General features: G+C 45.4%; 93 protein-coding genes and 1 other RNA gene. 60 read left to right on the top strand and 34 right to left on the bottom strand.

Going from position 1 to position 114,151, the window contains the following annotated elements; all coding sequences use genetic code 11:
* Window positions 1-130: 130 nt before the first annotated feature.
* The 4 genes from ruvX to MHN02_RS06760 form a co-directional block, all read right to left on the bottom strand.
* Complete coding sequence (gene ruvX, locus MHN02_RS06775; protein WP_014980071.1) at window positions 131-562, bottom strand: Holliday junction resolvase RuvX; 432 nt, start codon at window positions 560-562, stop codon at window positions 131-133.
* Window positions 555-1,121: a YqgE/AlgH family protein gene (locus tag MHN02_RS06770; RefSeq protein ID WP_014950460.1), complete on the bottom strand. Its 567-nt coding sequence runs from the start codon at window positions 1,119-1,121 to the stop codon at window positions 555-557. The genes ruvX and MHN02_RS06770 overlap by 8 nt, the downstream gene beginning before the upstream one ends.
* 128 nt (window positions 1,122-1,249) lie before the next feature.
* A complete protein-coding gene (gene gshB / locus MHN02_RS06765; protein WP_014950459.1) occupies window positions 1,250-2,203 on the bottom strand; it encodes a glutathione synthase in 954 nt (317 codons plus the stop codon).
* A gap of 138 nt (window positions 2,204-2,341) precedes the next feature.
* On the bottom strand, window positions 2,342-3,070 hold the full coding sequence (locus MHN02_RS06760) for a 16S rRNA (uracil(1498)-N(3))-methyltransferase (protein ID WP_014980069.1): 729 nt from the start codon (window positions 3,068-3,070) through the stop codon (window positions 2,342-2,344).
* Between the two features lie 908 nt (window positions 3,071-3,978).
* On the opposite strand from MHN02_RS06760, the gene MHN02_RS06755 reads away from it, so the two are divergent.
* Window positions 3,979-4,821 carry a mechanosensitive ion channel domain-containing protein gene (locus MHN02_RS06755; RefSeq protein ID WP_014950457.1) on the top strand — a complete coding sequence of 281 codons (843 nt, stop codon included), beginning with the start codon at window positions 3,979-3,981 and terminating at the stop codon, window positions 4,819-4,821.
* A gap of 145 nt (window positions 4,822-4,966) precedes the next feature.
* Here the strand turns inward: MHN02_RS06755 and MHN02_RS06750 are convergent, their stop codons facing one another.
* The gene (locus MHN02_RS06750) at window positions 4,967-5,764 is read right to left on the bottom strand and encodes a M48 family metallopeptidase (protein WP_014950456.1); all 798 of its coding nucleotides are present in this window, start codon (window positions 5,762-5,764) and stop codon (window positions 4,967-4,969) included.
* 502 nt (window positions 5,765-6,266) lie between these two features.
* Between MHN02_RS06750 and MHN02_RS06745 the strand changes: the two genes are divergently transcribed.
* The 4 genes from MHN02_RS06745 (at window position 6,267) to prsR (ending at window position 13,257) form a co-directional block, all read left to right on the top strand.
* Complete coding sequence (locus MHN02_RS06745) at window positions 6,267-8,069, top strand: choice-of-anchor I family protein (RefSeq protein WP_168462653.1); 1,803 nt, start codon at window positions 6,267-6,269, stop codon at window positions 8,067-8,069.
* A 407-nt stretch (window positions 8,070-8,476) separates the two neighbouring features.
* Window positions 8,477-9,601: a beta-ketoacyl-ACP synthase III gene (locus tag MHN02_RS06740; protein WP_014977238.1), complete on the top strand. Its 1,125-nt coding sequence runs from the start codon at window positions 8,477-8,479 to the stop codon at window positions 9,599-9,601.
* 146 nt (window positions 9,602-9,747) lie between these two features.
* Window positions 9,748-11,820, top strand: coding sequence for an XrtA/PEP-CTERM system histidine kinase PrsK (gene prsK, locus MHN02_RS06735; RefSeq protein ID WP_239245198.1), 2,073 nt, complete (start codon window positions 9,748-9,750; stop codon window positions 11,818-11,820).
* A gap of 75 nt (window positions 11,821-11,895) precedes the next feature.
* The gene (gene prsR / locus MHN02_RS06730) at window positions 11,896-13,257 is read left to right on the top strand and encodes a PEP-CTERM-box response regulator transcription factor (protein ID WP_014950451.1); all 1,362 of its coding nucleotides are present in this window, start codon (window positions 11,896-11,898) and stop codon (window positions 13,255-13,257) included.
* Between the two features lie 93 nt (window positions 13,258-13,350).
* Here prsR and MHN02_RS06725 read toward each other — a convergent pair whose 3' ends face one another.
* From MHN02_RS06725 to MHN02_RS06710, 4 genes are all read right to left on the bottom strand, one after another.
* On the bottom strand, window positions 13,351-13,668 hold the full coding sequence (locus tag MHN02_RS06725) for an ADP-ribosylglycohydrolase (protein ID WP_239245196.1): 318 nt from the start codon (window positions 13,666-13,668) through the stop codon (window positions 13,351-13,353).
* Between the two features lie 18 nt (window positions 13,669-13,686).
* On the bottom strand, window positions 13,687-15,819 hold the full coding sequence (locus MHN02_RS06720) for a GGDEF domain-containing protein (protein ID WP_239245194.1): 2,133 nt from the start codon (window positions 15,817-15,819) through the stop codon (window positions 13,687-13,689).
* Between the two features lie 128 nt (window positions 15,820-15,947).
* A complete protein-coding gene (locus MHN02_RS06715) occupies window positions 15,948-16,271 on the bottom strand; it encodes a hypothetical protein (RefSeq protein WP_039232099.1) in 324 nt (107 codons plus the stop codon).
* The gene (locus MHN02_RS06710) at window positions 16,231-16,926 is read right to left on the bottom strand and encodes an AAA family ATPase (protein WP_014950447.1); all 696 of its coding nucleotides are present in this window, start codon (window positions 16,924-16,926) and stop codon (window positions 16,231-16,233) included. The genes MHN02_RS06715 and MHN02_RS06710 overlap by 41 nt, the downstream gene beginning before the upstream one ends.
* 225 nt (window positions 16,927-17,151) lie before the next feature.
* On the opposite strand from MHN02_RS06710, the gene MHN02_RS06705 reads away from it, so the two are divergent.
* The 6 genes from MHN02_RS06705 (at window position 17,152) to MHN02_RS06680 (ending at window position 26,320) form a co-directional block, all read left to right on the top strand.
* The gene (locus MHN02_RS06705) at window positions 17,152-17,892 is read left to right on the top strand and encodes a glutathione peroxidase (RefSeq protein ID WP_239245192.1); all 741 of its coding nucleotides are present in this window, start codon (window positions 17,152-17,154) and stop codon (window positions 17,890-17,892) included.
* 84 nt (window positions 17,893-17,976) lie between these two features.
* Entirely contained in the window at window positions 17,977-19,065 is a 1,089-nt protein-coding gene (locus MHN02_RS06700; RefSeq protein WP_239245350.1) for an alpha/beta fold hydrolase, read from the top strand.
* Window positions 19,066-19,300: 235 nt separating this feature from the next.
* Window positions 19,301-19,762, top strand: coding sequence for a hypothetical protein (locus MHN02_RS06695; protein WP_239245190.1), 462 nt, complete (start codon window positions 19,301-19,303; stop codon window positions 19,760-19,762).
* A gap of 188 nt (window positions 19,763-19,950) precedes the next feature.
* Window positions 19,951-21,345, top strand: a complete 1,395-nt coding sequence (locus MHN02_RS06690; RefSeq protein ID WP_239245188.1) for a TolC family protein — start codon at window positions 19,951-19,953, stop codon at window positions 21,343-21,345.
* A gap of 12 nt (window positions 21,346-21,357) precedes the next feature.
* Window positions 21,358-23,070 (top strand): efflux RND transporter periplasmic adaptor subunit, encoded by a 1,713-nt coding sequence (locus MHN02_RS06685; protein ID WP_239245186.1) that lies wholly within the window; start codon window positions 21,358-21,360, stop codon window positions 23,068-23,070.
* The gene (locus MHN02_RS06680; RefSeq protein ID WP_239245184.1) at window positions 23,063-26,320 is read left to right on the top strand and encodes an efflux RND transporter permease subunit; all 3,258 of its coding nucleotides are present in this window, start codon (window positions 23,063-23,065) and stop codon (window positions 26,318-26,320) included. The genes MHN02_RS06685 and MHN02_RS06680 overlap by 8 nt, the downstream gene beginning before the upstream one ends.
* 85 nt (window positions 26,321-26,405) lie before the next feature.
* Here the strand turns inward: MHN02_RS06680 and MHN02_RS06675 are convergent, their stop codons facing one another.
* Window positions 26,406-27,620, bottom strand: a complete 1,215-nt coding sequence (locus tag MHN02_RS06675; protein WP_239245181.1) for a dipeptidase — start codon at window positions 27,618-27,620, stop codon at window positions 26,406-26,408.
* A 393-nt stretch (window positions 27,621-28,013) separates the two neighbouring features.
* Between MHN02_RS06675 and MHN02_RS06670 the strand changes: the two genes are divergently transcribed.
* The 21 genes from MHN02_RS06670 to mutT all read left to right on the top strand — a co-directional run bounded on the left by MHN02_RS06670 (window position 28,014) and on the right by mutT (window position 53,071).
* The gene (locus MHN02_RS06670; protein ID WP_061486409.1) at window positions 28,014-28,772 is read left to right on the top strand and encodes a SapC family protein; all 759 of its coding nucleotides are present in this window, start codon (window positions 28,014-28,016) and stop codon (window positions 28,770-28,772) included.
* A gap of 158 nt (window positions 28,773-28,930) precedes the next feature.
* Complete coding sequence (locus tag MHN02_RS06665; protein ID WP_239245179.1) at window positions 28,931-29,755, top strand: hypothetical protein; 825 nt, start codon at window positions 28,931-28,933, stop codon at window positions 29,753-29,755.
* A gap of 491 nt (window positions 29,756-30,246) precedes the next feature.
* Window positions 30,247-30,705 carry a division/cell wall cluster transcriptional repressor MraZ gene (gene mraZ / locus MHN02_RS06660; RefSeq protein ID WP_012519465.1) on the top strand — a complete coding sequence of 153 codons (459 nt, stop codon included), beginning with the start codon at window positions 30,247-30,249 and terminating at the stop codon, window positions 30,703-30,705.
* Window positions 30,702-31,643 carry a 16S rRNA (cytosine(1402)-N(4))-methyltransferase RsmH gene (rsmH, locus tag MHN02_RS06655; RefSeq protein ID WP_014950437.1) on the top strand — a complete coding sequence of 314 codons (942 nt, stop codon included), beginning with the start codon at window positions 30,702-30,704 and terminating at the stop codon, window positions 31,641-31,643. The genes mraZ and rsmH overlap by 4 nt, the downstream gene beginning before the upstream one ends.
* A complete protein-coding gene (ftsL, locus tag MHN02_RS06650; protein WP_136781995.1) occupies window positions 31,640-31,975 on the top strand; it encodes a cell division protein FtsL in 336 nt (111 codons plus the stop codon). Before rsmH ends, ftsL begins: the two co-directional genes overlap by 4 nt.
* Window positions 31,972-33,747, top strand: a complete 1,776-nt coding sequence (locus MHN02_RS06645; protein ID WP_171337960.1) for a penicillin-binding transpeptidase domain-containing protein — start codon at window positions 31,972-31,974, stop codon at window positions 33,745-33,747. The genes ftsL and MHN02_RS06645 overlap by 4 nt, the downstream gene beginning before the upstream one ends.
* Window positions 33,737-35,302 (top strand): UDP-N-acetylmuramoyl-L-alanyl-D-glutamate--2,6-diaminopimelate ligase, encoded by a 1,566-nt coding sequence (locus MHN02_RS06640; protein WP_171337961.1) that lies wholly within the window; start codon window positions 33,737-33,739, stop codon window positions 35,300-35,302. The genes MHN02_RS06645 and MHN02_RS06640 overlap by 11 nt, the downstream gene beginning before the upstream one ends.
* A complete protein-coding gene (murF, locus tag MHN02_RS06635) occupies window positions 35,299-36,708 on the top strand; it encodes a UDP-N-acetylmuramoyl-tripeptide--D-alanyl-D-alanine ligase (protein WP_171337962.1) in 1,410 nt (469 codons plus the stop codon). Before MHN02_RS06640 ends, murF begins: the two co-directional genes overlap by 4 nt.
* Window positions 36,702-37,784 carry a phospho-N-acetylmuramoyl-pentapeptide-transferase gene (mraY, locus tag MHN02_RS06630; protein ID WP_014950432.1) on the top strand — a complete coding sequence of 361 codons (1,083 nt, stop codon included), beginning with the start codon at window positions 36,702-36,704 and terminating at the stop codon, window positions 37,782-37,784. The genes murF and mraY overlap by 7 nt, the downstream gene beginning before the upstream one ends.
* 21 nt (window positions 37,785-37,805) lie before the next feature.
* Window positions 37,806-39,338 (top strand): UDP-N-acetylmuramoyl-L-alanine--D-glutamate ligase, encoded by a 1,533-nt coding sequence (murD, locus tag MHN02_RS06625; protein WP_171337963.1) that lies wholly within the window; start codon window positions 37,806-37,808, stop codon window positions 39,336-39,338.
* A complete protein-coding gene (gene ftsW, locus MHN02_RS06620) occupies window positions 39,335-40,759 on the top strand; it encodes a cell division protein FtsW (RefSeq protein ID WP_171337964.1) in 1,425 nt (474 codons plus the stop codon). Before murD ends, ftsW begins: the two co-directional genes overlap by 4 nt.
* Window positions 40,752-41,870 (top strand): undecaprenyldiphospho-muramoylpentapeptide beta-N-acetylglucosaminyltransferase, encoded by a 1,119-nt coding sequence (gene murG, locus MHN02_RS06615; protein ID WP_171337965.1) that lies wholly within the window; start codon window positions 40,752-40,754, stop codon window positions 41,868-41,870. Before ftsW ends, murG begins: the two co-directional genes overlap by 8 nt.
* The gene (murC, locus tag MHN02_RS06610) at window positions 41,870-43,315 is read left to right on the top strand and encodes a UDP-N-acetylmuramate--L-alanine ligase (RefSeq protein ID WP_239245176.1); all 1,446 of its coding nucleotides are present in this window, start codon (window positions 41,870-41,872) and stop codon (window positions 43,313-43,315) included. The genes murG and murC overlap by 1 nt, the downstream gene beginning before the upstream one ends.
* A gap of 1 nt (window position 43,316) precedes the next feature.
* Window positions 43,317-44,300 carry a D-alanine--D-alanine ligase gene (locus MHN02_RS06605; protein WP_014950427.1) on the top strand — a complete coding sequence of 328 codons (984 nt, stop codon included), beginning with the start codon at window positions 43,317-43,319 and terminating at the stop codon, window positions 44,298-44,300.
* A gap of 2 nt (window positions 44,301-44,302) precedes the next feature.
* On the top strand, window positions 44,303-45,073 hold the full coding sequence (locus tag MHN02_RS06600; RefSeq protein ID WP_014977223.1) for a cell division protein FtsQ/DivIB: 771 nt from the start codon (window positions 44,303-44,305) through the stop codon (window positions 45,071-45,073).
* Window positions 45,074-45,080: 7 nt separating this feature from the next.
* Entirely contained in the window at window positions 45,081-46,310 is a 1,230-nt protein-coding gene (gene ftsA, locus MHN02_RS06595) for a cell division protein FtsA (RefSeq protein ID WP_014980043.1), read from the top strand.
* 108 nt (window positions 46,311-46,418) lie between these two features.
* The gene (gene ftsZ, locus MHN02_RS06590) at window positions 46,419-47,585 is read left to right on the top strand and encodes a cell division protein FtsZ (protein ID WP_014980042.1); all 1,167 of its coding nucleotides are present in this window, start codon (window positions 46,419-46,421) and stop codon (window positions 47,583-47,585) included.
* A gap of 214 nt (window positions 47,586-47,799) precedes the next feature.
* Complete coding sequence (gene lpxC, locus MHN02_RS06585) at window positions 47,800-48,711, top strand: UDP-3-O-acyl-N-acetylglucosamine deacetylase (RefSeq protein ID WP_014980041.1); 912 nt, start codon at window positions 47,800-47,802, stop codon at window positions 48,709-48,711.
* A gap of 208 nt (window positions 48,712-48,919) precedes the next feature.
* Window positions 48,920-49,798 (top strand): M23 family metallopeptidase, encoded by an 879-nt coding sequence (locus tag MHN02_RS06580; protein ID WP_014950422.1) that lies wholly within the window; start codon window positions 48,920-48,922, stop codon window positions 49,796-49,798.
* 181 nt (window positions 49,799-49,979) lie between these two features.
* Window positions 49,980-52,688 carry a preprotein translocase subunit SecA gene (secA, locus tag MHN02_RS06575; RefSeq protein WP_171337967.1) on the top strand — a complete coding sequence of 903 codons (2,709 nt, stop codon included), beginning with the start codon at window positions 49,980-49,982 and terminating at the stop codon, window positions 52,686-52,688.
* Window positions 52,688-53,071, top strand: coding sequence for an 8-oxo-dGTP diphosphatase MutT (gene mutT / locus MHN02_RS06570; RefSeq protein ID WP_171337968.1), 384 nt, complete (start codon window positions 52,688-52,690; stop codon window positions 53,069-53,071). The genes secA and mutT overlap by 1 nt, the downstream gene beginning before the upstream one ends.
* Window positions 53,072-53,134: 63 nt before the next feature.
* Here the strand turns inward: mutT and MHN02_RS06565 are convergent, their stop codons facing one another.
* Window positions 53,135-54,007 (bottom strand): aspartoacylase, encoded by an 873-nt coding sequence (locus MHN02_RS06565; protein WP_171337969.1) that lies wholly within the window; start codon window positions 54,005-54,007, stop codon window positions 53,135-53,137.
* A gap of 181 nt (window positions 54,008-54,188) precedes the next feature.
* Complete coding sequence (locus MHN02_RS06560; RefSeq protein ID WP_171337970.1) at window positions 54,189-55,430, bottom strand: NADH:flavin oxidoreductase/NADH oxidase family protein; 1,242 nt, start codon at window positions 55,428-55,430, stop codon at window positions 54,189-54,191.
* A gap of 92 nt (window positions 55,431-55,522) precedes the next feature.
* Between MHN02_RS06560 and MHN02_RS06555 the strand changes: the two genes are divergently transcribed.
* The gene (locus tag MHN02_RS06555) at window positions 55,523-55,936 is read left to right on the top strand and encodes a MerR family transcriptional regulator (RefSeq protein ID WP_171337971.1); all 414 of its coding nucleotides are present in this window, start codon (window positions 55,523-55,525) and stop codon (window positions 55,934-55,936) included.
* A gap of 21 nt (window positions 55,937-55,957) precedes the next feature.
* Here MHN02_RS06555 and MHN02_RS06550 read toward each other — a convergent pair whose 3' ends face one another.
* Window positions 55,958-56,875: a LysR family transcriptional regulator gene (locus tag MHN02_RS06550; RefSeq protein ID WP_171337972.1), complete on the bottom strand. Its 918-nt coding sequence runs from the start codon at window positions 56,873-56,875 to the stop codon at window positions 55,958-55,960.
* A gap of 153 nt (window positions 56,876-57,028) precedes the next feature.
* Between MHN02_RS06550 and MHN02_RS06545 the strand changes: the two genes are divergently transcribed.
* Complete coding sequence (locus MHN02_RS06545) at window positions 57,029-57,880, top strand: SDR family NAD(P)-dependent oxidoreductase (protein ID WP_216600784.1); 852 nt, start codon at window positions 57,029-57,031, stop codon at window positions 57,878-57,880.
* Between the two features lie 130 nt (window positions 57,881-58,010).
* On the opposite strand, the gene MHN02_RS06540 is transcribed toward MHN02_RS06545, so the two are convergent.
* Both MHN02_RS06540 and MHN02_RS21790 read right to left on the bottom strand, forming a co-directional pair.
* Window positions 58,011-61,109, bottom strand: a complete 3,099-nt coding sequence (locus MHN02_RS06540; protein ID WP_171337973.1) for an efflux RND transporter permease subunit — start codon at window positions 61,107-61,109, stop codon at window positions 58,011-58,013.
* Window positions 61,106-62,233 (bottom strand): HlyD family efflux transporter periplasmic adaptor subunit, encoded by a 1,128-nt coding sequence (locus MHN02_RS21790; protein ID WP_171337974.1) that lies wholly within the window; start codon window positions 62,231-62,233, stop codon window positions 61,106-61,108. The genes MHN02_RS06540 and MHN02_RS21790 overlap by 4 nt, the downstream gene beginning before the upstream one ends.
* A gap of 116 nt (window positions 62,234-62,349) precedes the next feature.
* Here MHN02_RS21790 and MHN02_RS06530 point away from each other — a divergent pair, with 116 nt between their 5' ends.
* The 3 genes from MHN02_RS06530 (at window position 62,350) to MHN02_RS06520 (ending at window position 64,895) form a co-directional block, all read left to right on the top strand.
* Window positions 62,350-62,922, top strand: coding sequence for a TetR/AcrR family transcriptional regulator (locus MHN02_RS06530; protein WP_171337975.1), 573 nt, complete (start codon window positions 62,350-62,352; stop codon window positions 62,920-62,922).
* Between the two features lie 4 nt (window positions 62,923-62,926).
* Window positions 62,927-63,766, top strand: coding sequence for an ABC transporter six-transmembrane domain-containing protein (locus tag MHN02_RS06525; protein ID WP_171337976.1), 840 nt, complete (start codon window positions 62,927-62,929; stop codon window positions 63,764-63,766).
* A gap of 346 nt (window positions 63,767-64,112) precedes the next feature.
* Entirely contained in the window at window positions 64,113-64,895 is a 783-nt protein-coding gene (locus tag MHN02_RS06520) for a peptidylprolyl isomerase (RefSeq protein WP_171337977.1), read from the top strand.
* Between the two features lie 75 nt (window positions 64,896-64,970).
* Here MHN02_RS06520 and yacG read toward each other — a convergent pair whose 3' ends face one another.
* From yacG to MHN02_RS06480, 8 genes are all read right to left on the bottom strand, one after another.
* A complete protein-coding gene (gene yacG / locus MHN02_RS06515) occupies window positions 64,971-65,198 on the bottom strand; it encodes a DNA gyrase inhibitor YacG (protein WP_171337978.1) in 228 nt (75 codons plus the stop codon).
* 89 nt (window positions 65,199-65,287) lie between these two features.
* A complete protein-coding gene (gene zapD / locus MHN02_RS06510; protein WP_171337979.1) occupies window positions 65,288-66,040 on the bottom strand; it encodes a cell division protein ZapD in 753 nt (250 codons plus the stop codon).
* A gap of 237 nt (window positions 66,041-66,277) precedes the next feature.
* Window positions 66,278-66,898, bottom strand: a complete 621-nt coding sequence (gene coaE / locus MHN02_RS06505; protein WP_171337980.1) for a dephospho-CoA kinase — start codon at window positions 66,896-66,898, stop codon at window positions 66,278-66,280.
* A gap of 20 nt (window positions 66,899-66,918) precedes the next feature.
* On the bottom strand, window positions 66,919-67,815 hold the full coding sequence (locus MHN02_RS06500; RefSeq protein ID WP_171337981.1) for an A24 family peptidase: 897 nt from the start codon (window positions 67,813-67,815) through the stop codon (window positions 66,919-66,921).
* Window positions 67,816-67,869: 54 nt separating this feature from the next.
* Entirely contained in the window at window positions 67,870-69,078 is a 1,209-nt protein-coding gene (locus tag MHN02_RS06495; protein WP_239245173.1) for a type II secretion system F family protein, read from the bottom strand.
* Between the two features lie 75 nt (window positions 69,079-69,153).
* Window positions 69,154-69,603, bottom strand: coding sequence for a prepilin-type N-terminal cleavage/methylation domain-containing protein (locus MHN02_RS06490; RefSeq protein WP_272492272.1), 450 nt, complete (start codon window positions 69,601-69,603; stop codon window positions 69,154-69,156).
* 402 nt (window positions 69,604-70,005) lie between these two features.
* Window positions 70,006-70,860 carry a carboxylating nicotinate-nucleotide diphosphorylase gene (gene nadC / locus MHN02_RS06485; RefSeq protein WP_239245346.1) on the bottom strand — a complete coding sequence of 285 codons (855 nt, stop codon included), beginning with the start codon at window positions 70,858-70,860 and terminating at the stop codon, window positions 70,006-70,008.
* A gap of 32 nt (window positions 70,861-70,892) precedes the next feature.
* Window positions 70,893-71,411, bottom strand: coding sequence for a TIGR02281 family clan AA aspartic protease (locus tag MHN02_RS06480; protein WP_014950400.1), 519 nt, complete (start codon window positions 71,409-71,411; stop codon window positions 70,893-70,895).
* Between the two features lie 183 nt (window positions 71,412-71,594).
* Here MHN02_RS06480 and ampD point away from each other — a divergent pair, with 183 nt between their 5' ends.
* The 6 genes from ampD (at window position 71,595) to lpdA (ending at window position 80,678) form a co-directional block, all read left to right on the top strand.
* Window positions 71,595-72,134 (top strand): 1,6-anhydro-N-acetylmuramyl-L-alanine amidase AmpD, encoded by a 540-nt coding sequence (gene ampD / locus MHN02_RS06475; protein ID WP_069944747.1) that lies wholly within the window; start codon window positions 71,595-71,597, stop codon window positions 72,132-72,134.
* 42 nt (window positions 72,135-72,176) lie between these two features.
* Complete coding sequence (gene ampE / locus MHN02_RS06470; RefSeq protein WP_239245170.1) at window positions 72,177-73,079, top strand: beta-lactamase regulator AmpE; 903 nt, start codon at window positions 72,177-72,179, stop codon at window positions 73,077-73,079.
* 365 nt (window positions 73,080-73,444) lie between these two features.
* Window positions 73,445-74,191 (top strand): pyruvate dehydrogenase complex transcriptional repressor PdhR, encoded by a 747-nt coding sequence (gene pdhR, locus MHN02_RS06465; protein WP_014950397.1) that lies wholly within the window; start codon window positions 73,445-73,447, stop codon window positions 74,189-74,191.
* 211 nt (window positions 74,192-74,402) lie between these two features.
* Window positions 74,403-77,078: a pyruvate dehydrogenase (acetyl-transferring), homodimeric type gene (aceE, locus tag MHN02_RS06460; RefSeq protein WP_239245167.1), complete on the top strand. Its 2,676-nt coding sequence runs from the start codon at window positions 74,403-74,405 to the stop codon at window positions 77,076-77,078.
* Window positions 77,079-77,099: 21 nt separating this feature from the next.
* Entirely contained in the window at window positions 77,100-79,124 is a 2,025-nt protein-coding gene (aceF, locus tag MHN02_RS06455) for a pyruvate dehydrogenase complex dihydrolipoyllysine-residue acetyltransferase (RefSeq protein ID WP_239245164.1), read from the top strand.
* Window positions 79,125-79,256: 132 nt separating this feature from the next.
* Window positions 79,257-80,678, top strand: a complete 1,422-nt coding sequence (gene lpdA, locus MHN02_RS06450) for a dihydrolipoyl dehydrogenase (RefSeq protein WP_239245161.1) — start codon at window positions 79,257-79,259, stop codon at window positions 80,676-80,678.
* A gap of 156 nt (window positions 80,679-80,834) precedes the next feature.
* On the opposite strand, the gene MHN02_RS06445 is transcribed toward lpdA, so the two are convergent.
* On the bottom strand, window positions 80,835-81,917 hold the full coding sequence (locus MHN02_RS06445) for a LysR family transcriptional regulator (RefSeq protein ID WP_239245159.1): 1,083 nt from the start codon (window positions 81,915-81,917) through the stop codon (window positions 80,835-80,837).
* Window positions 81,918-82,301: 384 nt separating this feature from the next.
* On the opposite strand from MHN02_RS06445, the gene MHN02_RS06440 reads away from it, so the two are divergent.
* From MHN02_RS06440 to MHN02_RS06410, 7 genes are all read left to right on the top strand, one after another.
* On the top strand, window positions 82,302-83,579 hold the full coding sequence (locus tag MHN02_RS06440) for an efflux RND transporter periplasmic adaptor subunit (RefSeq protein WP_239245157.1): 1,278 nt from the start codon (window positions 82,302-82,304) through the stop codon (window positions 83,577-83,579).
* A complete protein-coding gene (locus MHN02_RS06435) occupies window positions 83,579-86,701 on the top strand; it encodes a multidrug efflux RND transporter permease subunit (protein WP_039218569.1) in 3,123 nt (1,040 codons plus the stop codon). Before MHN02_RS06440 ends, MHN02_RS06435 begins: the two co-directional genes overlap by 1 nt.
* 163 nt (window positions 86,702-86,864) lie before the next feature.
* Window positions 86,865-87,575 (top strand): SIMPL domain-containing protein, encoded by a 711-nt coding sequence (locus tag MHN02_RS06430; protein WP_014977212.1) that lies wholly within the window; start codon window positions 86,865-86,867, stop codon window positions 87,573-87,575.
* A gap of 271 nt (window positions 87,576-87,846) precedes the next feature.
* On the top strand, window positions 87,847-88,137 hold the full coding sequence (locus tag MHN02_RS06425) for a DUF1289 domain-containing protein (RefSeq protein ID WP_039228189.1): 291 nt from the start codon (window positions 87,847-87,849) through the stop codon (window positions 88,135-88,137).
* Between the two features lie 40 nt (window positions 88,138-88,177).
* Window positions 88,178-89,002: an HDOD domain-containing protein gene (locus tag MHN02_RS06420; protein WP_171337989.1), complete on the top strand. Its 825-nt coding sequence runs from the start codon at window positions 88,178-88,180 to the stop codon at window positions 89,000-89,002.
* 133 nt (window positions 89,003-89,135) lie between these two features.
* The gene (locus MHN02_RS06415) at window positions 89,136-89,939 is read left to right on the top strand and encodes a DUF481 domain-containing protein (RefSeq protein ID WP_110288254.1); all 804 of its coding nucleotides are present in this window, start codon (window positions 89,136-89,138) and stop codon (window positions 89,937-89,939) included.
* Between the two features lie 213 nt (window positions 89,940-90,152).
* On the top strand, window positions 90,153-90,911 hold the full coding sequence (locus tag MHN02_RS06410) for a DUF481 domain-containing protein (protein ID WP_014950387.1): 759 nt from the start codon (window positions 90,153-90,155) through the stop codon (window positions 90,909-90,911).
* 126 nt (window positions 90,912-91,037) lie between these two features.
* On the opposite strand, the gene serA is transcribed toward MHN02_RS06410, so the two are convergent.
* The 7 genes from serA to ssrS form a co-directional block, all read right to left on the bottom strand.
* Window positions 91,038-92,267, bottom strand: a complete 1,230-nt coding sequence (gene serA / locus MHN02_RS06405; protein ID WP_014980012.1) for a phosphoglycerate dehydrogenase — start codon at window positions 92,265-92,267, stop codon at window positions 91,038-91,040.
* A 348-nt stretch (window positions 92,268-92,615) separates the two neighbouring features.
* Window positions 92,616-93,272 (bottom strand): ribose-5-phosphate isomerase RpiA, encoded by a 657-nt coding sequence (gene rpiA / locus MHN02_RS06400; protein ID WP_014980011.1) that lies wholly within the window; start codon window positions 93,270-93,272, stop codon window positions 92,616-92,618.
* Window positions 93,273-93,362: 90 nt separating this feature from the next.
* A complete protein-coding gene (locus tag MHN02_RS06395; RefSeq protein ID WP_239245155.1) occupies window positions 93,363-94,136 on the bottom strand; it encodes a 5-formyltetrahydrofolate cyclo-ligase in 774 nt (257 codons plus the stop codon).
* Window positions 94,137-94,269: 133 nt separating this feature from the next.
* On the bottom strand, window positions 94,270-95,898 hold the full coding sequence (locus MHN02_RS21630) for an ATP-binding protein (RefSeq protein WP_171337990.1): 1,629 nt from the start codon (window positions 95,896-95,898) through the stop codon (window positions 94,270-94,272).
* A 66-nt stretch (window positions 95,899-95,964) separates the two neighbouring features.
* The gene (locus MHN02_RS06380) at window positions 95,965-96,906 is read right to left on the bottom strand and encodes a nucleoside hydrolase (RefSeq protein ID WP_014980008.1); all 942 of its coding nucleotides are present in this window, start codon (window positions 96,904-96,906) and stop codon (window positions 95,965-95,967) included.
* A 22-nt stretch (window positions 96,907-96,928) separates the two neighbouring features.
* Window positions 96,929-97,825 (bottom strand): ribokinase, encoded by an 897-nt coding sequence (locus tag MHN02_RS06375; RefSeq protein WP_014950380.1) that lies wholly within the window; start codon window positions 97,823-97,825, stop codon window positions 96,929-96,931.
* A gap of 21 nt (window positions 97,826-97,846) precedes the next feature.
* Window positions 97,847-98,029, bottom strand: a non-coding RNA gene (gene ssrS / locus MHN02_RS06370) — 6S RNA.
* A 594-nt stretch (window positions 98,030-98,623) separates the two neighbouring features.
* Between ssrS and MHN02_RS06365 the strand changes: the two genes are divergently transcribed.
* The 10 genes from MHN02_RS06365 to MHN02_RS06320 all read left to right on the top strand — a co-directional run bounded on the left by MHN02_RS06365 (window position 98,624) and on the right by MHN02_RS06320 (window position 111,113).
* Window positions 98,624-99,190, top strand: a complete 567-nt coding sequence (locus MHN02_RS06365; RefSeq protein WP_239245153.1) for a UPF0149 family protein — start codon at window positions 98,624-98,626, stop codon at window positions 99,188-99,190.
* Window positions 99,191-99,265: 75 nt separating this feature from the next.
* Window positions 99,266-100,585 carry a Xaa-Pro aminopeptidase gene (gene pepP / locus MHN02_RS06360; RefSeq protein WP_239245151.1) on the top strand — a complete coding sequence of 440 codons (1,320 nt, stop codon included), beginning with the start codon at window positions 99,266-99,268 and terminating at the stop codon, window positions 100,583-100,585.
* 232 nt (window positions 100,586-100,817) lie between these two features.
* Window positions 100,818-102,164 carry an FAD-dependent monooxygenase gene (locus MHN02_RS06355; protein ID WP_239245149.1) on the top strand — a complete coding sequence of 449 codons (1,347 nt, stop codon included), beginning with the start codon at window positions 100,818-100,820 and terminating at the stop codon, window positions 102,162-102,164.
* A complete protein-coding gene (locus MHN02_RS06350; RefSeq protein ID WP_239245147.1) occupies window positions 102,151-103,323 on the top strand; it encodes an FAD-dependent monooxygenase in 1,173 nt (390 codons plus the stop codon). Before MHN02_RS06355 ends, MHN02_RS06350 begins: the two co-directional genes overlap by 14 nt.
* A 481-nt stretch (window positions 103,324-103,804) precedes the next feature.
* The gene (locus MHN02_RS06345; RefSeq protein ID WP_239245145.1) at window positions 103,805-105,349 is read left to right on the top strand and encodes a M28 family metallopeptidase; all 1,545 of its coding nucleotides are present in this window, start codon (window positions 103,805-103,807) and stop codon (window positions 105,347-105,349) included.
* 47 nt (window positions 105,350-105,396) lie between these two features.
* Complete coding sequence (locus MHN02_RS06340; protein WP_239245143.1) at window positions 105,397-106,272, top strand: EamA family transporter; 876 nt, start codon at window positions 105,397-105,399, stop codon at window positions 106,270-106,272.
* Between the two features lie 110 nt (window positions 106,273-106,382).
* Window positions 106,383-107,672 carry a Xaa-Pro peptidase family protein gene (locus MHN02_RS06335; RefSeq protein WP_239245141.1) on the top strand — a complete coding sequence of 430 codons (1,290 nt, stop codon included), beginning with the start codon at window positions 106,383-106,385 and terminating at the stop codon, window positions 107,670-107,672.
* A gap of 457 nt (window positions 107,673-108,129) precedes the next feature.
* On the top strand, window positions 108,130-108,918 hold the full coding sequence (locus MHN02_RS06330) for a hypothetical protein (protein ID WP_239245139.1): 789 nt from the start codon (window positions 108,130-108,132) through the stop codon (window positions 108,916-108,918).
* 280 nt (window positions 108,919-109,198) lie between these two features.
* Window positions 109,199-110,149 carry an IS30 family transposase gene (locus MHN02_RS06325; RefSeq protein ID WP_239245137.1) on the top strand — a complete coding sequence of 317 codons (951 nt, stop codon included), beginning with the start codon at window positions 109,199-109,201 and terminating at the stop codon, window positions 110,147-110,149.
* 10 nt (window positions 110,150-110,159) lie between these two features.
* On the top strand, window positions 110,160-111,113 hold the full coding sequence (locus MHN02_RS06320; RefSeq protein WP_239245342.1) for an exopolyphosphatase: 954 nt from the start codon (window positions 110,160-110,162) through the stop codon (window positions 111,111-111,113).
* A 52-nt stretch (window positions 111,114-111,165) separates the two neighbouring features.
* Here MHN02_RS06320 and MHN02_RS06315 read toward each other — a convergent pair whose 3' ends face one another.
* The 3 genes from MHN02_RS06315 to MHN02_RS06305 all read right to left on the bottom strand — a co-directional run.
* Entirely contained in the window at window positions 111,166-112,014 is an 849-nt protein-coding gene (locus tag MHN02_RS06315; protein WP_014950370.1) for a LysR family transcriptional regulator, read from the bottom strand.
* A 100-nt stretch (window positions 112,015-112,114) separates the two neighbouring features.
* Window positions 112,115-113,635 (bottom strand): tryptophan halogenase family protein, encoded by a 1,521-nt coding sequence (locus MHN02_RS06310; RefSeq protein WP_239245135.1) that lies wholly within the window; start codon window positions 113,633-113,635, stop codon window positions 112,115-112,117.
* A partial coding sequence (locus MHN02_RS06305) for a substrate-binding domain-containing protein (RefSeq protein ID WP_239245133.1) occupies window positions 113,635-114,151 on the bottom strand: 517 nt, incomplete at its 5' end. The genes MHN02_RS06310 and MHN02_RS06305, both read right to left, overlap by 1 nt.

Genomic DNA, 114,151 nt, shown 5'->3' with positions numbered 1-114,151 from the left:
CAGTCCTTTAACTTAGCCCGCTAGGCTTGCAGGACTGTTTCGCGATTAAAAGGCTTCCATTTAGACCAAAATTCGTACACCAAAGGTCAACAGGCCCTAGCAGCATACAAAGGTCAACAGGCCCTAACAATTATTCGTACTGACTCTCGCTCCAGCTAGCGAATATTACACAGGCCGACACACTATCAACCTTATCTTTAGTCAGTTTCTTATAGCCACCTAACTCAAACAGCATGGCTTTAGCGTCTGTGGTAGTCAGTCGCTCATCACAGGTGTCAACGGCCACTTTAAAACGCCCATGTAGACGGTTTGCAAATTTGCGGGCGCGTTGAGTCATCTCCTGCTCAGTACCATCCATATTAAGCGGTAAACCCACCACCACGATATGCGGTTGCCATTCTTCGTAAAGCTTTTCTATTAACGTCCAGTCAGGAATACCGTCTCGTGCCTTCAGCGCTGCAAGAGGGGAAGCCGTACCGGTAATTTCCTGACCTACCGCCACGCCAATGCTTTTGGTACCAAAATCAAACGCAAGTACCGTACGATTTCCTATATCAGGCATGTCCCGCTCCCGGTGCTAGCTGCCATACATCCACACCGAGTTTATTTACTGTTGCTTGCCATTTCTTGTGCATAGGCGTGTTAAACAGAATTTCTTCGTCAGCTTCGATGGTGAGCCATGCGTTTTCCTGCATTTCCTTCTCAAGCTGACCGGCTGTCCAGCCCGCGTACCCCAAAGCAATCAAAACGTCTTCAGGGCCTTCATCATTGGCAATAGCAGTCAAAATGTCCTTGGAGGTGGTCACCATAACCCCTGGTGCAAGCTTTAAGCTAGATGCCCACTCTCTTTGCGACGAGTGCAGCACAAATCCTCGCTCTTGGCTTACAGGACCGCCAGCCAGCACGATTTGCTCTGCTTTGTCGTCAGACACAGTGAGTTCTTTATCAGTCTGTTCAAGAAGCTGCTTCACGTTCATGGTAGAGGGTTGATTTACTACAATACCCATAGCACCTTCAGCGTTGTGTTCACAAATATAAATGAGTGAGCGAGAAAAATACGGATCGTCCAAACTAGGCATCGCGACCAGAAAATGATTTTGTAGGCTTTTTAATTCCGTCATAGTTTGTCTTTTATCTACTATCTTTTGCTCTGTGAGGGCCTTTACACTATTGAAGCTAAAGGCGCTCTATCCACTCATATTTGCTTTTTACGATACGAACTGCACTGTGTTACCAATACAACCTTACTTTATTTACTGGCTAAGCGCTTTTCAATGGCGTCAAACAGCGCACCCATTATATTAACATCGTAAGCTGCTTCTATTTCTCTTACGCAAGTTGGGCTAGTAATGTTTATTTCAGTAATTTTGCTGCCAATAACATCAAGTCCTACAAATAAAATGTTATTTTCCTTGAGCGTTGGCGCGATGGCTTCGGCTAGGGCGCGGTCAGAATCTGAGATTGGCTGAGGGCGTCCTGTACCGCCAGCGGCTAGGTTACCTCTGGTTTCCCCTTTTGTAGGCAGTCGCGCTAAGCAGTACGGCATGACTTCACCATCAACGATGAGTACGCGCTTATCGCCGTCTTTAATCTCTGGAAGGTACTCTTGTACCATCATGTAGCGCGTGCCTAACTTGGTTAGGGTTTCAATAATAACGCCTAAGTTATTGCCATCAGGCTTCACTCTAAAGATAGACGCGCCACCCATACCGTCTAAGGGTTTGCAAATAATGTCTTGGTGCTTGGCGTGAAACTCACGGATAAGCGCTTGGTTGTTCGTGACTAAGGTATTGGGAATGTGTTCTGGGAAGTACGACGTAAACAGCTTCTCGTTGTAGTCGCGAAGCGCTTGAGGGTTATTTACAACTAGCGCTCCCGCGTCCTGCGCAAGCGACAGCACCTGAGTCGCATACAAAAACTCGCTGTCAAAGGGTGGATCTTTGCGCATGAGTAACACATCAATGTCGCCTAAATGCAAGGTCGACTCGTCTTCAATGGTGTAGAAATCTGTAGCTTGATCCTTGACCGATACGGTTTTACCTAAACCCATAGGCTTACCATTGTCTAAATACAGGTCTTTTAATTCAAAATATACAACCTTTGCACCGCGGCGCTGAGCTTCAAGCATCATCGCAAAGCTTGTATCTTTATGTGGCTTAATGCTCGCGATGGGGTCCATAATTACGCCAACGGTATATTGCATAATGTTTTCACCTTGAATGTTGATAAAATGCCGGCTCAGATGGCCCAGCTGATTGTAATCATATATGGGGGCACACCTGAATTCTTCAAGTTACTGAGCTAGCACTATGCTTGCTATATAGCTGCCTAAAATACTGACTTAGAAGTCGCCGTGCTGAGCTTGAAGAATACTTAGGCTTGTAATTGCCGCTGTCTCGGTGCGCAAAATACGTGGGCCCAAACTTACCGACTGATAACCGTTTTCGTTTGCCTGATGAATTTCTGTTTCAGATAACCCACCTTCAGGGCCAATAAGCAAACGAAAGCCTTGAGCATTATAAGGTTGTCTTGCCAAGCTTTGCTCTGCGCCAGGTGCGAGAACTAATCTTGTGGTATTGGTTGAAGACGACAACCATTGATTAAGACTAACCGGGGCGTTGAGCGCGGGAATAATGTTGCGACCGCTTTGTTCACAGGCGCCAATAATGATCTTCTGCCATTGCTGAATTTTCTTTTCCCAGCGCGACTCGTCGAGTTTAACCGTACAGCGTTCAGTGATGACGGGCGTTATTTCTGATACGCCAAGTTCCACGCTTTTTTGTAGCACGGTATCCATTCTATCGCCTTTAGATACCCCTTGACCTAAGTGCAAATGAAGCGGGGACTCTTTCGCTAGCGATAAACAAGCGTCGGCTTCAACCGTCACTTTTTTTCTTTGAACGCTAATAATTTGCGCACTGTATTCATTGCCGTCGCCATTAAAAAGCACAATAGGGCGATTGGGCTTTATGCGCAGTACCGTCGCGATGTGATGACCGGCGTCTTCAGTTAACTCAAACTCTTGTTCTAACGGGATTGGGTTGGGGTAATAAACTCTTGGTATACGCATAACAAATCAGATGTGTAGTTTTAACGCGTATAATACGTGTGTGGATACAGGTTGCAATGCTGTCGACAACATCGCGTAAGTAAATATGCAAAAACTTACGCAAACGACAGCATGCTGCCTATTTAAGAATCACATGACTCACTCTCTAGGCCGCGGAAGGCGAAGAGTTTCTCGAAGTAGATTTCAACACGTTGGATGAAGACTTCGATTGGGCTGCTGGGCGGTAGTCCGCTCTTGCGTACTTAGTATGTTTTCCTTTATCGGTGCGCAGTGAATATAAAAATAAACACAAAACCACCGAAAACAGGGTTATGAGAAGCAACATGCGTTAATCCTTTACGTGACATAGTTTGCTAAAGCTCCTTCATGAAGTTGCTCAACACACACTGATGAGGCGTAGTGAACAGTCAACTTTCATGAGACTTTAGTCTAAAACTTTGAGGCTAAAAAATCATCAAAAAAAATGTCTTATAACTCGGTAACTTCCAAAAAATGGAAAAGAAACACAAAGCGCATTTAAGCTTCGTGATGAAGGATGCGCTTGTTGAGTGACAAGCGTGTGACAAGCGAATAAAAAGCGTTCATTTTTTGTTTTTTCATTCTAGCGCCTATGTGCCACCTATACGGCATAGAAACTTGTCGATTTAGAGCTACTAGACCGTCAAACACCCGCCTTGCTTAGATGGCCAGCAAACCGCTGCAAAAATGTACAAAAAAGGACAGTGGATCCTAAAGTAAAACAAATGAATTTCCTCTACTTTTGTATAATGCTAACGCTTTTAAATACCCATGTAGCTTAGACTTTAGAGCAAATTTACTGTGTTTGAGCCCATATTATATTGGTCTTAAATCAAATAGCTGCTACCGTATTTGAGCAATTATCAACTAACCATGACAAGGACCATATTATGGAAGAAAAACTTTCGCTTTTTTCTGCAAGCGATGTTGAAAGGTACATAAACGATTACGCCATCCCGTGGGGGATTAACATTCTGATGGCAATCGCGATTTATGTAATAGGTAGGATCGTAGTTGGTTTCATTTTATCTGTATTTAGACGCCTAATGGCCAAGTCTAAATACGACAACATGCTAGTGGACTTCCTGGAAGCTATCCTTAGCGCCATTCTAATGCTGTTTGTTATTGTCGCTTCGCTTGATCAGCTAGGCGTAGATACAACGTCATTAGTTGCTATATTAGGTGCTGCTGGTTTAGCTATTGGTTTGTCATTGCAAGACTCGCTTAAGAACTTTGCAGCTGGCGTAATGCTTCTAGTTTTCAAACCATTTAAAGCGGGTGACTTTGTCGAAGCTGCAGGTACTGCTGGTTCTATTGTTAAGATTGGTATTTTCACCACAACAATGAACACACCAGACAATAAAGAAATTATTGTTCCTAATGGCAACATCTACGGTGGCAACATCACTAACTATTCAGCAAGAGACACGCGTCGTGTGGACATGGTTGTTGGTATTGGTTACGACGCTGACCTTCTTAAGGCGAAAAGAATTCTTGAAGAAATGGTGGCGGCTGATGAGCGTATTCTTGCAGAGCCAGCGCCTAAAATTGCAGTATCTGAACTGGCCGACAGCAGCGTGAACTTTATTGTTCGTCCATGGGTGAATTCTGCCGATTTCTGGGGTGTTAAATTCGACTTCACTGAAAACGTTAAACTGCGTTTTGATGAAGAGGGTATTTCAATTCCATTCCCACAAATGGATGTACATCTTCACAAAGCAGACAGCGAATAATTTCGTTGGTTTCAAACAAAAAACGCTGCATTTCGCAGCGTTTTTTTTATCCTAAGATTAAGAGCGACGTAACACGCCGCGATTACGAACGTTTTAACTCTCGCTGAGCGGGGTAATGGCCTATGCGGAATAGCATTACATACTTTTAGCGACAGTTCGGGCGGTAAGCAGTAGCTTGATAGTCTGCATAGGCGTTAGGCATGTTCGCTTGTAAATTATCAATTCTGGTTTGAGGTGCTGGGTGAGTCGACAAAAGTTCCATTGGGCGGTTGCCGCCGCTTGCTGCGTCCATGTTTTGCCACAAGTTTACAGATTGTCTTGGGTCAAACCCAGACTTCGCCATTAGCTGAAGACCAATGACATCGGCTTCAGATTCATGAGTTCGGCTAAAAGGAAGTTGGACACCGACTTGAACACCTAATCCGATCGCAGCCATGATGGGACCCGACTGAGGCACTTCATTCGCGGCTAAAACTTGGCCTACCGCCTGACTGCCCATATTTATCAATGTTGACTGCGACATTCTCTCATTACCATGCTCTGCAATAACATGACCTACTTCATGGCCAATGACAGCAGCAAGTTGATGCTGGTTTTCTGCAACGTTGAGCAAGCCTGTATAGACACCAATTTTTCCACCGGGTAGCGCAAATGCGTTAACTTGTTCATCGTCGAATACAACGACTTCCCATTGTCCATTGAATACCGTGGCTGGTACTTGAGCAGTGATGGCATTTGCAACGCATTCTACGTAAGAATTTTGAACCGCTTTATTCGAAATTTTTAATTCTTCTTTCATGCCCGTGAATGCCTGATCACCCATTTGCGCGAGCTGAGTTTCAGAATAGAGCAACACTTGATTTCTACCCGTAGGAGATGTTGCACAGGCTGTTAAAGTAAGCGCTGCGGCAATAACTGCCGAAGCTGTGAATTTCAATTTCATGGTTAATCCTTTTTAATAACTGAATGTTCTCGCTTCGCTCACTTTTGCGCGCTAAAGCACTATCCCATTCAGTTTATACGTCTATTTGGCAATATTAGTATCAGATAGTGCTTATAAATAAAACTATACCTTTGAAAAAGCGAAGCGTGTTCCGCTGTTAAGCTAAACCGTTTTTCCTTACACGCCGAGGGATATTTGAAATATATGCTTACAATTGCATGAGCGAAGTGTGATTACTTTGAGCCTACTGCTCCGTGCTGTCCATATTTAAAGCGGCGTGTGTGCCATCTATTGTTATAGAAAAGTTACGCGCTTTTGCCTATTTAATATTTGTGTCATAAACTGATTCTAATTTATACATAGAAGTTACATAAAATTTCTGGTGTACTAAGGTTAGGGATCCCTGTTTTCTTCCTTCGCTTTGCGAGAACAAGGTGGAAAAATCCTTGGGTTTCTCGAGCCTCATAACGTACGACAAAAATACAAATAAAAAGGAAATCAAATGGCAGTGCGTAATAAGTTTAAATACGGGTTACTTGCATTTTTAGTATCAGCGGCGCTCACGGGATGTGGCCTTGACGGTGACGACGGTGCGCAGGGCGAAACAGGAGCTCAAGGACCTCAGGGTGAACAAGGTGACCCAGGGACAGACGGAAGTGATGGTACCGATGCGTCAATCGGCATTGCAATGGATATCGTTGGTCGTGCTTTCTTAGGCAATCAAACGGCCGCAGAAATTGTTCAGTACCATGCTGAGACCAATACGATTTACGCGACAAACGGCGAGACGAATACAATAGCAGTTATTGATGCCTCTAGCGTAAACACGGCTACTATGGCTGATCCGATAAACACCACTACGCTAACGCTTACCACTATCGCACTGCCTGCCGATATAAATGGTGTGACTTTAGGTAGCTTAACAAGCATTGCGGTTAGCGGTGACCTTATGGCTGTTGCTGTACCTGCAGACGTTAAAACTGATAACGGTTATGTGTTGTTCTACAACGGGCTAGACAGTTCTGCTCCAGCCTTTTTGGATTCTGTCGAGGTTGGTGCACTACCGGATATGGTCACTTTTACGCCGGATGGTGGCAAAGTGTTGGTAGCGAACGAGGGTGAGCCTTCTGATGACTACACCATTGACCCTGAAGGTTCTGTTAGCGTCATAAATATTCTTGCAAGTGGTGAGCCAGAAGAAACGGGGACGACCGTTGGCTTTACTGCTCTAAACGGTACTGAAGCAGACTTGATGGCGCAGGGAATGATGTTTCCTAACCCAGCAGGACGCACGATTAACGGCACAGCTATTACCTCAACGGTAGCGAAAGATCTGGAACCAGAATACATCACCGCTACTAACGATGTTGCATACGTTAGTCTTCAGGAAAACAATGGCCTTGCGATTATTGACTTGGAAGAGTTAACGGTAGATGTCGTCGGCTTAGGAACTAAGTCTTGGGCTGGACTTAATATTGATATCCAAGAAAATGATGCGGTGAGTTTTGGTCAGTACACAGGTATTTATGGTGTATACCAGCCTGATACCATTGCTAACTTTACATGGAAGGATGCGACTTTCATTCTTACCGCTAACGAAGGCGATGCCCGTGAGTACTTCTTTGACGCTGCTGATGAGGCGGCATGTACTGCTGCAGGTGGTGTTGATTTTGACGAAGATGATGGCTGTCTAGCTTATACAGACGAAGTTAAAGTAGAAGATCTTACCGCTGCCGCCAACTCTGAATTAGCTATGCTACAGGCGACAGGTGAAGCGGACGACTTACGTGTAACTTCAGCTATGGGTGATGCTGACGGAAACGGAGAGTACGATGCAGCGTACGCTTACGGTGCACGTTCATTCACTATCTGGGATCAAAATGGTTTAGTGGTTTATGACTCGGGTGATGATTTTGAACGTATTACAGCGTCGGTTCATGGGGCGCAGTTCAACAATGGTGACGATGAAAATGCAAGCGACTCGCGCTCAGAGAATAAAGGTCCAGAGCCAGAAGCGTTAACCTTGGGTCAAGTTGGCGATCGCACTTACGCGTTTATCGGCACAGAGCGCATGGGCGGTATTTTCGTATACGACGTTACTAACCCTTATGACGTTCAATTTGCAGAATATGTAATTAACCGTGACCTAACCGAAGGTTTGACAAGCGACGATGTCATTGGTGACCTAGCGCCAGAAAGCCTGGTTTTTGTTAGCGCTGAAGACAGCCCAAGCGGTGTGCCTCTTCTTGTTGTAGGCAACGAAGTTAGCGGCACAGTAACGGTGTGGCAAATCAACCAGCTGTAAGCTCCCGCGTTGATTACATGAAACCCCGCTTTGAAGCGGGGTTTTTTATTGGAAGCTTGCCAGACCTTCCCGAAGGGCGAGTTTTAAATGTCCTTACTCTTTGTTGTGTCACCTTGATGTAGAGCCACTATACCTGCGAAAACACGCCACGATTACGAACATTTTAAGTCTCGCTGAGTGGGTAATTATCTATGCGGACTGGTATTAAACGGAGGAATAGAGCTTTCCTTGCGTTCGCAATGGTTACACCGTTTAAGGATTAAGGTAAGCTATAACCCATAAAACGCAGTCGTATTTTTTAAGGTAAATACGATTAGGCTCAATTGCACTGGTATAGATGCGTTTAGGACACAGAGTAACGCAATGCTCAATACCACCGTAGTGCTATCAAATAATAGAGAATGCCTATGTCTCAGCAAGTTGTGATTAGTGGTGTGGGTGTATGGCACCCTAAAGACAGTATAACTAACGAAGAGCTCGTAGATAGCTACAATGCTTACGTAGATGCGTTTAACGAAGAAAATAAAGCGCAAATCGAATCAGGTGATGTAGCAGCAATGCCTTATTCAAGTGCAGAGTTCATCGAAAAAGCATCAGGAATTAAAAGTCGCTACATCTATCAAAAAGAGGGTGCGCTAGACATCACTCGAATGAAGCCTAAGATTGCCCCTCGAGCAGATGACGAACTTTCTCACCAAGCCGAAATTGCCGTCGAAGCGGCCAAGTTAGCTCTGGCATCCGCCAATGTTACGGCCGATGAAATTGATGCTGTGATTGTGTCGTGTGCATACACCCAGCGTGCTTATCCTGCGATTGCAATTGAAGTACAAGAAGCTCTTAATATTGAAGGGTTTGGTTTCGATATGCTAGTTGCTTGTTCTGCAGCAACGTTCGGTATGCATCGCGCCTATGAAATGCTGAGCGCGAAAAATGCGACTCGCGTGTTGGTTATTAACCCTGAGTTGGTCTCACCGCAAATTAACTACGCTGATCGCGACAGTCACTTTATTTTTGGCGATGTGGCTACGGCGACGGTGCTTGAGCTTGCTGAAACCGCCAAAAGTGAGCACGTATACGACGTGCTAAGCACCAAGGCATTGACGAAATTCTCAAACAATATTCGTTCTAATTTTGGCTACATGACACGTGCCGAAGACGTTGATCCGTATGGACCTGATAAGCTGTTCCATCAAGCGGGTCGCAAAGTTTTCAAGGAAGTGTGTCCATTGGCAGCAGCGCATATTGAAGCGCATTTAGCGAGTCACGACATTACGCCAGAAGGCGTCAAGCGTTGGTGGCTTCACCAAGCTAATATCAATATGAACACCTTGATTTGCAAACGCCTGTTAGGTCGCGATGCTGACCGTACCGAAGCGCCAATTGTGTTGGACGAGTATGCCAACACGGCTTCTGCGGGTTCTGTGATTGCGTTTGGTTTAAACCATGAAGACCTGGTTGCCGGTGACGTGGGAGTACTTTGCTCTTTCGGTGCAGGGTATTCAATTGGCTCACTAGTGATCCGTAAACGATAGTTTTTATCATAGCGCGGGCGATGCCTGCGCACCGTACCTAGCTGAAAACGTTATGTGCTGTATATCGAAGGTTTCAGGGACGTTGCATCAATGCGCCTCCCTGTATTTCATCTCCTAAATAATGATAATAAAGGTGAGATAAAAGGATGATTTCAGATGTAGGCTATGGGTTAAATAGTCTGGCGCACTTAGCCCTTTTATTGCTGTTGTTAACGGTACGCAAACCCGGCGTAGCCAAGCATTTATTGGTATTGGCGACCGCAGCCACCTTTTTATGGTCTACAACCTTAATCACTTCGCTATTTGGACCTATCTCGCTAAGCTGGTTACTCAGCGCTGACGTGCTTAAGCAGCTCGCATGGTTACTCTTTTTGGCTGGCTGTATACAGACCAGCTTTAGTAATATCTTCGACGTTCTAAAACGACCTGTAACGTTAATTATTATTGCCCCCGCACTAGCAGCATTGCTAGCCCCTTATCTATTGGTAGTAAATCCCGCGTGGAGCTTTCTTGTACTGATCGTGCTGTCATTAGAAGTGCTTGTTCTTCTGGAAGTTGTATATCGACAGGCGGGGCGTGAGCAGTGGGCGTTTAAACCAATCATTATTTATCTGGGAGCAACCAACCTGTTTGAGTTCGTTACTTATGCAAACGCTACCATGGTAAACCAGGTTGAAATTGGCTACATAGCGGCACGAGGCTATATTTACTTCTTGTTAATGCCCTTACTCGTCATATCGATTCGACGAATTCATCACTGGGGCATTGATATCTTTATCTCGCGGGACGTGGTATTGCACAGCTCTCTACTCTTAGTGGCGGGCGGTTATCTTTTTGTGATGGCTGTTGTCGGCTACGCCATAAATTATATGGGAGGCAACTGGGGAGCGACGGTTCAAATCATATTGGTTGTGATGTCATTCGCATTGCTCGCCACTGTATTCTTGTCCAACGGCTTTCGCACTAAGATAAAAGTATTTATCACTAAACATTTCTTTGCGAATCAGTTCGACTACCGCGTTGAATGGGTGAAATTAACGCAGTGGTTAACACGTGCAGGGGATACCTCATCAGATGTTTACCACGCTGGCCTAACAGGAATGCTTAACGCCATTCAATATGAGTCAGGTCTGCTATTTAAAGTAACGCAGAATGGCTATGAATGCGTGGCTAAGGCATCACCTATTACAAACACTGCGTCAACAGATAACAATGAAGCGTCAACTGATTCGAAAGAAAACAACGCTACCTGTACAACGTTGGAAACGCTTGCAAGTTACAGCGACAAAAATGGCTGGATCATTGATACGGACGCCTACCTCGTCAAACCATTCGATTACGAGGGGTTAAAGCTAGATAGAGAGGCACTAAAAGCATGGGGCTACCAACTCTTCGTGCCTTTCTTAAAAGAGGGTAAACTGTGGGGATTTGCTGTTCTCGCGTCAGGAGACAATGAAAAAATCACTTTAAATTGGGAAGTGAAAGACTATCTAACCGCCGTATCTGAGCAAGTAGGCACGTACATGCAGCACCACGAGGCCGCTCAAGTGGTAGCAGAAAACGCCCAATTTGCGGCATTCAATCGAATGTCTGCGTTCGTTTTACATGACTTAAAAAATGTACTAGCTCAAGTCGACCTTATTCTTGCCAATGCTCAACAGCATAAACATAACCCTGAATTTATCGAAGACACCTTCGAAACCTTGGAGCACACTAAGGCAAGAATGGAAAAAATGCTCAAGCAGCTGACTGATAAGAAGGCCGTTGAAGAAGGTGTAAACTCAGAATTTTTGATTTCGGAGCTGGCCAAAGATGTGGTCAACAACCGCTGTTCAGGTTTACGTCCGCTACCAACAGTTCATGTGCTAAAAGAAACGGCCGTGACGGTTGATAAGGATAAGGTGGCAAACGTGCTTTATCACCTAATCAGCAACGCTCAGCAGGCAACCGCAGATGACGGAGAAGTCGACGTGGTGATTACTGGAAATTCTGACAACAAATCGCAGCTTGTTTTGATAGAAGATACAGGGTCAGGTATGGATAAAGCGTTTATTGAAGAGCGACTATTCAAGCCATTTGATACCACGAAAGGCAATGCTGGTATGGGGATTGGTGCATATGATGCAAAAACATATATCGAGTCTATCGGTGGCAAACTAACTGTTCAAAGTGAACCTGGACGCGGTAGCTGTTTTACGCTGTATTTTCCGATAGGATAGGGTGTATAACTAAAAAGTGGATATTATCAAATCCACTCCCTTTCGATGGATGAAGTAGAATAATAGGATGATGAAATGACCGATACCATTTTGGTAGTAGATGATGATTTAGGTATCCAAAAGCAACTTAAATGGAGTCTTACCGATTACAACGTTGTTTTTGCGGACGATCACACATCTGCCATAGCCCAGCTCCGTCGTTTTGAACCTAAGGTTGTTACCCTAGATTTAGGGCTTCCGCCAGATCCAGCGAATGCGTCGGAAGGTTTACGTATTCTTCACGATATCATTGCGCTAGCGCCTAGAACCAAAGTTATCGTTGTTACAGGTAATAACGATAAACAACACGCATTAAAAGCAATCGATTTTGGGGCATACGATTTTTATCAGAAGCCTATCGATTCAGATACCATCAAATTATTGGTGCACCGTGCGCTTAACCTGTCTAAGTTAGAGCATGAGAATAGCATTCTTGCCCGCACCCGTTCAGGCATGTCCAGAATAGTGGGTAACAGCGAAGCTATTCAAAAAGTGGTACGTCGCGCTGAGAAAATTGCCAATACCGACATAAGCACTCTGTTACTTGGTGAAAGTGGCACAGGTAAAGAAGTTTTCGCGCGCAGTATTCACGAACACAGCCCTAGAAAAGACAAACCTTTTGTTGCTATTAACTGTGCGTCTATCCCAGAGAACTTACTAGAAAGTGAGTTGTTCGGTTACGAAAAAGGGGCGTTTACTGGCGCGAACAAAACCACCGTCGGCAAGATAGAAACAGCACAAGGCGGAACACTGTTTTTAGATGAGATTGGTGATATGCCCATTGGTCTGCAAGCTAAGATGCTTCGGTTTTTGCAGGAGCGCGTGATCGAGCGCGTTGGTGGACGCAATGAAATTCCCGTTGATATACGCGTAATTTGTGCAACACACCGCGATTTACAGGCTATGGTGGCGCAAGAAACGTTCAGGGAAGATTTATATTACCGTGTGGGGGAAATGCCGATCATGATCCCTCCTTTACGTGAACGAGACCAAGACATTATTTTACTTGCACGTACGTTCTTGAATATTTATCGCGAAGAATTCAAAGCTAAAGCGAAGAGCTTTTCAGAAACTGCAGTTAACGCCATGCTAGCCCATAAGTGGCCGGGCAACATTCGAGAAATGCAAAACAAGCTAAAGTCGGCGGTTATTATGGCTGAAGGTACGGTAATTCAACCTGACGATTTAGGCTTGATGCCTGTAGATGCCCATGATGAGCCTGAAACGTTGAATCTGCGTGAAGTGCGAGAAATTGCTGAAAGTCGAGCTATTCGCAGGGCCTATCAAAAAGCAGATAAGAATATGTCGAAAACGGCAGAATTACTTGGCGTCACTCGTCCCACGTTGTATTCGCTCATTGATAAATACCATATGGAAGATATCAAAAATAGCGACTAGGGTAGACATGACTACCAAACAAGAGAGAAATGTACTTCTCACCTGTTGATATCTGGGCGAACTCGCAGTTCGCCTTTATCCTTGTGTACCCACTTAAAATACAAACTGGCAGTGAGACTCTGCTAAGACGTCATGACCGCTGAAGGTCACCTCAACCGACACTTGGTTAGAGCCACGCTCAACAAAGATAACGCTCCCACAAATGTTACACACGTGGTGGGTTTCGTTATTAGCCTCGTGTAGTTCCGCTAGCGCTGACGGTGCACAGTCAATAACCAGCTGCTCTTTTTCAATTGTAACGCGCAGTTCACTGGTATCTGAATGGCTTAGCGTTTCGTCATCGGCGTCAAGCTCTCCGATATGATCAATTTCATATTGAATTGCTTGGCAGCTGCAGCTTCCTCTGTACATATCTCTATTCCTCTACTGCTATTTCTCGAGGGTCTCCGGCCATTTGATACTTGCCACGTTGTTGAACGATGTGGCAATTCTCGAACTAGGAAAATTAAACTTCGTATCTAGTGGAGTGGGGTATTCCCTTGGAGTTTTAAGCGTTTCGATTACGCCAACCCATCCATTTCTCCCTGATAACTTAGTGGCATACAGCGCGTAGTCGATAACAGCGAATGTACGTTTCCACGCGGTATCAAAGTCCCCCTCTCTATTTGGAGGAAGCAGCGAAAAGCCAATGCTACAAGTAATATTGATTGGTTTTTCTAAGCCGATATCAAAAGGAGTGTTTGCGACCATTTCTCGGCAGCGCTCGGCAACCTCAGGGAGCTCTTCACGAGTAGATTGGCGACAAACCACCAAAAACTCCTCGCCTCCCCATCGAATAATTAAATCCGTTTGTCTGAACACCTCTTTGAGGACATTGGCAAACGCTGATAGCACTTTATCGCCGGCAATATGCCCATAGTCGTCGTTGATGCGCTTAAAGTGGTCGATATCAATAAGTAAGCAAAGTAAGTCTTGTTTCGTCTTTCCTGTACTGGGGCTTTGTTTTGCCGAGAACTGGCTGCGCCTTATTTCACCGGGAAGCTGCGATTCGAGGTAGTGCCTATTGTACAAACCCGTTAACGGATCGCGCAGGCTTACCTCTTCTAGCGTTTTATAGGCTCTTTCCAGTTCTTGATTTTTTTCTTGAAGATTGAGTGTTTGCTGGCGTACTTCTCGGCGCAAAATAATCGTTTGCTGACGTTGTTTGTAGCGGCTCCACACTAAAAACGTCAAGAGTAACGCTGCTAATGATATGCTCCAAAGAAGAGTCGTCTGCAGGTTTTCTCGCTCAGCTTGCGCTAACGCCAGCTGCTTGGACTCTTCCAGTTGCTCCAACGTCCTAGATTGCCTCACAAGCTCAATCTCAGCCTGCAGGCCTTCAATGGCAGACTTGTTTTCTGAATCAAGTAGTACCTCACGCAGCTGCTGCATAACAGATTGAATATCTAAAGCTTTTTTGAATTCGCCTAGTGATACAAAGGCGCTTAGCTGTAACGAAAGAAAACTAAGCTGTCCTCTAAGGTCTCTATTTTTTCTCGCGTCAATGGTACCCGTGCGAGCCTCTTCCAAGGCTAATTCGAAACTCTGCTCTTTCATATAGGCTTGCGCTAAAGCGAGTCTGCCTTCTTTGACCAATTTTGCCTGACCCGATGAATCGGCAAATTGCATGGCTTCTTGCAATAACTCTCGCCCTTTAGCCGTATCGCCGTTTTCAACCAATGCTCTTCCCAATAGCATTTTTGCTTCGGCTATGGCCCCTACATCAGAGGTGGATAGCAGGAGTTCAAGACCTTCGTTAATTGCTCTTATCGCTTGGTCTACAGAGCCTGTTTTGAGAGACAGGGCACCAATACGAGTTTTGATCACACCAAGTAATCGAGTCTCCTGTGTTTCCTCGATACTGTCGAAAGCGTCTTGGTAGTAGGTATGAGCCAACGTAGCTTGGTTGAGCAAACTGTATATCTCACCGATGCGCAGCAACGTAACACTCATTTCATTGGCCATGTTTTTTTCACGAAAATAACGTAGCGCTTGCTTTAACGGCTCCAAAGCGGTTTCAATTTCGCCTTGTTCTTGTTGAATTATGCCTAGCTCAAGGTTCAATTTAGCCTTAAGTAATTCATTACGCTCAATTTGAGCAATAGACATAGCGCGACGCACATAAGTCAGTGCAATGGCATAATTTGAAAGGTGTCTTTCTGAGGTGGCTAGTTGTAATAGCGTTGACGCCATTTTGTTTAATTCACCATCTGTGGTGTAGCGTTCTAAGGCGGCATTAAAAATGGCTTTTGACACCTCAAAACGCGATGCGTTTTGAAGTAAAAGTCCGAGGGCAGAAAATGTATCAGCAGACATTTGTTGCTGTTGTAGCGCTTGCTCTAAAAGCAACAGTGCCTTGCTATCGGCGTCAGCATATTGCTTGGCATTTAAAAGGTTCTCGACATCAGCAATCTCGGTATTGAAAAGCTCGAACGCTTCTACCGTTTTTACCTGTGCGCCATGCACAGCAATTAGCAGGGCACACACCAGTACGCGCACTGTGCGAAATCCTTCACGGCCCATTCGATTGTATCTCCTATACGCTGTCAGAACATGCTGTCGGTGAGTATCCCAGTAGGCTAACGCCAAGGCAACATTATTATTGTGAAGGATAAAACGAATGAAATACGTATTTGGATTTATACTTTAGTCTAATTTATGCTGTTATTTTCAATCCACTCTCGAATCAGTGCAGACTTGGCTTTACCTGTCTTTTGGGCAATGTTTGCAAGTTTTTCAATACATTGCGGTGTTAACGTGAAGGTAGCATGTCGCATACCTTCTGATTTTACAGGCTTTCTTATCGGCACAACGCGCTCTGTACGAACGTCTTTTAAATCGTTTTTTGCCGCCGATGGTTGCTTTTTATCCACTTTACCTTGGGCATAAAGCAGCGCATCGTCGATAAAATCTTCTACAGTTCGTAGATTGGGCTTAGCTAACGGCTTCGACTTTTTGAGGTTGAGTAAACTCATAAGCATCCTCCACTTTGCCAGCTAGTAGCTCTTCAAACAAGGTTCTTATTTCTGTGGCCGCTTTACCTTCTGGTTCACTCTCAATAACTGACTGCCCTGACTCTTCTGAATCGTCATACATGTTTCTACTAAAAGTAACAGAGTTTAGGACGGGAATACCAAATGAACGACACACCTCTTTTGCCTCTAGAATGCGGTTAGCCAAGCTTGGAAGTGACGGGCACTGAGTAATGACAAAGGCTGCATTCATTTTTGGGTTGACCATTTTACAGGTAGATAAAATATCTTCCATGTGAGGTACCGTTTTGAGATCGCGACGTTTGGGTCTAAGTGGAATCAGTATATGGTCAGCAACCGCCATTGACGAGCGAAGCGCTAGGTTATCTTGTCCACCACAGTCTATTACAACGTAATCGTAATACTGACGAAGGCTAAGTAATTCGTTACGTATTTTACCGTATAACTGAACACAGTTAATTTCAGCGAGACGAGGGTTAGCTTTACGCTCTTGGATCCAGTCTGAGGTCGTTCGCTGCGGGTCACAGTCGACCATTAACACCTTGGCACCTTTTTCAGTGCGAAGATACACTGCAATGTTTTGTGCCAGGCAGCTCTTTCCGCTACCGCCTTTTTCTCCACCAACCAAAATAATCATGGTGATAACCCTCGAATATCGCTTATGTTAAAATACTGAGCGTTACGGTGGGTCATGAATGGTGTCACGACCGTACCTAACCTCCACTCAAAGCATAGGCAGGCTATCAGCTAGGTTCAGCATCAAAATCGATATTAACGAATGTAAGACAATACCTATTGATTTGTGCAAAAACTCATTCTAGTCTTCTTACTTTATAATTGAGATTACCGATAAGAGGTTGTTATGTCAGAAAGTCGCTTCACTTCCAAAGAAGGCCAAAAAGTACCTAGCGTTTCATTTCCGTGCAGAGAAGGTGAGACGTGGGTAACGAAAACGACAGATGAATTATTTTCTGGCAAAAATGTCGTGGTGTTCTCACTTCCAGGTGCTTTTACACCAACCTGTTCTTCTACCCACTTGCCTCGCTATAACGCTTTAGCGAAAAAGTTTGCGAAGCACGGCATTGATGAGATTGTTTGTGTATCGGTAAACGATACTTTCGTTATGAATGCATGGGCCGCAGAGCAAGAAGCCGCTAACATAACCGTTATTCCCGACGGTAACGGAGAATTTACCGATGGCATGGGTATGCTAGTCGATAAAGCGGATTTGGGTTTCGGCAAAAGAAGTTGGCGTTACTCGATGCTAGTGAAAGATGGCGTGGTAGACAAAATGTTTATTGAACCTGATGTAGCTGGCGACCCGTTTGAGGTGTCGGATGCAGATACCATGCTGGCTTACATTGCGCCAGAAGAGCAAACTAACGCACCTGTTTCTATTATCACAAAACCGGGTTGCCCTTTCTGTGCTAAAGCGAAAAAACTGCTTGATGAAAAAGGCTACGAGTACGAAGAAATCGTGTTGGGCAAAGATGCATCACTAACCAGCTTAACGGCGATTAGCGGTCGTGAAACTGTGCCGCAGGTCTTTATCGGTGGTAAACATATCGGTGGTTCTGACGATCTAGAGGTTTACTTTAGCTAACGTAATATACGTATTAATCGTCACAAGAAACGGGAGCATGGTAAACTGCTCCCGTTTTTTATTAATTATCCGTAGCGGAGAATAATAGTGTCATCGAAGTTTTTTGTAAAAATGCTCATAGGTATTGTTGCGCTTTTAGGTGTAAATATGGCTATAGCCGCAAATTTATCTATACCCGATACGAGCGAAATGAAAAGCAGAAGTTTTTCAGACCTTCAAAATCAGTTCAAAGCATTTTACGAAAAAGAGTGGGGCCAAACCCAGCCGTGTAGAGAAACGGCACTCCATCGTTTTTCGGTATGCAGCAACGTATTGCGCAATGAAGGCAATTCGCCTTTCATGCTGACCAACAAATCAAGCAGCAAGGTGGCAGTGCTTATCCACGGCTTAAGCGACTCACCTTTCTTCATGCGTGAAATCGCCAACATCTTATTTGAACAGGGTTTCACTGTAGTCGTGCCGCTTTTGCCTGGGCATGGTAAACGAGATGCCGACGATGACATGTCTGACTGGGATTTAGCTGAGCGCTGGCAGGGGCATGTTGATGAAGTCATTAAATTGGCTGATAGCATGGGTGATACTTTGCTTGTAGGTGGCTTCTCTACAGGTGGTGCGCTGGCGGTTGAACATTATCTGGATAGTGCAGGAAACGAAGTAAATAATATTGATGGTCTTATGCTATTTTCTGGCGCGCTGGCGCTGTCTGATAATGCTGAAAGTATGTCTCGAATTTGGGGCATTAAACTCTTAGCCAGAATTATTGATGGAACCTATCAAACTCATGGCCCCAACCCTTACAAGTATCCAAATGTGGCAGGTTTAGCAGGGTTGGAATTGATGGATTTAATAAACATCATTCGGGACAAAGTCGAGGAAGGACAGCAAATTGAAGTGCCGCTATTTGCCGCTCATTCTCAAGCTGATGTAACCACGCCAATTCTCGGAATAGAGCAGTTAATGGACGCAAGTAAAGGTCCGAATACCTTTTTCGTTATCGATGAATCGTACGGGTTGTGCCATGCAGACTTAGTTGTGAATACAAGCTTGCTCAATAAAATGAATTTCAACGCAAGCATGGTTAATCAGCAAGAAGAGTGTGCGGTACCTAAAGCAAACCCGCTATTTTCAACCATGGGCCTTATGTTGCGAGATTACCTGTCTCAGTTTGAATAAGTTACTGGGGTCTGTTGACCTCTGGTGTACAACAAAGGTCAACAGGCCCTAGCTTAGCGACATTAACGGCTAGCTTTACTGCTTGGTTACATCACGCTATTATTTCGTTGCACAATAGACAGCAATATTTTGAGTACAGTATTTGAGAAAGTTTCGGATTGGTTTAACGCGCAAACGGTATAGGTCGGCGAATGCAAGTTCGTTTATCCTTACACTGTTCTTAATGATGGCCCTCGTGTCGTCAGGTAGCGCTGTATCTATCGAACATTCATACGAACATGCCCATTCAATGTCGGTGATGACACCGCAGTCGGATGCTGCTCTTGCTAACCATCAGGTTCGAATGCCTGAGTCTGCTAATACACATTGTCAGCACCAAGAATTGTCATCACAACATGCGGATTTAAGTGTTAAAAACAGCAAGAGCAAACCCGCTCAGTTCGACGGCGTACAAGTTAGCGATGCAGGCGTGAATAGCGTGAAAGCATCGAAGATGAGTGACATGTCTTGCTGCAAGGATGAATGTAATTGCCCAGCCGATCACTGTTTTAATCTTAGCGCGAGTGCGCTTATTCAGCCTACCGTTGAAACCGAAATATCGGTAGCCAGAATGGCTGCCACTGCACCTATACTGGGGCAGCGCTCATCTCCTCACTTCGGGCAGTTTCGCCCACCTAAGTCACTTTTCACAGCATAGATCTATCTAGCGGATTTATTTCGCAGCAGAGACGTTTTTATGTCACGACGTCGTCTTGTCGTTTTGAGATGTCTCTAATCTTTTATCTATGTAACGCGTGGTAAGCCTTTTTGCTAATCCCCTTTGTCGAATTTAGCGAAGAGCGGGGCAACGTCAACACGCCTTACACCTGAAAAGTGATGTTATACATGAGCAACTATTCGGTACCCAAAAAAGTGAACGAAAGCGCTAACAGACCTTGTAAAGTAAGCGCCTTGTTCGCCTTAATTTTTGTGCTTTCTTCTTTTTTGATGGCTAATAAGCCCGTTGTCGCGCAGACCCTAAGCCTGGAACAAGCGCTGCAGTTAGCTATTCAATTCGACCCTTTGCTTAAAGGGAATGCGCATCGAAAGGATCGCTTTAATGCAGAAGCTGAAGCGTCATCATATTGGGCAAATCCTCAGGTTTCAGCGTCTGTACAAAACTTGCCTACCGACGGCTTCGCATTTGACCAAGAGCCTATGACGCAATTTAAAGTTGGTTTGAAGCAGCAGTTACCGCGAGGCGATGAAAACCTCTACAGCCAGCAAAAGTATCAGGTTATGGCTGATCAAATGTCGGTAGAGAGCCAAGCTAGAAAGGCGTGGCTTAAACGTGAAGTTACCCTTACTTGGTTAGATTGGGTCTATGCAACACGTCGCATTGGATTATTGGACAAAGAGAAATCATTGCTTACTCAGCTACTCGATTTTACTGACTCCAGATACAGTCAAGGCGTTGGTGCAGCGGCGCAGCAAGACATACTGCAAGTGCGCTTGGCATTGTTGTCACTAGACGACAAATATGTGCAGGCCTACCAGCAAAAAAATGAAGCGAGATCGGCATTTTCAAAATGGTTTGGTGCGCCGCTAGATGAATCCGTAAGCGCGCCCCTGACCCAATCAACACAAGACGCCATTGAAGTCGATGCCATTTTAAACGACAGCAACCTCAGCCTTTCTTCGTTCTTAACGGTTATTGAGAACAGTGAGCCTTTTTCAATACTACAGCATCATCCTGAGGCTATGCTGCTTCAAATTCAGACCCAGATAGAAGCGCAAAATGTGAACATAGCGCGAGAGCAAACTAAGTCTCAGTGGGCATTTGAAGCAAGTTATGGATACAGACAAGACGCGCAAAATGGCGCAAGCCGAGCTGATTTTGTGTCATTGGGTGTTCAAGTAGACCTTCCGTTTTTCAATAAATCTCGTCAAGACGCTTCAATATCCGCAGCGGCTTCCAAAATGAGTGCGTCTGAAACGGACTTCCGCTTGAAAGTGAACGAGCTTGCCGCGAATGCAGAGGTGCTTAAATCACGCTTGTCAGCGCTAAGTGAGCGCAAAGCGCTTTATGAAACGGCGTTAATTGGTGAAACACGGCAACTTTCTGAAGCTGAACTGACAGCTTATACCACAGACACCGGTGATATCGGTGATGTTGTCAATGCCAATCTCAAGCAAGTACAGGTACAGGATGATTTACTCAAAATCGACATCGAGCGCGCCAGAACATTGGCGTCACTTGCTTATTTGTACCTGCCCACTCACGCCCATTTTTTCGAATAAAGAGTAGTTAATATGACATCTTCAACTCACCCTGCGCCAGATACAAAAAGCACGCTAATAAAAGGTTTGCTAGTAGGTCTGCTATTTGGCGGCCTATTAGCGTTCGGCTTGGCTTCACTATTGTTGTCTGATTCATCAAAACACGGAAATGGCGAAAGTGCCCTCAGCGACGAAACTGATGATAAAGCCCCTTTATATTGGGTAGCGCCTATGGATGACAGCTATCGCCGTGACAAACCGGGAAAGTCACCAATGGGAATGGACTTGGTGCCAGTATACGCCAATGACGAAGTAACATCTGCGAAAAGTAATGAGCGTACGCCTGGTACCGTAATGATTCCGCCAAATGTACAGCACAATATAGGTGTTAAAGTCGCGCCCGTTACCATTGGAACACTTCAACAGACCGTAACGGCGGTGGGCAACGTTGCTTACGATGAAGATAGCATTGTGCACATCCACCCTAGAGTATCAGGTTGGGTCGACAGGCTTTTCATTAAATCCCAAGGAGAGCAAGTAGAAAAAGAACAGGCACTTTATACCCTGTATTCGCCAGAATTAGTTAGCGCACAAGAAGAATACGTTTTAGCTCTTAAGCGAGGAGATTCACGTTTAATTGAGGGGGCAGCCGAGCGCCTAAAAACTCTAGGGCTATCAAAGGGCGTTATCGAAGAATTGCAGAAAAGTAGACGGGTAGCACAAACCGTCACATTTAACGCGCCGCAAAGCGGTGTAGTAGAAGCGCTGAATATTCGGGAGGGGTTTTACGTTCAGCCCGGGACAACCTTGATGAGCATCGCACAGCTAGATACGGCGTGGGTGATTGCAGAGGTGCCTGAAAAGTACGCGCAAATCATAGCGCCTCATAATGGCGCTGTGGTTACCCTCGACGAAATGGACCATGGGTCTGATGCTAAATGGGAAAGTCACGTAGAGTATATTTATCCTTCTTTGTCAGAAACAACCCGAACATTGAAAGTGCGCATACCGCTAAACAATAACAATCATACTTTAAAGCCCAATATGTTTGCTCACGTTGTAATTACGCCTACTCAACGCAAGGCAGCGTTACTGGTTCCTCGCAGCGCCGTTATTCGCACGGCTGAGGGCGCAAAAGTGGTACTCAGTGATGGCGATGGCAATTTTAAGTCGGTACGCGTAACACTGGGACAAAGCGATAGTACACATTTTGAAGTCGTTGAAGGCTTGCTCCCAGAGGATGATGTTGTGGTATCAGCACAATTTTTGATTGATTCAGAGTCGTCGAAAAGCAGTGACTTTGAGCGAATGAAAGCGCCCGATCACCAGGCCACGACAACAGGTACTATTGAGGCAATTGAATTGCCAGCTGACACCGAAACGAATGGCGCTTCGAATAACGCAAAGTTAGTGATCGCTCGCGGGCCGATTGAAAAATGGGGGCGGGGACCTGCGACAATGTCATTTACGGTATCAAAGCATATTGACTTATCTCAGTTTAGTGAAGGTGACAACATCATGTTCACCTTTGTGACTGGAAAAGAGTTCACGGTTATTGATATGCGTAAACATAGTGAACATGCCATGGACAAGGGCATGGTGCATGACTCAGGTCACAGTAATCATAAACATGATGCGGGCGAGCGGAAGGGCGATGAAAACCAAAGCGATGCTCACAAGTCGATGGTTCACAAGTCGGCAGAACAAAAATCGATAAATCATAAGGAGCATATGCACCATGATTGAATCGGTAATTCGCTGGTCGGTAAACAATAGAATAATGGTATTGCTGAGCGCTATTATGCTCAGTATTGCTGGTGTCTGGGCGGTGAAAAACACCCCCGTTGATGCTATCCCTGATTTATCTGATGTCCAGGTCATAGTGAAAGTAAACTATCCCGGTCAGTCGCCGCAAGTGGTGGAAGATCAGGTGACGTTTCCTCTCACCTCTGCGCTAATGTCAGTGCCTGGCGCACAGACGGTGCGAGGGTATTCATTCTTCGGCGATGCCTACGTATATATAATCTTTGATGACGATACAGACATGTACTGGGCTCGAAGCCGTGTTCTGGAATACTTAAGCCAAGCGTCTTCGCAACTTCCAGAAGGCGTGACACCTCAGTTAGGTCCAGATGCGACAGGGGTAGGTTGGGTTTACATTTATGCGTTGGAGAACGATGCTAGTCAGCCAAATGCGCTAGATGCTGGTGAATTAAGGGCGTTGCAAGACTGGTTCTTGAAGTTTGAGCTTCAGTCAGTTGAAGGCGTATCTGAAGTTGCGTCTGTTGGAGGGATGGTTAAACAATACCAAGTTATTGTCGACCCTGAAAAATTACGTGCCTATAACATTCAGCCATCCATGATAGACATTGCCCTTAAACGGGGTAACCGCGCGTCAGGCGCTTCGGTTATTGAAATGGCCGAGGCAGAGTACATGGTTAGTGCGCAAAGCTACATTCAGGGCATTGACGACATACTGGCGTTACCCACAGGTGTTATTAAGGACGGCGTTAGCATAACGATTAACGATGTAGCACAAGTGGTAGAAAGCCCGTTGATGCGCCGCGGTATTGCTGAACTAAACGGGAATGGCGAAACCGTGGGTGGCATTATAGTTATGCGCTATGGCGAAAACGCAAAAGCCACTATCGATGCGGTCAAAGCTAAGCTGGATTCATTAAAAGCGAGCTTGCCGGAAGGTGTGAATATCGTCCCCGTGTACGATCGCTCCACCCTTATTGATAAGTCCGTCGATACCCTCACCAATAAGTTGGTGGAGGAATTGCTGGTTGTTGGTTTGGTATGCGCTATCTTCTTGTTTCACATACGTTCATCTATGGTTGCGCTAATCAGTTTGCCTATTGGTATTCTCGCCGCCTTCATCGTAATGAAGCTGCAGGGACTTAATGCCAACATCATGTCTTTAGGTGGCATTGCTATCGCTATCGGTGCAATGGTGGATGGCGCTATTGTTGTGGTTGAAAATTTACACAAGCACATTCATCAGCATGCTGTTTCATCAAGTCAGGGAGCCTCAGCGAGTCAAAGGGATTCAGCAAGTCAGGGGGGGGCAGGGAGTGCCCAGTCGCGAACATCTATACCAACCTCTGCGCCAACATCTGCAAAGCTTTCGGCAGCCAAACGTTGGGAACTGGTGATTAAGTCGACCACAGAAGTTGGCCCAGCTTTATTCTTTGCGCTCCTAATTATAACCGTATCCTTTATTCCTGTTTTTGCATTAGAAGCACAAGAAGGGCGTCTTTTTGCGCCTCTTGCCTTTACCAAAACCTATGCCATGGCAGCAGCTGCGGCGCTGGCAATTACTTTAGTTCCTGTGCTGGCGGGTTATTTCGTACGCGGAAAAATACGATCTGAAGCCCAGAACCCAGTAAATCGAGCTTTAGAACGTGTGTATCAGCCATTGCTAACGCGGCTGCTTAACTACCCACTGCTCACCTTGGCGGGGGCATTTTGCTTATTGCTTTCCATGTACTGGCCGTTAAGCCAACTAGGTAGCGAATTTATGCCCGAACTGGACGAAGGCGATTTGATGTATATGCCTACTACCTATCCGGGTATTTCAGTGGGTAAAGCCAGAGAGCTTTTACAACAGACGGATAAGCTTATTGCAACTTTGCCCGAGGTAGAATCGGTATTTGGGAAAATTGGACGCGCAGATACGGCCACAGACCCTGCACCATTGACGATGATTGAAACCTTCATTCAGCTTAAACCGAAAGCGCAGTGGAGGGAGGGCATGACCACTGAAAAGCTCAATGAAGAGCTTAACGCTCTGGTGCAATTTCCAGGGCTGACCAATGCGTGGGTAATGCCAATTAAAACCCGTATCGACATGTTGGCAACCGGGATAAAAACCCCTGTTGGGATCAAGATTGCGGGGCCTGACCTTGCGGGCATTGAAGCCATTGGAAAGGATATAGAGACACTGCTTAAAGACCTGCCCAATACAGCATCAGTATACGCTGAGCGTGTGGTGGGTGGCCGTTACGTTTATATCGATATCGACAGGCAGTTGGCGGCGCGCTACGGCATGACGATAGACGATGTTCACAGTATTGTAGGCTCGGCAGTGGGCGGCAAAGTGGTTACACAATCAGTGGAAGGGCGTGAGCGTTTTCCTATTGCCATGCGCTTTTTACAGCACTACCGCGATACGCCTGAATCTTTAGCATCCATGCCTTTCGTCACACCAAGCGGTGTTCACATTACCCTTGGCGATGTGGCGACCGTGCGTATTGACGACGGGCCGGCTGGGATTAAAAGTGAAAATGCCCGATTAAACGGATGGGTATACATTGATATCTCGTCAGACTCAGCCACGGGTATTGACTTAGGGGGTTATGTAGATAGCGCAAAACGTCATTTGTCAGAGCAACTTGATTTACCCACTGGATACTCCATTACGTGGGCGGGGCAGTTTGCTTACCTTGAGCGCGCGAAAGCAAAACTGTCGGTGGTTATACCGCTAACGTTAGCCATTATCTGCCTTTTGCTTTATCTGGCATTTAAACGCCTTCGCGATGTGGCACTCATACTCGCGACCTTACCGTTGGCGCTGGTGGGCAGTGTATGGTTGCTTTACCTTCTTAACTTCAATCTGTCGGTGGCGGTAGGTGTTGGGTTTATTGCCTTAGCAGGTGTAGCGGTAGAAATAGGCGTTATCATGCTGGTCTATCTAAACCAATATGTATCAGATGCACTTACTAAGCACGAAACAGAAAATGGCAACACTAAAAAAGATGCGCTTGTGAAAAAGGCTATTGTCCATGCCGCCTCGGCAAGACTTCGCCCAGTTATGATGACATCGCTTTCTATTATTGTTGGCTTGTTGCCTGTGCTTTATGCCACTGGAACTGGTAGTGAAGTGATGCAGCGAATTGCGGCGCCTATGGTAGGCGGTATGGCGAGTGCACTGGTATTAACACTGTTGGTATTGCCAAGCGCGTTTTACTTAATTGTGTCACGCAAAAAATAATAGAGTTGAAAGTGCAGTAGAGTAGATAAAGCATGGGGAAGCGATAACACGCTTCCCTACGCTTCATTTTTAAAGCATTGCGCGACTAGTGCGCTGCCGCATAGTCTTCCACTTGTTGCCAAACGCGCAAAAGGTTTCCGCTCAATATCTTTTCGATGTCGGTACGGCTGTATCCTCTATCCAACAATCCTTGTACTAAGTTTGGAAAACTCGCCACGTCTTTAAGGCCAATGGGTAATGAGTCACCTACACCGTCATAGTCTGAACCAATACCCACGTGATCAACACCAATCAGTTTTACCACGTGATCGATATGGTCAAGCACTTCGTCTAGGGTTGAATAAGGGTATGGCACTTCTTTGCGATAATTCTCTTCAAAGTTCTCTAGCTTAGGGCTGTCTTCGCCTTCTTTTTCAACCAAGGCTTTGCGCGCTGCAGTAAGGCCACTACGCCACTTGCCAGCTTCTTTAGATACAAAACTAGAACCAAAGTTAATCATAATCACACCGCCATTTTCGCCGAGTTTTTTGATCATCTCGTCGTCCATGTTGCGCTCAAAACCGGGGGTAAAGCGGCGCAGTGAAGAATGTGATGCTATGACTGGCACCTTTGTTAACTCAATAACCTGATAAAAGGCGTCGTCAGACACATGGGAAATATCTAGCATGATGCCGATGTTGTTCATCTCGCCCACTAAAGTTTTGCCAAACGGGCTAAGGCCTTTCCATTTTCTGCGCAGGTCATACGAAGAGTCAGAAATGTGGTTAGCTTGACTATGAGCAAGGGTGATGTAGCGAATCCCGCGCTCGTAAAAATCCGTTAGATTCGCCAAGTCACCTTGAATAGGAGAACCATTTTCCATGCCCATTGGCAGTGAAATTAACCCTTTTTCAAATTGGGCTTTTACGTCAGAAGGGCTTTTAGCAATGGCAAATTTATCAGGTGCGCGGGCAACAATGGCTTCTACTGAATCGATGAGCTCATGGGCAAGCTGCGTAGATTCTGGAGAGTTGTCTAAACTAGCAGGCACGTAAATACTCATAAAAGGGGCGTTCAAACCACCAGATACTGCACGAGGGTAGTCGAAGTCGCCGTCCTGCGTGGCTTTAGTGACATCAACCCACTTTTCCTTTACGCGATAAGGAACATCAATGTGTCCATCAACAATAATAGTTTCTTGTGCGATCTTGATAGCTTTTTCAGATGCTGAATAAGTAGAGGTCTCAGCAAGTACAGAGTGTGAAGCAAAAAGCGCAGAGATAAGTAATGCGCAAGATGAGAGTGGGAAGCGTTCCTTCATAGAAAATCCTTATTTTGTTTTTTTATCGCTTAGGTCAAAAACTGCTAACTTAATAGCAATACGAGACTAAAGGATAATGCGCACTGCGACAATAGGCTTTTACTTGCTATGCATTTACCCCAGATTGCTCTCGCTAAGCCCTAAATTAGTCGATATTGCTCATTTTTAGAGCGCTTGTGCTTGTTTACTTCAAGTTTACATTGCAATAAAAATTTAAAACTTGTTATGGTGAAGACTGCGTGACTTCATTGCGCGAATACGGGATACTCCCAAGCGCTCCGCCAATTATCGATGACTACTATGCATCAGCGCGGCCGACGTAATTTTTTAGTGGCACCCGCTCTTCTCACATAATCAAGCCGGGGCCACAGCTAACAAGTATGAGAAATAAATATGGCTATTAATTTTGTACCGCTAGATAAAGAAAAGCATAAAGACCTAAAGGTTGCGGTAAATACATCTTTCAGCTTTGCGAAAAATACACACCTTGCAGCAGCAACGATCCGTGAATTTGCACAACTAGCTGCGACAATGCCGCTAGTGTTCATTGAAGACACTACATCAAAGCGTCACCACGTTGTGACTATGCTTGGTATGGAACAAGGTCAAAACCTTTTTCTAACTGGCGACAGCTGGAAAGGCCCTCACGTTCCAATGAACATCCTTCGCTATCCATTTGACGTGCGTCCAGACGGCGACAAGCTTGGCGTTTACATTGATGAAAACTCTGACCTTATTTCTGACGAAGGCCAAGCGCTATTCACTGAAGCTGGTGAAGCAAGCGAGTTCCTAGATAACCGTCAGAAATTCCTAGCAGACCTTGCGAATAGCGAAATGCTAACTCAGCGTTTTGTTGCGAAAGTCGTTGAACTGGACCTTCTTGATCCAATTCAAATTCGCCTTACTTACCAAGATGGTAAACAGCGCAATGTTACCGGCATGATGAGCATCAACGAGAAGAAGCTTCTTGAGCTGCCAGAAGAGCAGGTGCTTGAGCTACACAAGCAAGGCTTCCTAGGTGCTATCTACGCAGTAATGATGTCTGTTGGTCAGCTAAACCGCCTTGTTGAGCTTTCTAACGACACAGAAAACCCAATTCGCAGCATGCAGCTTTCTGCGGTTAAAGCAGAAGAAGCAACGCCAAACGCGTAATCGCTCCCTCATTTTGAAGTTTAAAAGCCCGCAAAGTTGCGGGTTTTTTTGTACCTAAAATTCACGTTCAGACTTCGTCATGTTTCGTTCAGAAACCGTTAAGTTTTAATGTCTTATCTTACACCTCGTTCCCAACACATTTTTTAAGGACAAAAGACATGAACACTAACACTAATAAGCTAAAAACTACGCTAACTGCACTATCACTTATCACGGCTTCAGTATTTACAGTCTCAGCAGCACATGCAGCTACACAAAACGAAGTACAGTTTACCGCTGTCGATCCTGAAGGATTCGATGACAACCTCTACGGTGCAAGGTATGTGCGCTACCTGGAAGAAGTTAGCGGAAACAGCGGCGCTTACCTTATAAACCCTTATCTTCAGCGTGTATCGAGTTTATCTGGTGGTTACGCCAATTTAGATGGTGCCGACTTTTTTAATCTTGGAGCGACGTTTTACATCGATGAAAACTTAATGTTAGCAATCGAAGGGGTTCATAGGAAATGGAACAATGGCTATGGCGAATCTGATAGCACCGACATAAATGCTAAGCTGGGTTACAACTTATCACGTGAGTGGCAAGTTGGCGCAGGTTTGACTTATCAGCACTTCAGCACTGAATATGTCTTCGAAGATGACGTGTTTGAAGCTAGCGGTAACGAATCTTCTGCATTAATTTTTACTCGTTACACAACTGTTGGAAAGGAGGGGAAAGGCTGGGACTTTATGGCCGAGTATATAGCTGAAAGTAATGACGTTTTTTATGGCTCAGCTCGTTACTTCTTCAATAAAGGTTTCAGTGTTGCTGGCTTGTTCACCTATTCAGATGCGCCAGACGGCTTTGTAAATGAAAAGGCTGTTGGAGTAGCACTCGATTATTGGGTCAATGAACAGTTTTCAATATCAGCAAGCTATGAAACGGATATTGATGGGGAAGAAAGCAGTGACGTTGCTTCACTTTCAGCATCCTATCGTTTCTAAGTAAGAACTCCCTGATTATTGCTATGCGTTAGCACGCGTTGATGTAAATGCAGTGAGTTAGCACTAGTCGTGTTAACTCACTCGTTTTTTAGCGTGCTGATGTGGCGCAGCTGTTTGAATTACGACTCAGCATACGCGCAATACCGCTGAAAACAGCGTTAAACATAATCGCGAGATCTCGCCGCTTATTTACAGTCAAAAACAGCAGTTCATCGATTAATTACACCTTTATTTTTTCTCACCTGAATATTTTTTAATCTTTTTTACACGCCTAATCATACACTTCCTAAAAACACTGTATATCCAACCAGTTTAAACCCAGTGTTTATGCGGCCTTCACGCCTTTTTTCTACTTGACAGTGGGGATCATTGATACCTAAACTGTATCTCAGTGGGTAAATGTGGCGAATTGTGGATCAAATCATCATCACTTTGCAGATTAGTACTCAAAAAACAAGAAAACCAAGAGCAAATAATAAAAGGCTAGGGGAATGTTCCGCGGCGCTAACGCAATCAATCTGGATACAAAAGGCAGACTGGCTATACCGACGAAGTATCGTCAGTCGCTGCTGGATGATTGTCAGGGACAACTGGTCTGCACAGTCGATACACAACAAAGTTGTTTGCTACTTTACCCACTTCCCGAATGGGAAGAGATTGAGCTTAAACTCTCTAAACTTTCAAGCATGATCCCAGCCGAGCGTCGCTTGCAGCGATTGCTACTAGGTTATGCTTCTGAAGGTGAGATGGATAAAAGCGGGCGCATTCTTGTTCCTACTCCACTGCGAAGTTTCGCAAAACTCTCAAAAGAAGTCATGTTAGTTGGTCAGTTAAACAAATTCGAAATTTGGGATGCCGATATTTGGGCACAACAAGTTGAAGCTGATATAGACACCGAACGCAAAGGCGAATTTGAACTTACCGAACGATTACAGGACTTTTCTCTATGACGCAGCCTAGCGAATTTAAACATATTTCAGTATTACTTGATGAATGCATTGAAGCCCTAGCGATCAAACCGAACGGTATCTACATTGACGCCACTTTCGGCCGTGGGGGGCACTCAGCACATATTTTGGATGCATTGGGCGAACACGGGCGACTCATCGCCTTTGACCGTGACCCGCAAGCAATCAAAGCGGCAGAACGTTTCGCCGATGATAAGCGTTTTAGCATTATCCACTCACCGTTTGGTGATATGGCAGAAGAAATCGAAGCGCTGGGACTAACCGGTAAGATTGACGGTGTGCTTATGGATTTGGGGGTGTCTTCACCTCAGCTAGATGATGCCGAGCGTGGTTTTAGCTTTCTTCGTGACGGCCCGCTGGATATGCGTATGGACACCTCACGTGGACAAAGTGCTGCAGACTGGTTGGCTAACGCCGAAGAACAAGACATTACGCAGGTTATTAAAGAGTTTGGCGAAGAGAAGTTCGGCAAACGCATAGCCCATGCCATTGTAAACACGCGCAAAGAAACACCCATCACGCGCACAGCTCAGCTAGCCAAAATTATCGACGAAGCGGTTCCTGTAAAGGATAAGTTTAAACATCCGGCAACTCGTGCATTCCAAGGCATTCGCATTTATATCAATGCGGAGCTAGAGCAACTTCGCGTTGGCCTTAAAGCGGCGACACAAGTGTTGGCGAAAGAAGGCCGTCTTGCCGTTATTTCGTTTCACTCGCTTGAAGACCGTTTAGTAAAACGCTTCATTAAGGATCAAAGTAAAGGGAAATCAGTACCACACAACTTGCCGATTACTCAGGCTGAAATAGATGCAGATAAAGTGCTAAAAGCTCTGGGTAAAGCAATAAAACCTTCAGAACAGGAGATTGCGAACAACGTTCGCTCTCGCAGTTCGGTATTACGTGTGGCAGAAAAGTTATGACCAAAGCCGCGCCAGACAAGGCCAGCACTAATTTTAAATTATTGCTAATAATTGTTTCAGATTTGACCCGCAACAAGTTGCGGGTTTTGTTGTATTTAATGGTTATCGCAAGTGCTATGGCGGTAACGCTTAGCAGTCATCACAACAGACAGCAGGTCATTGCTCTTGAAGACCTTATGCAAGAGAAAGATGAGCTGGATGTTGAATGGCGAAACCTAGTGCTTGAGCAACGTGCGTTGACCGAGCACAACCGCATAGAAAACCTGGTTGAAAAACAGTTAGAAATGTACCGTCCAACCGCAGACGATGAAGTAGTGGTGAAGTTGAAATGAGTACAACAGCACTTTCTCGTAAGCGTAAAAAGACCGGTGCAAAGCAAAATGTAACGCCAAGTTTAGTGCATTGGCGTTTTGTCGTTGTACTTGTGGTAATCATGCTGGTTTTCGGCGTGCTAGCCGCCCGTGCAGCCTATATTCAAGTTATTGAGCCAGACGAGTTAATTCAACAGGGTGACAACCGCACGCTAAGAACCCGTGATATGCCAACCTATCGCGGGCTTATTACCGACAGAAATGGTGTCGAACTGGCGGTAAGTGTTCCTGTTCGGGCCATTTACGCAGACCCTAAGGTTATCCATGAAAACAACGGCTTCGAGGAAGAACGCCGTTGGGAAGCGCTGGCAGATGTACTGCGCCAAGACGTCAATGAACTCAAAGAAAAAGTGGCAAACCCCAAACGCCGCTTTGTTTACTTGCAGCGTCAGGTGTCGCCTGCCATGGCAGAGTACGTTGATAAACTGGACATTCCAGGCATTTATCTTCGCCGTGAAAGCCGCCGCTACTATCCTACAGGTGAAGTTTCAGCGCAGTTAATCGGCGTAACCGATGTTGACGACACGGGCGTTGAAGGCTTGGAGCGCATGTATAACGAGTGGCTAACGGGCACGCCGGGTTCTCGTAAAATACGCCGCGATGCGAAAGGCCGTCAGGTAGAGATCTTAGAAACAAAATCAGGCGAAAAAGCCGGCGACCTGCAGCTGACTATTGATCAGCGTATTCAGGCACTTGCTTATAAAGAAATTAAAGAAGCCATGATTTATTACCAATCAAGCTCGGCTTCCGCCATTGTCATCGATGTAAAAAGCGGTGATGTGTTAGCCATGGTGAATGCACCGTCGTTCAATCCGAATGACAGAAGCGATATTTCTGCGCACAGAATGCGTAACAGGGTTATTACCGATGCGTTCGAACCAGGCTCGGCGCTAAAACCGCTGGCCGTCCTTACTGCATTAGAGTTCGGTGAAGTGGAGCCTGAAGACTCAGTAAACACTCATCCAGGATGGATGCGATTAGGCGGCAGCTTAGTAAAAGATTCGCGCAACTACGGCGAACTAACGCTAGAAGAAATTATTCAGCATTCCTCAAATATGGGAACGTCGAAGCTGGCGCTTTCTGTGCCTAAACAGTTCCTGCTGGATACCTATTACAATATGGGCTTAATGAGCGATACCGGGCTTAATATGGCGGGTGAGAGTAGCGGTATCTTTCATGAGCGCAGCCGCTGGTCTGAATTTGAGCTAGCCACGCTGTCATTTGGATACGGCATTTCGGTTACCACTGCACAGTTGGGGCGTCTTTACGCAACGTTGGCGAACGGCGGTATTAAAACACCGCTTAATGTCATCAAGTCGCCAGAGCAACCTTCATGGCAGGCTCAATCTGAGCGGGTGATCAGCGAAGAAAACGCTAACGCTATTGTTCAAATGATGGAAAGCGTAACCCAGCGTGGCGGCACAGCAACAAAAGCGTCGGTACCAGGTTATCGCGTTGCTGGGAAAACAGGAACAAGCCGAAAAGCGGTGGCTGGCGGGTACGGCGAAGAGTACGTCAACATTTTCGCCGGTATCGCACCTGTGTCTGACCCCAGGCTAGTAACTATTGTATTGATCAACGAACCCGGCGGTGATTTGTATCACGCGGGGGATACCGCTGCACCTGTCTTTTCATCAATTATGGGTGGCGCATTGCACATGTTAAACGTTACGCCCGATGACAAGCAGGTTACATCTAGCCGCTTATTGAAAGGAGGTCAAAGTGGTAGTTAGTGCCTTTATTCAAAGTATAAAAGCTTTATTGGCGAAATTTGGTGTAGACGCCCCAGATATCCGCATTGAAGGTTTAACGCTAGACAGCCGAGAAGTGAATACACGCTTAGCGTTCTTGGCAATTAAGGGCCACGAACGTGATGGTCGAGATTTTATACCCCAGGCAATAAGTTTAGGGGCCCGTGTAATTCTGGCGCAAACTGAAGACAGTAGTGCCCATGGTCAGATGGAAATGCGTGACCACAGCGTCATTATCTCGCTGTATGAATTACCACAAATGCTCTCTGCATTAGCTGCTGCATTTTACGACTACCCTGCTCAGAAAATGACGACAGTAGCAGTGACAGGGACAAACGGAAAAACCTCTACAGTTCAATTGCTTACCCAGCTTAAGGATGCGTTAGGTACACGTAGTGCAAGCATCGGAACTCTAGGGAGTAGTGTGTTTGAAGGCGATGAAACCCAGTGGTCGAACACGCCGGCAGCGAACACTACGCCCGATGCCATACGTATGCAATATTTGTTGGCAGACTTTGTGCAAAGTGAAGTGCGCCATACGGCCTTCGAAGCAAGTTCTCACGCATTGGTTCAAGGGCGGCTTGGTACAGTAAAAACCGATATCGCTGTTTTCACCAACCTTACTCGAGATCATCTCGATTACCACGGCACCATGGAAGAGTACGGCAAAGCCAAGCGCTTGCTGCTTCAGCAGCCAGGTTTAAAGGCTGTGGTATTAAACGCTAATGATGATGAAAGTAAGAAGTGGGATGGTGCAGCAGATAAGTCGATTACACGCATCTGGACAGGTATAGACGAAAGTGGTCTGGATGGAAGCGGTGAAAGTGAATACTTGCGAGAGCATAACAATCCTCAAAGTCGCCATTGTTTCGCCACAAATGCTTCTTATCATGCAGGTGGATGTAGCTTTGAACTGGTGAGTTCGTGGGGAAGCGCTGCTATTTCGCTGCCACTATTCGGAAAGTTCAATATCAGTAATGTATTGAGTGCTATAGGTACGTTACTCGCTGAAGGTGAGCGTTTTGATGACGTGGTTAACGCGGTAAATGCAATCACGCCTGTACCCGGGCGAATGGAAGTTTTCCCTGTAACGGGTGCGGCGAACCTAGTGGTGGACTACGCGCATACGCCAGACGCTCTGGAGAAAGTGCTGTTAAGCGCCAAATTCCATACAACGGGCAAAGTGTGGTGTGTGTTTGGCTGCGGCGGGGACAGAGACAAAGGCAAGCGACCGTTAATGGGGCAGGCTGCCGAGGTTGGTGCTGACGCTATTGTTATCACCACAGATAACAGTCGCAGTGAAAGCCCTGAATCTATCGCCGAGGATATCATTGCGGGTTTGAAAAACCGTGAACTGGCAGTGTCTATACCTGATCGCGAGCAAGCTATTCGTCATTGCCTTGAGCATGCGCATGAAAGCGACATCATCATCGTGGCCGGAAAAGGCCATGAAGATTACCAAATTATCGGTGACAAAAAGACTAACTATAACGAACGTGCAGTTGTGGCGCGACTGCAACAGGAGTACAGCAAATGATAACAACAACGCTGTCATGGATAGCCGAAAAGGTTAATGGAAAATTATTGAAAGGCGCTGCTGACGTTGAAGTGTCTGCAGTAAGTACCGATACCCGCACCCTAGAAGATGGCGCAGTTTACTTGGCCTTGAAAGGTCCGAATTTTAACGGCCATGATTTTATTTCAACGGCGGAGAAAGCGGGAGCAAGTGCGGTTATTGCCAGTGAAGACGCAGCAACCTCGTTACCTGTCATCATGGTTGAAGATACCAAAGAAGCACTTGGTCTATTAGGTGCGGCAGTAAAAGCTTATGTGGCACCCAAAACGATTGCGATTACCGGAAGCAGTGGCAAAACCACCGTAAAGGAAATGTGTGCCGCTATTTTGGAGCGAAGAGGCAATGTATTAGCCACAAACGGTAACTTCAATAATGATATCGGTGTGCCGCTAACCCTCCTACGCCTTGAACCTCAGCATGAATATGCAGTGATGGAGTTAGGCGCAAATCACATTGGTGAAATCGCCTATACCACGAACCTTGTTAAGCCGGACGTCGCGACTATCGTAAACGCCGCCGCTTCTCATCTAGAAGGCTTTGGAAGTTTGCTAGGTGTAGCGCGCGCCAAAAGTGAAATTTTTAAAGGCTTAGGCAGTGACGGCGTGGCGGTAGTCAATGTTGATAGCCAGTTTTCCGAATTTTGGCAAGGCAAACTTAAACAGACCAAAACGCTAACGTTTTCGCCCCAGCAGAAAAACGATGCTGATTTTAGAGCAGAAGATATCACCATTGGGCTAGATGGGTGCGCCGCATTCCACTTGGTTTGCCCGCAAGGAGATATGTCTATTCAGCTTACTATTCCTGGCGTTCACAACGTGGGGAATGCCCTTGTTGCTGCGGCATTAACGCTGCAAGTTGGCGCCACACTAGAAAACGTGCGCGACGGCTTACTTGCCATGAAGCAAGTTAGTGGTCGCTTAAATGTAAAGCAGCTTACCGAACAGGTTCGCCTGTTAGATGACACCTACAACGCCAATGTGGCTTCTGTTAATGCGGCAATTGATACGCTAAGTAGCTTTTCAGGTATCCGCGTTCTTGTTCTAGGCGACATGAAAGAGTTGGGTGAAAAAGCGCGTTTTTACCACGAGCAGGTGGGGGAATACGCTAAACAAAAAGGAATTAATTACCTGTATACCATGGGTGTTTTGAGTCAATCAGCCAGTGCTGTGTTTAATGAAAATGGTGGCCATTTCAGCGATGTTGAAAGTTTGTTGGCCGCAATGGAGAGTGATTTGTTAGTGCAGCAGCGCGATATTTCAATTTTAGTTAAAGGTTCACGCAGTTCCAGAATGGAACGTGTGGTAGAGGCGGTAGAGGCCTCTGCGCTGGGAAAGCACGATAGCCGTCGGGAGCGAATAGCATGTTAATTTGGCTAGCCGACTGGCTGACACAGTTCGATTCAGGGTTTAACGTATTTTCATACCTTACCCTTCGTGCAATTTTAAGCACGCTGACCGCATTACTTATTGCCATTCTTATTGGCCCTAAGATGATTCGTTATCTACAGCGTATGCAAATTGGTCAAACCGTACGAGACGATGGCCCGCAAAGCCATTTGTCAAAATCAGGCACACCCACTATGGGCGGGTTACTTATACTCGCAGCAATTGTAGTAAGCGGCCTGCTTTGGGCTGACCTGACTAACCGTTATGTGTTGGTAACCCTTACCGTGGTTGTGGCCTACGGTATTATTGGGTTTGTTGACGACTACAGAAAAGTGATCCGCAAAGATTCGAAGGGGCTTATCGCCCGTTGGAAATATTTCTGGCAATCTGTGGTTGCGTTAGGCGTCGCATTCTATCTATACAGCAGTGCAACAATAAGCGCTGAAACCTCACTACTGGTGCCTTTCTTCAAAGAAGTGTTCCCGCAGTTAGGTGCGTTCTTCATCATTATTACCTACTTTGCCATTGTAGGCACAAGTAACGCGGTAAACCTTACCGATGGATTGGATGGACTTGCCATTGTGCCCACTATATTGGTGGCAGGCGCATTTGCCATTTTCGCCTATGTGACAGGTAATGCGAACTTTGCTGAATACCTGAATATTCCTCATATTCCGCTTACCAGCGAACTGGTGATTGTGTGTACCGCCATGGTCGGTGCAGGCTTAGGCTTTTTATGGTTTAACACGTATCCGGCACAAGTATTTATGGGTGACGTTGGCTCACTAGCGCTAGGCGGCACACTAGGTGTGTTAGCTGTATTAGTGCGCCAAGAACTCGTGTTAATCATCATGGGTGGTGTTTTTGTTATGGAAACCCTGTCGGTCATCCTTCAGGTAGGTTCTTACAAATTGCGTGGCCAGCGTATTTTTCGTATGGCGCCTATTCACCATCACTATGAATTGAAGGGCTGGCCAGAGCCGCGCGTAATAGTGCGTTTTTGGATCATTTCAATCATTTTGGTTTTAGTGGGTTTAGCTACCCTTAAACTTAGATAAGTGGTAAAGAGATAAATCGTAATGTCGTATAACGTACGTGAGCATAGTTATGTAGTCGGTGGCCTAGGTGTTACAGGTCAGGCTTGCGTGCGCTTTTTGTTGCAAAAGCAGGCAACGGTTAAAGCATTTGATACCCGTGCTAATTTTACTCTAGTTACCGACCCTGATTCTGATATTGATACTGACATGCACGCGTTTATGGCAGAGAAGGTCACTTGCACTGCTCTAAGCGAGGATTACTTTGATGGTGTAGACACCTTGGTGTTAAGCCCGGGGCTTGCTCTTGATATTGAACAAGTGGCTTTAGCGCAAAAGTGTGGTGTTGAGGTGATCGGCGACGTGGAATTGTTTGCCCGTTTAAATGCCTCCACGAGTGATGCTACGCCAGCTAAGCGCGTAGTAGGTATAACCGGCTCTAACGGTAAAACCACGGTTACTTTATTAGTGAACCATCTGCTCAAAAAGTGCGGCGTAAAAAGTATTGAAGCGGGTAACGTAGGTCGCCCTGTGCTTGAAGCGCTTCAAAGTGATGCAGATGTAGTGGTGATGGAGTTATCAAGTTTTCAACTTGAAACAACGTCTAGCTTGGTGCTCGAAGCTGCTACTGTCCTTAATATTTCCGATGATCACCTAGACCGTCACGGTACCCTTGAAGCCTATATCGATGCCAAGCATCGCATTTTTGATAACGCGAAATCTGCGGTTGTGTGGCGAGACGGTGAGTTTGTAGCACCTTACGAGCAGCTTATTACCGATGCTAAGGGGATTGCTGCATCAAATGCAGTATCTGATGGCGAATCTAATGCCGCGTCTAATGAAGAGTCGCTAGCGTCAAAAAATATCGTTGAATATGGACTGGGAGAGTCGACCACAGGGTTTGCGATTGCGTCTTTTGACGGTGACGATAGTGCTCGTGACAATGAACAAAGTCTATATATAACGTTTAAAGACGAAAAGCTTATTGCCCTTAGCGATATTCATTTGGCGGGCATGCACAACGTACTAAACATCATGGCTGCATTGGGTATCTGCCTTCAGCTAGGTGTTTCGCCAGCGCTCGCTGTTAAACATCTACACAGTTTTAAAGCTGCACCACATCGTTGTGTGGAAATAGCCCGTGTAAACGACATCCGCTATATCGACGATTCTAAAGCAACCAACATTGGCGCCACGGTAGCTGCCCTTGAAGGGTTAGCCCCGACTATACAAGGGAAGCTCATTCTTATTGCAGGTGGTGACGCTAAAGGCGCTGATATAGCCAGCCTCTCGCCTTATCTAACTAAATATGTATCGCACGTGTTTGCTTTGGGCAAAGATGCACACCTGTTTGAAAAGAGTTTTGCGCATACAACTCGTGTGGCAACGATGAAAGACGCCGTAAAAGCAGCAACAAGACTTGCTGCCCCTGGTGATGTTGTGCTGCTTTCGCCTGCGTGTGCAAGTTTAGATATGTTTAAGAACTATATGCATCGCGGTGACGTGTTTAAACAAGATGTACACGACCTACTTAATCTACACAGTAAGAGCGACGATGCTGTGGAGGCCACATCATGATTGCTGCCTCTACCAAACTTAGCGCGTTATTTGCCGCGAAGCACGACGGACAACCTTCGGCAACGCACCCCTATGACGTGACGCTTATCTTAATTGCGCTCGCGCTAATGAGTATTGGCATTATTATCGTCACCTCGGCGTCGATGCCGGTGGCCGATAGGCTGCACGACAACCCCTTCTATTTTGCTATTCGCCACGGTATTTATATTGCGTGTGCCTTGACGGCTGCAATGATAACCCTTCAACTGCCGATGCAGTTTTGGCGTACCACTAACCCGTACCTGTTACTCGCGGCGATTGCGCTGCTCGTAGCAGTATTGCTTGTCGGTCGAACGGTGAACGGGAGTACCCGTTGGTTGGCGATTGGGCCTATAACCATTCAAGCTGCCGAGCCTGCTAAGCTCTTTTTCTTTGCCTATTTGGCGGGTTATCTGGTTCGCCGCTACGAAGAAGTGACCGAAAATCTAAAAGGATTTATTAAACCCCTTGTCGTGTTCTTTGCGTTAGCGATGCTATTACTGCTACAGCCAGACTTAGGTACCGTCGTTGTGATGTTTGCAACCACGATTGGCTTGCTGTTTTTAGCGGGTGCACGACTTTGGCAGTTCTTCGCACTGGTGTTTGCAGGCATATTGGCGGTTGTAGCGCTTATCGTGTTTGAAGAATACCGAATGAAACGGGTTACCTCCTTTTTAGACCCTTGGGCTGATCCGTTTGGCGCTGGTTATCAGCTAACCCAGTCTTTAATGGCCTATGGCCGCGGTAACTGGTTTGGGCAAGGCCTAGGCAATAGTTTGCAAAAACTGGAATTCTTACCCGAAGCACACACTGACTTTGTTATGGCCATCTTAGCGGAAGAGTTAGGCTTTGTTGGTGTGCTTGCCGTACTCGGCCTAATTTTGTGGATGGTGTTGCGTGCGCTGAGCATTGGAAATAAGGCACTTGAAAAAGGGCGAGCGTTTGATGGTTACATGGCTTACAGCATAGGCATCTGGTTCAGTTTCCAGACGGCGGTAAATATTGGTGCAAGCGCGGGTATCCTGCCAACCAAAGGGTTAACACTGCCGTTAGTTAGCTACGGCGGCTCGTCACTTATCATCATGTCAGTAGCAGTAGCCATATTACTTCGTATCGATTTTGAATTACGGGTTGATGGCGTACAGGCGATTGGCCGGTGCGACAGCAAATCCGGTAAGAGCAAGGCCCGCCGTAAAAAGCCTATTCCTACAAGCGAGTCGCAAACTAAAGCGTCACAAGCTGAAGGTGAGGCAAGTGTAGAGAGCGGGGCCGATGAAGCGGATTTTTCTACAGCGACGGTTGAAGCTAAACCTAGCGCCAAAACATCAAGTGCAGAAGACGAAGGAAAAGCTGGCATTAAAGCTATACTCGCGCGGGTAGCGCAGGAGGCTGATAATGGCTAAGCGTTGCTTAATTATGGCTGGCGGTACAGGCGGGCATGTTTTCCCAGGCCTTGCAGTGGCAAACGCGCTTCGAAAGGAAGGTTGGGACATTCATTGGCTAGGCACCGCCGAGCGGATGGAAGCGCAAGTTGTGCCTAAGCACGACATACCTATTCACTTTATTCCGGTAAAAGGGCTTCGTGGCAAAGGTGTTACGGCACGTCTTCAAGGTGCTGTTGCGTTAGTTAAAAGCTTATTTTCTGCAAGGCGAATTATAAAGCGCCTTCAACCTGATATCGTTGTTGGGTTTGGCGGTTACGCTAGCGGCCCTGGTGGGGTTGCTGCAAAAAGCTTAGGTATTCCCGTTATTGTGCATGAACAAAATGCAGCGGCAGGCATGACCAATAAGCTTCTTAGTAAATTCGCAAGTCGCGTGCTTCTGGGCTTTGACGATGCCAAAGAACAATTTTCAGGTGGCGCTACTAAGGTGCATACTGTGGGCAATCCTGTTCGTGATGAAATTTGGCAGGTGAAGCCCAAATCTGTAGACATTGACGCAGACGCTCGTGAAAACACCACAGAGCATAAACAAGGCCTTAATTTACTTGTTGTAGGCGGCAGTTTAGGCGCACAAATTCTCAATGAAACCGTGCCGGAGACTTGCGGGGTGCTAGAAGGTTTATCAATAAAACACCAGTGCGGTAAAGGCAACAGTGAAGGTGTCATTAAAGCCTACTCGTCGGTGGGCGCAGATATGTCGAAAATCGATGTCAGCGACTTTATCGATGATATGGCGGCAGCGTACGAATGGGCAAATTTTATTGTCTGCAGAGCCGGAGCGCTTACGGTAAGTGAAGTTGCGGCTGCCGGACGCGCGGCGATTTTCGTACCGCTACCTTTTGCGGTAGACGATCACCAAACAAAAAATGCGCAATCGTTAGTTAAGCAAAATGCGGCACTAATGATTGCTCAATCTGTATTGAAAGAAAATTTGGGGCAGGCGGTGCGTCAGTGGTTAAAACACCCTGAAGACTGCTTAAGAATGGGTGCGGTAGCGAAAACATGTGCAAGCACTCATGCCACGGAAAATGTAGTAAGCCACGTTAAAAGCGTGGTAGGAGTAGGGGACTAATGGTTTTTAAAACCCCATTTGAAAGCCCGCAAATGCGCAGGGTTAAAAATATATTCTTTATTGGTATCGGCGGTGCCGGTATGGGTGGTATTGCCGAAGTATTATTAAACGAAGGTTATGCTATTGCTGGCTCTGACATTCAAGAAGGGCCAATGACACAGCGGCTAAGCGAATTAGGTGCAGATGTGAAAATAGGCCACCGTGCGGAAAATGTTGAAGGCATGGACGTTATTGTGGTGTCTAGCGCCATCAACGAGCAAAACCCAGAGATTATCGTGGCTCGTGAAAAGCGCATTCCGATTATTCGCCGTGCAGAAATGCTGGCAGAATTGATGCGATTCCGCCACGGTATTGCGGTGGCGGGTACCCACGGCAAAACGACTACAACCAGTTTGATTTCAACGATTTTCGCAGAAGCGGAGTATGATCCTACGTTTGTTATCGGTGGTTTGCTTAACAGCGCTGGTACGAATGCGCGACTAGGCAAAAGCCGTTATCTAATCGCAGAGGCTGACGAGAGCGATGCGTCCTTCCTTCATTTGCAGCCGATGGTTTCCGTGGTGACCAATATTGAAGCCGACCATATGGATACTTATGGTGGCGATTTCTCAAAGGTGAAAGATACCTTTGTTGATTTCTTGTCGAACCTTCCCTTTTACGGGCAGGCCATCGTGTGCGGTGACGATGCAAATATTCAAGAGATTCGCCCTCGTATAGGCCGAAGTATTCTGACCTACGGTTTTGAATCTCACAATGACTATCGCGCAGAAAATGTTTCACTGTCATTCGGTAAAGCGAATTTTACGGTTATTCGCCCAGAACGCGAACCGTTAGATATAACGCTGAACTTCACCGGTAACCACAACGTGCTTAATGCCCTTGCCGCTATCGCTGTAGCAACGGATGAAGGTGTAGATGACGACGCTATCATTCGCGCACTAGCTAGTTTTGGCGGCATAGGTCGTCGTTTCGAGCAGCTAGGTACGTTTACTACCAGTAAGGGAGAGGTGTGTTTAGTCGATGACTATGGTCACCACCCAACCGAAGTAAGGGCGACTATCGCTGCGGCTCGTGCAAACTGGCCTGATAAGCGCTTGGTTATGGTTTACCAGCCACATCGCTTTACGCGCACCCGCGACCTTTACGAAGACTTTGTTGAGGTACTGTCGAGCGTTGATGCACTGTTGCTTCTGGATGTATATGCTGCCAGTGAACAACCTATTGAAGGTGCTGACAGTAAAGCGCTATGCCGTTCCATTCGTCAGCGCGGTCAAATAGAGCCTGTGTACGTAGGTGACAAAGACGCCTTACCAGCTATTTTGGCGAATATCATGCAAGATGGCGACATCGTTATGACCCAAGGGGCGGGCAACATCGGACAAATTGCTAAGCTCTTAGCTCGTCACGCGCTAGAGCCGATCACACTTGCAAAGGAAGGGAAATAAGATGTTTACACCTTCAGTAAGTATTCACTCACAGAAAACCCACTCGCCGAACGAGTATGGCAAAGTAGCTGTGCTGCTCGGCGGTGACTCTGCTGAACGGGAAGTATCGCTTAATTCGGGCAATGCGGTGTTAAATGCATTGTTACGACAAGGCGTAGATGCGTTTGCGTTTGACCCAGCAGAGCGACCTCTGACCGACCTTATCGACCTTAACGTCGATAGAGCGCTCATTATGCTGCACGGTCGCGGTGGTGAAGATGGCTCTATGCAAGGAGCCCTTCAGTTCCTAAAAATCCCCTACACGGGAAGCCGAGTTTTAGGTTCTGCGCTGGCAATGGACAAAATTCATACTAAGCAAGTGTGGCAAAGTTTAGGCTTACCCACTGCAAAATATGAAATTGCTGATAAAAGGCACTTTGAAGCTGGTAAGTGCAGCGCTATAATGGATAAATTGGGGAATGAAGTCATGGTAAAACCGGCCAGAGAAGGGTCGAGTATTGGCATGGCGAGAGTGACAAGCGCTAAACAGCTCGAAACTGCCATTCAGGACGCCTTTAAATATGATAATCAAGTCCTGTTAGAGCAGTATATAGATGGCCCCGAATTCACTGTTTCTGTATTGCAGGGACAGGCGTTGCCGTCTATTCGCATGTCCACTCCACATACATTCTATGATTATGCTGCGAAATATCAGGATAATACAACAGAATATTATTGCCCAAGCGGCTTGTCTGAAGAGCAAGAAGCACAGCTAGCAAAACTAGCATCCCGTGCTTTTGATGCTATTTCTGGCAGCGGCTGGGGTAGAATTGACGTTATGCAGGACAACCAAAGGCAGTTTTATTTGCTAGAGGCGAACACAGTGCCTGGCATGACAGAAAAAAGTTTGGTGCCTAAGGCAGCCAAAGTTGCAGGATTAACTTTTGATGAACTGGTATTAAGTATTCTTTCTACCAGTTTTGATGACGTTGCAAACAAGGCGTAAACGTGGCTGATACCAACACTAATCAAGGTAAGCCCGCTTCTGCAAAGAGCGGCAAAAGTAAAACGGCAGTGTGGGGCGGCGTCGCTTTCTTACTGTTTGTTATTGCAGGATTAGTGTTTGGTGGGCTTAAAGCAAACCAGTATTTGCAAGACGAACAGCAAATGCCGGTACAGGTTATCGATTTTTCTGGTGATTATCAGCACATCGATATTACCAAGCTAGAGCGGTTAATACGTAAGGCGCAGCCTGGAAGCTTTTTCGCGCTTGACGTCAACGAAGTATTTGAGCTTGTTGAAGCGCAGCCTTGGGTTTATCGCGCGTCAGTAAGAAAGAAGTGGCCAAATACGTTAAAAATTTATTTGGTTGAGCAGCAGCCAGTTGCGCAATGGAATGAAGATTTGTTGTTAAACCCTTATGGCGATACGTTTAACGACGAAGGCGTGAAGTTAGACTTACCGCGTCTTTACGGCCCGGGTGGCAGCGAAAAAACCGCCCTTGAAGGCTACAACGCCATGCACGCGTTGATTGCGACGACGGATATGACGTTAGACGAGCTGTCCTTAAGCGAGCGATTTGCATGGCAAGTGCAGTTGAAAAACGGCATTAAATTGAATTTAGGACGCCAGGAGTTTATCGATAGGCTACAACGCTTTATTGATGTTTATCCACTTCTGGCGCAACAAGAGAAGGCGGTGAAATACGTCGACCTTCGCTATGACACGGGCGTAGCAGTCGGATGGAAAGACGACAGCGCCACAGATGAAGAGAGTTAAGGAAACCATGTCAAAACCTGCTGAACGCAATTTGATTGTAGGACTAGATATCGGCACCAGCCAAGTAAAAGCTGTTGTGGGTGAATTACTAGAAGATGATCAAATCAGTATTGTTGGCGTGGGCACCCATGCATCGAAAGGCATGGATAAGGGCGGCGTTAACGATTTGAACCTGGTGGTGAAATCGGTCCAGCGTGCAGTAAACGAGATGGAGTTAATGGCAGATTGCCGTGTGTCTTCAGTTTTTATGTCTATCTCGGGACGACACGTTAAGTGCCAAAATGAAAATGGCATGGTACCGATTAACAATCAGGAAGTAACACAAGAAGACGTAGATAACGTTATTCATGCAGCGCGCAGTGTGCCTATTGCAGCGGAACGTCGTCTACTACACGTGTTACCACAAGAATTTACTATTGATGTGCAGGAAGGGATTAAGAACCCTATTGGCATGTCGGGAGTAAGAATGGAAGCGGATGCTCACATTATTACCTGTGCCGACGATATGGCGAAAAACATGGTGAAATGTGTTGAGCGTTGTGAACTTAATGCCGATCAGCTGATCTTTTCAGCGTTGGCATCAAGTTATGCGGTACTGACTGACGACGAGCGCGAGCTTGGCGTATGTGTGGTTGATATCGGTGGTGGTACTATGGATATGGTTATCTACACCGATGGCGCTATTCGTCACACGGCGGTAATACCGGTTGCGGGTAATCAAATTACCAGCGACATTGCTAAAATATTTAGAACGCCTATCAGCAATGCAGAAGAAATTAAGGTGAATTACGCCTGTGCATTGAAGGATATGGTGAGTATGGAAGACAGCATTGAAGTGCCTAGCGTGGGCGGACGCCCAGCTAGAGTGATGTCTCGTCATACGTTAGCTGAGGTGATTGAACCTCGCTATCAAGAGCTTTTTGAGCTGGTACATGATGAAATTCGTGCCAGCGGTCTGGAAGAGCAAATCGCTGCAGGCCTTGTGCTTACAGGCGGTACCGCTAAGATGGAAGGTGCCGTGGAATTTGCCGAAGAACTTTTCCAGATGCCCGTGCGCGTGGGCAAACCCATCAACGTAAAAGGCTTGTCCGAATATGTTGATGACGCTGGATTTGCGACAGTCGTAGGACTGCTGCAATATGGCAAAGTACAATCTGACAATAAGAAGTCCAGTACGCAGAAGACCGGTGAAAGCTTATTTCATCGAGTGCAAAGCTGGTTTAAAGGTGAATTTTAATTTTATTTTGGGGGCGCTATAGCTACGGCATCAAGGCTAGCAGGAAGCAATTAGCCTAAGGGAATGACCTGGCGTAGTGTTTAAAAGACGTACAACCGGAGAGTAAGTATGTTCGAATTAATGGATAGTCACGGCGAAGAAGCCGTAATCAAAGTCATCGGTGTCGGTGGCGGCGGCGGCAATGCCGTTGAGCACATGGTGTCTCAAAGCATTGAAGGCGTAGAATTTATTGCAGTTAACACCGATGCACAGGTGCTTCGCAGCTCAAGTGCAGACGTTACACTTCAAATTGGCTCAAGTGTAACAAAAGGGTTAGGTGCGGGTGCTGATCCGAACATTGGTCGAGAAGCAGCACAAGAAGATAGAGAAACCATTCGTCAGGCGCTAGACGGTGCAGACATGGTTTTCATTACTGCCGGTATGGGCGGTGGTACAGGAACGGGCGCAGCGCCAGAAGTGGCAAAAATTGCTCGTGAAATGGGCATTCTTACGGTAGCGGTAGTTACCAAGCCATTTCCATTTGAAGGTAAAAAACGCACCTCGTTTGCGGAACAGGGCATTGTTGAGTTGTCTAACAACGTTGACTCGCTAATTACCATTCCTAATGAAAAGCTGTTAAAAGTAATGGGTCCAGGCACGCCGCTTCTTCAAGCGTTTAGCGCTGCAAATGACGTATTACGCGGTGCAGTTCAAGGTATTGCTGAACTGATTACCCGTCCTGGTCTAATCAACGTTGACTTCGCAGACGTACGTACCGTTATGTCTGAGATGGGTAAAGCGATGATGGGTAGTGGCGCTGCAAGCGGTCCAGACCGTGCTGAAGAAGCTGCTGAAGCCGCGATTGCCAGTCCGCTTCTTGAAGATATCGACTTGTCAGGCGCGCGCGGTATTCTTGTAAATATCACTGCGGGTCCAGATTTCGCCATCGACGAGTTTGAGACTGTTGGTAACGCCGTTAAAGCGTTTGCCTCAGAGAATGCCACAGTGGTTGTGGGTACAGTGATCGATATGGAAATGACAGACGAGCTTCGCGTAACGGTTGTTGCAACCGGTATTGGCGCAGAGCGCAAGCCTGACATTTCGCTAGTAAGCTCTGAAGGCTCTCGTCTAACACAGCCTGCAAAAGAATACGGTAACACGCAATCAAGTGAACCACGTTCTGCAGTAGGCGGTACAGAGGGCAATCAGGCGCTGAAGGCCGACGACAGTGCACAGCCAGAAAATGATTTGGAATATTTAGATATTCCTGCATTTCTTCGTAAGCAGGCAGACTAATTTAGCTGCCTGAAACGGAAGGGAATTATTTCGCGTTTGTGATGTCTCACCTAGTAAGGTGTATTTATACAACGTGAAAAATTTCGCGTGGATAGGTTGATTAAATACGTAATCTGACAGAGTTAAATCCGTCAGAACGGGTGTTTTTTGACATGTGAGTAATAACTCACTATAATTCGCGCCCGCTTTTTTTAATAGGTAAAAGCTTAAGCAGATGATTAGACAACGTACAATCAAGCAATCGGTACAAGAGACCGGAATTGGGCTTCATAAAGGGGAAAAGGTCACAATGACTCTCCGACCTGCGCCAGCAAACACGGGTATCGTGTTTAGGCGTGTTGACCTTGAACCACATGTTGACATACCTTCGCGTGCGAACGCGGTAGGTAATACCATGCTGTGTACGTGCCTGAATAACGAAGACGGTGTGACTATCCAAACGGTAGAACACTTAGCGTCTGCGCTTGCAGGTTTAGGTATCGACAATATTATTGTTGAAGTAGACAGTAACGAGCTGCCAATTATGGACGGAAGTGCTAGCCCGTTCGTATTCTTGCTTCAATCTGCCGGTATCGAAGAGCTAAACGCGCCTAAGCAATTTATTCGTATTAAAAAGCCAGTTCGTGTAGAAGATGGCGATAAGTGGGCCGAATTAGTGCCTTATGACGGTTTCCGCGTTGATTTCCAAATTGACTTCGATCACCCAGTGATCAGTCAGACTCGTCAGCATATGGTGATGGATTTTGATTCATGCTCATATGTAAGCGAAGTTAGCCGTGCACGAACTTTTGGTTTTATGCGCGACTTAGAGTACATGAATGCTAACAACCTAGCGTTGGGTGGCAGCATGGAAAACGCAGTGGCGTTGGACGAATTCCGCGTACTCAACCCTGAAGGATTGCGCTACGACGATGAGTTCTTAAAGCATAAGATTTTGGATGCTATCGGTGACTTATACCTTGGTGGCCATAGTCTAATTGGTGAATTGCGTGCGTACAAAACAGGCCATGGTCTGAATAACAAGCTATTAAATGCAGTACTTGCGCAAAAAGAGTGTTGGGAGTTCGTAACCTACGACTCGCAGGAAACAGCACCAATTCGTTATGCTCAGCCCGCATTAGCGTAAGAATTTTAAAAAGCCGCCTTACGGGCGGCTTTTTTTCGTATGGCAATTACTGAAATAAATGATACAGTAGCCGAATAATTAATATAAATTTCACCCATGTGACATAAAAACGATAGGTCGAAGGTTGTCGCCTTTGGCTAAAAACACATTCATCGTGGTATGAAGTGGTATGAAAAGAGTGGCGTGAAACAGCAATTTTCTTCGTGGTATGAAACTAACAATTACACTCGCTGGTAAAAATAAACGCTATAGGCACAGTATTAGTGTCCGTACGCTTGTGAGCGCAACCGTGCTCTCGTCTATTTTTATGCTAGTGTCGAGCCGTTCAACAGAATCGGTATCAGAAGATATTGCACGAGTTCGTTTGGCACAGACTGAAGTCAACGAACGGCAAAAAGACGTTGAAGCGTTAAAACAGCAAACAACGGTCAAATTACAAGCTTTGCTTTCTCACGTCGCAGAGTTATCTGCGCAGGCTACATTGCTGGACGAGAAAGGTAAGCAAATCGCAACAGAATTAGGTATGTCAGCGGCTGACCTGGACGCTTTCGTACCGGTATCGATACCGGATAACCTTCAAGACGATCCCATCCTTCACGAAATAGCCAAACTAGAGCAATCACTCGATTTGAAGTCTCAACAGTTGTCTATGCTTGAAAGTTTGGTCAGGGGTCACCATATCCACGAACAGAGCCAATTATCTGGTCGTCCGATAGAGTCAGGGTGGTTGTCTTCTTATTATGGTATGCGGGCCGACCCGTTTACCGGCGAACCAACTATGCACAAAGGGCTAGATTTCGCTGGTAAGGCAGGGGAAAACGTAGTGGCAACTGCCGCAGGTATTGTGACCTGGGCTGGTGATCGCTACGGCTATGGCCAACTTGTAGAAATTGATCACGGTGATGGTTTTGTTACCCGCTATGGGCATAACGACACCCTTACTGTCTCAATAGGCGACGTGGTAACCAAAGGGGAACCTATCGCTAAAATGGGCAATACTGGGCGCTCAACTGGCGTTCATGTTCACTACGAAGTAATAAGAAACGGAAAACAAGTCGATCCTCTGCCTTTTGTCTACAAAAAGTAGCGTAGGTAGCAGCCAGGTAATTCTCGTAGACGGTGTCTTTACTTATTAAAAGTCATCAAAAACGAAGAAGCATAATTTTAGAACATCGCAAAACACAACGTGGTTACCGTTGTGTTTTATACGTTTAATTTAGCTGTGCACATTGTGCGGCGCCTCGACAAGTAGTGGAATAATAAAGCTAATGTTTTCAAGCATCCTTCGAAAAGTATTCGGTAGTAGAAACGACCGACTATTAAAAAAATTACGCAAAAACGTAGATGCCATCAATGCACTGGAAGCAGAATTTGAAAAGCTTTCCGATGAGGCGCTAAAGGCTAAGACAGACGAATTTAAAGCGCGTATTGAAAAGGGTGAAACCCTTGACGATATTCTTGTAGAAGCCTTCGCTACTGTGCGTGAAGCAAGTAAACGCGTATACGGCATGCGTCACTTCGACGTTCAGATGCTAGGTGGTCAAGTACTTCACCAAGGTAAAATTTCAGAAATGCGCACGGGTGAAGGTAAGACGCTTACTGCTACCTTGCCAACTTACCTTAATGCTTTGTCTGGCAAAGGGGTTCACGTTGTTACTGTGAACGATTACCTTGCTCGTCGTGATGCTGAGTGGAGTAACCAGTTATTTACTTACCTAGGTATGCGTGTGGGCTGTAACGTGCCTGGTATGTCGCCGCAGCAAAAGCGTGAAGCTTATCAAGCTGACGTAACCTATGGTACGAACAACGAATTTGGTTTTGACTACCTTCGTGACAATATGGCATTTAGCCCACAAGACCGCGTACAGCGCCCGCTTAACTATGCGGTAGTGGATGAGGTAGACTCAATTCTTATCGACGAAGCCCGTACACCACTTATTATTTCTGGTCAGGCCGAAGATAGCTCAGAGCTGTATCGCCGCATCAACACCATTATTCCTAAACTTGTTCAGCAAGAAAAAGAAGATGAAGAAGGTCAAGAGGGCGATGGTGACTACACGATTGACCTTAAGGCAAAACAAATTCATCTTACCGAGCGAGGTCAAATTCACGTTGAGGAAATTCTTCAACAAGAGGGCATGCTACCTGAAGGCGAGTCGCTGTTTGCTGCAGGTAATATTTCACTGCTTCATCATATTAACGCTGCGCTTCGTGCACACAAGTTATTTGCTAAAGACGTAGACTACATCGTTAAAGAAGACCAAATCGTTATTGTTGACGAGCATACGGGTCGTACGATGGAAGGCCGTCGCTGGTCCGAAGGTTTACACCAAGCTGTAGAAGCGAAAGAAGGGGTACGTATTCAAAACGAAAACCAAACCCTTGCGTCAATTACCTTCCAGAATTATTTCCGCTTGTATAACAAGCTTGCGGGTATGACAGGTACAGCAGATACAGAAGCCTTCGAATTTAACCATATTTACGGCTTAGAAACGGTAGTTATCCCAACAAACCGTCCCATGCAGCGTAAAGATATGGCTGACCTCATCTACCTAACGGCAGAAGAAAAATACGAAGCCATTGTTGAAGACATTAAAGAGTGCGTTAAACGCGGTCAACCTACGCTTGTGGGTACTGTGTCTATCGAGAATTCAGAACTCATTTCTCGCATTCTTAAGAAGTCGAAAATTCCTCATAAAGTGCTTAACGCTAAGTTCCACGAACACGAAGCAGATATCGTCGCTCAGGCTGGTAAGCCAGGCGCGGTTACGATTGCGACTAACATGGCAGGTCGTGGTACCGATATCGTGTTAGGTGGTAACTGGCAGGCAGAAGTAGAGAAGATTGAAAATCCAACTGAAGCGCAAATCGAGAAGATCAAAGCTGAATGGAAAGAAAGCCATGACGCTGTGCTTGCCTCAGGTGGTTTACATATCATTGGTACTGAGCGTCACGAATCTCGCCGTATTGATAACCAGCTTCGCGGCCGTTCTGGTCGTCAAGGTGACCCGGGTTCCAGCCGTTTCTATCTGTCGTTAGACGATGCACTTATGCGCATTTTCGCTTCTGAAAAAATGGGCAACATGATGAAGCGTTTGGGTATGGAACGCGGTGAAGCCATCGAGCATCCATGGGTTACACGTGCCATTGAAAACGCGCAGCGCAAGGTGGAAGGTCGCAACTTCGATATTCGTAAGCAGTTGCTTGAATACGATGACGTGGCTAACGATCAGCGTAAAGTTATTTACGAACAGCGTAACGAACTTCTTGATGAAGGGGATATTAGCGAAACTATCGCCGCTATTCGTGAAGACGTTATTTCAAGTGTTGTTGACGAATACATTCCGCCACAGTCTCTGGAAGAAATGTGGGACGTAAGTGGCCTAGAAGAGCGTATGCGCGCAGACTTCGCGGTAGACATGCCTATTAAAACGTGGCTTGAAAACGACGATAAGCTGTATGAAGAAAAGCTTCGTGAACGTATTTTAAATGAAGTGATCTCTGCCTATAAAGAAAAAGAAGCAGTCGTTGGCGAGCAGGTATTACGTCAGTTCGAAAAGGCGGTGATGCTTCAAAACCTAGACAGCCATTGGAAAGAGCATTTGGCAGCGATGGATCATCTACGCCAAGGTATTCACTTACGCGGTTATGCTCAGAAAAACCCTAAGCAAGAGTACAAGCGTGAGTCATTTGCCTTGTTCTCGCAAATGCTTGAAGCGCTGAAGGTTGAAGTAATTACTATTCTTGCACGCGTTAAAGTACAAGCCGAAGAAGATGTTCAAAAAGTAGAAGAGCAGCGTCGTCAAGCGGATGACGTGCCTAAAAACTTTGAACATGAAGAGGCGAATGCTGCGCCAGAAACCGCAAGCGATGCAGTACGCCCTCAGGTTCGTGAAGGCGCTAAAGTAGGCCGTAACGACCCATGTCCTTGTGGTTCGGGCAAAAAGTATAAGCAGTGTCACGGTAAGCTTAAGTAATGAAAGTCGTACATGTTGCTGTGGGTGTTATCGCCCGCGGCAATGAAATTTTCATCACCCTTCGCCCTGATGACGTTCATCAAGGCGGGAAGTGGGAATTTCCAGGTGGAAAGGTGGAAAGCGGTGAAACTGTTCTTCAAGCATTAAAGCGAGAGCTTGCTGAAGAGGTGGGGATTAACGCCAACCACAGCGAACCCGTTATAGTCATTACTCACGACTATGGCGACAAGCAAGTTAAGCTAGACGTTCATCGAGTGAACGATTTTACTGGCGAACCTCATGGCAAAGAGGGGCAACAGTCTCGCTGGGTAAATGTTGATGCACTTAATGCGTCAGATTTTCCAGAGGCAAATGTCCCAATAATTAAAGCATTACAGCAATAAAAAATGGCCACATTACATGTGGCCATTTTTTTTAATTCACGCTTTCCCGCGTCTTGAGCCTCGCTATAGTTCAATGCGCTCAGACGTTGCAAACGCCACATCTAGCTTGAAGTACGCCGCCTCATTAATAAAGTGCGGGTAGGTTTCGCTTTCGCCTTCCCACAAAATATCTTTACCATCAAATGTTCTAAAAACAGGCATGCCTGGTAACAGCGGTTTGAAGTCGCTGTCCTGAAGTGCGTGGTGAATCATTGCGGTTCGATGGCCATTTTCATTTAATGGAAAAGACACATTGTCGCCTAAGCGAAACGCTTCACACTTTGGCAATGTTTCAGCGTCGATTTGACCATTGTTATAGGCCATACAGAAATCCAAAATGGCTTCAGCCATAGTCTGGGTTAACAGATAAACATCTTCTCGCAACACGCCTTGTGGCTGGCCACCCACTTCTATCATTACGCCTTTTTTACCTGTGGTGCAAAGATAGCCATGTTCTAGAAAAGCTTTTTCATCTTCTACCAAAATATTCGCTTCTGGCATTTGCTGCTTAACGTATCGAGCTAATTGAATATGAAATTCATCGGCTTCAAGAATGATAAGGGTAGCGCCCATCTCGCTAGTAGTGTTGTGAATATCAATGACAAAATCTGTCTGTGAATTGCCTTTTGGTCCGAACTTATCGTTTATTGATTTAGCGAGTATGGCTTCTTTGGAAGCCGCTGAACTTTCTAGGCGTTCTAATGTAAATTGTCGGTTTAAGTCTTCTTCAACAAAACGAACATTGGCAGCGAGCGCCGCTTCGTTTGCAATATTTAACGATATGTTCAAAGTGTTAAATCGCGCAGGCATTCCATATTGTTGCCAGTTTCTGATTAGCTGAATGCCACTGGTTTCATTACCGTGAGTACCACCAAAAAGCGCGATTGATTCAAACATTGGGTTTCCCTTCGAAGCGAGTGCACATCAATATTGATATGCACTGAAAATGAAATCGTTAACCAGACACATTGCTAAACCATGCGAAGGCTATGCTGATGTGCTGCAGTCATTGATTGATGAAGAAATACTACATTAGACTGCGGTTGGCGCAAATAGCTTTAAAGGGTATTTCACACTATTATTCAGAAACTTCGCTCGAATATTGTTGGCGATAACGCTTGGTCAATTTTGCGGACCTGAATTGATCTATTATCAGCGAAAGTATCGGGCTGGCACTTGAAACAGGTTTTTTTCCTTTACCAATTCTGCGTAGCTGGCGTTTCACCTGTGCCATTGTCGCTAAACCCGCTAGCGTTTTGTCTTTCCAATTAACAATGGGAATGACACCTTCTAAAAGAGGTATTCTTTGCCATTGGTTTGGAAGGTCGGGTGTTATAGCCAATGCGCTAGCAATGCCAACCATTTGAACCCCACTATTAATTACATTCTCAGCAATGGGTAGTCTTCTTATGCCGCCTGTTGTCATTATTGGAAGTGTGGTTGCATCTGCAATTTGCGCGGCAAATTCAAGAAAGTACGCTTCACGAGAAAGCGTTCTATTGTCTGCGGTTCGACCTTGCATGGCAGGGGACTCATAACTCCCTCCGGACAGTTCAATCATGTCAACGTGTAACGTTTCGAGTAACCTGACCACCTGCAGGGCATCTTGTACATCGAATCCGCCTCGTTGAAAGTCAGCAGAATTAAGCTTTACAGCAATGTCAAAGTCGTTACCGCAGTGTTGCTGTATTTGTTCAGTAATTTCAAGAAGCAAGCGTGCTCTGTTTTCTAACGTACCTCCCCACTTGTCTGTTCGTTTATTGGTAAGAGGTGATAAAAACTGAGCCAATAAATACCCATGAGCAGCATGTATCTGTACACCGTGGTAACCTGCCTTTTGCGCTAGCCTCGCTGTTGTTACGAAGCGCGTTATCACATCGTTTATTTCATCTTCTGACATCGCTTTCGGTTGCCCGAATAAGCCAGAGTGCTTTCCCATATCTAACGGTATATCAGACGGTGAAAGTACTTTACCACCCATTTTTCTGAACACCTGACGTCCTGGATGGTTTATTTGCATCCATAAGCGAGTGTTGTTTCTTTTCGCTTCATTGGCAAGTTCTTCGAATGGCGCTAATGGCGTAGATGATTCTAAAGCAAGGCCTCCAGGACCTGTCATGGCCATGTGGTCTACCATCACGTTGCCAGTGATAATTAAGCCAACGCCACCCTCAGCCCATGTACGGTAGAGGGTGCGTAATGCTTGCCCTGGTAGTTGGTTTGTTTGAGCCATGTTTTCTTCCATTGCTGCTTTGGCAAGACGATTTTTTATAGTGTTACCGTTCGGTAACGTAAACGGTGTAAAAACAACAGATGCCATAGGGTGCTCTCCGAAAGACTTAAATAATGTTGTAATTACTATAAGCTTTAAGTTAACTTTAAGGTCAAGGTTAAATTTGAAAAGAACAGATTATGCGTATTGGTCAACTTGCTGAGACGGTTGGTCTTCCAACAAGCACCATCCGGTTTTACGAGCAAAAAGGGCTTATGCCGGCGGCTGATAGGACGGCGAAAGGGTATCGCAAATACGATTCCCAATCGGTAGAGCGCCTGAAGATGATAAAGTTTGCAACAAGCCTTGGCTTTTCACTTGATGATTTGCCTGGGTTGTTTGCAAGTGGCGAAGGGTTAGATCATCAGCAAGTTATGTCTCACTTAAGAGATCGTGCTGCTGAAATTAATCATTTGCTAAAAACACTGTCGCACCAAAAAGCGCAGATGGAGCATTTAATGCAGCGCCTGGGCGAACTGTGGGAGCAAGGACACTGTATGAGTGCTTGCGAATTAGATGGCTTACTATCAGAGCTTTCAATAAAAGCGAAGTAACCGTTAAGTTAAAGTGGCGACTCACTGAAATGACAGCCCTTTAACATCAAGTGCTGCGTCTTTTATAAAATCGATAAATGCTCGCACCCGTGCAGGCTGCATAACTGCCGGGCTCCACAGCGCATGCATTGGCATGACAAGTTGCTGGTAGTTTGGGAGCAACTCCACCACGGTCCCACGTTGCAGCGCATCGTAAAAGGCCCAGCGCGGCCCTGCATGAATTCCAAAACCATCTTCAACTGCGCGCACCACAGAATGTACAGCGTTGATAGTAACGCCGCCGTAACGTTCAATTTGATGAGTGCTGCCATTTGGCCCTGTTAAATGTAAAGGCTGCTGGCGATTGGCTGGCGAAAAGAAGATATGCTCGTGTTGCGTCAGCTCAGAGGGGCTCATGGGTGTGCCGCGAGAAGCAAGATAGTCGGGGGAAGCTACCAGTACGCGAGGTACATCTGCCAACTTCCTCGCTTTTAAAGCAGAGTCTTTTAATTGCCCCACACGAATTGCTACATCAATGCCTTCTGTGATGAGGTCAACAAACTGGCTCGACAGCGTAAGCTGAACATCAACCTTGGGATAACGTTTGCGAAATTCTAATAGCCACTGGGTGACATACCGCTGCCCAAAGTCGATAGGTGCATTTATACGCAGTAAGCCCTTAGGTACTGCGGCTTCACCCGACACCCCCAGCTCGACGGCTTCGATTTGCGGAAGTAGCAGCCGCATTTGCTGGTAATAACGCTCGCCTGCGTCGGTAGGATGGCTTTTAGCCTGTGTTCGATCTAAAAGCTGGCTTTTAAGTCGGCGCTCCAGTGCCGCTACTTTACGCGATACGCTAGATGGCTCAAGCCCTGCCTCGCGAGCAGCGGCGCGAATGGACCCTAGCTCTACTACCCGAAGAAACAATGCAATATCACCGAACGGGTTGTGACTGCTCATGTTTGCGCTCCTAACACCACTACGTGCGTTGCTAATTATGCAACACTAATTGGCTATTTTTACATCTGCACAAAGAGATTTGCAACACATACACTGAATATGAACTTAGCGAAGCAGCAAAGCACGACGCTTCTAAAACGACATGAGGAAATAATGATGACATACTCAATTCAAGACAAAGTAGTACTGGTTACGGGCGTATCTTCAGGTTTAGGTAAGGTGTTGGCCGAGCGTTTATTGAATGCGGGAGCACGTGTTGCAGGTACATTCAGAAAGCCTGAGCAGGCCGCTGACTTTGAAAAAACGTACCCCGGGAAGGCGTTGGGCATTGTGATGGACATTACCAGCAATGCCGCAATTCAAACGGGAGTAGATAAAGTGATAGCAAAATTTGGCCGTATTGATGTATTGGCAAATAATGCTGGGGTAGGCACAGTTGGTGCCATAGAGGAAACCTCTGACGACGAGGCAAGAAAGGTATTCGACGTTAACTTTTTCGGTGGATTAAGCCTTATTCGTGCAGTGTTGCCACTCATGCGAAAACAGCGCTCGGGTCGCATTCTTCAGTTCTCAGCCATAGGCGGATTCATTGGCGTTCCCGGTTTAGGTGTGTACACCGCTGCGAAGGCTGCCACCGACATTTTAGGGGAAACGCTAGCGAAAGAGCTGCAGCCTTTTAATATTTACACAACGGTGTTAACAATAGGTGTATTCCACACTGAATTTGCAGGCGGTTCACTAAACTACACCGACGCGATAATAGACGACTATGCGTCAACACCTGCAGGTCAGTTTCGCAATTTTATAGGCAACCTGCAGGGCAAACAGCCAAACGACCCAGCAAAAGGGGCCGATGCCATTTTGGCACTAATTGAAACCGATAACCCGCCAGTTCACGCTGCATTAGTTGGTGATGCAATGGGCGGCATGCGAAGCAAGATGGCAGAGGTAGAAAAAGAGCTCGTTGCCTGGGAGGCCAACGCATTATCCACGGCAAAAGCGTAACAACGCTATGCCAGTCATGGCCAGCGTGTGTGTTACACGCTGGCGTTTCTAGCCCCTAAACTCAAGCTTTGTAGGTATGCTGGGGTTACCGATAACAAAGTCATTTATTCTGCATGAATACGCTAAGGGTTCAATTGGTTAGTTTGGTGGATGTAGTTAGCTTAAGTTTCTTACCTAAACCAAGCAATACGGGTATCAGAATAAGCGTTATTGGTGTAGCCAACAACTCGCCAAATACCAAGGATATAGCGGCGGGTTTGAGGTATTGAGCCGTTTCTGAAGTTTCCATCAGCAGGGGTAGTAAACCACACACGGTAGTTACGGTGGTAAGGAAAATGGCTTTCATTCTGCTTTTGCCAGCCTCAAAAAGTGCATCAAACAGTGGCATTCCTTTACGATGTAATTGGTTAAAGCGCGTCATCAGTACCAGAGAGTCATTTACTACTACGCCTGTCATCGCCATCATGCCAAATAAAGACAAAATACTAACGCTAACATCCATTACCGCATGCCCTAAAACCGCACCAGCAAAACCAAAGGGAATAACCGACATAATTATCAACGGCTGAAAATACGATTTAAGCGGAATAGCTAACAATACATAAATAAGAAATAGAGTCATCAATAGCGCTTCTTTGAAACCAGACTGTACTTCGGTGATCTCTGAGAATTCGCCGACAGGAGTCACTTTAACGCCCGGATATTGCAGCAATAGAGCCGGCACCACATTAGTTTGCAAGGCTTGCCAAACTGATTCAGGAGAACTGATATCTCGATTGTGTCGCCATTGAATGGTAATAACTTCATCGCGATTGCGACGATAAAGCACCTCTGGAGTGCGACTGTATTGTATGTCACTCACTTCACCCAAACTGGCAAATCCACCGTTCGGTAAAACAACTCCTGTGCTCTTAAGCTGCGAAATGGATTTGCGTTGCTGTTCTGGTAACACAACCACAACTGAAATTTCTTCTGTGTCGTCCAATAGGCGATGTAATTCTATTTCGCCGAAAGCACCTCCTACTAGAACAGCAAGATCCCTTTGAGTCAGTCCAAGCTGCTGACCTCTTTCATTTAAGGTAACGGAAAGTTGTCGATGACCGGCTTGACTGTCATCGAAAGGATTTTCAACACCTGGCAAAGGTTTAAGATGTTCAATTAGGTGGTCAGCAACTTGCTTAGCGATATCTCTTGAATTAGCCGATATGGCTAGTGCTGTTCCACCCGCAGGTTCATCGGCCAAGGTGAAATTAAGTGAGTAGTGACCTTCTAAGTAGCCCGTCTCTTGCTTCCAAACGTCGAGTATTGATTGACTTGGGATACCTTGCAAAGCAGCTTTAGACAATTCGATAGTTGCTTCGATTTTCTTACCACCATCCACGGCAACCAAACTTTTGGTCACCACAGGCTGATCAAATGCAAACTCGTTTTGCAATCTCTCATTGGTCGCAGTAATCGCTAATTCCATTTGCATTGCATTGCGGTTGGTTAGCGTCGGTGAAGCATCTTGGTCCATGGTGACAGTAGCGGTACCATACCGTCCCGGTATCTCAGGAAAAAAGACCGCTGGAATTGTTCCTTTAGCTAGGCCTCCCCAAGCAATCAACATAATTGAGCTAAACAGTAACAGAGTAGTAAATTGATGCCTTAGGGAAAGCTTTAACGTGGGTTCAAATACGTTTTGTGAAAACAACTGCAATCCCTGCTGACAGTATTCGCGTAATCCAGCAAACAACCGGCTGATCAAATTCGAGGCTGATTTTTCTTGAGAAGCAAAACTCAGGTGTGAGGGCAGTATCAGCTTGCTTTCAATGAGTGAGAAAATTAGCGCAAATATAACTACCGCAGAAAATCCAGCGAGTGTTTTCGCCAGCTCATTTTCTATCCATAGCATCGGCGAAAAAGCGGCAATAGTAGTTAACACACCGAATGTAGTTGCCGTTGATACGGCATTAACGCCCTGCCATGCCGCTTGTTTGGGATCGCGGTAAGTCTTTCGGGCATTGTGAATACTCTCACCAACGACTACTGCATCATCGACGAGAATGCCAAGGACTAAGATCATGCCGAACAAAGTGATGTCGTTAATGCTGGAATTAAACTGTGGTAAGTCCATTAACCAAACTGCACCTGCAAGAGACACGGGGATGCCTAACGCAACCCAGAAAGCCAAACGTAAATCCAAGAAAATACCTAGTATGACCAATACGATGAGCAAACCTTGAATGGCGTTATTGCTGAGTAGGTCTAGTTGTTCAGTGATGTAAGGTGCCATATCTGCCATCACAGTGGTTTCAATGCTGTCGGGTAAAAGCGGCTGAATATCTCTAAGCACGTCTTTTGTCGCATCACTGACGTTAAGTAAGTTGTCTTTTTTGCTGGTCGATATCATTAGCGCTACGGCTTGTTTACCAGCAAAGCGAACAATACTGTCATCTTTTTCGTGAGTACGTGTGACCTCTGCAATATCATGGAGCGTTAGCGTTCCTTGTGCAGAAGTGATGATGGGTAGGTTAGCCAAGCGCGTCAGATCATCAGCGAAACCATCACCCCTTAAAGTGATCCTGCCACTTTCTGTGTTTAGTTCACCACTTCGATATTCAAGTGACCACTGTGTGATTTGTTCTGCTAATGAATGCGGTGACACTCCATAGTGTTGCAGCTTTTGTGGGTCTGGACGAATCGACAGTTGGCTTTTCTTCTTGCCCAGATTTGTAATTTTTGAGATCTGAGGGTGATTTTTCAGCGCCTTCTGCACTTGATTCGTGGCTTGTTGCAAAGTGCTTTCATCCACATCACCATGCACAATAATAAATGAAGCCAAGTTGCCAAATTCGTCGGGAACTATCCTTGGACGCTCAGCTTTTTCTGGAAATCCTACAATAGATTCTACTTGATTCCGCACATTGTCGACTAGTTTGTCTAGATCGGTTCCTGCCGATTTACGTACGGTAATTTCCGCATAACCGGCGTAGGACGCGCTCATTACACTTTTGATCCCCGCCACGCCACTAATGGCGTTTTCAATTCGCTGGGTTATACTGCTATCGATTTGTTCTGGTGTTCCCCCTGGGTAAACCACCGTTATGCTAAGCTGCGAAGGCTCAATTTGAGGAAAGCTTTCAACACGGATATTACTCGTCGTCAAATATCCAGCAACGAGGATGAAAGCCATTAGAAGGTTGGCTGCGACTGGATTGTCGAGAAACCAGCTGGTTAACCACTTCATAACGTAATTCCCTGACTATCGACAACCACTGGCTCGACTTGCTGACCCACCAGCATTGTACTAATCGGAAAACGCACTAGCTCTCGAGTTACTTCCGGCTGTTGCATAAATTGAAAACAAACCCGGCCATCAAACTCTTCGTGGATCTGAATTTGGGCTTTGTTCAGACGCTCGTTCTCCACTATCCATACGTAGCCATCTGGAGTCATAACGGTTGAAGGTGCACACACAACATGGTCTATTTGCTGGCCGATAAGAGTAACGGAAACCATACTATTGGGAAGCAGCGACTTGTCTTTCATGTATGGGTTTTCAATATATAACACCAGCTGTGATTGCTTCGTTTGCGCTGAATGAGCAGGAATTTCATAGCGCAAACTGGCATCCCATTCTTGGCCTTTTTGGTCGGCAACAATAATGTTAGTTTTTTTGTCTAGGGCGCCTAATTTCTGTTTCTGGCTAGGGGATAGCTCCACATAGATATCAATACTGTCACTGGCGATAAGTGTAAAAAGTCTGTCTCCGGAATTTACCCACTGCCCAGGCACAACCCAGCGTTCAAATACAACTGCGTTAAATGACGGGTATATGTTGGTTTCAAGCAAGCGTTGTTGGGCTTGGTTTCGAGCATTTGTTGCTGCTTTCAGGTTGGCTTTGGCAGCTTCAATGTGAGGTTCAAAACGGCCAAAAGCAGTAAGCTTATTACCAGCAGAGACTTGCTCAGTGACCGTTTGCTCATGTTGATAACGAGCCAACTCTAACTGTGCTTGCTTTACCTGAGCATCGGAATTGGCTAACTGAGCTTTGTAGCTTGTGTCGTCAATCGCGACCAGCAGGGTTTCAGGTGTAACCTGATTACCTGGTTCCGAATCGTTGTTTAAATTTAAGACACGCCCCTCTACTGCAGAAATTAAGTCAACTTTCCATCGGGCTTGAGTAATGCCAACAACGGATTCTTTTACACCATAAACTGTCGGTGTTAATTCAAGTGTGCTGACTTTCAATACGGGTTGCTGGCCAGCTGACTCACTCGATTCAACACGTTCTTCTGTCACCACCCAGAGTACTGTCGTTATAAACAACGCCGCTACGCAAACTTGAACTAATCTACGCTTTGTAATCACAGCCTTCTCCAAAATAAATTGCTTTACACTTTTTGAGACATATGTGTATCATAAGTGTATTGTTTTTATGAAACAAGTGTGTCTCATAAATTATTTTTTATTGCGGAGGTGATTTCATGGCTTCAACCACAGATGCGCGCTCAGAACGCTCAAGAATTGCATTGATTCAAGCGGGTATGGTGCTTCTTGCCGAAAACAAAAACGCTAGCCTTTCTGACGTAGCGCAGGTAGCAGGTGTTGGTCGAGCAACGCTGTATCGCCACTTTGAAACGCGCGAGCAGTTGATTGAGGCGGTTGCCAAGCAGTGTGTCGAATCTTTCGACGAGGCCACCGCTTCAATAGATAAGATGGCTTCATCTTATCTTGATGCCATTCGCTTAATGTTCGTGAAGGTAATGCCTATGCACAAAGAGCTCACATTTATCATGAAGCTCGATGCAATCATCGAAGACATTGCCAGCCTTGACGAGCTCTATCATAAGCAAGACGAAGAGCTTCGTGATCTGCTCATTCAATGTCAAAAAGAAAAAAGTATTCGAAAAGATCTTTCTATCGACTGGCTAATGGCATTGTTAGACGGCCTGTTTATTGCTGCTTGGCAAATGGTCGCTAAGCACGATGTATCTCACGCTGATGCTGCCAAAATGGCGTTCGAGAGTTTTTGTGCTGGCGTGGCTAGCAAGGACTAATGCTTTGTTCTCATTAACCGCAATCTATAGGCGCTACCCGTTTCGTATCTCACTCACAATGCTTTTAGTGGTGTTTGAATCCTTGTTAGATTTGCTGTTTCCTTTGGTAATCGGTTGGGCCGTCAATGATCTGGTTAAAGGCGAATATCACGGACTGGCTATGCTAGGTGGTTTAGGTTTAACCAGCTTGCTTATGGGCTCTGCCAGACGATTCTATGACACCCGTGTTTACAGCGGAATATACAGCGATACGGCGTCAAAAATGGTGTCCAATGGTCGTAAAAAGGGGCTATCAGTCTCTAAAATCAGCGCACGAAGTAGTTTGCTTACCGAACTTGTCGAGTTTTTTGAACACTCAATTCCAGGTATCTTTCTTAGCTTAATTGGTGTGGTGGGCACTCTTGCAATTATTGCGACCCTGAATATTGAGATATTCTTTGCCTGCCTTGGTCTATTGTTATTGATGATAGCCATGTACCTAATAACTGGGGAGAAACAATACCAGTATCATACTCAGTACAATCAAATACTTGAGCAACGTGTAGACATTTTGACACAAAGAACGAATACGGCCGTTCGCAGTCATTTTCTCAAGCTGATGCGCTGGAACGTAAAGCTGTCTGATGTGGAGACATTGAATTTTGGTGTCATTTGGTTTGGCACTATATCGCTATTAGTAGCGACACCGTTACTGGCGATTAACGGTACTGACAGCGTACCAGAGGTTGGTACTATTCTGGCTATCTTGATATACGTTTATGATTACAGTGAGAAAGTTGTTACCTTACCGTTTTTTATTCAGCAGCTCATACGACTCAAAGAGATTTCAAATCGCATGAACTAGCCATAACATTGGCTTGCAACACGACTAAAGCTCTACTGTTTGATGGCGCGATGCTGCTCAGGCACACATTATTTCGGCTTTCACCGCTGAAGTTTTTACCGAGGAGGTTAGCTACGAGCTAGGCGCAAGAAAGGATACTTATTAATTTAAGCCAGTGAATTAAGACGTGTTGCATAAAGTGCTAACCCTGTATTTAACGACTGTAGCAAAATGCGATACTGGGCAATTGCCCAAGATGATGGGTTTTGCGAAACGATACATGTTATTTGAACAAACTAACTAGTATTACCATATTTACCACTCTATTATGTTGCGCTTTGTGATTATCAATTAACAAAGTGACACTATGAAATTCCCAATAAAAAAGCTAATAAAAATTGCATCATGTACTGCACTTTTTTCTTTTTGTGCGCAGGCTACCATCGTTGAGTTTGTTACCTCGCAAGGCAATATACGCGTTAACTTGCATGACACCACTACACCCAAAACAGTCGAAAACTTTCTTAGCTACGTTAATGAGGGTGCGTATACAGACACTATTATTCACCGTCTAGAAACCGACTTTGTTGTGCAAGGTGGTGGCTTTAAATACGAAAATGGTTTTAGCCATGCTGCTGTTGAATCAGAGCCAGCGGTGGGAAATGAACCGGAACTGTCAAATGTCAGAGGGACAATCGCCATGGCTAAGGTTGGTGGTAACCCCGATAGTGCTACCAATCAATGGTTTTTCAATATCAACGACAACAGCGCCAATCTCGACGTTCAAAACGGTGGCTTCACTGTTTTTGGGCAAGTGTTTACAGAAGACATGGCTATTTTGGAAGACATGCAAGCGTTGCCGCGCTGCCTAAACGACTTTGGCAGAACGCCCATGGTTAACTTTACCAGCGAGCAGTGCACAAGTGGCGCTATGCCGGGGTACGAGAACTTTGTTACCGTCTACGCTATCAATATTCTTGATAGTAATGAAGTAACAGACAGTGAGCTGAATAAAACACCTAACACCCTGATTGATCAGCAGCCCGGGAACGACAATGGTGGCGATGACGGCAGCAGTGAAAATGGCGGTGGTGGAGCTGCATTCTGGTTGTTGCTTTTGGGTGCGGCCGGATTACTTAGAAAGCGTTAAGGCTCATCAAAACCTATTGTTTTATCAAAAACACCCACTGAGCTTAACCTTTGTTTAAACTCAGTGGTTTAATGTTTAGTGCTTAAAAAAGTCATCTGACTGCTGCGCCAACATGGCCTCAATTTCTTCTACATCTATATGTTTTGGCGTAGCGTCTTCTGCTGGCTTACCGGCAATTTTTCTATCTTCTGCTGCCCACTCACCTAAATCGATAAGCTGACATTTCTTGCTGCAAAAAGGGCGAAATTCGCTAGCGGGTGACCAAACAACTTGCTTGGCACAAATAGGACATTTCACTTCCATTATTTACTCCAGTGAAATACGTCGTACATAACATCTCGCTATTGCGAAATGTTCATTCTAGACAGGAAAATAAGATTTATGCGTATAGTTTAACAGGCGGCTAGGTGAAACTGAATACTACTTTCAATTGCACCGGTATGCCCTTCTTTCGGTGTGAACTGCATAAAGCGAAGCGCGTAGCGATACTTGTTGCCACTGAGCGTAGGGTAATAACCTTCATCTACACTACATTTAACGCGAATTAGCTCGTTTTTATCTTCGGCTGCGCCCTGATAAAAACCGTTGTCAGCTACAACATTAACAAACTGTCCACGTTCACGAATAAACGAAAGACTGACCGCGATAGCATCGTCAAGTAAACCCAACGTTTCAAGCCATTGAGTAATTTCTTCTTGGCGCTGTTCTAATGGTTGCTGTAGCCAAAAATGTAAATTGGGTAAATCAAAACTACATGCGCCACCGGGAATAGCAAAACGCTGGCGAATAGCGCTTAGCAATTTGTCGTCTTTTAGTGCACTACCAAATCGACGATCGGTTTTAAGCTTTTCTTTCAACCTAAGTACCGTTTTAAGTGCTTGGTCTAACGCAGTGCTATCGATTTTGGGGTGTTTAGACCAATACACTAAATTCTTTTCGTGAGCTTCGAGATCTTTAGTTAAGTCAGAGCGAAGATCTAATCGTTCAATGAGGTCGAGTAATTCGAATAGCTGCTCAAAAAATACAAGCTGAAGGTGTGTATGCTCTGATTTAGCGGTAATTTTAAGTTGCCCAAGCAGCTGCTCTACACGTAAATAATTACGTACTTTTTCCTTAAGTGGAAATTCGAATACAGCGTTACCCATGGAACCCCTTAAAACACATAGACTTAGAAAGCTTGCGGTTGAAATATTATAGACCAGCGAATGGCAATAAGCCTAAAGCATCAAAGCGTTTAAGCCAAGTATACTTGTTCGACAAATTAATACTTTGACGTTAATTGGTCAAAAAAGTTTCAAAAAACGAATGAAACGTTGAAGAACAGTGTTTTGAGAGGCTTTATGCTTTTTACGCAGTAGGCGAGGTTGCACCTTGTAGGTGAGTTAAGATGATGCTGTAGAAAGCGCCAACAATCGTTCATGAAGAGCAGACACTTGCGACTCTAACGCTTGTAACGTAGTACTGTTATCTAGAACATCGTCAGCAGCATGTATTCTTTCTTTACGTGAGGCCTGCGAAGCCATGATACTTCTTATTGTAGCTTCTGCGCTGCCATCGCGTTTAAGTGCACGTTCTAGCTGTACACTTTCAGGGCAATCTACTACCACTACGTGGTTACACATTTCAGCAAGCTTGTTTTCCACCAAAAGGGGCACAGACAAGATTGTGTACGCACTAGTAGATTCAGCAATAAGCTGTTGCATACGCATCCGAATAAGTGGGTGAAGTAATTCGTTAAGCCATTTTTTTTCTTCATTATCAGCGAAGACTTTTTCACGTAACGCTGCGCGATTTAAGCTACCGTCTTGAAGCAAGATGCCGTTTCCAAAGTGCGCTTGTATTTGGTTTAGTCCTTCAGAGCCAACTGCTACCACATCTCTAGCTACTTCATCTGCATCAACAACATCAATTCCGAGGCGTTCAAACATTGCAGTTGCAGCAGATTTTCCACTGCCAATACCACCCGTTAAACCCACTACAAAAACTTGGCGTTGTTTTTTCATATTTGAAGCTACCTTACTCATTACAGCACATACTCGAGATAGGTGGTGATGATTTCGTCTTTAAACAGAAGGGTTAGCCATCCTGCTACGGCAAGATAGGGGCCAAATGGAATTGCCAGCGATTTGCCTTTGTTTTGAAATACCATAATTAACACACCAGCCACAGCGCCAACGAAAGAGGATAGCAAAATAATGACGGGCAGGCCTTGCCAACCAGTATATGCACCAAGCGCAGCGAGTAGTTTAAAATCGCCGTAGCCCATGCCTTCTTTTCCTGTTGCTAATTTAAATAGCCAGTAAACCGACCATAAACTTAGGTATCCCGCAGCTGCTCCAATAATGGCGTCTGTCGTACCTACGAACACGTGCTGAGTACTTAACAACAAACCTAACCAAAGAAGTGGTAGCGTTAGCTGGTCGGGCAATAACATTTTGTCTAAGTCAATGAACAGTAAGGCAACTAATACATAGGTAAATGCTACAGCCCACAGTGCTTGCGATGTGACACCAAATTGATAGGCAGCGAATGTACACGCAATTGCAGTGAAAAGCTCTACAAGAGGGTAGCGAATAGAAATGCCTACTTTACACTTGGCACACTTGCCTTTAAGAAATAAGTAGCTAATAACTGGGATGTTTTCCCATGCTCGAATTTTGTGACCGCAGCTTGGACAGGTGCTATCAGGCTTTACAAGGTTGAACACTTCTTGTGTCACAGCTGAATCGTCATCCGCTTTTCCAGCAACATCGCTTTCACTAAAATAGTTTTGATACTCTTGCTGCCAACTGCGCTCCATCATGATAGGTAAACGGTAAATTACAACGTTTAAAAAACTGCCTATCATTAAGCTGACAAGAAAAATGAGAGAGTAAAAAACAGCGGGGTATAGCTGGCTAAGCGAAATTATAGCGTCCATTAGGTGTGGTTCTTTTAATTTTTATATAGCGTTTCTTTTTAAGTAATGGGCACGTTATACCACGTTACCCATTTGGAATATAGGAAGATACATAGCCACAATAAGGCCACCAATCACCACACCAAGTACGGCCATGATCATAGGTTCAAGTAGGCTGGTGAGGCCATCTACCATATCGTCAACTTCAGCTTCGTAAATAGTAGCAATTTTACTTAGCATTTCATCGACGGCTCCAGACTCTTCACCAATGGCAATCATTTGCGTAACCATGTCAGGAAAGACTTGTGTTGCGCGCATAGCAACATGCATAGGCATACCGCCTGCCACCTCTTTGCGCATATATAATATGGCATCGCGATATACCGCATTACCCGAGGCTCCGGCCGCAGATTCAAGTGCACCTATTAGCGGAACACCTGCTGCAAAAGTAGTTGCTAACGTTCGGGTAAATCGGGCGATACTGGCTTTCTTAAGAATTTCACCAATAACAGGAATCTTTAGGATTTTGCGGTCTACCGAATCACGCAGCTTTTGGCTTCGCTTGTAAGTACGCATAAACATAAAGCCTGCACCGCCAATACCGATGGCGATAAAAATACCGTAGTCTTGCACAAACCGGGAAATAGCTAACACGAACTGGGTGAAAGCGGGGAGTTCTGCGCCAAAGCTACTGAAAATTTCCTCAAACTGTGGCACAACAAATATAAGAAGGATGGTCGTAACAATAAAAGCAACAACCAAAACCGCGATAGGGTAAAACATCGCTTTTTTGATTTTTGATTTTAGTGCTTCGGCTTTCTCTTTGTAGGTCGCAATACGGTCGTAAATGGTTTCAAGCGCACCTGATTGCTCGCCGGTATAAACCAAATCGCAATACAGGTCATCAAAGTAAAGAGGATGTTTTCTTAATGCTGAAGAAAGCGGATTACCCGATTTTACTTCTTCGGTTATTTCACCCAGCAGTTTTCGCATTGACGGGTTCGCATGCCCCTGAGCTATCATCTCTAAAGATTGGATAAGGGTAACGCCAGCTGCTAGCATAGTCGCGATTTGACGAGAGATAACAGAGATATCAGCGGGAGTGATTTTTTTTGCACCGCCAAAAAGTGGCTTAGCTAATTTTTTGACTTTATTGGCGGAAATACCCTGGCGCCGAAGAAGGTTTTTTGCTTCAGAAAGTGATGTAGCAGAAATTTCGCCTTTTCGAGCTTGTCCCCTACGATCTTTGCCTTGCCAAGTGAATACAGTCGCAGCCTTTGCCATAAACTTAAACCTAAAAAATTACAAAAAACCCAGCATTAAACTGGGTTTTTCTTTGTCAAATGTAAGCAACTGTACTTAGCAAAGAGTTGTAGGGTTGCAAGTAGCAGTCCAATTTACGTTTCCGTTTGCAGCTACAGCTGGTGTTAATGTGTAAGTTGCAGGAGTTGAACCGTCTGCCTGAGTCACGCCAGAATCGCCTGACGCAGTGGCAACGATAGCTCCGTTAGATGTCGATACTCTTACCATAGCAGTTGTGTAGCCGGTAGTTGATGCAGTGATATCTGCTGGGATTCCGTTGGTACCACCATCACAGGTCGCTAGAGAATCATCGACTGTTTGAGCACAAATTTCAACAGCTGTTTTAGCTGCTGCTGTCGCATTGGTAACTTCAGTGAAGCGCGCCTTTTGCGTGTAGTTTTGGTAAGCAGGAAGTGCGATTGCTGCAAGGATACCGATGATTGCAACAACAATCATTAGTTCGATTAGGGTGAAACCTTTTTGGTTTTTAGTATTCATGTTCATCATGGTTTTTCTCCGGGACGTGTATAACACGTAAAGTTTAAAATCTAATTCAAATTGACGTTTATACCCGAGTCGCCCTTGTTAACGCCCCTGGTACTTGATACTCAGTATAGAATTTTATTTGTCACTGACAAGTATAGGCAAATATACGTATGTCTAGCTTTTGCAGTATGCCATGGTTCGCTAGACCATGGCAGGCCTGTTAACTTAAACTTTCGTATAAATCTTAATGACTTAGCTATGTATGTCTATCTATACACAAAGAAACATAAGGTGAAATAACTGAGGATATGCGCGAGTTGTTGTATCTATGGTTATACCACAACTCACGTTTTCTGTGCTCACGATTAACTAAGATATTGACACTCGATTAGCGCATGAGTACTTGTTTTTGTACTCATTCTGTTATGACAAGTTAATGCGCAGCGACAAATCAATGGCCTGAACGTGCTTGGTTAAAGCTCCAGATGAAATGTAATCTACGCCTAGCTTAGCGAGAGACGCCAGTCGTTCATCAGTAATGTTTCCTGATACTTCCAGTTTACATTGACCTTTGTTGAGCGCCACTGCCTGTTGGATCTGTTCGTTAGAAAAATTATCCAGCATGACAATGTCGGCACCTGCACTAAGGGCTTGTTCAAGCTCGGTTAAGTTCTCTACCTCTACTTCAACAGGCTTGCCCGGCATCATTGTTTTCGCTCGGCTTACGGCTTTTTCGATGTTTCCGCAAGAAAATATGTGGTTTTCCTTAATTAAGAATGCATCGAACAAACCCACACGATGGTTTTGACCACCACCACAACGCACCGCGTATTTCTGTGCGTGCCGCAAACCTGGCAACGTTTTGCGGGTATCGAGAATTTTAGTGTCGGAGCCATCTAAATACTTAGCGTAAAAGGCAGTAACAGTGGCGGTTGCCGACAAGGTTTGCAGGAAGTTAAGCGCCGTACGTTCTGCCGTCAATATCGCGCGAGCAGAGCCTTCCAAACTAACCAGTACGGTGTTGGCATCAACTTTGTCACCATCTTTTACATGCCACGTTAGCGACACCGACTCGTCGATTAGTGCAAATGCTTGGTTTGCCCATGCGATTCCACAAACCACGCAAGGCTCTCGCGTAATAATAGTGGCTTTTGCGTTAACGCTTTCATCTATCAGGTTCGCCGTAATGTCGTTTGCAGCATTTAATTCGCCGCCAAGATCTTCAATAAGCGCGTTCGATACTTGCTCTCGAATCGCTTGCATGTCTGGTGATGTCATCTTCATCGCTATGATCTATGCTATCTGTGTATTTAAAGGGTACGCAATATTAACCATTCTCCGCGCTGAGTAAACTCTAATTGGCGAAGAACACTCATTCCCAGCAATATATGGTCATCTTGCATACCGGGGTTTAAGTTTGCTTTTACATCGCGCACCACAATTTCACCAATGCGCAAAGTTTCAATGGTCGATTCGGCGACTCTTACCACGCCGTTAGCTGTGCTGGCTAACCCTTCTCGACCCGCTTTGAGTTGAAGCTTGTTAGCCAAATGAGCGGGAACGGCCACGTCAGTTGCACCTGTATCAACAAGAAATACGACTTCTTCACCATTAATATAACCTGTTGTCACATAGTGACCTTGGCGATTTTGCTTAAGTCGGACTTCGGTTTGTGAACCAATACGCTCTGATGTTGGTTCGCTATTTGGGTTAATTTGTTTTTCTAAAAGATCTGAGAAAACAAAAACCAGTAGACCAAAACCGCAAATCCAAGCAAGCGCAACCATCCATTTACCCGTCGACGCTGTCGGGTCTTGTTGTTCATTCATGCTTCTACCTTTCTTATAATAGTGGTGCACCGCTTTTCGCATTGCTAAATACTCGGCGTAATCTCTTAAGCAAAGGACTAACTTACTGATTAGCTTATTAGAATGCAATGTATAGCCCTATACACTTATATCCATATACAATGTAGGCTATAACGCAGAAAATCAATTATCGAAGCAAATACTATGGTGCTTTACAACGAAGCAAAGTACACAGCAAGTCCGCATTATGATGCCCGTCCTGACAGCGCAGACGTTAGCCTGTTAGTGATACACAATATTTCACTACCTCCTTCACAGTTTGGTACGCCGGGCATTCGCCAATTGTTTACCGGAACCCTCAATCCTGATGAACATCCTTTTTATAGAGAAATTGCTGGGTTACGGGTCTCTGCTCATTGTGTAATTTATCGAACGGGTGAAATAGAGCAATTTGTGCCCTTTGAACAGCGGGCATGGCACGCGGGCCTGTCTTCATTTCAAGGCCGCAGCCGCTGTAACGACTATGCTATAGGTATTGAACTTGAAGGTACTGATACGTTGCCTTACACCGATGCACAGTACCAAGCCCTTGGCGAACTCACTGATTTTATTACGAGATACTATCCTCGGATCACTTTAGGGCGTATCGTAGGCCATAATGATATAGCGCCAGGGCGAAAAACTGACCCTGGTGCAGCTTTCGATTGGGCAAGATATAGAATGCGCGTTGCTGGGTTTAAATAATTTAACTAATCCGCACTGCAGAAAAAAGGAAACTCAATACCTATGATGTTAATGAGCTTGCTATTAGTTCTCAGCCTCGAGCGGTTGATAACAAAAACACCTAATTGGCATATTGAAAAGTATGCCGCTCAATATCGTGCTTTTCTTCAAGATAAAGGGTTGATTAAGTTTCAAGAAGGAAATGAAGATGAGGAGGGTAGTAAAAAGGTCTCATCCACAGCACTTTATTTCTATCTTTTACTTCCCGCAGTAGTGCTGGGAGCAATTGAATACTGGGTACTTGGCGCATTTCTTACGTTTATAGAGCAAAGCATAATTTTGTTCATCTGTATTGGCTGCCCTGCATTGCGAGCTGTCTACAAGAGTTTTTTGAATGCTGCTGACCGAGGTGACCTTCAGGCGTGCAGTATGTACACCGACCAATTAGGGCATTGTGCAAGTCAATCAGACAGTGACGGAAGTGCGGGTACAGAAGGCAAAACTTTTGGCCAACATCTTACCTGGCTTAACTATCAACACTATGCCGCTGTGATGCTGTGGTTTATTGCTTTTGGTGCACCTGGCGCGCTGTTTTATGGCTTGAGTCGAAGCACAACCGAGGCATTGTGTGATGCAAATCACCCTTTAAAAGCCGCTGCGGGAAGATTGATGTTTGCACTTGATTATATTCCTGTTCGCGTTACCGCTTTTGGCATGCTGATGATGGGACATTTCTCACGAGCGTTGCCTGAGTGGATTAAGTATGCACTTCAGTTCGATGTACCTGCATACGATGTGCTTACACAAATTTCTTCGAAAGCTGAGATTCTAACGCCTGATGAACAGCAGTTGCAGGCTGAAAATGCAGCAATAGAACCGAAGGTGCTTGTAAAGTTAGCAAAACGTAATGTTATTTTTCTTCTTGTAATAACATCAGCGCTCACGCTTGTAGGTAGTCTTGCATAGTCATTATTTTTAACATTTACTAGTCTACTCGGCTTAGAAGGGCGTTTGGTCTATATATTAATTGTATGTAGATCAGGCGCTTTGCCCCAATTAATGCATTCTCCCTTCCTCATCAGACCAGTTTGCGGTTACTGATTTTTCTTAACAAATTCAACAATAAAGCTTAACACCCAGCAAAAGGTAAATGCTTTGCTATGCTTGTGAGTATTTACCTCGAAATCGATCTGCCTTAAACTAGATAGGTAAAATGGTATTACCAATTGCGTTTGTGATTAAATATTCCACGATTATTTTTTACATTCACCGCTCTTATAACGTCTCTATTGTTATAGAGCATGGTTTAAATAGAAGGATACGTAGAGCGCATGCGGCAGCAGCGAAAAAAACTCTCTGATGTGATTACCGAGCAACTCGAGTCAATGATACTCGACGGTACGTTATTGGCTGGTCAGAAATTACCGCCAGAGAGAGAGCTTGCGCTTGAATTTGATGTATCGCGACCTTCGCTTAGGGAAGCCATTGGTAATTTACAGGCACGTGGGTTGGTAGAACGTAAGCAAGGCGGCGGTACGTTTGTTAACCGCAACCTTAATTCTGCCATGACAGACCCCCTAATGGACTTAGTTAGCCAGCGTCCTGAAACTCAATTTGATTTGCTTGAATTTCGTCATGCGCTTGAAGGGATGGCGGCGTACTACGCGGCACTTCGTGGTCAACCTGAAGATTACAACGCATTAAAGCAAGCATTGAACGACGTACCTACGCCTAAAGCGCACGAAAGCAAGCGTGCCCAAGCTGAGGCGCTAGGACAGTTTTATATCATTATGGCAAGAGCATCACACAATATGGTGTTGTTGCACGTAATGAGCACCATGCAAAGCATGCTGGTGGACAATATTGAACGAAACTTTGACATGCTGGCAGCGCACCCTGAAGCGGTGGAAGATATTGCTAAGCAGCGTCGTGAAATTGTAGAAGCCATTGCTTCTCGCGACCCTGAAGCTGCGCGTCAGGCATGTAATACACATTTGGCGTTTATTGAAAAAACGCTATTAACCATTAATCAACGCGATACCCGCGTACAGCGCGCATTGCGACGATTAGAGATTTAGTTACTAGTCTGACCTTTTATAAGATAAGGGCTAGATAGCTATTCATTCGCAGAGGCCGGTCAGGTTTTTCCTGTGCCACTGCAAAAGCAGGTGAGCCAGATTGGGTCACTGTGAGTACAACGTAATTTAGTTTTCCTTCTTTTAGCGCCTTTAAGAGTAGAGGCAATGCTAAGGGAGGATTTTCTATATAAGCAAAAAATAGGATGGCACCATGTCTGATATGATGCACCAAGATGTAGATCCTCAAGAAACTAAAGAGTGGATTGATGCGCTTGAGTCGGTTTTAGAAGAGGAAGGCGTAGAACGCGCCCACTATTTACTCGAAAAACTTATTGATAAAGCACGTCGCAGCGGAGCGCATCTACCGTATGACGCAACTACTGCCTACATCAATACTATCCCAGCAGCGCAAGAGCCAAAAATGCCTGGCGACTTGACCATCGAAGCGCGCATCCGTGCGGCGATTCGTTGGAACGCATTGATGATTGTATTGCGTGCATCTAAGAAAGATCTAGAGCTTGGTGGCCACATTGGTAGCTTTGCATCATCAGCTATGCTTTACGATGTTGGCTTTAACCACTTCTTCAAAGCGCCTAACGAGAACCAAGGCGGCGACTTTATTTTCGCTCAGGGCCATATTTCTCCAGGTATTTATGCGCGCTCATATATGGAAGGCAACTTAACTGAAGAACAGTTAAACAACTTCCGTCAAGAGTGTGCTGGCGATGGTCTGTCGTCTTACCCACACCCTCACTTGATGAAAGACTACTGGCAGTTCCCAACCGTATCTATGGGTCTTGGTCCACTTCAAGCTATCTACACAGCGCGCTTCCTTAAGTACCTAACTAACCGTGGTATCAAAGACTGTTCAGGTCAGCGCGTTTACTGCTACATGGGTGACGGTGAGTGTGATGAGCCAGAGAGCTTGGGTGCAATTGGTCTTGCTTCTCGTGAAGGCCTAGACAACCTAACGTTTGTTATCAACTGTAACCTTCAGCGTCTAGACGGCCCGGTACGTGGTAACGGCAAAATTATCCAAGAACTTGAAGGTACGTTCCGCGGCGCTGGCTGGGAAGTAGTGAAAGTTATTTGGGGTAGCTACTGGGATGAGCTATTAGCTCGTGATAAATCTGGCAAGCTAATTCAGCTTATGGGTGAAACGGTAGACGGTGAATATCAGAACTGTAAAGCCAAAGGCGGCAAGTACACCCGTGAAAACTTCTTCAACAAGTATCCTGAAACAGCGGCACTTGTAGCGAACATGTCTGACGACGACATCTGGCGCTTGAACCGTGGTGGTCACGATCCGGTTAAGGTATTCGCGGCTTACCAAAAAGCCATTGATACGAAAGGTCGTCCAACGGTAATCCTTGCTAAAACGGTTAAAGGTTTTGGTCTAGGTGCATCAGGCGAAGCACAAAACGTAGCGCACAACGTTAAGAAAATGGACGTTGATTCAATCAAAGCGTTCCGCGATCGTTTCAATATTCCTGTAGCAGACGAGAAAATTGCTGACCTGCCATACTTCAAGTTCGACGAAGACAGCGAAGAAATGAAGTACCTTCGTGAGCGTCGTGAAGCACTAGGCGGTTACTTGCCTTCTCGCCGTGAACAGGCTGAAGAGCAGCTTGAAATTCCTGAGCTAAGTGCATTCGACGCCATCTTAAAAGGTTCAGGTGACCGTCAAGTATCGTCAACCATGACGTTCGTACGTGTACTTAACGCGCTATTGAAAGATAAGAAAATTGGTAAGCGTATTGTGCCAATTATTCCTGATGAAGCCCGTACATTTGGTATGGAAGGCTTGTTCCGTCAGGTAGGTATTTACGCCAATGAAGGCCAGAAATACGTACCGCAAGATGCCGACCAAGTAGCTTACTATCGCGAAGATAAGAAAGGTCAGGTATTACAAGAAGGTATTAACGAGCTAGGTGCAATGGCATCGTGGGTTGCGTCGGGTACGTCTTACTCAACGTGTAACGCTACCACTATTCCGTTCTACATTTACTACTCAATGTTTGGTTTCCAACGTGTTGGTGACTTGGCGTGGGCAGCAGGCGATAGCCAAGCGCGTGGTTTCCTATTAGGCGCAACTGCGGGTAGAACCACACTTAACGGTGAAGGTCTACAGCACCAAGACGGCCACTCACATGTTCAAGCGAACCTAATTCCTAACTGTATTACTTACGACCCAACGTATGGTTACGAAGTAGCAGTTATCGTTCAAGACGGTCTACGTCGCATGTACGGTAATAACGAGAATATCTTCTATTACCTAACATTGATGAACGAGAACTATCAGCATCCTGCAATGCCAGAAGGTGATGATGTTGCTGAACAGATCATTAAAGGTATCTACAAGCTTGAGCGTGTTGAAAATGACAAGTCTAAGCTTAACGTACAGCTAATGGGCTCAGGTACTATCTTGAACGAAGTGCGTAAAGCGGCACAAATTCTTTGTGACGACTACAACGTATCATCTGACGTTTACTCAGTGACCTCGTTCAACGAGCTAGCGCGTGAAGGTCAAGACGTAGCACGCTGGAACATGCTAAACCCAGAAGCTGAGCAAAAAGTACCTTACATTGGTCAGGTAATTACGAAAGACGCAGGTCCTGCGATTTCTGCCACTGACTATGTGAAGAACTACTCAGACCAAGTACGTGCGTTCATCGAAACTGAATACCGCTGCCTAGGTACAGACGGTTTCGGTCGAAGCGATAGCCGTGAAAACTTGCGTACTCACTTTGAAGTTAATGCGTCATACATTGTGGTGGCATCACTTTACGAATTGGTTCAGCGCGGTGACGTTGAGAAGAAAGTGGTAGCAGAAGCCATTAAGCGTTTTGAAATTAACGCTGAAAAACTTAACCCACTTTACGCGTAAGCCAGATAAGGTATTTTACATATGTCAGATATTCAAAAGATTATCGTACCCGACGTAGGCGGTGACGAAGTTGAAGTTATCGAGCTATGTGTTGCCGTAGGCGACAACATTGAGGCTGATGAAGGCGTTGTTACTGTTGAAAGTGACAAGGCGTCAATGGACATCCCAGCACCGTTTGAAGGTGAGATTGTTAGCCTGTCTGTATCAGTAGGCGATAAAATCAAAGAAGGCGATGTGATTGGTGAAATGAAAGTTGCCAATGGTGACAGTGCCGATGAAGGCGCGTCTGAAGAAAACGCTTCAGATGAATCTTCTAAAGAAGATGCACCTAAGCAAGAAGAAGCACCAAAAAGCGAAAGCAAGTCAGAAGAAGCGCCAGCTGCGTCTGGCAGCAGCGAAGTGATTGAAGTTGCAGTACCGGATATCGGTTCTGACGACGAAGTAGACGTAATTGACGTATTGGTTTCAGTGGGCGACACCATTGAAAAAGAAGATGGGCTAATTACCCTTGAAACCGATAAAGCAACCATGGACGTTCCTTCAACACACGCAGGTACGGTGAAAGAAGTATTCATCAGTACTGGCGATAAAGTGAAAGAAGGTACGGTAGTGATCAAGCTTGAAGTAGCGGGCTCAGGCTCGTCTTCAAGTGAATCGGCGTCTAGCGATGCTTCTTCTGAAGCATCTGCACCGGCTGCGCAGGAAAGTTCAAAGCAAGAATCAGCGCCAGCGGCGTCTGCAAGTAGCGAGACTATCGAAGTTGCTGTACCAGACATTGGTGAAGACGGTGAAGTTGACGTTATCGATGTACTTGTATCAGCTGGCGATACCGTTGAAAAAGAAGACGGTCTTATCACGCTAGAAACTGATAAAGCGACCATGGATGTGCCTTCAACACATGCAGGTACGATCAAAGAAGTCTTTATCAAAGCGGGCGACAAAGTTAAGCAAGGCACCTTGGTTGTTAAGCTTGAGACCAGCGGTGGTTCGTCTTCAAGTGCAGCTGAAAAGCCTGCTGAAGCGCCTAAGCAAGAAGAGACTCAACAAGCGTCACAGCAGGAAGCCTCGCAAGGTCGCTCTCCTGTGCCTCCAGCGCCAGAAGCCAAGAATACAGGTAAAGCACATGCTTCTCCTTCGGTTCGCCGTATTGCTCGTGAGTTTGGTGTAGACCTGACTCAAGTTAACGGCTCTGGTCCTAAAAACCGTATCTTGAAAGAAGACGTTCAAGCCTATGTGAAAGCTGAGCTTGCGAAACCTCGCACAGCAGCAGCTTCAGGCAGTGCGCCTGTGGGCGACAACGTACTTCAAATCGTGCCGGTTAAGCCTGTTGATCACAGCAAGTTTGGTGAGATTGAAGAACAAAAGCTTTCTCGAATTCAAAAGATCTCTGGACCGTTCTTACACCGTAACTGGGCGACTATCCCGCACGTTACGCAGTTCGACGAAGCAGATATCACTGAAGTTGAAGAATTCCGTAAAGAGCAAAACGCTTACCACGCGAAAATTAAGTCTGGTCTTAAGATCACACCACTAGTATTCGTTATGAAAGCGGTAGCGAAAGCGCTTGAGAAATACGAAGTATTCAACTCATCACTGTCTGACGACGGCGAGAGCTTAATCATTAAGAAGTTTATCAACATTGGTATTGCGGTTGAAACACCGGGAGGCCTTGTTGTACCTGTTATTCGTGACGTGAATAAGAAAGGTATTGAGCAGCTGTCTCAAGAGCTTATTGAAACATCTAAGAAAGCCCGTGAAGGCAAGCTTAAAGCGGCTGACATGCAGGGTGGAACGTTCACCATCTCTAGTCTAGGTGGTATTGGTGGCACGGCGTTTACGCCTATTGTAAATGCACCAGAAGTCGCCATATTAGGTGTGTCTAAGTCTGAGATGAAGCCTAAGTGGAATGGTAAAGAGTTTGAGCCGCGCTTAATGGTGCCGCTAAGCCTGTCATACGACCACCGAGTCATCGATGGTGCGGTAGGTGCAAGATTCTCTACTGAGGTTGCTGCAAACCTAACTGACTTGCGCAGAATCATACTTTAAATAAAAGGTCGAAAAAGTTTACAATATCAGTAACATTTTCGACGATTTTATAAGCCCATTTGGTGGCATTTAGGTTATGCTATTACACAAAAGTAATAGCATGACCCTACAAGAACAGGATTGAGGTTCACAATGAGCGAAATTAAAACGCAATTGGTGGTACTGGGCGGCGGCCCTGGCGGTTATTCAGCAGCATTCCGTGCGGCTGACTTAGGTATTGAAACAGTTATCGTAGACTCTCGCGACACGCTTGGTGGTGTTTGTCTTAACGTTGGCTGTATCCCTTCAAAAGCCCTTCTTCACGTTGCTAAAGTGATGAAAGAAGCGAAGCACCTTGCTAGCCACGGTGTATCGTTTGGCGAGCCTACCATCGATTTAGATAAAATCCGCGAATACAAAGACGGCGTTGTTAAGCAATTAACAAACGGTCTTAGCGGTATGTCTAAAATGCGTAAAACCAAGCATGTACAAGGCTTCGGTAAATTCACAGGCGCAAACACCCTAGAAGTAAAAAATGGTGACGACGTTACTACTATTACTTTCGAAAAAGCAATTATTGCTGCGGGTTCTGAGCCAGTAAGCCTACCGTTCATTCCAGAAGATGATCGTGTAATCGACTCAACTGGCGCACTGGAAATGAAAGATATTCCAGAGAAAATGCTAGTACTGGGCGGTGGTATCATCGGTCTAGAAATGGGTACAGTATACGAAGCACTTGGCTCGAACATTGATGTAGTTGAATTCTTAGATCAGCTAATTCCAGCAGCTGACAAAGACATCATGAAAGTGTTCATGAAAGACTACAAAGACAAGTTTAACATCATGCTTGAAACCAAAGTGACTGCGGTTGAAGCAAAAGACGATGGCTTGTACGTAACTTTTGAAGGTAAGAACGCACCTGCTGAGCCAGTGCGCTACGACAAAGTACTTGTTGCTGTTGGTCGTAAGCCAAACGGTAAGCTAGTTGGCGCAGATGCAGCTGGCGTAAACGTTGACGAGCGTGGCTTCATCAACGTTGATAAGCAAATGCGTACTAACGTTGACCACATCTTCGCAATCGGTGACCTTGTAGGTCAGCCAATGCTTGCGCACAAAGCGGTTCACGAAGGTCACGTTGCTGCAGAAGTTATTGCTGGACAGAAGCATTACTTCGACCCACGTGCTATTCCTTCAGTAGCGTACACTGAGCCAGAAGTTGCTTGGGTTGGTCTAACTGAAAAAGAAGCGAAAGAGCAGGGCGTAAGCTATGAAACAGCAACGTTCCCATGGGCTGCTTCAGGCCGTGCAATTGCATCTGATGCAACTAACGGTATGACTAAGATGATTTTCGACAAAGAAACGGGCCGCGTAATCGGTGGTGCTATGGTAGGTACCAACGCGGGCGAAATGCTTGGCGAAATCGGCCTAGCTATTGAGATGGGTGCTGACGCTGAAGACGTAGCATTGACTATCCACGCTCACCCAACGCTTAACGAATCAATTGGTCTTGCGTCTGAAATCTTCGAAGGAAGTATTACTGACCTGCCAAACCCGAAAGCAAAGAAAAAGAAGTAAATTAGCTTCTTTGTTCGAACTAAGAAAAAGCCGCTCTTTGAGCGGTTTTTTTATTAGGGCTTTGAATGTTTTAGAACCACTTTACCTGCGATAACACAACGCAATGACGAACATGTTAAGTCTCGCCGAGTGTGTAGTTATCTAAGCAGGCTAGTATTAAGCTGTTTCTTTTCCAACCGCTACGGTGTCGCGTTCTTCGTCCATTTCATCGTTGCTGGGCGTTTTCAAATGCGCTGGCGTAAATTCTTCACAGTCCATATTGCGCTGGTCCATAAAGCGCTTAACCGTTTCGGCGCAATAGGCTTTTCTACAGCATTGAGAGAGCAGCATTTCATGACGTTGTACACGTTCGCGAATAAATCTAACTACGAGTCCTCTAAGCCACTGTAAGCCCGCGTCTTGATCCTGACGTTTGTGCCACATCACAGACAGCGGAGAGCTGACAATTTCTATTGGCGTTTCAAATACTGCCAATTCGCCTGAGAAAATCTCTTTTTCCATTACCAAAGACGGTGCTACACAAATAAGGTTGCTCTCTTTTAGTAACGGTGTAGCGTTATAAAACTGGTTTACTGACATTGCCACGCGGCGTTTAAGGCCTAAATTCGCCAGTACCTGATCTGTAGGTCCAGTCACATCGCCCGTAACAGAAACTAGAAGGTGGTCAGCCGCAACAAAGTCTTCTAAGGTCAATTGAGATTTTGCTAATGGATGATCGGGGCGCATTACCACAACCCAGCTTGGGTCGAGAACATGTTCGGCACGAATAACAGAGCCAGGCTCCTGATATTTAGAGAAAGTGAGTTCTGCTTCAGCATCTTTGAGTATTTTATCGGTTTCCATGTCGTAATTAGGAATGGCATGGATATTAATTCCTGGCGCTTCATTTTCAATAACTTTGCGAAGCGGTCCCCACACCATGGAGACAATGCTGTCAGTTGCTGCTATACGAAAGGTACGTTTAGCCGTTGCAGGGTTAAAGTCAGTTGGGTTAACGGCAACTTCGAGCTCACCTAATGGCCCCTGAATTTGGCTCCATAAGTTTTTAGCAAATGAGGTAGGCTGAATACCACGTCCATCTTTAACAAATAGTTCGTCATTCCAAGCGGTGCGCATGCGTGAAAGCGCATTAGAGACCGCCGGCTGCGTCATTGATAACCTATCAGCTGCGCGGGTAATGGCACCCTCTGTCATGATGGCATCAAAAATCATCAACAAATTTAAATCATGTGGGCGCATTGTTTTCTCTACTGTCTATTAGGTACGTTCATCTACCGATTTATCAATCAATAGTAATTTTGTATGTAATTCAACTGACATAGTTTAGTTATAGGTTATAGCGAAAAGTATTTACTTTCCATATGAATGAGACGAGCGACACTGATACATTTCAACGCCGCAGCCCACTATTTACTTAAGTTTCGGCTTTTCCTATAGATTTTTTGGTTTGCTCTGTAGCAAAACGCTTCTTAATTTAAAAAAAAGCCCTTTCCTTCGGGAGCTATTCTCAATATATAACATCATGTGATGTGTTTCATATAAAAAGATAATTATTTTTATTGTTTGGGGATGTGCATAATGCGCGGCATCAAACTTTAGTTTAATTTTTAAGAGAATCTTGCAATGAAAACTTTTACCCGTTTATTGGCAATAGTAAGCCTAACTGCGCTTGTCGCTGCATGCGGTGGTGACGAGCAGGATCCAAGTCAATCAATGAGCGCTAGCGCAAATGCTGGTGTTCCTGTTGATGTGGCAACGGTAGTGTCTCAGCGTTTAACCGAGTGGGATAATTTTACAGGCCGTTTAGAGTCTCCGCAAATTGTAGCGCTTCGTCCTCGCGTGTCGGGCTACATTGACTTTGTTGCGTTTGACGAAGGCGAATATGTCGAACAAGGGCAAACTCTATTCTTAATTGATAACCGCACGTTTAAAGCAGAAGTTGATCGACTGACTGCACAACTTGAAGAAGCCAAAAGTCGCGTTCAGTTGGCTGAGCAAAACTATAGCCGTGCTTTCAAACTTCGTAAAACTCAGGCGGTTTCTGAAGAAGTTCTTGACGCTCGTTTAGCTGAGAAAAACCAAGCGCTTGCTAGCTTAAATCAAACGCAAGCCGCACTTGAAGTAGCGCGCCTAAATCGTGGCTTTGCTCGTGTTGAAGCACCTATTTCTGGGCGTATTTCTCGCGCAAACATCACTGAAGGTAACTTTGTTACCGCAGGACAAACTGAACTCACCCGCATCGTTTCCACCGACCGATTGTATGCGTATTTCGATATTGATGAGCAGACGTATCTGAACTACGTAGGTAGCGATAACAATGCGTCTACCGCAGTCAATGAACAGCCAGTAGCGATGCGCCTTGCTAACGAGTCTGATTATAACCACTGGGGTCAAATTGATTTCATCGACAACCAGGTTAACGGTAGCACCGGCACACTTCGCGTTAGAGCTGTGTTTAATAACGAAGAAGGTCGTTTAATCCCTGGCTTGTTTGCGCATCTAAAATTGGCGGGTGATACAGATGAACAAGGCATTCTAATTAAAGAAAAAGCCATTGGCACAGACCTTAATAACAAATTCGTGTTAGTGGTTAATGACGAAAACAAAGTGGAATACCGTGCAGTTAAGCTAGGTGACAAAGTAGGCAGTATGCGCATTATCACAAGTGGTCTAGATGCTAACGACACCATTGTGGTCGATGGCCTTCAGCGTGTTCGCCCTGGTGCGCATGTTACGGCTAATGAAGTCCCTATGGGTGATGAAGATGCACTTGCAAACCTATCTAATTGGCAATCACGGGTAGACAACGCTACTCAAATAACCCAAAGCATGGCGCAGGTTGAAGATGTTTTATCTGGTGGTTCATTTGCCACAGGTACAGCAACAGCAGGTCTTAAGTAATGAACATTTCGCAGTTTTTCATTAGCCGCCCGATTTTTGCGGGCGTGCTTTCCTTACTTATTTTTATAGGTGGTGCAATTGCTGTCTGGCAACTACCTATCACTGAATACCCAGAAGTAGTGCCGCCTACCGTGGTGGTAACTGCGAATTATCCCGGTGCAAACCCAGAGGTTATCGCCGAAACAGTTGCAACGCCGCTAGAGCAAGAAATTAACGGTGTTGAAAACATGCTGTATATGTCATCACAGGCAACCAGTGATGGCCGTATGACGCTAACAATTACGTTTGCCATTGGCACTGATCCAGATGAAGCTACAACGCTGGTACAAAACCGTGTAAATCGCGCTACGCCACGTTTACCTCAAGAAGTGCAGCGCCTAGGTGTGGTAACTGAAAAATCGTCACCAGATTTAACCATGGTTGTGCACCTGACGTCGCCTGATAATCGTTATGACATGCTTTATCTTTCAAACTATGCCGATCAGTTTGTTAAAGACGAGCTAGCGCGAATCAATGGCGTTGGGCAAGTGCGCCTGTTCGGTGCTGGTGAGTTCAGCATGAGAGTGTGGTTAGACCCCAACAAACTGGCTGCGCTCCAGTTAAACCCTGGCGATGTGGCAGCAGCTATAGCCGATCAAAACCAGCAAGCGGCGGCAGGTAGCCTAGGCGCACAGCCTACGGGCACCAGCGAATTTCAGCTGCTTATAAATGTGCGCGGCCGTTTAAAAGATGAAGCAGAATTTGAAAATATTATTGTTAAGTCGGGTGAGAATGGTGAAATAACGCGTCTTAAAGATGTTGCGCGTATCGAACTAGGTTCAGAGTTTTATGCACTTCGTTCACTTATTAACAATAACCCTGCTGCAGCGGTGCCGGTTTTCCAAGCACCAGGCTCTAACGCAATTCAAATTTCAGATGACGTTCGCGCTCGTATGGCGGAACTGTCAAAGGCGTTCCCTGAAGGCCTTGAATACGAAATAGCCTACGACCCTACCGTATTTGTTCGCGGTTCGATTGAAGCGGTAATTAGTACACTTCTTGAAGCCGTATTGTTAGTTGTACTTGTTGTTGTACTGTTCTTACAAACATGGCGTGCGTCTATTATCCCACTCGTTGCAGTACCTATTTCACTTGTGGGAACGTTCGCCTTTATGCAGTTAATGGGCTTCTCGCTTAATGCACTGTCGCTGTTTGGTCTTGTGTTGGCAATCGGTATTGTTGTGGACGATGCTATCGTTGTTGTCGAAAACGTAGAGCGTAATATCTCTGAAGGCAAAGCGCCGTTTGAAGCCACCGTACAGGCAATGAAAGAAGTAACCGGTCCTATTATTGCCACAACACTGGTGCTTGCGGCGGTATTCGTACCTACTGCTTTCATGAGCGGGCTTACCGGGCAGTTCTATAAGCAGTTTGCGCTAACAATTACTATCTCTACGGTAATTTCTGCAATTAACTCGTTAACGCTTAGCCCTGCATTATCTGCATTGCTGTTGAAACCTCACGGTAAGGCGAATGATTGGTTAACCCGTTTAATGGATAAAGTGTTTGGCCGCTTTGTATTTTCACCGTTTAACCGTTTCTTTGACCGCAACTCAAAGCGTTACACCGGTGCGGTGGGTGGGCTTATCCGCAAGAGCAGTGTCATCATGGTGCTTTACGCGGGTCTGCTAGGGCTCACTTACTTCCAGTTTGCCAATACACCAACAGGCTATGTTCCGCCGCAGGATAAGCAGTATTTGGTGGCCTTTGCTCAACTGCCTAATGCAGCAAGCTTAGACAGAACTGAAGAAGTGATCCGTGAAATGTCTCGTATTGCTATGGAACACCCTGGTGTTGAAGATGCGATTGCATTCCCTGGCTTGAATATTAACGGGTTTACCAATAGCCCAAGCTCAGGCGTGTTGTTTGCAACGCTGACTGACTTTGATAAAAGAACGACGCCTGATCTATCTGGTGGCGCCATTGCCGCCCAGCTTAACCAGAACTTTGGGTCTATAAAAGGTGCCTTTGTGGCGATATTCCCGCCGCCACCAGTAATGGGGTTAGGCACGATTGGTGGTTTCCGTTTACAGGTCGAAGACAGAGGAAACCTAGGCTTTGAAGAACTTGAGCGCGTAACGCAAGAAGTGATTGGCAAAGCGTGGGCACACCCAGCCCTTACCGATGCATTTACCAGCTTCACTGTTGCTGTACCTCAGCTCGATGTAGATGTAGACCGTGAAAAAGCGGTAAGCCAAGGTGTAAACATCGATACCTTGTTTACCACCATGCAGGGCTACTTAGGTTCGTTATACGTGAACGACTTCAACTTGTTCGGTAGAACTTACCAAGTAAATGTACAAGCTGATGCCCAATACCGTCAGGATATTGAGAACATTACGCAGTTTAAAGTGCGTAATGCACAAGGTGAGATGATCCCGCTTGGCTCATTCTTGAACATTGAGCACAGTGCAGGCCCTGACCGTGTTATGCACTATAACGGATACGTCACCGCTGAAATAAGCGGTGCAGCAGCGCCAGGTTATTCTTCTGACCAAGCGAAGGCGGCTATTGAAGAAATTCTGGCTGAAACGTTACCACTTGGCATGACTTACGAGTGGACTGAGATCACCTATCAGCAAATATTAGCGGGTAATGCATCAGCGTTTGTATTCCCATTAGTTGTGCTTTTGGTGTTCTTAGTACTGGCTGCGCAATACGAAAGCCTGCGTTTGCCACTGGCAATCATATTGATTGTTCCCATGACCTTGCTGAGCGCACTTATTGGTGTGCAAGTTTATGGGGGCGACAACAATATTTTTACCCAAATAGGTCTGATTGTACTGGTTGGCCTTGCAACGAAGAACGCCATTCTTATTGTCGAGTTTGCAAAAGAGCTACAAGACAAGGGGATGGACGCGCTTTCAGCCATTAAAGAAGCAAGTCGCTTACGTCTTCGTCCAATACTAATGACGTCCATTGCTTTCATCATGGGTGTACTGCCAATGGCGGTATCAACCGGTGCCGGCTCTGAAATGCGTCAGGCCATGGGTGTGGCAGTATTCTCAGGCATGATTGGTGTTACCGTATTTGGACTTATCTTAACTCCGGTATTTTATTACCTGATACAGCGTAAAGGTTAACTCTCCCGTCTACCCAAGCGTTGCCCTCTTAAGGGGCTCTTTAGGCCACTCATTTGAGTGGCCTTTTTTTTGCCACCATTGGTCAGCTTTTATCTCGTTTTGTGAAACCGAAAAGCTTATATTCGCTTGTATCCTGTTGAAAACAGAAAGAATGGAGATTCGAATGAAAATCGGTGCGGCGATAGTAATGGCGATGGGCATGGTGGTTGCTGTGTCTTTGCTTGGTGTTCAGGTGTCTTCTGCCATGAACGATATGCAAACGTGGGATAGAGTAGTAACCGTAAAAGGATTGTCAGAGCGAGAATACATTGCTGATCAGGTTATTTGGCCTATTCAATTTGTCGACGCGGGCAATGACTTACCTCAACTGTATGAACATATTGAAAAGAATAGCCTTCAGGTGGCTAGCTTTTTAGAAGAGAAGGGCATTTCAGCAGAGAGCATTACTATTGGAAAGCCTGAAATAAATGACAAATTGGCGCAACAATACGGAAGTAGTGAAAAAGCGCCATTTCGCTACAGTGCCATTCAAACCGTTACTGTCTTTTCAAATGATGTTGAAAAGGTGCGAGCGCTTATGCAGCAAATTGGGGAGTTAATTAAAACTGGTATTGTATTATCAGACCAAAGCTACCGCGCTCAGCCCGACTATGTATTTACCCGCTTAAACGAAGTAAAGCCGGAAATGATTGAAGAAGCTACGCTCAATGCGAGAGAGGTTGCGGAAAAATTTGCCAAAGATTCAAAAAGTACTTTGGGCAAAATTAAGCGCGCTAACCAAGGGCAGTTCAGTATTTCTAGTCGCGACAGTCATCATCCACATATAAAGAAAGTGCGCGTGGTTTCTACTATCGAATACACACTTATCGACTAGCGCATCAGGCTTTCGAACATGGTGTAGCAGTCAACAGGCCGTATTTCGTGCTATGCTTTGTCATATCGAAAAGGCCTGCGAGTCGAATTGCTTAGTTTTAAAGCAGCGTGGCTTAGATGATTGGAATGCCTTACTGCTAATGTCTAGTGGCTAGATGTTGGAGTATGCGTTTTAATTTATATTGATAAAGCTAAAGCGTGGCCACTGTTGCTTGCTTGAAAATGCAGCCCAAGTGGTATTCGTTTCACCTTTTGAAGGTTATGCCACTGACATGACGGAACAAAAATCACAATCCCAACAGCTGGAGTTTTTTGAAATTCCAAGCCCATGCATTGGTGTGTGTGAGTCAGGTCCAAGGGGTTTCTGTAAAGGTTGCTATCGAAGTCGCGACGAGCGCCTGTACTGGCTTAAGGTTGATGATGCAACTAAACGTAAAATAATCAGCGCCTGTGCGCGGCGCAAAAAAGCGGTGCTGACGCGCGCTCGCAAGCAACAGCAAAAAGAGCTGGGGGAATCAATTGGGCAGTTCACGCTGTTTGATGATCCGCCAAGTTCAGAATAAGCGGCCTTGAGTTTGTAAAAAGTAGACTGAGAGTTTCTAGATGTTGTTAGATAAGTATGTTTCGTATGCCGCGAAATCATTTACGTTACCGGATATATGCGTGCGCCTGCGTTCAACATTAGACGATCCCCGTTCCAGCGCCGAAGATATTGGCGAGCTTATAAGTGCTGATCCTTCTCTTACCGCGAAGGTACTAAGGCTGGCGAATAGCTCGCTGTTTCGGTTTCCTTCTCAAGTAGAATCTGTTGCCAAAGCAATCAGTGTGATTGGAGGCGAAGCTCTGTATAACTTGGTAATTGCAGAAACTGCCAGCACAGCATTTAAACGCTTTGATACTAAGTTAATAAATTTAGACAAACATTGGTATGCATCAGTGTATTGCGGCATGGTGGCCAAAAGTCTTGCGATGAGACTTAACGTGCGCGGAGCAGAACGCTTCTTTGTAATGGGGATATTGCAAAACTTAAGTGAGCTGGTCGTGGCCAAGAAAGAAACTAAACGTTATCAGTCATACCTGAATGCTGAGACGAATGTGTTGCCTCACGTTAACCAGTTGGATCATTTCGGTTTTACGTTTGCTCAATGCAGCGGTATCATACTAGAAAATTGGCACTTACCTATTGGGTTGTACTATCCGGTAACGTTCATGAATGATGAAGCTAAACATAAATCTGATGTAGATATCTGCGTCCTGTGTTTAGCAAATCGAATTACGGTAAGTCAGTTAAATAAAGAAAGTTACGCTGACATTGAACTTTTTACCCCTGAGATAGCCAATACAGTAAGTCTCAACATGGAAGTGATAAGTAATTCAATTGAATACGCCGAACAAGAAACGGCAAAAATTGTGTCGCTTATTCACTGAGCTTTCGGTGCAACAACTCCGTTACTTTACTGATAATTAGCAAAATGTAGTAAAGCTCATCCAGAGGATTGGTATAACAAGCGTCGTACTAAGACGTAATCTAAAAACTATAAAGCTCAACGTAAATCAGATTATGTTCAAAAAAATCTTCCGGCCAAGCATTGTTGTTGGCATTGTTTGTTGCTGCGTGTGTGTGCACGCAAGCGCGAGGGATCTTATACAAACCCTCTATCACGCAGACTTCACGCCCGACACCGATGACGAAATTCCTCGTTTTACGCTAGACGGTGAACTAGGTGTACTTGTTAACACTGGGAATACCTCTGCTGCCAGTGTGAAAGCTGCGGTCAATGCGGACCATGAAACGGAAAATTGGAGCAGTATCTACTTCGCCGAGTTGCTCTATAAAGAAAGTGGCACGCCGACAACAGAGCGAGACATCAGCGCCCAACGCTTTTTCACCAGCGCGCAGTTCGACTATAAACTCATGAATCCTGGTCGCCGTCTTTTTATGTACGGTGATTACGAAGACGATCAATTTACCGGTTACGATCACCGTGCTTCGCTGGCAGCGGGCTGGTCTCAGCGCCTCTGGCGCAGTGAAGACAGTGAGTTTCGCTATAGCATTGGTCCTGGCTACAGTTTTATTGAAGCTGAAGAAGATAATGAAAGCGTAGTCAACGATGGCATCATTGTAAGAGCGTCCGCCGAATACAAATACCACTGGAGCTCAGGCGCCAAGTTAAGGCAGTTTGTTAGCACTGAGGCGGGTGAAGAAAATATGAAATCGCGGTCAGAAACTTCGCTTTCAGCCAACGTATTCGGCTCACTGGCGATGAAGCTATCCTTCATACTAAACCATGAAACAGACACCGCCGAAGATGTCGCAGCCTTAAGCACAGAGACCTCCGTGGCGCTGGTCTATCAGTTTTTTTAGTCAATTAGTGTAAATTAACGGGCTATCTATGGCTTTTTACCGTGTTCGCATTGACTGAGAGCTTTGAAAATGTACACTGCGCACCATTGTTTGTAGTGCTTGCCGCCTCGCGGCACTGTCTAGCAGATCTCTTTAAAAACTCGTGTTGTACCGCCTTGCAGTTCAAAAGGTATTGAGTACAACGAATGGACCGATAATCAATAGGATTGTTCAATGAAAAAGCAAGTGCTTGCATCTTTAGTTGCAATTTCTCTTTCTCCAGCCGCTTTCGCCCAAGACGATGAAGTTAAGCCTTTTACAATGGAAGGCGAACTAGGTTTTATTTCGACTTCAGGTAACACTGAAACCACGTCAATCAGTGCGGGTATACAGGCTCACCAAGAGCTTGAAAAATGGAGTAACGACTACGTTTTAAAAGGTCTATACAAACAGGAAACGGTTCAACAAGAAAATGATGCAGGCGAGCAAGAAGATATCGAGTTTACTTCTGCACAGAAGTTCTTTGGTTCAGCCCAGGGTAACTACAAACTAGAAAATCCTGATAACCGTTTATTCGGCTTCGCTTCATATGAAGACGACCGTTTTAGTAACTTTAATTACCAATCAACTATTGCGGCGGGTTGGAACCAAAAAGTACTTGAGAACAAGCGCCACACCCTTGAATATTCAATCGGTCCTGGTTACTCATTCATCGAAACTCAGGATGGCGAAGATCTTGACAGCGTAATCGTTCGTGCGTCATCAGCTTATTCTTGGAAAATTTCAGATACCGCTAAATTTACGCAAACAGTGAGTACCGAAGTGGGTTCTGACAACACGAAATCTCGTGCTGAGTCTGCACTTACAGCTACAATCAGCGGTAATCTTTCAATGCGTCTTTCTTTCAAACTTGATCACAACACCAATGTTGACGACGACGTTGAAAAACTAGACACAGAAACTGCAGTTAGCCTAGTTTACAACTTCTTCTAAGCCTACCTTATATGCACAGCGCACCGAAGTAGGGCTGGGCACTTCAACGCATTGAAGTAAAATCACAGGCATAAAAAAACGCTGCACATTGTGCAGCGTTTTTATTTAGTCTTAAAACAACTCTTCTTAGTGAAGAATACGTGTCTTAATTGTGCCATCAATTTGCTGAAGCTCTGCAAGTGCCTCATAACCACGGTCTTCTTTAACATCAACTACTACATAACCAATTTCTGCGTTAGTTTGTAGGTACTGGGCTTCGATGTTGATGCCTTTTTCTGCAAACGCTTGGTTAATCTGAGTAAGAATACCTGGCTGGTTTTTGTGTACGTGAAGTAGGCGTGAACGACCAGTATGTTCTGGCAGTGACACTTCAGGGAAGTTAACGGCTGACAGCGTTGAACCGTTGTCGCTGTACTTCGCGAGTTTACCTGCCACTTCAATACCAATATTTTCTTGCGCTTCTTGCGTGCTGCCGCCCACATGCGGGGTCAGAATGACATTATCGAACGCGCGAAGCGGCGATTCGAATTCTTCAGTATTAGATTTAGGCTCAACCGGGAATACATCAATAGCAGCGCCGTTTAGTTGGCCGCTTTCCAATGCCTTCGCAAGCGCATCGATATCTACCACAGTACCGCGAGACGCGTTAATCAAAATGCTGCCTTTCTTCATTTGAGACAGTTCTTTTTCACCAATCATATCTTGAGTTTGTGGTGTTTCAGGAACGTGAAGTGAAACAACGTCAGAGGTATTAAGCAGCTTTTCAAGCGATTTTACTTGGGCAGAATTACCTAGCACAAGCTTGTCTTCGATATCGAAAAATTGAACGCGCATACCTAGGTGTTCAGCAAGAATACTCAGCTGTGTGCCTATATGGCCATAACCAATGATACCAAGTGTCTTACCACGGGCTTCATATGAGCCGACTGCCGTTTTTTCCCACTCACCGCGGTGAGCCTTGGCATTTTTACTCGGCACCTGGCGAAGTAAAAGGATAATTTGGCCAAGTACAAGTTCTGCAACCGAACGAGTGTTGGAAAATGGCGCGTTAAACACGGGAATGCCGCGGCGTTGGGTGGCTTCAAGATCAACTTGGTTGGTGCCAATACAGAAACAACCGATAGCCACAAGCTTTTGTGCTGCTTCAACTACCTTCTCTGTAATTTGAGTGCGCGAGCGAATACCAACAAAGTGGGCGTCTTTAATTTTCTCAATTAACTCGTCTTCAGGAAGAGAGGTCTTGAGAAATTCAATATTGCTATACCCATTGCTTTTTAGTGTCTCCAAAGCACTTTGGTGAACACCTTCCAACAACAAAATTCGGATCTTATCCTTCTCTAATGAAACTTTGCTCATGAACTCGCTATCTCTCACTGATGTAATTTTGGTTTGCTTGCACCGCCAATCCAAGACTCTCAGAAACTTGCCAGTATGAAACACAAAGCTGTGTATAACCAGCGCTGCAAATACATCGCTTTGCAGCTCTGAAAGCCTTGCTTGGGCGTTATTGCTACCAAGCTTTTATAATCACGTTGATTGCTTTCGTTATTAAGGAATTGGCCTTAACTAACGTAAAAGTTGAGACGCTTAGTGAACTTCTTTTAAGGACATCTAGACGTCTAAACGGAAACTAACAGAAAACGCGTTAAGTTGAAAGTAGTATTTTGTATAGCTTTTCACCGCACTATACGTCTTACTCAGTTATCACTTAAAGGTTTCAACACCATTATCTGTAGCACTTAGCACTATGTCCGCGCCTCGTAATGCGAAAATGCCGTTCGTTACCACGCCAGGAATGTTATTTATTTTTTGTTCTAGCTCACGAGGATTCAGAATCTCAAGGTTGTGAACATCTAAAATAACGTTGCCGTTATCGGTGACAACACCTTGTCTATATTCAGGATCGCCACCAAGCTTTACTAGCTCTCGTGCTACGAAAGAGCGAGCCATGGGAATAACTTCAACGGGAAGGGGGAACGAGCCCAACACAGGAACTCGCTTACTTTCATCAACAATACACACAAACGTGGTCGCCGCACCGGCTACAATTTTCTCGCGAGTGAGTGCTGCGCCTCCGCCTTTAATCATATGCTTGTGTTCGGTCACTTCATCGGCACCGTCGATATAAACCGATAGATTGCTGACTTCGTTTAACTCGAATACCTCAATGCCTAAGGCTTTTAAACGCTCGGTAGAGGCTTCTGAACTTGATACTGCACCTTCAATTTTGTGTTTAATTTTACCGAGTTCTTCAATAAAGAAATTTACGGTAGAACCTGTACCCACACCGACAATGCTGTCTGCTTCAACATATTCGATGGCTGCTTTGGCTACGGCTTGTTTTTTTGCGTTCTGATCCATTGTCATTCTCCGACTTATTGTGTTCGCAAGTGTAACTTATAAGCGCACGTGAACCCACAAGTTCGTATGTTCAATTTGTTATAATGACTATCACGGTTTAGTGAATTGCAGTGTGCGCGAGGGCGTCACGATGGCATCAAGGGGGACATCCCATGGTGCAACGGGCAGAGCATCTACTTCTTGAATGTCGTGGGCAATACCCACTAACTTAGGCGTTTTACTAACCGAAAATGAATGTGAATCTGGCGCGCGTTGGGTAAAACTCAAAGTTCGGTCGTAGTAGCCGCCCCCCATACCCAGGCGATTGCCGTTTACATCAAACCCTACAAGCGGCATAAGAATAACGTCGCATTGCCTAACAGGAACGACGTTTTCACACGACAATACTGGCTCTTCAATGTTGTACTTATTCTTCACCAATTGAGAGTGCTGGGTATAAGACAAAAATAACAAATGTCCTTTACATACGGGGTGTAATACAGGTAGAGCGAATTTTTTATCATGTGAAGACTGCCAAATAGACTCGATAAAATAGGTTAAATTGACCTCGCCATCGTTAACCAAATATCCGGCTATGGTCGTGCTGTTATCAAGAAAGGGCAGTGTACGTAGTCGTGAAGCAATGCGCTTAGCGGCGTCCGTATGTTGCTGGTTAGTTAACCCTCGGCGTGCCTCGCGAAGCTTTTTTCTAAGCTGAGCGCGGGCCTGCATGTCTTCATTAGAAACGCTTGTTTGTATGGTTTGCGACGGCGCAATCAGCGTTGGTTTCATTGCTAAAGCTGGTGCTGAAGCCGTTTCCGTTGAATTAATCTTGTTAGACGCCAACGATCTAGAAGTACCGCTTCCTGAAGATGAGGGGGACATGGTAGAGGAGTTCTCCTGTCTTACAATTGAGTTAGCTTATACTACCACGGCTGTTAAAAAGGTTTGTTGGGCTAGGTAAAGATGACTCAGGTAAAATCACTGTGGTAAAACTACTTAAATAAAACGAATAGATTCATTGGTCTGCATGCCCTAAATAGTGATTGAGCACACGCACCAATTCGCTACTATCTATGGGTTTAGTGAGTACGTCATCAAGACCTTGTTCTCGCAAATATTCAGGCTGGGTAATGACATCGGCCGTCAATGCAACAATGGGCAAGTTTGGCTTAAACCCCTTTATTTTCGCTGTTGCTTCATCGCCTTGAATACCTGGCAAATTAAGATCCATAAGAACTAAGTCGACTGGATTAGACTTGGCGTATTCAACGCCTTCCTCGCCAGTGCTTACCACAGAAAGCGACACGCCCAGTTTTTCAAACAAGGTTTGAATAACAACTTGGTTTATATAGTGGTCTTCAACTACCAATACATTTACTGAGTTATCTATGTTTACTTGGGCGACAAAGCTACGCGGTTGTGCCTCAACGAACTGGTTTGCGCTTAGGGCGTCGGCAGGCAAGGTCACACTTATTCGGGTACCGTGATTCAACTTACTACTAACTTTAATAGACCCGTCCATGAGCTCGACAAGGCGCTTCGATATATTCAAGCCTAAGCCGGTTCCACTTATCTGACGGGCGTTTTCCATTCGCTCGAAAGGTGTAAAAAGCCGCTTTTGATCGTCATCGCTCATACCAATGCCTTGATCAATGACATTAAATATTACCTTGCCGCTTTTGTATTTTACCTGCGCTTTTACTGACTTGCCGTGATTAGTGAACTTAATCGCATTCGACAGCAAATTAAGCGCAACTTGACCAAATTTGGTGTCATCGAAAAACAACGAGTCGGGCACAGCGTCATCAATACTGGTGCTAAATACGATACCGCTGTCTTCAGCGCGGATCTTAGTAAGCGAAAATAAGTGGGTGAAAAAGTCTTTGGTATTCACCGCGCGTGGCATCACACGCATTTTCCCCGCTTCTATCTGCTTTATATCTAAAACAGAATTTACTATTTCTAAAAGCCTTTCACCGCTTTGGCTTACATGAGAAAGCGGGGTGGTAAATGACGGGGGTAAATTTAACTTTTGGGCTTCGCCTTCAAGCAACTGACTAAACGTATTTATGGCATTAAGCGGTGTTCTAATTTCGTGGCTTACGTAAGAAAGAAAGTCAGACTTGAATTGACTGGTGCGCTCAAGCTCTCGGTTTTTCCGCTTTAACTCTAAATGTGCTACTACCGATTTACTTAAGGTTTGGAGCGAGGCTTTTTGTGTTTCGGTTAGCTTGCGTGGTTTGCTATCAATAGCGCAAAGCGTGCCAATTGCATGGCCAGACGGGGTAATTAATGGTGCGCCGGCGTAAAACCGAATATCAGGCGCGCCAGTCACCAGCGGGTTATCGTGAAACCGGGGGTCTAACGTAGCGTTAGGTATTTCAAACACATCGCTTTGCAAAATAGCATGTGAGCAAAACGCGATGTCTCGTGATGTTTCTTCTGCGTCTAAACCTACTCTTGATTTAAACCATTGGCGGTTTGGATCAATGAGGCTGATAAGCGCAATAGGGGTTTCACAAATTTGAGAGGCCAGGGCTGTAAGGTCATCAAAGAGTTGTTCAGCTTCAGTATCAAGTACATCGTAGCTGAGCAGTTCGGCAAGACGTTCATCTTCATTTTGAGGGAGGGGCGCCGCTTTCATAACCGTTGAGTTTAAACCTAGCTGTAAATAAAAAAGGGATTGTGTATTAACAATCCCTTAAACATATCATAGAGCGTAGGTGTCTATGAATAGTTGTTCCAGCTTTTTGTGGTCAACTTTAGTCGCTACCTTTATGGTATTTGCTTCATTCCATAGTGGGCTAGGTGTTGTACCTTTAGGCGCAACCACGGTTTGCCCTCTATCTAGTGTCCCTGTTCCAACGCGCACATGACCTTCAGTCAGCTCAAATAGCTCTGGGTGGCGAAGGTGGGCAATCGGGAATGCATCGTGGAAGAAACACACGCGATCTTCACGGTTTTGCGAGTAGAAATCCATGTAGAACTGGGCGCTTTCTTTCACAAAACCACCAAGGGTATTGTTTTTCTCTTCAAGCTTTTCAACAAAGGCTGGCGAGAACGGCGTGAAGTTTGTTACGTCCAAACCAAACATGGTCAGTTCCCAGTCTGCTGCGAAAACGATTTCTGCTGCATGTGCATCGTTCCAAATGTTCGCTTCAGCTACCGGCGTAACGTTACCTGGTACAAACGCTGCACCACCCATTATGCTAACGCCTTTTACCAACTTAGGAAGTTCTGGCTCAAGACGAAGTGCAAGGGCCAAGTTACCTAGTGGGCCAATAGCAACAATGGTGATTTCACCAGGGTATTTACGTGCCATATCAACGATAAACTGCGCAGAGCTGCGTGGGTCAAGCTCGGTTTTAGGCGCTTCAGGTTTGATATGACCGAAGCCGTGCTCACCGTGTACGAAGTGTGCGTACGTTGACTCTGGGCCAACCCATGGCATGCCAACACCTTTGGTTACAGGAATATCTTTACCTGCAATTTCGCAAAGTGTCAGTGCGTTTTGCGCTGCCATTGTTACTGGAACGTTACCGTAAACGGTCGTTAAGCCAAGTACTTCAATGTCTGGAGACTGAAAGGCGAAAAAGATCGCCATTGCATCATCAATCCCCGGATCCGTATCTAATATGATCTTATGTGCCATCAATTTATCTCAGTGCGTCTTGCTAGTTGGCGTGTTTCGCTAAGAAACGATCCACTTCTTTTTGTGTTGGAATACTCTGCGCTGCGCCCTCGCGGGTTACCGCAATGGCTGAAGCTGCACACCCGCGACGCAATGCTTGTTTAGCATCGGTGTGGTTGCTGTATGCAGACAGGAAATAACCGATAAAGGTGTCACCGGCTGCGGTGGTATCTACCGCGTCTACAGAGAATGCTTTTACTTCTACAACATCGTTTTTGCGCAGCATCATTACACCCGCTTTACCCAGTGTAATAATAACTTCGCTGTGTGACCATTGCTCTTTGAACACTGTCACAATATCTTCAAGTTCTTCTTTACCGGTAATCGCAGCAGCTTCGGTTTCATTTACAATAAGTAAATCAACGCAGTCTAATGGAAGCTGCTTAACCGACTCGCTCATAGGCGCTGGGTTAAAAGCTACTTTAAGCTGCTTTTCTTTCGCTTGGCGAAGTACTTCTTCAATGCTGCTTGTTTCATTTTGGGTTAGTACCCAATCTGAAGGACGCGTATCGTCTAACGCTTGCATTACGGTTTTTGCGGTAATGGTTTGGTTAGCACCACCAAATAATACGATGGCGTTTTCACCGCTAGGCGTAACTTGGATAATCGCGTGACCTGAAGGAACTTCTGAGCACTTTACGCCACGACAATCAACACCCTTCTTAATAAGAGCTTGTTTAAATGAGGCGTCGTTTTCGTGAATGCTACCGACGTGTCTTACGTCTGCACCTGCTTGCGCTAAAGCAATAGACTGGTTTGCACCCTTACCACCTAATAAGGTTTGGTAATGGGTAGAGGCCAACGTCTCACCAGGTTGTACAAAGTGATCTACCTGATAAACGTGGTCAATATTTATAGAGCCAAAATTTATTATTGCCATTTCTTCTTCCGTCGAAAGAGGGCGCTTCCCAGAATGCCGCTGTCCATGTTTCGCCCGTGAACCGAAAAGTTCAGGGCGGAAGTATCACAATTGCCGTAGGCTTCTCGATACGGGTCGAGCTTGCACAATAGCAGCTGTTTCAACTTCCTTGGTTTAAAGCATCGGCCAGGGACATGAATGAACTAGCAAACATCCCAGGAAACATTGTTGTTGTATTAACGCAACAGGGTATAACAAACGCGAGATCCAGTGAAGAGGATCACCTAAAGCGCTTTATAACTATTTTGCGTGGTGATTATAAAAGCGGTAAAAAAATATTACTTTTCTTGACCAATTGGTCAGCAATTATACACGCATATAAGAGAAGCTCAATAATAACCAATCAGCTATTCAGGCATTAAAGGCTAATGAACGTTTTCACGCTGTTGCTAAAGGAACTCCGTATCCAACACCAGCGATCTTAGATGAAATCTGACGATGTTGCTAGCCGTCCGGCAACGAATTTAGCGAAATAGCCGCAAATTAAACATCGTTTGAACAGTGAGTAAACAACGTTTAAGTACCGTTGTGTAAAGTGTGTACGACACAGTGTTAGTAGACCTTGAATGTACTTTTGCTGTTTGTTCAAAGTTAGAGCAATGGCAGGTCAAAAGGAGGCGTTACACATTGATTTTTGCTAGTATTAACTCCATCAAGAGATGACAGTGACGTAAGTCGCCGCCAAAATAGATGGTAATTAATCGCTATATAAAAGTGGCGCCTGTATCTCAAACTATTCAAAACAAAAGAGAACAATTCGTGGAAAAACAGCTCGATTACGATAGCGTAAGTAATAAATTGTCTCAGCAAGGCGTAATTGTTGATGCTGCAGAAGTGCATGGCATTCTGTGCGGTATGCTTTGCGGAGGCATGTCGCTTACCGACCAAAAATGGCTAGAAGCGTTAAGTGAAACCATTAATCAGGGTGAAGCGTTTAGCGACCCTACCCAGCACCTTTTAAATAGCCTTTTCAATCAAACCTGTCAGCAGCTTCTTGAGCCTGAATTCGCGCTCAATTTGTTACTTCCTGATGATCAAGCGCCTATCAACGATCGCGGGGCTGCACTAATAAACTGGGTGCAAGGTTTCATGCTTGGATTTGGTCTACACCAGCAAGACCTTATGCAATGTTCTGACGACGTAAAAGAGGCACTTGAAGACTTTTCAGATATTTCACGTATGGAAGAGCCAATGGACGCGGACGAAGAGTCTGAAAAGGCGCTGTTAGAGGTTGAAGAATACGTGAAAATTTCAGCAATTTTATGCTTCAGCGAACTGGGCCAATCGCTTCTAGATGATCAACAAGACACGCCATCCGTACACTAGTAATTAACTGAAGATATTAAAAGTGGCCGTAAGTCGCCATCCGTTTTAACGAGATTTTTTAGGGTTTTCTCTTTTATGATTAGTGCGCAAGAGTTTATCGCCAGGCAGGACCGACTGCTTGCACAGTGCGAGCCGAATAGTGTGTGTATTGTGCCTGCAGCAGGTATGGTAACCCGAAGTCGCGATACCGAATATACATTCAGGCAAGATAGCGACTTTTGGTATCTGACAGGATTTGAAGAGCCTAATGCTTGGCTGATATTGTCTAACCACCCTCGTTACGGTGAAAGTTATCGTGCAATGGTGGTACAAGAGAAAGACAAAAGTGCAGAAATTTGGCACGGCAAACGTTTAGGGGCTGAAGCTGCACTTGCTCGATTTAGTCTAGATGAAGCGTTTGAGTTGCAAGAACTTGAAGAAGCGCTGTTAGCGTCAATTCAAGGTCAAGACAATGTGTACTTTTCGTTGGGTCACAAGAAAGACAATGACCTATTATTTTCTGAAGCGCTAAACACCTTGCGCGATGCGCCTAAAGAATCACTGGCGCCAAGGGCGATTCACGACTTACAGCCTATTTTACACGAAATGCGTTTATTCAAATCAGCGTGTGAAGTGGCCATGATGAAAGCGGCGGGTGAGATAAGCGCACGTGCGCACAAGCGAGCTATGCAGTTCGCTACGCCTGGTTGTTACGAGTACCAGCTAGAAGCTGAAATTTACCACGAATTTGCCATGGCGGGAGCCCGTTCACCTGCTTATAGTACTATTGTTGGAAGCGGCGATAATGCGTGTATTTTGCATTACACGCAAAATAACGCGCAGGTAAATGACGGTGACTTGATCTTGATCGATGCAGGTGCTGAATATCAAGGTTATGCTGCGGATATCACGCGAACGTTTCCTGCAAATGGAAAGTTCACACATGCTCAGCGCGAAATTTACACCGTTGTATTAAAAGCGCAAAAAAGCGTGTTAGACATGTTAGCGCCCGGCGTTACCTTGTCACAAGCCATGTTACATAGCGTAGAAATTATTACTCAAGGTTTAGTTGACCTTGGCGTTCTTGAAGGTAGTGTGGCAGAAAACCTTGAAAATGAAACGTGGCGTCAGTTTTACATGCATGGTTTAGGGCACTATTTAGGTCTAGATGTGCATGATGTAGGCAACTACAAAATTGACGGTGAAGACCGTCCGTTAAAGCCTGGCATGGTGATCACTGTTGAGCCCGGCATTTACATTAGCCAAGACAGCAACGTGCCGGAAAAATACAAAGGCATTGGTGTAAGAATTGAAGATGATGTGGTGATTACTGCGACGGGTGTCGATATTCTTACCGCAGATGTGCCAAAAGACATTGATGAGATTGAAGCACTTATGGCTGAAAGCAAAGACTAGTTGTCAAAATTTGCTAGGTTTACCAAGGTTTGAAAAACTGCGATAAGTGTGAAATACGGAATTTTGGTTTAAGTTACCGGTTTAAGTTACCGGTTTAAGTTAGCGGTTTAAGTTACCGGTTTAAACTACCAGTTTAAATTATGCTAAAAACTAGCCTTTAATATAAAGAAAAAAATCTCAGAATTAACGCTTTTAATAATTAGAGCCTCTGGACGACAGGAATATAAAAACAGTGGAATCGGCAGCAGCGGTTGATGTAGTAATTATTGGTGGTGGTATTGTCGGTACTGTATTAGCCAAAGCACTCGCAGAGAAAGTATCTCCTATAAACAGCTCTGGCTTATCTGTCACCCTAATTGATGCGGCTGACCCAGAGCAAACCAGTAAAAGCTTAGTCGACTTTAACCCTTTTACCGACACCCGAGTGATTGCCTTGGCAAGACGTACTGTTGAAGAACTGTCTCACATGGGGCTAAACCTTGATGATGTAGCTAAGCAGCACAACGGTGAGTTACCTCCTCAAATTAAACATATTGAGGTTAGCGACAAAGGGCACTTGGGGCTATTAAACCTTCAAAGCAGTGACTACCACATTGACGCGTTCGGCCAGGTGGTGAGCTTAAGCGCACTAACGCGATTGGCGGCAGGTGCAACCTCAAGCTACCAATATATCGCACCTGTCAAGGTAACGAACGTAAAACAGCAGTGCAATTTTGTAGAGGTGCAGCTAGATAATGGGCAATCGCTTACCACAAAGTTGCTGGTACTGGCAGATGGCGGTCGTTCAGGATTAGCTGACCAGGTTGGCATTTCAAAAACAGTCAATGATTATCATCAAACGGCCATTGTCTTTAACGTTCACACTCAGCTCCCTCATGAAAACAGAGCTTACGAGCGTTTCACCCAAAATGGCCCGTTAGCGTTCCTGCCTTTCGACAGTGAAATCGATGATATCAAGGCTAGTGGAAACGGCTTTTCAGTTGTATGGACTGTAGATACTGACGCCGCAAAGTCGTTAATGGCATTAAATCAACGCGCATTTATCAAGGCCCTACAGGAAGCATTTGGCTATCGACAGGGCAAAGTACTGAGAGTCAGTGAGTTGGCAAGTTACCCGTTAGCGCTTACTAAAGCCCAGCAAGTTGCTAGTCATCGCACAGTGGTGGTAGGCAATGCGGCACAGGCGCTACATCCTATTGCAGGGCAAGGCTTCAATCTAGGCTTACGCGACTTAAGTACTTTAGTGTCTGTGCTGCAAGTGTCAGCGGAAAAGCACGGCGAGCATAATTCATATGAAGAGAAAAACGATACAATCGCATCCGCTAATTTCGATGCAGGCGCTTTTAGTATTACTCAGCATTACGCCAATTCGCGTAAGAATGACAGGAATAACACGATAGCCCTGACCGATACGCTAGTTCGCACCTTTTCAAACCAGTATTTTCCAACGGTAATTGGGCGCAATGTGTCGTTATTGGCATTAAGCATGATGCCCCAGGCGAAAAAAGCGTTTGTTAAACACACGACGGGCTATGGCGAAACACCACTAAGAAAAAGAGATAACAATGCAGCATGTTGATATAGCGATAGTGGGCGGCGGAATTGTAGGGCTAACCCTTGCAGCGGCGCTCAAACACAGTGAATTGAGCATAGCAATAGTCGATAAAGCGGCGTGTTATCAGACTCTGGACGAGAAGCCAACGGCGAGAGTGAGTGCCATAAACCAAGCTAATATTAAAGCGCTTCAACAGTTTGACGTGTGGTCGCATTTGCAGCAAGACCGCGCCAACCCTTACACCGACATGCATGTGTGGGACAAAGATAGTTTTGGCGACATTCACTTTTCATGCGATGAAATGGGCAGTGATGCGCTTGGCGTGATTGTAGAGAATCAGGCTTTAGTCAATGCACTGACTAAATCTGTGGAAGCGCAGCCTAATGTGGAGTTGATCACCGCGGGTATTGATAGAGTATTAGCTGGCCCAAACCAAACCATGCTGATGCTTGATAATGATGACGTGCTAAGCTGCAGGTTATTAGTAGGCGCCGATGGCGCAAATTCGTTTGTGAGAAAGCAGGCTGGCTTGCCAATTACATTTAAAGACTACGAGCATACGGCGATTGTCGCTAATATCAAAACGGTAGAGCCGCATAATAATGTGGCGAGACAAGCGTTCACACCCACGGGACCGCTCGCGCTACTGCCTATGTCTGAGCCAAATGTATGTTCTATTGTATGGTCGCAAACGCCAGAGCAAGCGAACTTATTAATGGCATTGGATGACGCTGCGTTCTGTAATGCGTTAACTGCGGCTAGTAATAGCGTTCTTGGCACTATTTCGCTTGAAACTAAGCGCGCCGCTTTCCCGTTGACCATGCGTTATGCACGCCAGTGGGCGAAAGACGGTGTGGTGCTGGTAGGCGATGCAGCGCATACCATTCACCCGCTTGCAGGGCAGGGCGCTAACTTGGGAATGCAAGATGCGCTCGCATTGGCGGAAACCCTAAATGACTTAAAGGTGTCGGGCAAAGACATAGGTTTGTACAAGCACTTACGCAGCTACGAACGAAGCCGTAAAACAGAAGCCACGAAAATGATTGCCGCAATGGACGGCTTTAAATTCTTATTCGACGGCGACGACCCCCTCAAAAAGTTGGTCAGAGGAATTGGTCTTTCAGCCACAGACAAACTCAGCACCATTAAAACCGCCTTCGTCAGCCACGCCATGGGCCTATAAATCCAAAAAAATGGGGTCAGAGTACATTTAAATTGGGGTCAGAGTACTTTTTTCGCCACCCCTGAATAGTGGGGTCAGAGTACATTATTGGCTTTCCCTATTACAAAACCGAATAAATGTACTCTGACCCCATTATTGAAGCTTGGAAGTGTACTTTTTCACACATCATAGAAAACAGGCGGCAAAGCTCTCTAATTATCTATCTCGCTCCAAAAGCAAAGAAATGTACTCTGACCCCATTCTTGGGGTTTAGTCTTTTCGGCGTTGAGATAGTCAGCGGTACAGGATACTCTTCGGTATCCTTTTTTATTTGTACCAATGGCTTATGTTTACTTATCTTTGCAAACCTTATCGCGCCTTTTCCTTTGTCTGCGCCGCTTCCGTACTTACTTCTACTTTAATTACTAGTTCGGCGAATGCCGACGCAGTGGTTTCCACTTTAGCTTCGGTTGAATCGTCGGCGACAACAAAAAGCAAAAAGATGACGCTGAGTAATGCCTCTATCGATTTGGACGTATATCGTCAGCACGTTAAAACACTGGCAAGCGATGAGTTTGAAGGGCGAGGGCCTTTGTCGAAAGGTGAAGAGAAAACAGTCGATTACTTGGTAACCCAATACAAAAAGCTAGGGTTGAAGCCAGCCTTTGGCGATAGCTACACCCAAGCTGTGCCTTTAGCCAAAATAACGCCTAAGAACATTTCATCGTTAAAAATAGGCGGGCTTGATTTTAGCGCAGGCAGCGAGTTTACAGCCCGTACTCAGCGCATTGTTAATGACTACTCACTTGCTAATAGTGATGTAGTTTTTGTGGGTTATGGCATTAATGCCCCAGAGTACAATTGGAATGATTACGCAGGCCTGGATGTAAAAGGAAAAACCGTTGTAATGCTGGTAAACGACCCAGGTTTCGCTTCTAAAGATCCAGAGCTTTTTCAGGGCAACGCAATGACCTATTACGGTCGTTGGACATATAAGTACGAAGAAGCAGCCAGGCAGGGGGCAGAAGCGGTTTTCATTATTCATGAAACCATGCCAGCGGGTTACGGGTGGGGCGTAGTCGAAAACTCAAATTCCAATACCAAATTCAGTTTAGTCGACGACAACAATAATGCTTCACAAGTCGGTGTAATGGGTTGGCTTCACCTAAATGCCGCAAGACAGCTATTTGAAAAAGTGGGTTTGGACTATGGCGAGCTTAAAAACAAAGCTTCAAAGCCCGGATTTATGCCCATCTCGCTAAACACAAAAGCATCATTGGGCTTCACCAATACTATTGAGCGTGCCGAGTCGCAAAATGTTGCAGGCATTTTAGAAGGAACAGATAAGCCAGAAGAATGGGTAATGCTTCACGCTCACTGGGATCACCTAGGCAAAGTTGAGAAGAACGGCCAAACCACTATTTACAATGGTGCGGTAGATAACGCTTCAGGTGTAGCAGGTGTGCTTACGTTAGCAGATGCGCTTTCAAAACGCGAAGAGGGCTTTGCACGTACACTAATGTTTAGTGCTTTTACCGCCGAGGAAACAGGGCTACTCGGTGCCGATTATTTTGCAAATAACCCGCCGGTACCAACATCGAACATGGTGGCTTTTTTAAACATCGACGGCATGAATGTAAACGATGATGTTGATTACATTTTGCAGTACGGCGAAGGTTATTTATCTATTGAAGACGATTTAGCGACAGCTGCCGCATTACAAGGGCGAACGGTTAAAATGGATCCGCGACCTCAAAATGGACTGTTCTTCCGCTCAGATCACTTCGCGCTTGCTAAGCAGGGCGTGCCTTCAATTTTGTTCATGAGCTTAGGCGATACCGACCCTAGCTTCATCGCCAAACGCTATCATAAAGCAGATGATGACTACCTTCCAAGCTGGACATTAGGTGGTGTGCAACAAGACCTCTCACTTATCGGCTCTATGCTGAACTATTACGCCCAAGGCGATGTGTGGCCATACTGGAAACGTGACTCTGATTTTAAAGACAAGCGCACACAGGCAATGGAAGTGAAAAAGGCAAAGTAATTCACGCTTAACTGTAGGTAGCGATATAACAAGGTAAAGCGACGCTAATGAGTTGGATTTTATTTACGTTGGGCGCGGTAGTTATGCAAACCGTGCGCAATGCACTGCAGAGCAAGCTGAGCGGTGTAGTTAACACCTCTGGGGTGACGCTCTCTCGCTTTATCTTGGCTCCGCCAATAGCCCTCGTCTATTTACTCATTCTCTACAGCAGTAGCACCAGTCAAGTGCCTGAGTTCTCAGGCACTTTTATTGCAGTGATACTGTGTGCTTCGCTACTTCAAATAGCGGCCACTTCTTTAATGGTGATTTTGTTCAAGCAGAAGAATTTTGCCATTGGCGCAGGTCTAGCGAAGAGTGAGGCCTTGGTGGCCGGCGTTGTAGGCATGCTCTTTTTCGGAAGTTATTTAACGCCCCTTGGGTGGGCGGGCATAGTAATAGGCGCAATAGCAGTATTTGTGTTAAGCAGCGGCAATCGGCTCCATGGCATTAGTGTGAAAACCATGGTTATAGGTCTTGCTTGCGGTACCTGTTTTGCGCTGACATCACTGTTGGTGCGCGAGGCTAGCCATATGCTAAATGTTCAGCATACGGTGGCTGCTGCTTGGGTGTTGTTATGGGTACTGTGTGTACAAACGATAAGTTTAAGTGGTTATATTGCGCTAACTAAACCCTTCGTGTTCAGACAGCTAACCAACGCTAAAAAGCAGGTGCTAGCGATTAGCACGGTAAGCTGTTTGGGCTCAATTTGTTGGTTCACCGCTATGGCATTGCAACATGTGGCGCTAGTAAAAACGCTTGGTCAGTTAGAGGTGTTGCTTACCTTGGTACTTTCACATTACTGGCTAAAAAATGCAGTCACAAAACGCGAAATTGCTGGCTTACTTCTTATTGGGCTTGCCGCCATTTTCGTTATGTGGGCATAAAGTACTGACAATATTAAACACTGAAGTTTTTAGTACAAAATCAATTGAATGTTATTTTCATAAAACAAAAAAGTGCTAAACAACCTTAATTAAAACGACAGGAAGGGAACATGGATAAGCGACATTTCTTGAAATTAGCGGGCGCTAGCTTTGCGCTTGCTCCTGTGGCTTCTATGGCTGCAATTAATCAAACCAATGCAACAGACACTAACGGTTTAAGCGGGCTAAGTGATATCACCGCAAATGCGAAGCCGATTACCGTAGAAGAGCGCAAAGCGCGTATTGAAAAAGCGCAGTCGCTTATGAAAGCCCAAGACATTGCGGCAATTCTGGTCGAGCCTGGCGCTGCAATGGATTATTTTTCAGGGATTAAATGGTGGCGTAGTGAGCGCTTGACCGCGCTGGTTATCCCTCAAAAAGGTGACATGGCGGTGGTAACGCCATTTTTCGAAAAGCCAAGTGTGTTTGAGTCGTTAGCTATAGGCGATGATGTAAGAGTGTGGCAAGAGCATGAAAGCCCGTTTGATGTCGTAGCCAATATTTTAAAATCGCGCCGTATAACAAGCGGCAATATCGGCTTTGAAAGCAGCGTACGCTACTTTGTAGTTATCGGAGTCAGCCGAGCGCTACCAAACATTAATATTGTTCCCGCCGAGCCAATTACCCTTGGCTGTCGCATGTATAAAACTGCGAGTGAACTGGCACTTATGCATAAGGCCAATGAAGTTACTTTACGTGCTTACGAGTTTGTTTTTAGCAACCTAAAGCTTGGCATGAGTCAGCAGGATGTAAAAAGTTTGATGAACACCGCACAGCAGCACTTAGGCGGCAGCGGTACATGGTGTTTGGCGCTGTTTAACGATGCAAGTGCTTATCCTCATGGCACAAACGCAGCACAAACTATCAAAGAAGGCTCGGTGATCTTGCTAGACAGCGGTTGCAGCGTGCACGGTTACCAAAGCGACATAAGCCGTACTTTGGTATTTGGCAAAGCGTCTCAGAAAGTTCAGGACGTCTGGCACACAGTAAGGGAAGGGCAGAACGTGGCATTTGCCGCAGCAAAAATTGGTGAACCAGCAGGCAAAGTGGACGACGCAGTGCGCCAATTCTACGCCAGCAAAGGGTACAGCAAAGACTATGCATTGCCTGGGCTAAGTCACAGAACAGGTCACGGTATCGGCATGGAAGGACACGAGAGCGTTAACTTTGTGCGCGGTGAAAATACGCCACTTAGAAAAGGCATGTGCTTTTCTAATGAGCCAGGTATCTATATTCCGGGTGAATTTGGTGTGCGCTTAGAAGACTGTTTGTATATGACTGAAACGGGCCCCGCTTACTTTACCGAACCGCCAGAAAATTTGGCCAAGCCGCTGGGCAGGCTAAAACCCCTAACTGTTTAGGCAAGTGTTTTTATTATGGCTTTAATTTGTCTTTCTTTTTTGTATCTACATTTTTAAAAATGTTTGCTACGTGATTAGCTATAGCTCACCTTATTTGAAACATTTAGTTTACGCTGAGGCGTCTATTCGCTGATGATATAAGTAGGTACGTTAGTGAGCATTCCTGACGCGTTTTAAGTTAGGTTTGCTTTGAATGAAATATATTCAACGGCCAGATATAGAGAAACAAAATTTAGTTTTTATAAGGAAGTAATAAATGTCCTACTCTATTAGTCAATTAAAACGGCTAGCTTGTCTATTATCTGCGGTCATGTGTGCGAGTTTTAGTGCCGAAGGCGCAGTCAAGATTACTGAATGTGGCTCATATCAACTATGCTCAACTGAATCAAAAGCACTCAATTACGCTCTCAGCAAATCTAATGGCGATAATATAGATATAGTGCTGGTGAACACTGTTATGAATAAAACTTCTATTATAGAAGTTAGAAACAGTGATTTTGGCGGAACGACGTTTTCCGGCATGCCCACTGTGACAGCTGAAGAAGTGTACATCGCAAGTACTGCAGGCCACATGGCCTCCGTAGGCTTAGTACATTTTCTAGAGGACCCAATCATATCTTCCCTTAATGAGGACTCAGTTGTATTAGGTACAGTTAACGGAAGACCGATTGTTCCTCTAGAGCACTTTTACGCATTGCCCCACAAAGTCAGTGTTCGAGGTTCAAGTTTATTTTCTATAAATAATGAGTTAGAAAGCCCACTGAACAACGCATTTCAAGACCACTCCAACGGCTTGTTAGATAATATAGATTTGTCAGGGGATCTCAGAGTTGGGCTGGCATTCAGAAAGGTTCTTGCAGTTGAAATTGGCGCTTCGTTTGATGGAGCATCTGTAGACCAGATGGAAGTGTTCTTCAAGGCTTCTCAGCCGGAAGGTGAGGCTCCATGGGGAGTAATCGTTGATGTGAAGAAAAATGGCTCTACAGGGCTTATTACTAAAATTACTAGAGTAGCGCTTATCGAGAATGGAAGTATAGTTTTCGTTATCCCTGTTAAGGAGGATGGGACAGTTGATACCGAAAAGCTTATTGGTACAACGTTTAGAGTAAGTGAAGAAGCGAGTCATAGTAGCATTCGAGGGTGGTTTGCGGGTATTAATTTGGATATTAGCATTGCCCCTTGCTCTTCAGTAACCTGCAACATCACAGTCATCGATTTAGACAAAGAAGAAATAGAGTCGTCCTAAAAAACAAAGAAACAAGAATAAGTTTTATGTTTAAAGCGTTAGCGGTCTAGCTGCTAGCGCTTTTTTTTAATTATTTGTAGCTAGCCCTATAAAGTTAATAAACCTGTCTCTCAAAATTTTTATTAGCTGTTACACTTAAAATTATTACCTAAGTGAATGATGGATAAACTATGCCCGCAAATTCAGATAATAAGTGCACCACTCATGGTTAAACGGTGATGAGACGATCAACTGCCTGTTGATGGTATTCTAAAGTCGCCAAACTAATAGAAGTATTACCATGAGTTACAAGCAGTTGATCGAAGGACAAAGATACCAGATAGAGGCCTACTTACGCGAGGGTTTCAGTTACCGAGAAATTGGGAAACGCCTGAAAAAGAGTCATAGCACTATCAGTCGCGAAGTCAGACGGAACAGAATCAGGGGGAGTCATTACCTGCCCGAAGTTGCTCAGGCAAAAGCGTTAAAGCGACGCCATCATGCTGCTAAGTATATGATGCCTGATATTACCGTTACTTTTGTAGAGTTCGGATTGGAACAAAAATGGAGCCCAGAGCAAATAGCTGGTGTGGGTAAAATTATCGGCCATAAGGTCAGTCATGAATGGATTTATGGCTATGTTCAACGCGATAAACTAACAGGTGGCAAACTTTATAAGAAGCTGCGTCACGGTCGACGTAAGTACCGTAAAGGCAGTCACACAAAGCGTGTAATTATTCCAAATCGCGTTGGCATAGAGTGTCGCCCCGCTATCGTGAACAAGAAGAAACGGTTCGGCGATTGGGAAGCCGATACGGTTTTAGGTAAACAAGGAACAGGCGCGATTGTCAGCCTTGTTGAGCGAAAAAGTAAGTTATATCTGATACGAAAAGTGCCAGCGAAAAGCGCGGCTGATGTCGCTAGAGCTATGGTTGGTATGCTATGGAAATACCGACGCCATGTTCGCACAATCACAGCGGACAACGGCAGCGAATTCTGCGACCATGAAATGGTAGCCGAAAAATTGAAAACAGACATCTACTTCGCCAACCCTTATGCATCATGGGAGCGAGGGTTAAATGAAAACTTCAATGGATTACTGCGTCAGTACATACGAAAAGGCACCGATTTACGGACAGTAACAGATAAGCAGATTGCCGAAATTGAAAAGGCATTGAATGCAAGACCGAGAAAGTGCCTAGGCTTTAAGCAGCCTATTGCAGTGTTCAATAAATTACGAAAGGCTGCTTAATTTAGGAGTGGTGCACTTCGGAGTTGAATTTGCGCCTGAAAGAAAATTTAGATTGGTTACGCGAAGTGATTTCGATGGACTGGTATGCGCAGTTTTATTGAAAGATTTAGACTTAATTGACGATATTTTGTTTGTTCATCCAAAAGACATGCAAGACGGTAAAATTGATATTACCGAGAATGATATCACTACTAACCTGCCTTACGTTGCGGGTTGCCATATTGCCTTCGACCATCACTTAAGCGAAACAGTGCGTAACTCAGGCGATATTGATAATCACATCATTGACCCGAAAGCGCCGTCGGCGGCGCGCGTTGTTTACGACTATTACGGTGGTGCAGATAAATTTCCTAATATCTCAGTAGATATGATGGATGCAGTAGATAAAGGAGACTCTGCACAGTTTAGCGAAGAAGAAATCCTTGAGCCCACAGATTGGGTGCTCATGAATTTCATCATGGATGCGCGAACTGGGCTTGGTCGTTTCAGAGATTTCAAAATCTCTAACTATCAGCTAATGATGAAGCTAATAGATGCGTGCAAAGACCACAGCATTGAAGAAATACTGCAAATGGAAGACGTGGCCGAGCGCGTGAGTTTGTACCACGAGCACAATGAAATGGCGAAGGCGCAAATTGCCAAGTGTTCTACTGTATACGACAACTTAGTTGTGCTTGATTTAACCGACCAAGAAACCATTTACGCGACAAACCGGTTTGTTATTTATGCCATGTACCCCGACTGCAATATCTCTATTCACAAGATGTGGGGGCTGAAAAAGCAAAACGTGGTATTTGCTATTGGTAAATCCATTACTAATCGTAGCTCAAAAACCAATGTGGGAGAGTTGTGCTTGAAGTATGGCGGCGGTGGTCACATGAACGCAGGTACATGTCAGGTTGAAACCAGCAAAGCCGAAACTGTACTCGGCGAGCTTATCGAAACCATCACGAGTGATGGCTAAAGCTAATTGAATAAGAACGGTGGGGCAGAAAAAGTACTCTGACCCCATTTTTTTATTGGGTTAGTCTCACTTTAAAGAATTCGGCAAGAGTTTTACTGATCACAGGGTGCTGTGTATCTTGATTGAACAGGCAAATATTTACCTTGCCTAGCTTAGGCAGATGCGGGTGGTTTAATGCTACCAGATTTGCCGGTAAGCTAGATTTTGCTAGAGCTGTCACGCCTAGTCCCTGTTGAATGGCGGCAACCAATCCACCTAAATCTGCATTGGTATAGCTGATTTTCCATGCAAAGGTTTGCTGCTTTAACTGTTCAATAACGCGGCTTCGATACATACAACCGTCGGGAGCAAGCACCAAAGGGATATTGTTGCCAACCAACGGATGAGCCGTGTCGCCAACCCAAACTACGTCATCTTCTAACACTACTTCGCCTTCTGTCTGCTCACCCGGATTCACCAGCGCCAAAATCAAATCGAAATGATCGCGCTGCGAAGGGTGCAGCAAATCACGGCTTAAGGCCGAGGTCACTTCAAGTGATACATCGGGATAGCGCTTTGAAAATTCGCCAATTAGACCCGGCAATAATGTAGAAGCAAATTCGTTGGGAATGCCAAGACGCAAGCGACCGCTAAGCGGGGCAGGGGTCAAGCTGCGAAAGATGTTATCGTTAAGCTCTAGCAGTTCTTTCGCCTTTGGGTACAGCCAATTGCCGTCGGCGCTAGGTACATGCCGTTGCCCTACTTTGGTAAATAGCTTGCGGTCTAACTGCGACTCTAGCTTTTTAATTTGTAGGCTTATTGCCGGTTGAGAACGACCCAAAAAGTCGCCTGCTTTAGCGTAGCCACCAAGCTCAATAACGCTAACGAAGGTGCGTAAGGTATCAAGGGAAAGCTGCTTCATAGTTAATTACACTTTCTAATGAATTTGCCTGCTTTTATTATATTTTTAAATGTAAGCGGGCGAAAGGCGTAATTTTGTATGTTTGTGCGTTCTAACCAAGTTAGGGTTGCCTTACTCGATGCGCTCCCTCTACCGATTGCCGCATAGTGCGAAGTGCAAGGGTGTTGGGTTGCGCAAGTGGCGTTGTGTTATTAGAAAAGCGCTTCATTCCCGCAAAAATGCAGTACCACGAAGGTCGCAAATAAACCAATTTGTTATCAACTTCATTAAGCGCTTGTTCAAAGCTGGCGCCTTTGTCCCACGCATTTAGCAAATAAGAAAGGGTATCCGGCACCTTTAAGTTTTCGCGACAGGCAACCCAGTAGGCAGAATCGTCGCGCGTGTTTAAATAGTAATGAGCAGCAATGTAGTCCCGAATACCATCGAACATTCGGTTTATCTCAGAATTATAGCGTTCCTCCCTTCGCGGATTGTTACTTTGCCAGCAATCGATAAAGTGATGCAGTGCGTACTGCACCAGCATAAGTGCGGTGGCTTCCAATGGTTCAATAAAGCCCTGAGACAACCCTATGCATAAACAATTACCTTTCCAGTGTTCTTCTAGTCTACCTACGGTCATTTTCAAATGTCGGGCTTTCTGATGGGGCTGGTCTGGTTCTAATGCAAGTCTAAGCTCTTCTTCTGCTTGGGCTTCAGTGCAAAACTGTGAACTGTACACATAGCCGTTGCCTGTGCGACTAGTTAGGGGAATGTGCCACTGCCAGCCGTGACTAAGCGCAATAGAGCGAGTTTGTAGTGCAGTTTCTGGTGATGCTGTTGCGTCGCTGGCAATGGCTACGGCAGCATCGTTAAACAAGGTGTCGGCATAGCTTGTAAACTTTCGCAACAGGGCTTGTTTGCCAAGAAGCCCTCGAAACCCCGAGCAATCAATAAAAAAGTCTGCGCTTAATGTACTTCCGTCATCCAGTTTTAGCGAGTTAATAGTGTGCTCATGACTTTCAACATTTGCCACAGTGCCTATTTGATGAGACACCCCTTTGTTTAGCGCGTATTCTTTTAAGAAGTCACCCAACAGCCCTGCATCAAAATGATAGGCGTAATCAATATTCGCAGAACTACAAATGGCGTCGGGCGTAATGCTTTTTTCTACCATGTGCGCAGCAGTAAAGTAGTGCGACGGATTAATGTCGTGCGAAGCGCCTTTTCTGTATTCATTTACCGCGCTGAAGTACATATCCGCGGTGGGAATATCTAAAGAAGAGAAGAATGGGTGAAAATAGCTGTCTGAATCGGTGAACGCGGGGCGCGTTGTTTTTGATTCAGCCGTTGTAGTCCAACGCTCAAAGCTAATGCCCATCTTATACGTGGCGCTGCATTTCAGCATCCACTCACTTTCATTCATTCCGAGGAACTCAAAAAAGTGGCGCAGATAAGGCGTTGAACCTTCGCCTACGCCAACGGTGCTGATAACCGCAGATTCAAGAAGTGTTATTTTAGGGGCGGGGATAGGTACATTACTGTTATTGGCCATCAACTCGGCGGTTCTTGCCAAGTAGCACGCCGTCATCCAGCCTGCTGTTCCGCCACCCACAATCACGATTTCTTGAGGTAATTTGTTCATTACTGTTTCTCGGTTGACGCGCGCACTACCAGTTCAGGGATGAAAGTATGGTTAAGGTTGTCATGGGCGGCTTTGGCTTTTTTAGCTCGTAAATACTGAATTAACGACGCCGCAGCATGCTGCGCTATCTCATTCGTTGGCTGAGATGCCGTAGTTAACGGCGGAAAGGTCTGTCGGGAAAAGGGGCTGTTCTCAAACCCAGCAATTGCGAGTTCTTGAGGAACATCTACCCCCTTCATTCTTGCACCAAACAACGTACCCGCTGCAATCTCATCGTTACACGCAAACACAGCGGTAGGGTGCGGCGACATGGCGAGCAGCGTTTCGGAGCTTTTTACCCCAGTTTCAAATGAGTAGGTGCCTTTGATAATTAACGACTCATCAATTGCAATACCCGCTTTTTCTAACGCCGCTTTGTAGCCGTTCAAACGCTCAATGGTGGATTTGTGAATTTCTTCACCGGCAATAAACGCAATGTTTTTGTGACCCTGGCCAATAAGGTGCTCAGTTATATCG

The organism is Alteromonas sp. CNT1-28 (assembly GCF_022348345.1).
Lineage (GTDB): Bacteria > Pseudomonadota > Gammaproteobacteria > Enterobacterales > Alteromonadaceae > Alteromonas > Alteromonas macleodii.
Note: the sequence above shows the minus strand (reverse complement) of the source record. Positions and strands in the feature narration are given on the sequence as shown.

Coding starts and splice junctions, on each gene's coding strand:
- ruvX (WP_014980071.1), bottom strand. CDS start 562: ATGCCTGATATAGGAAATCGTACGGTACTTGCGTTTGATTTTGGTACC.
- MHN02_RS06770 (WP_014950460.1), bottom strand. CDS start 1,121: ATGACGGAATTAAAAAGCCTACAAAATCATTTTCTGGTCGCGATGCCT.
- gshB (WP_014950459.1), bottom strand. CDS start 2,203: ATGCAATATACCGTTGGCGTAATTATGGACCCCATCGCGAGCATTAAG.
- MHN02_RS06760 (WP_014980069.1), bottom strand. CDS start 3,070: ATGCGTATACCAAGAGTTTATTACCCCAACCCAATCCCGTTAGAACAA.
- MHN02_RS06755 (WP_014950457.1), top strand. CDS start 3,979: ATGGAAGAAAAACTTTCGCTTTTTTCTGCAAGCGATGTTGAAAGGTAC.
- MHN02_RS06750 (WP_014950456.1), bottom strand. CDS start 5,764: ATGAAATTGAAATTCACAGCTTCGGCAGTTATTGCCGCAGCGCTTACT.
- MHN02_RS06745 (WP_168462653.1), top strand. CDS start 6,267: ATGGCAGTGCGTAATAAGTTTAAATACGGGTTACTTGCATTTTTAGTA.
- MHN02_RS06740 (WP_014977238.1), top strand. CDS start 8,477: ATGTCTCAGCAAGTTGTGATTAGTGGTGTGGGTGTATGGCACCCTAAA.
- prsK (WP_239245198.1), top strand. CDS start 9,748: ATGATTTCAGATGTAGGCTATGGGTTAAATAGTCTGGCGCACTTAGCC.
- prsR (WP_014950451.1), top strand. CDS start 11,896: ATGACCGATACCATTTTGGTAGTAGATGATGATTTAGGTATCCAAAAG.
- MHN02_RS06725 (WP_239245196.1), bottom strand. CDS start 13,668: ATGTACAGAGGAAGCTGCAGCTGCCAAGCAATTCAATATGAAATTGAT.
- MHN02_RS06720 (WP_239245194.1), bottom strand. CDS start 15,819: ATGGGCCGTGAAGGATTTCGCACAGTGCGCGTACTGGTGTGTGCCCTG.
- MHN02_RS06715 (WP_039232099.1), bottom strand. CDS start 16,271: ATGAGTTTACTCAACCTCAAAAAGTCGAAGCCGTTAGCTAAGCCCAAT.
- MHN02_RS06710 (WP_014950447.1), bottom strand. CDS start 16,926: ATGATTATTTTGGTTGGTGGAGAAAAAGGCGGTAGCGGAAAGAGCTGC.
- MHN02_RS06705 (WP_239245192.1), top strand. CDS start 17,152: ATGTCAGAAAGTCGCTTCACTTCCAAAGAAGGCCAAAAAGTACCTAGC.
- MHN02_RS06690 (WP_239245188.1), top strand. CDS start 19,951: ATGAGCAACTATTCGGTACCCAAAAAAGTGAACGAAAGCGCTAACAGA.
- MHN02_RS06685 (WP_239245186.1), top strand. CDS start 21,358: ATGACATCTTCAACTCACCCTGCGCCAGATACAAAAAGCACGCTAATA.
- MHN02_RS06680 (WP_239245184.1), top strand. CDS start 23,063: ATGATTGAATCGGTAATTCGCTGGTCGGTAAACAATAGAATAATGGTA.
- MHN02_RS06675 (WP_239245181.1), bottom strand. CDS start 27,620: ATGAAGGAACGCTTCCCACTCTCATCTTGCGCATTACTTATCTCTGCG.
- MHN02_RS06670 (WP_061486409.1), top strand. CDS start 28,014: ATGGCTATTAATTTTGTACCGCTAGATAAAGAAAAGCATAAAGACCTA.
- MHN02_RS06665 (WP_239245179.1), top strand. CDS start 28,931: ATGAACACTAACACTAATAAGCTAAAAACTACGCTAACTGCACTATCA.
- mraZ (WP_012519465.1), top strand. CDS start 30,247: ATGTTCCGCGGCGCTAACGCAATCAATCTGGATACAAAAGGCAGACTG.
- rsmH (WP_014950437.1), top strand. CDS start 30,702: ATGACGCAGCCTAGCGAATTTAAACATATTTCAGTATTACTTGATGAA.
- ftsL (WP_136781995.1), top strand. CDS start 31,640: ATGACCAAAGCCGCGCCAGACAAGGCCAGCACTAATTTTAAATTATTG.
- MHN02_RS06645 (WP_171337960.1), top strand. CDS start 31,972: ATGAGTACAACAGCACTTTCTCGTAAGCGTAAAAAGACCGGTGCAAAG.
- murF (WP_171337962.1), top strand. CDS start 35,299: ATGATAACAACAACGCTGTCATGGATAGCCGAAAAGGTTAATGGAAAA.
- mraY (WP_014950432.1), top strand. CDS start 36,702: ATGTTAATTTGGCTAGCCGACTGGCTGACACAGTTCGATTCAGGGTTT.
- murD (WP_171337963.1), top strand. CDS start 37,806: ATGTCGTATAACGTACGTGAGCATAGTTATGTAGTCGGTGGCCTAGGT.
- ftsW (WP_171337964.1), top strand. CDS start 39,335: ATGATTGCTGCCTCTACCAAACTTAGCGCGTTATTTGCCGCGAAGCAC.
- murG (WP_171337965.1), top strand. CDS start 40,752: ATGGCTAAGCGTTGCTTAATTATGGCTGGCGGTACAGGCGGGCATGTT.
- murC (WP_239245176.1), top strand. CDS start 41,870: ATGGTTTTTAAAACCCCATTTGAAAGCCCGCAAATGCGCAGGGTTAAA.
- MHN02_RS06605 (WP_014950427.1), top strand. CDS start 43,317: ATGTTTACACCTTCAGTAAGTATTCACTCACAGAAAACCCACTCGCCG.
- ftsA (WP_014980043.1), top strand. CDS start 45,081: ATGTCAAAACCTGCTGAACGCAATTTGATTGTAGGACTAGATATCGGC.
- ftsZ (WP_014980042.1), top strand. CDS start 46,419: ATGTTCGAATTAATGGATAGTCACGGCGAAGAAGCCGTAATCAAAGTC.
- lpxC (WP_014980041.1), top strand. CDS start 47,800: ATGATTAGACAACGTACAATCAAGCAATCGGTACAAGAGACCGGAATT.
- MHN02_RS06580 (WP_014950422.1), top strand. CDS start 48,920: ATGAAACTAACAATTACACTCGCTGGTAAAAATAAACGCTATAGGCAC.
- secA (WP_171337967.1), top strand. CDS start 49,980: ATGTTTTCAAGCATCCTTCGAAAAGTATTCGGTAGTAGAAACGACCGA.
- mutT (WP_171337968.1), top strand. CDS start 52,688: ATGAAAGTCGTACATGTTGCTGTGGGTGTTATCGCCCGCGGCAATGAA.
- MHN02_RS06565 (WP_171337969.1), bottom strand. CDS start 54,007: ATGTTTGAATCAATCGCGCTTTTTGGTGGTACTCACGGTAATGAAACC.
- MHN02_RS06560 (WP_171337970.1), bottom strand. CDS start 55,430: ATGGCATCTGTTGTTTTTACACCGTTTACGTTACCGAACGGTAACACT.
- MHN02_RS06555 (WP_171337971.1), top strand. CDS start 55,523: ATGCGTATTGGTCAACTTGCTGAGACGGTTGGTCTTCCAACAAGCACC.
- MHN02_RS06550 (WP_171337972.1), bottom strand. CDS start 56,875: ATGAGCAGTCACAACCCGTTCGGTGATATTGCATTGTTTCTTCGGGTA.
- MHN02_RS06545 (WP_216600784.1), top strand. CDS start 57,029: ATGATGACATACTCAATTCAAGACAAAGTAGTACTGGTTACGGGCGTA.
- MHN02_RS06540 (WP_171337973.1), bottom strand. CDS start 61,109: ATGAAGTGGTTAACCAGCTGGTTTCTCGACAATCCAGTCGCAGCCAAC.
- MHN02_RS06530 (WP_171337975.1), top strand. CDS start 62,350: ATGGCTTCAACCACAGATGCGCGCTCAGAACGCTCAAGAATTGCATTG.
- MHN02_RS06520 (WP_171337977.1), top strand. CDS start 64,113: ATGAAATTCCCAATAAAAAAGCTAATAAAAATTGCATCATGTACTGCA.
- yacG (WP_171337978.1), bottom strand. CDS start 65,198: ATGGAAGTGAAATGTCCTATTTGTGCCAAGCAAGTTGTTTGGTCACCC.
- zapD (WP_171337979.1), bottom strand. CDS start 66,040: ATGGGTAACGCTGTATTCGAATTTCCACTTAAGGAAAAAGTACGTAAT.
- coaE (WP_171337980.1), bottom strand. CDS start 66,898: ATGAAAAAACAACGCCAAGTTTTTGTAGTGGGTTTAACGGGTGGTATT.
- MHN02_RS06500 (WP_171337981.1), bottom strand. CDS start 67,815: ATGGACGCTATAATTTCGCTTAGCCAGCTATACCCCGCTGTTTTTTAC.
- MHN02_RS06495 (WP_239245173.1), bottom strand. CDS start 69,078: ATGGCAAAGGCTGCGACTGTATTCACTTGGCAAGGCAAAGATCGTAGG.
- MHN02_RS06490 (WP_272492272.1), bottom strand. CDS start 69,603: ATGATGAACATGAATACTAAAAACCAAAAAGGTTTCACCCTAATCGAA.
- nadC (WP_239245346.1), bottom strand. CDS start 70,860: ATGACATCACCAGACATGCAAGCGATTCGAGAGCAAGTATCGAACGCG.
- MHN02_RS06480 (WP_014950400.1), bottom strand. CDS start 71,411: ATGAATGAACAACAAGACCCGACAGCGTCGACGGGTAAATGGATGGTT.
- ampD (WP_069944747.1), top strand. CDS start 71,595: ATGGTGCTTTACAACGAAGCAAAGTACACAGCAAGTCCGCATTATGAT.
- ampE (WP_239245170.1), top strand. CDS start 72,177: ATGATGTTAATGAGCTTGCTATTAGTTCTCAGCCTCGAGCGGTTGATA.
- pdhR (WP_014950397.1), top strand. CDS start 73,445: ATGCGGCAGCAGCGAAAAAAACTCTCTGATGTGATTACCGAGCAACTC.
- aceE (WP_239245167.1), top strand. CDS start 74,403: ATGTCTGATATGATGCACCAAGATGTAGATCCTCAAGAAACTAAAGAG.
- aceF (WP_239245164.1), top strand. CDS start 77,100: ATGTCAGATATTCAAAAGATTATCGTACCCGACGTAGGCGGTGACGAA.
- lpdA (WP_239245161.1), top strand. CDS start 79,257: ATGAGCGAAATTAAAACGCAATTGGTGGTACTGGGCGGCGGCCCTGGC.
- MHN02_RS06445 (WP_239245159.1), bottom strand. CDS start 81,917: ATGCGCCCACATGATTTAAATTTGTTGATGATTTTTGATGCCATCATG.
- MHN02_RS06440 (WP_239245157.1), top strand. CDS start 82,302: ATGAAAACTTTTACCCGTTTATTGGCAATAGTAAGCCTAACTGCGCTT.
- MHN02_RS06435 (WP_039218569.1), top strand. CDS start 83,579: ATGAACATTTCGCAGTTTTTCATTAGCCGCCCGATTTTTGCGGGCGTG.
- MHN02_RS06430 (WP_014977212.1), top strand. CDS start 86,865: ATGAAAATCGGTGCGGCGATAGTAATGGCGATGGGCATGGTGGTTGCT.
- MHN02_RS06425 (WP_039228189.1), top strand. CDS start 87,847: ATGACGGAACAAAAATCACAATCCCAACAGCTGGAGTTTTTTGAAATT.
- MHN02_RS06420 (WP_171337989.1), top strand. CDS start 88,178: ATGTTGTTAGATAAGTATGTTTCGTATGCCGCGAAATCATTTACGTTA.
- MHN02_RS06415 (WP_110288254.1), top strand. CDS start 89,136: ATGTTCAAAAAAATCTTCCGGCCAAGCATTGTTGTTGGCATTGTTTGT.
- MHN02_RS06410 (WP_014950387.1), top strand. CDS start 90,153: ATGAAAAAGCAAGTGCTTGCATCTTTAGTTGCAATTTCTCTTTCTCCA.
- serA (WP_014980012.1), bottom strand. CDS start 92,267: ATGAGCAAAGTTTCATTAGAGAAGGATAAGATCCGAATTTTGTTGTTG.
- rpiA (WP_014980011.1), bottom strand. CDS start 93,272: ATGGATCAGAACGCAAAAAAACAAGCCGTAGCCAAAGCAGCCATCGAA.
- MHN02_RS06395 (WP_239245155.1), bottom strand. CDS start 94,136: ATGTCCCCCTCATCTTCAGGAAGCGGTACTTCTAGATCGTTGGCGTCT.
- MHN02_RS21630 (WP_171337990.1), bottom strand. CDS start 95,898: ATGAAAGCGGCGCCCCTCCCTCAAAATGAAGATGAACGTCTTGCCGAA.
- MHN02_RS06380 (WP_014980008.1), bottom strand. CDS start 96,906: ATGGCACATAAGATCATATTAGATACGGATCCGGGGATTGATGATGCA.
- MHN02_RS06375 (WP_014950380.1), bottom strand. CDS start 97,825: ATGGCAATAATAAATTTTGGCTCTATAAATATTGACCACGTTTATCAG.
- pepP (WP_239245151.1), top strand. CDS start 99,266: ATGATTAGTGCGCAAGAGTTTATCGCCAGGCAGGACCGACTGCTTGCA.
- MHN02_RS06350 (WP_239245147.1), top strand. CDS start 102,151: ATGCAGCATGTTGATATAGCGATAGTGGGCGGCGGAATTGTAGGGCTA.
- MHN02_RS06345 (WP_239245145.1), top strand. CDS start 103,805: ATGACGCTGAGTAATGCCTCTATCGATTTGGACGTATATCGTCAGCAC.
- MHN02_RS06340 (WP_239245143.1), top strand. CDS start 105,397: ATGAGTTGGATTTTATTTACGTTGGGCGCGGTAGTTATGCAAACCGTG.
- MHN02_RS06335 (WP_239245141.1), top strand. CDS start 106,383: ATGGATAAGCGACATTTCTTGAAATTAGCGGGCGCTAGCTTTGCGCTT.
- MHN02_RS06330 (WP_239245139.1), top strand. CDS start 108,130: ATGAATAAAACTTCTATTATAGAAGTTAGAAACAGTGATTTTGGCGGA.
- MHN02_RS06325 (WP_239245137.1), top strand. CDS start 109,199: ATGAGTTACAAGCAGTTGATCGAAGGACAAAGATACCAGATAGAGGCC.
- MHN02_RS06315 (WP_014950370.1), bottom strand. CDS start 112,014: ATGAAGCAGCTTTCCCTTGATACCTTACGCACCTTCGTTAGCGTTATT.
- MHN02_RS06310 (WP_239245135.1), bottom strand. CDS start 113,635: ATGAACAAATTACCTCAAGAAATCGTGATTGTGGGTGGCGGAACAGCA.